At 58.9% G+C, this 111306-nt stretch carries 119 protein-coding genes and 1 pseudogene (1 of these 120 cut by a window edge); 55 read left to right on the forward strand and 65 right to left on the reverse strand.

What is annotated here, in order from left to right; all coding sequences use genetic code 11:
* The first annotated feature begins 215 nt into the window (after nt 1-215).
* From puuD to ACJ8M3_RS07535, 4 genes are read left to right on the forward strand one after another with little or no spacing between them, the layout of a single operon-like run.
* Nucleotides 216-977 (forward strand): gamma-glutamyl-gamma-aminobutyrate hydrolase, encoded by a 762-nt coding sequence (gene puuD / locus ACJ8M3_RS07520; protein ID WP_047026240.1) that lies wholly within the window; start codon nt 216-218, stop codon nt 975-977.
* Complete coding sequence (gene puuR, locus ACJ8M3_RS07525) at nt 974-1531, forward strand: HTH-type transcriptional regulator PuuR (RefSeq protein ID WP_033642801.1); 558 nt, start codon at nt 974-976, stop codon at nt 1529-1531. The genes puuD and puuR overlap by 4 nt, the downstream gene beginning before the upstream one ends.
* A gap of 15 nt (nt 1532-1546) precedes the next feature.
* The gene (gene puuC, locus ACJ8M3_RS07530) at nt 1547-3043 is read left to right on the forward strand and encodes an aldehyde dehydrogenase PuuC (protein ID WP_033642800.1); all 1497 of its coding nucleotides are present in this window, start codon (nt 1547-1549) and stop codon (nt 3041-3043) included.
* Nucleotides 3044-3054: 11 nt separating this feature from the next.
* Nucleotides 3055-4335, forward strand: a complete 1281-nt coding sequence (locus ACJ8M3_RS07535; RefSeq protein ID WP_046686923.1) for an NAD(P)/FAD-dependent oxidoreductase — start codon at nt 3055-3057, stop codon at nt 4333-4335.
* A gap of 43 nt (nt 4336-4378) precedes the next feature.
* On the opposite strand, the gene ACJ8M3_RS07540 is transcribed toward ACJ8M3_RS07535, so the two are convergent.
* On the reverse strand, nt 4379-5134 hold the full coding sequence (locus tag ACJ8M3_RS07540; protein ID WP_016928044.1) for an SDR family NAD(P)-dependent oxidoreductase: 756 nt from the start codon (nt 5132-5134) through the stop codon (nt 4379-4381).
* Nucleotides 5135-5448: 314 nt separating this feature from the next.
* The gene (locus ACJ8M3_RS07545; RefSeq protein WP_033642798.1) at nt 5449-5877 is read right to left on the reverse strand and encodes a universal stress protein; all 429 of its coding nucleotides are present in this window, start codon (nt 5875-5877) and stop codon (nt 5449-5451) included.
* Between the two features lie 253 nt (nt 5878-6130).
* Between ACJ8M3_RS07545 and ACJ8M3_RS07550 the strand changes: the two genes are divergently transcribed.
* Nucleotides 6131-6808: an isochorismatase family protein gene (locus tag ACJ8M3_RS07550; RefSeq protein ID WP_016928046.1), complete on the forward strand. Its 678-nt coding sequence runs from the start codon at nt 6131-6133 to the stop codon at nt 6806-6808.
* Nucleotides 6809-7021: 213 nt separating this feature from the next.
* Here ACJ8M3_RS07550 and ACJ8M3_RS07555 read toward each other — a convergent pair.
* Both ACJ8M3_RS07555 and cspE read right to left on the reverse strand, forming a co-directional pair.
* Nucleotides 7022-7100, reverse strand: a pseudogene (locus tag ACJ8M3_RS07555).
* A 114-nt stretch (nt 7101-7214) separates the two neighbouring features.
* A complete protein-coding gene (gene cspE, locus ACJ8M3_RS07560; RefSeq protein WP_004941268.1) occupies nt 7215-7427 on the reverse strand; it encodes a transcription antiterminator/RNA stability regulator CspE in 213 nt (70 codons plus the stop codon).
* Between the two features lie 374 nt (nt 7428-7801).
* On the opposite strand from cspE, the gene ACJ8M3_RS07565 reads away from it, so the two are divergent.
* Nucleotides 7802-8425: a LysE family translocator gene (locus ACJ8M3_RS07565; RefSeq protein ID WP_089196961.1), complete on the forward strand. Its 624-nt coding sequence runs from the start codon at nt 7802-7804 to the stop codon at nt 8423-8425.
* Here ACJ8M3_RS07565 and ACJ8M3_RS07570 read toward each other — a convergent pair.
* The 3 genes from ACJ8M3_RS07570 to ACJ8M3_RS07580 all read right to left on the reverse strand — a co-directional run bounded on the left by ACJ8M3_RS07570 (nt 8415) and on the right by ACJ8M3_RS07580 (nt 10570).
* A complete protein-coding gene (locus tag ACJ8M3_RS07570) occupies nt 8415-9059 on the reverse strand; it encodes a Qnr family pentapeptide repeat protein (RefSeq protein WP_089196960.1) in 645 nt (214 codons plus the stop codon). The genes ACJ8M3_RS07565 and ACJ8M3_RS07570 overlap by 11 nt on opposite strands.
* Nucleotides 9060-9134: 75 nt before the next feature.
* On the reverse strand, nt 9135-10208 hold the full coding sequence (locus ACJ8M3_RS07575) for an SMP-30/gluconolactonase/LRE family protein (protein WP_060660812.1): 1074 nt from the start codon (nt 10206-10208) through the stop codon (nt 9135-9137).
* Between the two features lie 152 nt (nt 10209-10360).
* The gene (locus ACJ8M3_RS07580; protein ID WP_004941260.1) at nt 10361-10570 is read right to left on the reverse strand and encodes a hypothetical protein; all 210 of its coding nucleotides are present in this window, start codon (nt 10568-10570) and stop codon (nt 10361-10363) included.
* Between the two features lie 141 nt (nt 10571-10711).
* Here ACJ8M3_RS07580 and ACJ8M3_RS07585 point away from each other — a divergent pair, with 141 nt between their 5' ends.
* Nucleotides 10712-11062 carry a GFA family protein gene (locus tag ACJ8M3_RS07585; protein WP_033642794.1) on the forward strand — a complete coding sequence of 117 codons (351 nt, stop codon included), beginning with the start codon at nt 10712-10714 and terminating at the stop codon, nt 11060-11062.
* A 12-nt stretch (nt 11063-11074) separates the two neighbouring features.
* Here the strand turns inward: ACJ8M3_RS07585 and ACJ8M3_RS07590 are convergent, their stop codons facing one another.
* Together ACJ8M3_RS07590 and ACJ8M3_RS07595 are read right to left on the reverse strand one after the other, a co-directional pair.
* Entirely contained in the window at nt 11075-11491 is a 417-nt protein-coding gene (locus ACJ8M3_RS07590) for a DUF2000 domain-containing protein (RefSeq protein ID WP_033642793.1), read from the reverse strand.
* Between the two features lie 99 nt (nt 11492-11590).
* Nucleotides 11591-12049, reverse strand: a complete 459-nt coding sequence (locus ACJ8M3_RS07595; protein WP_060660813.1) for a hypothetical protein — start codon at nt 12047-12049, stop codon at nt 11591-11593.
* Nucleotides 12050-12280: 231 nt separating this feature from the next.
* On the opposite strand from ACJ8M3_RS07595, the gene ACJ8M3_RS07600 reads away from it, so the two are divergent.
* Entirely contained in the window at nt 12281-13492 is a 1212-nt protein-coding gene (locus ACJ8M3_RS07600) for an MFS transporter (RefSeq protein WP_089196959.1), read from the forward strand.
* A 72-nt stretch (nt 13493-13564) separates the two neighbouring features.
* Here ACJ8M3_RS07600 and ACJ8M3_RS07605 read toward each other — a convergent pair whose 3' ends face one another.
* Complete coding sequence (locus ACJ8M3_RS07605; protein ID WP_016928056.1) at nt 13565-13702, reverse strand: hypothetical protein; 138 nt, start codon at nt 13700-13702, stop codon at nt 13565-13567.
* A gap of 295 nt (nt 13703-13997) precedes the next feature.
* Here ACJ8M3_RS07605 and ACJ8M3_RS07610 point away from each other — a divergent pair, with 295 nt between their 5' ends.
* A complete protein-coding gene (locus ACJ8M3_RS07610; protein WP_046686916.1) occupies nt 13998-15113 on the forward strand; it encodes an AI-2E family transporter in 1116 nt (371 codons plus the stop codon).
* A gap of 92 nt (nt 15114-15205) precedes the next feature.
* A complete protein-coding gene (locus ACJ8M3_RS07615; RefSeq protein ID WP_033638232.1) occupies nt 15206-15418 on the forward strand; it encodes a hypothetical protein in 213 nt (70 codons plus the stop codon).
* On the opposite strand, the gene ACJ8M3_RS07620 is transcribed toward ACJ8M3_RS07615, so the two are convergent.
* Complete coding sequence (locus tag ACJ8M3_RS07620; RefSeq protein ID WP_089196958.1) at nt 15415-15834, reverse strand: GNAT family N-acetyltransferase; 420 nt, start codon at nt 15832-15834, stop codon at nt 15415-15417. The two genes, ACJ8M3_RS07615 and ACJ8M3_RS07620, sit on opposite strands and share 4 nt — an antisense overlap.
* Nucleotides 15835-15980: 146 nt before the next feature.
* Here ACJ8M3_RS07620 and ACJ8M3_RS07625 point away from each other — a divergent pair, with 146 nt between their 5' ends.
* Nucleotides 15981-16271, forward strand: coding sequence for a hypothetical protein (locus tag ACJ8M3_RS07625; RefSeq protein ID WP_089196957.1), 291 nt, complete (start codon nt 15981-15983; stop codon nt 16269-16271).
* A 160-nt stretch (nt 16272-16431) separates the two neighbouring features.
* Here the strand turns inward: ACJ8M3_RS07625 and tolA are convergent, their stop codons facing one another.
* Complete coding sequence (tolA, locus tag ACJ8M3_RS07630; RefSeq protein WP_089196956.1) at nt 16432-16869, reverse strand: cell envelope integrity protein TolA; 438 nt, start codon at nt 16867-16869, stop codon at nt 16432-16434.
* Between the two features lie 361 nt (nt 16870-17230).
* Here tolA and ACJ8M3_RS07635 point away from each other — a divergent pair, with 361 nt between their 5' ends.
* The 3 genes from ACJ8M3_RS07635 to uspF all read left to right on the forward strand — a co-directional run bounded on the left by ACJ8M3_RS07635 (nt 17231) and on the right by uspF (nt 18371).
* Nucleotides 17231-17464 carry a YgdI/YgdR family lipoprotein gene (locus tag ACJ8M3_RS07635; RefSeq protein ID WP_089196955.1) on the forward strand — a complete coding sequence of 78 codons (234 nt, stop codon included), beginning with the start codon at nt 17231-17233 and terminating at the stop codon, nt 17462-17464.
* 12 nt (nt 17465-17476) lie between these two features.
* The gene (locus ACJ8M3_RS07640; protein WP_089194648.1) at nt 17477-17704 is read left to right on the forward strand and encodes a YgdI/YgdR family lipoprotein; all 228 of its coding nucleotides are present in this window, start codon (nt 17477-17479) and stop codon (nt 17702-17704) included.
* Between the two features lie 217 nt (nt 17705-17921).
* Nucleotides 17922-18371, forward strand: a complete 450-nt coding sequence (gene uspF / locus ACJ8M3_RS07645; protein WP_042784284.1) for a universal stress protein UspF — start codon at nt 17922-17924, stop codon at nt 18369-18371.
* 74 nt (nt 18372-18445) lie between these two features.
* Here uspF and icd read toward each other — a convergent pair whose 3' ends face one another.
* Nucleotides 18446-19699 (reverse strand): NADP-dependent isocitrate dehydrogenase, encoded by a 1254-nt coding sequence (icd, locus tag ACJ8M3_RS07650; RefSeq protein ID WP_015377612.1) that lies wholly within the window; start codon nt 19697-19699, stop codon nt 18446-18448.
* Nucleotides 19700-19830: 131 nt separating this feature from the next.
* Here icd and rluE point away from each other — a divergent pair, with 131 nt between their 5' ends.
* From rluE to mnmA, 4 genes are all read left to right on the forward strand, one after another.
* Entirely contained in the window at nt 19831-20457 is a 627-nt protein-coding gene (rluE, locus tag ACJ8M3_RS07655) for a 23S rRNA pseudouridine(2457) synthase RluE (protein WP_046686908.1), read from the forward strand.
* A gap of 22 nt (nt 20458-20479) precedes the next feature.
* Entirely contained in the window at nt 20480-20818 is a 339-nt protein-coding gene (locus ACJ8M3_RS07660; RefSeq protein WP_046686907.1) for a lysozyme inhibitor LprI family protein, read from the forward strand.
* Nucleotides 20819-20827: 9 nt separating this feature from the next.
* Entirely contained in the window at nt 20828-21274 is a 447-nt protein-coding gene (locus ACJ8M3_RS07665) for an NUDIX hydrolase (protein ID WP_060387611.1), read from the forward strand.
* Between the two features lie 106 nt (nt 21275-21380).
* Complete coding sequence (mnmA, locus tag ACJ8M3_RS07670; RefSeq protein ID WP_016928066.1) at nt 21381-22481, forward strand: tRNA 2-thiouridine(34) synthase MnmA; 1101 nt, start codon at nt 21381-21383, stop codon at nt 22479-22481.
* A gap of 51 nt (nt 22482-22532) precedes the next feature.
* Here mnmA and kup read toward each other — a convergent pair whose 3' ends face one another.
* Nucleotides 22533-24401 (reverse strand): low affinity potassium transporter Kup, encoded by a 1869-nt coding sequence (kup, locus tag ACJ8M3_RS07675; RefSeq protein WP_033642781.1) that lies wholly within the window; start codon nt 24399-24401, stop codon nt 22533-22535.
* A 331-nt stretch (nt 24402-24732) separates the two neighbouring features.
* Here kup and hflD point away from each other — a divergent pair, with 331 nt between their 5' ends.
* Both hflD and purB read left to right on the forward strand, forming a co-directional pair.
* Nucleotides 24733-25359 carry a high frequency lysogenization protein HflD gene (gene hflD, locus ACJ8M3_RS07680; RefSeq protein ID WP_033642780.1) on the forward strand — a complete coding sequence of 209 codons (627 nt, stop codon included), beginning with the start codon at nt 24733-24735 and terminating at the stop codon, nt 25357-25359.
* A 22-nt stretch (nt 25360-25381) separates the two neighbouring features.
* A complete protein-coding gene (gene purB / locus ACJ8M3_RS07685) occupies nt 25382-26752 on the forward strand; it encodes an adenylosuccinate lyase (protein WP_089196954.1) in 1371 nt (456 codons plus the stop codon).
* A gap of 755 nt (nt 26753-27507) precedes the next feature.
* Here the strand turns inward: purB and ACJ8M3_RS07690 are convergent.
* The 3 genes from ACJ8M3_RS07690 to pdxR all read right to left on the reverse strand — a co-directional run bounded on the left by ACJ8M3_RS07690 (nt 27508) and on the right by pdxR (nt 30311).
* A complete protein-coding gene (locus ACJ8M3_RS07690) occupies nt 27508-28212 on the reverse strand; it encodes a GNAT family N-acetyltransferase (RefSeq protein ID WP_046899339.1) in 705 nt (234 codons plus the stop codon).
* A 15-nt stretch (nt 28213-28227) separates the two neighbouring features.
* Nucleotides 28228-28680, reverse strand: a complete 453-nt coding sequence (locus ACJ8M3_RS07695; protein WP_033652064.1) for a GNAT family N-acetyltransferase — start codon at nt 28678-28680, stop codon at nt 28228-28230.
* 116 nt (nt 28681-28796) lie between these two features.
* A complete protein-coding gene (pdxR, locus tag ACJ8M3_RS07700; protein ID WP_069100058.1) occupies nt 28797-30311 on the reverse strand; it encodes a MocR-like pyridoxine biosynthesis transcription factor PdxR in 1515 nt (504 codons plus the stop codon).
* Between the two features lie 139 nt (nt 30312-30450).
* Between pdxR and ACJ8M3_RS07705 the strand changes: the two genes are divergently transcribed.
* Nucleotides 30451-31215 carry a GntR family transcriptional regulator gene (locus tag ACJ8M3_RS07705; protein ID WP_442514639.1) on the forward strand — a complete coding sequence of 255 codons (765 nt, stop codon included), beginning with the start codon at nt 30451-30453 and terminating at the stop codon, nt 31213-31215.
* Nucleotides 31216-31219: 4 nt separating this feature from the next.
* Here ACJ8M3_RS07705 and ACJ8M3_RS07710 read toward each other — a convergent pair whose 3' ends face one another.
* Nucleotides 31220-32239 (reverse strand): ADP-ribosylglycohydrolase family protein, encoded by a 1020-nt coding sequence (locus tag ACJ8M3_RS07710; protein WP_060659640.1) that lies wholly within the window; start codon nt 32237-32239, stop codon nt 31220-31222.
* Nucleotides 32240-32617: 378 nt separating this feature from the next.
* On the opposite strand from ACJ8M3_RS07710, the gene phoP reads away from it, so the two are divergent.
* The 3 genes from phoP (at nt 32618) to ACJ8M3_RS07725 (ending at nt 35958) form a co-directional block, all read left to right on the forward strand.
* Entirely contained in the window at nt 32618-33289 is a 672-nt protein-coding gene (gene phoP / locus ACJ8M3_RS07715) for a two-component system response regulator PhoP (RefSeq protein WP_004941169.1), read from the forward strand.
* Between the two features lie 5 nt (nt 33290-33294).
* A complete protein-coding gene (gene phoQ, locus ACJ8M3_RS07720) occupies nt 33295-34752 on the forward strand; it encodes a two-component system sensor histidine kinase PhoQ (RefSeq protein WP_033644257.1) in 1458 nt (485 codons plus the stop codon).
* 84 nt (nt 34753-34836) lie between these two features.
* The gene (locus ACJ8M3_RS07725; protein WP_004941161.1) at nt 34837-35958 is read left to right on the forward strand and encodes a ribosomal protein uL16 3-hydroxylase; all 1122 of its coding nucleotides are present in this window, start codon (nt 34837-34839) and stop codon (nt 35956-35958) included.
* A gap of 41 nt (nt 35959-35999) precedes the next feature.
* Here ACJ8M3_RS07725 and ACJ8M3_RS07730 read toward each other — a convergent pair whose 3' ends face one another.
* Together ACJ8M3_RS07730 and pepT are read right to left on the reverse strand one after the other, a co-directional pair.
* Complete coding sequence (locus ACJ8M3_RS07730; protein ID WP_096242826.1) at nt 36000-37088, reverse strand: malate/lactate/ureidoglycolate dehydrogenase; 1089 nt, start codon at nt 37086-37088, stop codon at nt 36000-36002.
* Between the two features lie 91 nt (nt 37089-37179).
* Nucleotides 37180-38409 carry a peptidase T gene (pepT, locus tag ACJ8M3_RS07735; RefSeq protein ID WP_142075422.1) on the reverse strand — a complete coding sequence of 410 codons (1230 nt, stop codon included), beginning with the start codon at nt 38407-38409 and terminating at the stop codon, nt 37180-37182.
* Nucleotides 38410-38466: 57 nt separating this feature from the next.
* Between pepT and ACJ8M3_RS07740 the strand changes: the two genes are divergently transcribed.
* From ACJ8M3_RS07740 to potD, 5 genes are all read left to right on the forward strand, one after another.
* Nucleotides 38467-38757: a hypothetical protein gene (locus tag ACJ8M3_RS07740; RefSeq protein WP_127897190.1), complete on the forward strand. Its 291-nt coding sequence runs from the start codon at nt 38467-38469 to the stop codon at nt 38755-38757.
* Between the two features lie 8 nt (nt 38758-38765).
* Nucleotides 38766-39881, forward strand: a complete 1116-nt coding sequence (gene potA / locus ACJ8M3_RS07745) for a spermidine/putrescine ABC transporter ATP-binding protein PotA (RefSeq protein WP_033652054.1) — start codon at nt 38766-38768, stop codon at nt 39879-39881.
* Nucleotides 39865-40725, forward strand: a complete 861-nt coding sequence (gene potB, locus ACJ8M3_RS07750; protein WP_033642771.1) for a spermidine/putrescine ABC transporter permease PotB — start codon at nt 39865-39867, stop codon at nt 40723-40725. Before potA ends, potB begins: the two co-directional genes overlap by 17 nt.
* Nucleotides 40722-41504, forward strand: a complete 783-nt coding sequence (gene potC / locus ACJ8M3_RS07755) for a spermidine/putrescine ABC transporter permease PotC (protein WP_033642769.1) — start codon at nt 40722-40724, stop codon at nt 41502-41504. The genes potB and potC overlap by 4 nt, the downstream gene beginning before the upstream one ends.
* Nucleotides 41505-41730: 226 nt before the next feature.
* On the forward strand, nt 41731-42774 hold the full coding sequence (gene potD, locus ACJ8M3_RS07760; RefSeq protein ID WP_033642768.1) for a spermidine/putrescine ABC transporter substrate-binding protein PotD: 1044 nt from the start codon (nt 41731-41733) through the stop codon (nt 42772-42774).
* Between the two features lie 44 nt (nt 42775-42818).
* On the opposite strand, the gene cobB is transcribed toward potD, so the two are convergent.
* From cobB to lolC, 5 genes are all read right to left on the reverse strand, one after another.
* A complete protein-coding gene (gene cobB, locus ACJ8M3_RS07765) occupies nt 42819-43655 on the reverse strand; it encodes a Sir2 family NAD+-dependent deacetylase (protein WP_046899329.1) in 837 nt (278 codons plus the stop codon).
* 91 nt (nt 43656-43746) lie between these two features.
* Nucleotides 43747-44664 (reverse strand): N-acetylglucosamine kinase, encoded by a 918-nt coding sequence (gene nagK, locus ACJ8M3_RS07770; protein WP_033642766.1) that lies wholly within the window; start codon nt 44662-44664, stop codon nt 43747-43749.
* 53 nt (nt 44665-44717) lie between these two features.
* Entirely contained in the window at nt 44718-45965 is a 1248-nt protein-coding gene (lolE, locus tag ACJ8M3_RS07775; protein ID WP_033642765.1) for a lipoprotein-releasing ABC transporter permease subunit LolE, read from the reverse strand.
* Nucleotides 45965-46669: a lipoprotein-releasing ABC transporter ATP-binding protein LolD gene (gene lolD, locus ACJ8M3_RS07780; RefSeq protein WP_004941120.1), complete on the reverse strand. Its 705-nt coding sequence runs from the start codon at nt 46667-46669 to the stop codon at nt 45965-45967. Before lolD ends, lolE begins: the two co-directional genes overlap by 1 nt.
* On the reverse strand, nt 46662-47864 hold the full coding sequence (lolC, locus tag ACJ8M3_RS07785) for a lipoprotein-releasing ABC transporter permease subunit LolC (protein ID WP_347882616.1): 1203 nt from the start codon (nt 47862-47864) through the stop codon (nt 46662-46664). The genes lolD and lolC overlap by 8 nt, the downstream gene beginning before the upstream one ends.
* A gap of 38 nt (nt 47865-47902) precedes the next feature.
* On the opposite strand from lolC, the gene ACJ8M3_RS07790 reads away from it, so the two are divergent.
* Complete coding sequence (locus ACJ8M3_RS07790) at nt 47903-48163, forward strand: hypothetical protein (protein WP_047575746.1); 261 nt, start codon at nt 47903-47905, stop codon at nt 48161-48163.
* 10 nt (nt 48164-48173) lie between these two features.
* Entirely contained in the window at nt 48174-51647 is a 3474-nt protein-coding gene (mfd, locus tag ACJ8M3_RS07795) for a transcription-repair coupling factor (RefSeq protein WP_089196953.1), read from the forward strand.
* A gap of 34 nt (nt 51648-51681) precedes the next feature.
* Here mfd and ACJ8M3_RS07800 read toward each other — a convergent pair whose 3' ends face one another.
* Nucleotides 51682-52782, reverse strand: coding sequence for a GGDEF domain-containing protein (locus tag ACJ8M3_RS07800; RefSeq protein WP_089196952.1), 1101 nt, complete (start codon nt 52780-52782; stop codon nt 51682-51684).
* Nucleotides 52783-52982: 200 nt separating this feature from the next.
* On the opposite strand from ACJ8M3_RS07800, the gene ACJ8M3_RS07805 reads away from it, so the two are divergent.
* Together ACJ8M3_RS07805 and dauA are read left to right on the forward strand one after the other, a co-directional pair.
* Nucleotides 52983-53468, forward strand: coding sequence for a heme-degrading domain-containing protein (locus tag ACJ8M3_RS07805; RefSeq protein WP_047567963.1), 486 nt, complete (start codon nt 52983-52985; stop codon nt 53466-53468).
* A 232-nt stretch (nt 53469-53700) separates the two neighbouring features.
* Entirely contained in the window at nt 53701-55389 is a 1689-nt protein-coding gene (dauA, locus tag ACJ8M3_RS07810; protein ID WP_033642760.1) for a C4-dicarboxylic acid transporter DauA, read from the forward strand.
* A gap of 46 nt (nt 55390-55435) precedes the next feature.
* Here the strand turns inward: dauA and kdsA are convergent, their stop codons facing one another.
* From kdsA to ACJ8M3_RS07845, 7 genes are all read right to left on the reverse strand, one after another.
* The gene (gene kdsA, locus ACJ8M3_RS07815; protein ID WP_004941087.1) at nt 55436-56290 is read right to left on the reverse strand and encodes a 3-deoxy-8-phosphooctulonate synthase; all 855 of its coding nucleotides are present in this window, start codon (nt 56288-56290) and stop codon (nt 55436-55438) included.
* 58 nt (nt 56291-56348) lie between these two features.
* Nucleotides 56349-57158: an invasion regulator SirB1 gene (gene sirB1, locus ACJ8M3_RS07820; RefSeq protein ID WP_033642759.1), complete on the reverse strand. Its 810-nt coding sequence runs from the start codon at nt 57156-57158 to the stop codon at nt 56349-56351.
* On the reverse strand, nt 57155-57553 hold the full coding sequence (locus ACJ8M3_RS07825) for a SirB2 family protein (RefSeq protein ID WP_033642758.1): 399 nt from the start codon (nt 57551-57553) through the stop codon (nt 57155-57157). Before ACJ8M3_RS07825 ends, sirB1 begins: the two co-directional genes overlap by 4 nt.
* Before the next feature lie 44 nt (nt 57554-57597).
* Nucleotides 57598-58431, reverse strand: coding sequence for a peptide chain release factor N(5)-glutamine methyltransferase (gene prmC / locus ACJ8M3_RS07830; protein ID WP_089196951.1), 834 nt, complete (start codon nt 58429-58431; stop codon nt 57598-57600).
* The gene (prfA, locus tag ACJ8M3_RS07835) at nt 58431-59516 is read right to left on the reverse strand and encodes a peptide chain release factor 1 (RefSeq protein WP_033642756.1); all 1086 of its coding nucleotides are present in this window, start codon (nt 59514-59516) and stop codon (nt 58431-58433) included. Before prfA ends, prmC begins: the two co-directional genes overlap by 1 nt.
* Before the next feature lie 31 nt (nt 59517-59547).
* On the reverse strand, nt 59548-60810 hold the full coding sequence (gene hemA / locus ACJ8M3_RS07840; protein ID WP_019454778.1) for a glutamyl-tRNA reductase: 1263 nt from the start codon (nt 60808-60810) through the stop codon (nt 59548-59550).
* A gap of 327 nt (nt 60811-61137) precedes the next feature.
* Entirely contained in the window at nt 61138-62310 is a 1173-nt protein-coding gene (locus ACJ8M3_RS07845; protein ID WP_158524118.1) for an acyltransferase family protein, read from the reverse strand.
* A 462-nt stretch (nt 62311-62772) separates the two neighbouring features.
* Between ACJ8M3_RS07845 and lolB the strand changes: the two genes are divergently transcribed.
* The 3 genes from lolB to prs all read left to right on the forward strand — a co-directional run bounded on the left by lolB (nt 62773) and on the right by prs (nt 65381).
* Nucleotides 62773-63396, forward strand: coding sequence for a lipoprotein insertase outer membrane protein LolB (gene lolB / locus ACJ8M3_RS07850; RefSeq protein WP_025302493.1), 624 nt, complete (start codon nt 62773-62775; stop codon nt 63394-63396).
* Nucleotides 63393-64259, forward strand: coding sequence for a 4-(cytidine 5'-diphospho)-2-C-methyl-D-erythritol kinase (ispE, locus tag ACJ8M3_RS07855; protein ID WP_089196949.1), 867 nt, complete (start codon nt 63393-63395; stop codon nt 64257-64259). The genes lolB and ispE overlap by 4 nt, the downstream gene beginning before the upstream one ends.
* A gap of 174 nt (nt 64260-64433) precedes the next feature.
* On the forward strand, nt 64434-65381 hold the full coding sequence (gene prs, locus ACJ8M3_RS07860) for a ribose-phosphate diphosphokinase (RefSeq protein WP_004941061.1): 948 nt from the start codon (nt 64434-64436) through the stop codon (nt 65379-65381).
* Between the two features lie 185 nt (nt 65382-65566).
* On the opposite strand, the gene ychH is transcribed toward prs, so the two are convergent.
* Nucleotides 65567-65845: a stress-induced protein YchH gene (gene ychH, locus ACJ8M3_RS07865; RefSeq protein WP_033642754.1), complete on the reverse strand. Its 279-nt coding sequence runs from the start codon at nt 65843-65845 to the stop codon at nt 65567-65569.
* 301 nt (nt 65846-66146) lie between these two features.
* Here ychH and pth point away from each other — a divergent pair, with 301 nt between their 5' ends.
* A complete protein-coding gene (gene pth / locus ACJ8M3_RS07870; RefSeq protein WP_033652046.1) occupies nt 66147-66737 on the forward strand; it encodes an aminoacyl-tRNA hydrolase in 591 nt (196 codons plus the stop codon).
* Nucleotides 66738-66774: 37 nt separating this feature from the next.
* Here pth and ACJ8M3_RS07875 read toward each other — a convergent pair whose 3' ends face one another.
* Nucleotides 66775-68304, reverse strand: coding sequence for a SulP family inorganic anion transporter (locus ACJ8M3_RS07875; RefSeq protein ID WP_089196948.1), 1530 nt, complete (start codon nt 68302-68304; stop codon nt 66775-66777).
* A 334-nt stretch (nt 68305-68638) separates the two neighbouring features.
* Between ACJ8M3_RS07875 and ychF the strand changes: the two genes are divergently transcribed.
* Complete coding sequence (gene ychF / locus ACJ8M3_RS07880) at nt 68639-69730, forward strand: redox-regulated ATPase YchF (RefSeq protein ID WP_025302489.1); 1092 nt, start codon at nt 68639-68641, stop codon at nt 69728-69730.
* 88 nt (nt 69731-69818) lie between these two features.
* On the opposite strand, the gene ACJ8M3_RS07885 is transcribed toward ychF, so the two are convergent.
* Nucleotides 69819-70253: a tautomerase family protein gene (locus tag ACJ8M3_RS07885; RefSeq protein ID WP_046686890.1), complete on the reverse strand. Its 435-nt coding sequence runs from the start codon at nt 70251-70253 to the stop codon at nt 69819-69821.
* 155 nt (nt 70254-70408) lie between these two features.
* Between ACJ8M3_RS07885 and ACJ8M3_RS07890 the strand changes: the two genes are divergently transcribed.
* Nucleotides 70409-70909 carry a winged helix-turn-helix transcriptional regulator gene (locus ACJ8M3_RS07890; protein ID WP_069100075.1) on the forward strand — a complete coding sequence of 167 codons (501 nt, stop codon included), beginning with the start codon at nt 70409-70411 and terminating at the stop codon, nt 70907-70909.
* A 1-nt stretch (nt 70910) separates the two neighbouring features.
* Here the strand turns inward: ACJ8M3_RS07890 and ACJ8M3_RS07895 are convergent, their stop codons facing one another.
* A complete protein-coding gene (locus tag ACJ8M3_RS07895) occupies nt 70911-71594 on the reverse strand; it encodes a helix-turn-helix transcriptional regulator (RefSeq protein WP_226773005.1) in 684 nt (227 codons plus the stop codon).
* 375 nt (nt 71595-71969) lie between these two features.
* Here ACJ8M3_RS07895 and ACJ8M3_RS07900 point away from each other — a divergent pair, with 375 nt between their 5' ends.
* From ACJ8M3_RS07900 to ACJ8M3_RS07925, 6 genes are all read left to right on the forward strand, one after another.
* Nucleotides 71970-72503: a fimbrial protein gene (locus ACJ8M3_RS07900; RefSeq protein ID WP_046686889.1), complete on the forward strand. Its 534-nt coding sequence runs from the start codon at nt 71970-71972 to the stop codon at nt 72501-72503.
* Nucleotides 72504-72592: 89 nt separating this feature from the next.
* Entirely contained in the window at nt 72593-73315 is a 723-nt protein-coding gene (locus ACJ8M3_RS07905; RefSeq protein ID WP_033642746.1) for a fimbrial biogenesis chaperone, read from the forward strand.
* 20 nt (nt 73316-73335) lie between these two features.
* Entirely contained in the window at nt 73336-75867 is a 2532-nt protein-coding gene (locus ACJ8M3_RS07910) for a fimbria/pilus outer membrane usher protein (RefSeq protein WP_089196947.1), read from the forward strand.
* Nucleotides 75868-75894: 27 nt separating this feature from the next.
* The gene (locus ACJ8M3_RS07915) at nt 75895-77235 is read left to right on the forward strand and encodes a fimbrial protein (RefSeq protein WP_089196946.1); all 1341 of its coding nucleotides are present in this window, start codon (nt 75895-75897) and stop codon (nt 77233-77235) included.
* Complete coding sequence (locus ACJ8M3_RS07920; RefSeq protein ID WP_199560479.1) at nt 77235-77984, forward strand: fimbrial biogenesis chaperone; 750 nt, start codon at nt 77235-77237, stop codon at nt 77982-77984. The genes ACJ8M3_RS07915 and ACJ8M3_RS07920 overlap by 1 nt, the downstream gene beginning before the upstream one ends.
* A gap of 44 nt (nt 77985-78028) precedes the next feature.
* The gene (locus ACJ8M3_RS07925; protein ID WP_089196944.1) at nt 78029-78901 is read left to right on the forward strand and encodes a hypothetical protein; all 873 of its coding nucleotides are present in this window, start codon (nt 78029-78031) and stop codon (nt 78899-78901) included.
* 140 nt (nt 78902-79041) lie between these two features.
* On the opposite strand, the gene hutU is transcribed toward ACJ8M3_RS07925, so the two are convergent.
* The 8 genes from hutU to ACJ8M3_RS07965 all read right to left on the reverse strand — a co-directional run bounded on the left by hutU (nt 79042) and on the right by ACJ8M3_RS07965 (nt 87492).
* Nucleotides 79042-80736, reverse strand: coding sequence for a urocanate hydratase (hutU, locus tag ACJ8M3_RS07930; protein ID WP_442514640.1), 1695 nt, complete (start codon nt 80734-80736; stop codon nt 79042-79044).
* Between the two features lie 79 nt (nt 80737-80815).
* Complete coding sequence (locus ACJ8M3_RS07935) at nt 80816-82228, reverse strand: UbiD family decarboxylase (RefSeq protein WP_052752687.1); 1413 nt, start codon at nt 82226-82228, stop codon at nt 80816-80818.
* Between the two features lie 12 nt (nt 82229-82240).
* Entirely contained in the window at nt 82241-83473 is a 1233-nt protein-coding gene (locus ACJ8M3_RS07940; protein WP_442514641.1) for an MFS transporter, read from the reverse strand.
* Nucleotides 83474-83490: 17 nt separating this feature from the next.
* The gene (locus ACJ8M3_RS07945; protein WP_089196942.1) at nt 83491-84711 is read right to left on the reverse strand and encodes a hypothetical protein; all 1221 of its coding nucleotides are present in this window, start codon (nt 84709-84711) and stop codon (nt 83491-83493) included.
* Nucleotides 84671-85759 (reverse strand): anthranilate phosphoribosyltransferase, encoded by a 1089-nt coding sequence (gene trpD, locus ACJ8M3_RS07950; RefSeq protein ID WP_089196941.1) that lies wholly within the window; start codon nt 85757-85759, stop codon nt 84671-84673. Before trpD ends, ACJ8M3_RS07945 begins: the two co-directional genes overlap by 41 nt.
* Complete coding sequence (locus ACJ8M3_RS07955) at nt 85756-86370, reverse strand: cysteine hydrolase family protein (protein WP_089196940.1); 615 nt, start codon at nt 86368-86370, stop codon at nt 85756-85758. Before ACJ8M3_RS07955 ends, trpD begins: the two co-directional genes overlap by 4 nt.
* Before the next feature lie 45 nt (nt 86371-86415).
* Complete coding sequence (locus tag ACJ8M3_RS07960) at nt 86416-87303, reverse strand: LLM class flavin-dependent oxidoreductase (protein ID WP_442514642.1); 888 nt, start codon at nt 87301-87303, stop codon at nt 86416-86418.
* A gap of 6 nt (nt 87304-87309) precedes the next feature.
* Complete coding sequence (locus ACJ8M3_RS07965; protein ID WP_442514643.1) at nt 87310-87492, reverse strand: hypothetical protein; 183 nt, start codon at nt 87490-87492, stop codon at nt 87310-87312.
* A 621-nt stretch (nt 87493-88113) separates the two neighbouring features.
* Between ACJ8M3_RS07965 and ACJ8M3_RS07970 the strand changes: the two genes are divergently transcribed.
* Nucleotides 88114-88530: a hypothetical protein gene (locus ACJ8M3_RS07970; protein WP_046686881.1), complete on the forward strand. Its 417-nt coding sequence runs from the start codon at nt 88114-88116 to the stop codon at nt 88528-88530.
* 43 nt (nt 88531-88573) lie between these two features.
* Here the strand turns inward: ACJ8M3_RS07970 and ACJ8M3_RS07975 are convergent, their stop codons facing one another.
* The 5 genes from ACJ8M3_RS07975 to ACJ8M3_RS07995 all read right to left on the reverse strand — a co-directional run bounded on the left by ACJ8M3_RS07975 (nt 88574) and on the right by ACJ8M3_RS07995 (nt 91055).
* Nucleotides 88574-89167, reverse strand: a complete 594-nt coding sequence (locus tag ACJ8M3_RS07975) for an ATP-dependent Clp protease proteolytic subunit (RefSeq protein WP_033642740.1) — start codon at nt 89165-89167, stop codon at nt 88574-88576.
* A gap of 45 nt (nt 89168-89212) precedes the next feature.
* Nucleotides 89213-89542 carry an SRPBCC family protein gene (locus ACJ8M3_RS07980; RefSeq protein ID WP_089196939.1) on the reverse strand — a complete coding sequence of 110 codons (330 nt, stop codon included), beginning with the start codon at nt 89540-89542 and terminating at the stop codon, nt 89213-89215.
* Entirely contained in the window at nt 89539-89853 is a 315-nt protein-coding gene (locus ACJ8M3_RS07985; protein WP_089196938.1) for an ArsR/SmtB family transcription factor, read from the reverse strand. Before ACJ8M3_RS07985 ends, ACJ8M3_RS07980 begins: the two co-directional genes overlap by 4 nt.
* A gap of 110 nt (nt 89854-89963) precedes the next feature.
* A complete protein-coding gene (locus ACJ8M3_RS07990; RefSeq protein WP_033642735.1) occupies nt 89964-90389 on the reverse strand; it encodes a universal stress protein in 426 nt (141 codons plus the stop codon).
* A gap of 147 nt (nt 90390-90536) precedes the next feature.
* Nucleotides 90537-91055, reverse strand: a complete 519-nt coding sequence (locus ACJ8M3_RS07995) for a hypothetical protein (protein ID WP_033642734.1) — start codon at nt 91053-91055, stop codon at nt 90537-90539.
* A gap of 236 nt (nt 91056-91291) precedes the next feature.
* Here ACJ8M3_RS07995 and metQ point away from each other — a divergent pair, with 236 nt between their 5' ends.
* On the forward strand, nt 91292-92107 hold the full coding sequence (gene metQ / locus ACJ8M3_RS08000; RefSeq protein ID WP_015377546.1) for a methionine ABC transporter substrate-binding lipoprotein MetQ: 816 nt from the start codon (nt 91292-91294) through the stop codon (nt 92105-92107).
* Between the two features lie 46 nt (nt 92108-92153).
* Here the strand turns inward: metQ and ACJ8M3_RS08005 are convergent, their stop codons facing one another.
* The 5 genes from ACJ8M3_RS08005 to ACJ8M3_RS08025 all read right to left on the reverse strand — a co-directional run bounded on the left by ACJ8M3_RS08005 (nt 92154) and on the right by ACJ8M3_RS08025 (nt 97587).
* Complete coding sequence (locus ACJ8M3_RS08005) at nt 92154-92918, reverse strand: SDR family oxidoreductase (RefSeq protein ID WP_089196937.1); 765 nt, start codon at nt 92916-92918, stop codon at nt 92154-92156.
* A 137-nt stretch (nt 92919-93055) separates the two neighbouring features.
* Nucleotides 93056-93976: a sugar ABC transporter substrate-binding protein gene (locus ACJ8M3_RS08010; protein WP_033642732.1), complete on the reverse strand. Its 921-nt coding sequence runs from the start codon at nt 93974-93976 to the stop codon at nt 93056-93058.
* Nucleotides 93977-94041: 65 nt separating this feature from the next.
* On the reverse strand, nt 94042-95082 hold the full coding sequence (locus ACJ8M3_RS08015; protein WP_033652114.1) for an ABC transporter permease: 1041 nt from the start codon (nt 95080-95082) through the stop codon (nt 94042-94044).
* 15 nt (nt 95083-95097) lie between these two features.
* On the reverse strand, nt 95098-96582 hold the full coding sequence (locus ACJ8M3_RS08020; protein WP_033642731.1) for a sugar ABC transporter ATP-binding protein: 1485 nt from the start codon (nt 96580-96582) through the stop codon (nt 95098-95100).
* Nucleotides 96583-96657: 75 nt separating this feature from the next.
* Nucleotides 96658-97587 (reverse strand): sugar ABC transporter substrate-binding protein, encoded by a 930-nt coding sequence (locus ACJ8M3_RS08025; protein WP_033652022.1) that lies wholly within the window; start codon nt 97585-97587, stop codon nt 96658-96660.
* 496 nt (nt 97588-98083) lie between these two features.
* Here ACJ8M3_RS08025 and ACJ8M3_RS08030 point away from each other — a divergent pair, with 496 nt between their 5' ends.
* The 3 genes from ACJ8M3_RS08030 to dcuR all read left to right on the forward strand — a co-directional run bounded on the left by ACJ8M3_RS08030 (nt 98084) and on the right by dcuR (nt 101377).
* Nucleotides 98084-98926 (forward strand): class I fructose-bisphosphate aldolase, encoded by an 843-nt coding sequence (locus ACJ8M3_RS08030; RefSeq protein ID WP_033642729.1) that lies wholly within the window; start codon nt 98084-98086, stop codon nt 98924-98926.
* Nucleotides 98927-99051: 125 nt separating this feature from the next.
* Nucleotides 99052-100665 carry a sensor histidine kinase gene (locus tag ACJ8M3_RS08035; RefSeq protein WP_089196936.1) on the forward strand — a complete coding sequence of 538 codons (1614 nt, stop codon included), beginning with the start codon at nt 99052-99054 and terminating at the stop codon, nt 100663-100665.
* Nucleotides 100658-101377: a two-component system response regulator DcuR gene (gene dcuR, locus ACJ8M3_RS08040; RefSeq protein ID WP_033642727.1), complete on the forward strand. Its 720-nt coding sequence runs from the start codon at nt 100658-100660 to the stop codon at nt 101375-101377. The genes ACJ8M3_RS08035 and dcuR overlap by 8 nt, the downstream gene beginning before the upstream one ends.
* Nucleotides 101378-101414: 37 nt before the next feature.
* On the opposite strand, the gene ACJ8M3_RS08045 is transcribed toward dcuR, so the two are convergent.
* The 6 genes from ACJ8M3_RS08045 to fabV all read right to left on the reverse strand — a co-directional run bounded on the left by ACJ8M3_RS08045 (nt 101415) and on the right by fabV (nt 105350).
* Nucleotides 101415-101750 carry a hypothetical protein gene (locus tag ACJ8M3_RS08045; RefSeq protein ID WP_047575793.1) on the reverse strand — a complete coding sequence of 112 codons (336 nt, stop codon included), beginning with the start codon at nt 101748-101750 and terminating at the stop codon, nt 101415-101417.
* 33 nt (nt 101751-101783) lie between these two features.
* Complete coding sequence (locus ACJ8M3_RS08050) at nt 101784-102209, reverse strand: hypothetical protein (RefSeq protein ID WP_089196935.1); 426 nt, start codon at nt 102207-102209, stop codon at nt 101784-101786.
* Between the two features lie 61 nt (nt 102210-102270).
* Nucleotides 102271-102570, reverse strand: a complete 300-nt coding sequence (locus tag ACJ8M3_RS08055; RefSeq protein ID WP_089196934.1) for a hypothetical protein — start codon at nt 102568-102570, stop codon at nt 102271-102273.
* Nucleotides 102571-103207: 637 nt separating this feature from the next.
* On the reverse strand, nt 103208-103423 hold the full coding sequence (locus ACJ8M3_RS08060) for a helix-turn-helix domain-containing protein (RefSeq protein WP_025302459.1): 216 nt from the start codon (nt 103421-103423) through the stop codon (nt 103208-103210).
* 7 nt (nt 103424-103430) lie between these two features.
* A complete protein-coding gene (locus ACJ8M3_RS08065; protein WP_033642723.1) occupies nt 103431-103994 on the reverse strand; it encodes a DUF2975 domain-containing protein in 564 nt (187 codons plus the stop codon).
* Nucleotides 103995-104150: 156 nt separating this feature from the next.
* On the reverse strand, nt 104151-105350 hold the full coding sequence (fabV, locus tag ACJ8M3_RS08070; protein WP_033642722.1) for an enoyl-ACP reductase FabV: 1200 nt from the start codon (nt 105348-105350) through the stop codon (nt 104151-104153).
* A 276-nt stretch (nt 105351-105626) separates the two neighbouring features.
* Here fabV and ACJ8M3_RS08075 point away from each other — a divergent pair, with 276 nt between their 5' ends.
* Together ACJ8M3_RS08075 and ACJ8M3_RS08080 are read left to right on the forward strand one after the other, a co-directional pair.
* On the forward strand, nt 105627-106403 hold the full coding sequence (locus ACJ8M3_RS08075; RefSeq protein WP_157993238.1) for a DUF4225 domain-containing protein: 777 nt from the start codon (nt 105627-105629) through the stop codon (nt 106401-106403).
* A complete protein-coding gene (locus ACJ8M3_RS08080) occupies nt 106403-106705 on the forward strand; it encodes a hypothetical protein (RefSeq protein ID WP_016928136.1) in 303 nt (100 codons plus the stop codon). The genes ACJ8M3_RS08075 and ACJ8M3_RS08080 overlap by 1 nt, the downstream gene beginning before the upstream one ends.
* 50 nt (nt 106706-106755) lie before the next feature.
* Here the strand turns inward: ACJ8M3_RS08080 and ACJ8M3_RS08085 are convergent, their stop codons facing one another.
* On the reverse strand, nt 106756-107106 hold the full coding sequence (locus tag ACJ8M3_RS08085; protein ID WP_089196932.1) for a DUF4377 domain-containing protein: 351 nt from the start codon (nt 107104-107106) through the stop codon (nt 106756-106758).
* Nucleotides 107107-107354: 248 nt separating this feature from the next.
* Between ACJ8M3_RS08085 and ACJ8M3_RS08090 the strand changes: the two genes are divergently transcribed.
* On the forward strand, nt 107355-107699 hold the full coding sequence (locus ACJ8M3_RS08090) for a hypothetical protein (protein ID WP_033642719.1): 345 nt from the start codon (nt 107355-107357) through the stop codon (nt 107697-107699).
* A 74-nt stretch (nt 107700-107773) separates the two neighbouring features.
* Complete coding sequence (locus tag ACJ8M3_RS08095; protein ID WP_004940942.1) at nt 107774-107992, forward strand: hypothetical protein; 219 nt, start codon at nt 107774-107776, stop codon at nt 107990-107992.
* Here the strand turns inward: ACJ8M3_RS08095 and ACJ8M3_RS08100 are convergent.
* From ACJ8M3_RS08100 to umuD, 3 genes are all read right to left on the reverse strand, one after another.
* Complete coding sequence (locus ACJ8M3_RS08100) at nt 107989-108393, reverse strand: hypothetical protein (protein WP_089196931.1); 405 nt, start codon at nt 108391-108393, stop codon at nt 107989-107991. The two genes, ACJ8M3_RS08095 and ACJ8M3_RS08100, sit on opposite strands and share 4 nt — an antisense overlap.
* Before the next feature lie 443 nt (nt 108394-108836).
* Nucleotides 108837-110105, reverse strand: a complete 1269-nt coding sequence (gene umuC / locus ACJ8M3_RS08105; protein ID WP_077038991.1) for a translesion error-prone DNA polymerase V subunit UmuC — start codon at nt 110103-110105, stop codon at nt 108837-108839.
* On the reverse strand, nt 110105-110527 hold the full coding sequence (umuD, locus tag ACJ8M3_RS08110) for a translesion error-prone DNA polymerase V autoproteolytic subunit (RefSeq protein ID WP_308341385.1): 423 nt from the start codon (nt 110525-110527) through the stop codon (nt 110105-110107). The genes umuC and umuD overlap by 1 nt, the downstream gene beginning before the upstream one ends.
* A 449-nt stretch (nt 110528-110976) precedes the next feature.
* Between umuD and ACJ8M3_RS08115 the strand changes: the two genes are divergently transcribed.
* Nucleotides 110977-111306: the 5' portion of a GtrA family protein gene (locus ACJ8M3_RS08115; RefSeq protein ID WP_072271515.1), read on the forward strand. 27 nt of this gene lie beyond the right edge of the window; 330 of the gene's 357 nt are visible here — the first part of the coding sequence; it begins with the start codon at nt 110977-110979; its stop codon lies beyond the right edge, outside the window.

Raw genomic sequence — 111306 nt, forward strand, 5'->3', positions numbered from 1 at the left:
CACCCGCCGTTTGTGTTTTGCTGTCGTCGATGTTTATTGACCGTCTTGTTCAATATAATGCCCACAATTGAAACGTAGATGAAACAAATTTGTTTTGCAAGTGTTACTTTTGGTTTGAATATTGGCCAATCGACTGCTAGATTTATAGAATATTGAACGAAATCGGCGGTGGAGAAGCTTATCGTTCATAATTTCGAACGTACCAAGGGGATAGCATGGACAATATATTTAACAGACCAGTCATCGGCGTCGTCATGTGCAGGTATAGGTTAAACGGGCACCTTACGCAGACCTTGCAAGAAAAGTACCTGAATGCCGTTATCACCGCCGGCGGTTTACCGATCGCCCTGCCGCACGCGCTGGCGGAGCCTGAGATGCTGGCGGAACTGTTGCCGCGCCTCGACGGCATTTTGCTGCCCGGCAGCCCCAGTAATGTGCAGCCGCACCTTTATGGTGAAAACGGCGATGAGCCTGACGCCGATCCTGGCCGAGACGCGTTGAGCCTGGCGCTGATCCGCCTGGCATTCGACAGGCGCATTCCCCTTTTCGCCATTTGCCGCGGCATGCAGGAAATGGTGGTCGCCACTCAAGGCACCCTGCATCGCCGCCTGTACGAACTGCCCGAGCTGCTGGAGCATCGTGAAGATCACGACCTGCCGCTGGAACAGCAATACGCCCCCGCCCACGAGGTCATCGTTCAGGAAGGGGGGCTGCTTTCGCAACTGATACCGGATTGCAACAGATTCTGGGTGAACTCGCTGCACGGCCAGGGCGCCAAAACCCTGGGCGCGAGCGTTCGCATCGAGGCGCACGCCGCCGATGGGCTGGTGGAGGCGATCAGCGTGCGCGATCAGCCTTTCGCGCTCGGCGTGCAGTGGCACCCGGAGTGGAACAGCGACGAGTACGCCCTGTCGCGCCTGTTGTTTGATGGTTTCATTACCGCCTGTCGGAACTATCAAAAGGAAAAACGCCCATGAGCGACGTCAGCTTGGCACCGGGAAAACGTCTGTCGCAGATCCGTCAACAATTGGGGTTGTCGCAGCGCCGGGTCGCCGAACTGTCTGGGTTAACCCACAGCGCCATCAGTACTATCGAGCAAGACAAGGTCAGCCCGGCCATCAGCACGCTGCAAAAGCTGCTGACGGTATACGGTCTGTCGCTGTCGGCGTTTTTCGCCGAACCGGAAAAACCGGCTGAGCCGCAGATCGTGATAGACAGCGACGACCTGATCGAGATCGGCAGCCAGGGCGTATCGATGAAGCTGATCCATAACGGCGATCCGAATCGCACGCTGGCAATGATGATCGAGACCTACGAACCGGGCACCACCACCGGCGAGCGCATCAAACACCAAGGGGAAGAGATCGGCACGCTGCTGGAAGGCGAAGTGGTGCTGCAGGTCAACGGCCAGAGCTATCACCTGCAGGCCGGGCAGAGCTACGCCATCAATACCGGCATTCCCCACAGCTTCAGCAACACGTCGGCGCGCATTTGCCGGATTATCAGCGCCCATACGCCGACGACATTCTGATCAACGGAGCCAGGCATGAACTTTCACCATTTGCAGTATTGGCAACAACGGGCGCAGGCCCTGAAGATTGAGCACCAGCTGTTTATCGACGGCCGCTACCAGCCGGCCGCCGCGGGGAAACGTTTCGCCGTCGAAGATCCCGCCGGTCGCCGTGAGCTGGCGCAGGTCGCGCGCGGCGAAGCCGCCGACATCGATCGGGCGGTCAGCGCGGCGCGCGCCGCCTTTGAACGCGGCGACTGGGCCCAGGCCGCGCCGGCGCAGCGCAAAGCCACGCTGCTGCGCTTCGCCGAGCTGATGGAACAGCATCACGAAGAGCTGGCGCTGCTGGAAACGCTGGACACCGGCAAACCGATTCGTCACAGCCTGCGCGACGACGTGCCGGGCGCTATCCGCTGCATCCGCTGGTACGCCGAAGCGATCGACAAGGTGTACGGCGAAATCGCCCCTACCGGTCGCGAGGCGCTGGCGCTGATCGAACGCGAGCCGATCGGCGTGGTCGGCGCCATCGTGCCCTGGAACTTTCCGTTGCTGCTGGCCTGCTGGAAGCTCGGCCCGGCGCTGGCCGCCGGCAACAGCGTGGTGCTCAAACCCTCCGAAAAATCGCCGCTGAGCGCCATCCTGCTCGGCAAACTGGCGCAACAGGCCGGGCTGCCGGACGGCGTGCTGAACGTGGTGCCCGGCTACGGCCACGACGCCGGCAAGGCGCTGGCGCTGCACCGCGACGTCGACGCCCTCACCTTTACCGGCTCTACGCTGGTGGCGAAACAGCTGATGATTTACGCCGGCGAATCAAACATGAAGCGTGTCTGGCTGGAGGCCGGCGGCAAAAGCGCCAACATCGTCTTCGCCGACTGCCCGGATCTGGATCAGGCCGCCCGCAGCGCCGCCGCCGGCATCTTCTACAATCAGGGGCAGGTGTGCATCGCCGGCACTCGCCTGCTGGTCGAAGCGAGCATAGAGCAAGCGTTCCTGCAGGCGCTGCGCAAACACGCGGCGGCTTTCGTGCCCGGCGATCCGCTCGATCCCGACACGGTGATGGGAACGCTGATCGACAGCGGCCACTGCGAGAAAGTGGCCGGCTATATCGATCGGGGGCTGAGCCAGGGCGCCGCGCTGTTCCTCGACGGGCGCGACCATCCGCAGGGCGACCACGCCGGTTATCTGGGGCCGACCATCCTCACCCAGGTGGACAATGCCATGAGCGTGGCGCGCGATGAAATCTTCGGCCCGGTGCTGGCGGTGACGGCGTTCGACGACGAGCAACAGGCGCTGCAGCTGGCCAACGACAGCGACTACGGCCTCGGTGCCGCGGTCTGGACCCGCGATCTGGCGCGCGCGCACCGCATGGCGCGCCAACTGAAGGCCGGTACGGTGTTCGTCAACAACTACAACGACGGCGATATGACCGTGCCGTTCGGCGGTTACAAGCAAAGCGGCAACGGCCGCGACAAATCGCTGCATGCGCTGGACAAATTCACCGAATTGAAAACCACCTGGATCTCGCTGGAATAAGGGCTTACATCATGACTGAACACGTAAAAAGCTATTATGCGGCCACGGCCAACGCACATCAGCCCTATCCGCAACTGAATGAATCGATCGAATGCGACGTCTGCGTGATCGGCGGCGGCTATACCGGCCTCTCCTCCGCGCTGTTCCTGGTGGAAGCCGGTTACAACGTGGTGGTGTTGGAAGCGGCGCGCATCGGTTTCGGCGCCAGCGGCCGCAACGGCGGCCAGTTGGTCAACTCTTACAGCCGCGACATCGATGTGATTGAAGAGCGTTACGGCGCGGAAAGCGCCCGCCTGCTCGGCAGCATGATGTTCGAAGGCGCGGAGATCATTCGCAGCCGCATCAGCCGCTACGCCATCGACTGCGACTACCGCCCCGGCGGCATCTTCGCCGCCCTGAACAACAAGCAGTTCCATGCGCTGATCGAGCAAAAACGCAACTGGGAGCGCTACGGCAATACCCAGCTTGAGCTGCTCGACGCGGACCGGGTGCGCCAGGAGATCGCCAGCGATCGTTACGTCGGCGCGCTGCTCGATCACAGCGGCGGCCACATCCATCCGCTCAATCTGGCGCTGGGCGAGGCCGAGGCGATTCGCCTGCAGGGCGGGCGCATCTTCGAGCAATCGGCGGTGACGAACATTCGCCACGGCGAACCGGCGCTCATCAGCACCGCCAATGGCCAGGTGAAGGCGCGCTTCGTCATCGTCGCCGGCAACGCCTATCTGGGCGATAAGCTGGAGCCACGGCTGGCCAAGCGCAGCATGCCGTGCGGTACCCAGGTGGTGACCACCGAACCGCTGGCGCCGGAGATAGCGCAGGCGCTGATCCCGCAGAATTACTGCGTGGAGGACTGCAACTACCTGCTGGATTACTACCGCATCACCGCCGATCATCGTCTGCTGTACGGCGGCGGCGTGGTGTACGGCGCGCGCGATCCGGACGACATCGATAACCTGATCCGGCCGAAGCTGCTGAAGACCTTCCCGCAGTTGAAAGGGGTGCGTATCGACTATCGCTGGACCGGCAACTTCCTGCTGACGCTGTCGCGCATGCCGCAGTTCGGTCGGCTGGAGAATAACGTGTACTACATGCAGGGATACAGCGGCCACGGCGTGACCTGCACCCATCTGGCGGGCAAGCTGATCGCCGAGCTGATGCGCGGCGACGCCGAACGCTTCGACGCCTTCGCCAAGCTGCCGCACCTGCCGTTCTTCGGCGGACGCAATCTGCAGATCCCGTTCACCGCCATCGGCGCGGCCTACTACACGCTGCGCGATCGCATCGGCGTCTAAAACAACAGGCCCGGTCATGATGGCCGGGCCTGCGCATTAACGCTTAGACGATCTTCGGTTGGCCGTCCGAGGCGGTCGCCCCGCCATCGACCGGAATGTTGGCGCCATTGATAAAGCTGGCGTCGTCGCTGGCCAGAAACGCCATCACCGCCGCCACTTCTTCCGGCTCCGCCGCACGCCCCAGCGCGATGCGCTCATTGAACTTGTCGCGGATCTCCTGCGGCCAGCCGTTGGTCATGTTGGTTTTGACCAGGCTCGGGCAGACCGAGTTGATGCGCACGCCGTCACCGCCGTGATCCAGCGCCATGGCGCGCGTCAGGTTAACCACCGCGCCTTTCGCCGCGCAGTAATAGGCCGCGCCCCAGTCACCGCCCAGGCCGGACACCGATGCGGTATTGACGATGCAGCCTTTGGTTTTCAGCAAGTGCGGCAAGGCGAATTTGGAACAGAACACCACGCCGTCGATATCGACCCCGGCGATGCGACGCCAGTCGTCAATGCTGGTTTCCAGCACGCTGCCCGCCACGTGTACGCCGGCGTTGTTCAGCAGGACGTCGATGCGGCCCAGTTTTTCCGCCACCTCGTTCATCATTTTTTCAACCGCCACGTGATCGGAAACGTCGATATGCACCGCCATCGCGCGGCCCTTCGGCAGCGAAGCGGCGACCTTGTCTACCGCTTCCTTGGCCCAGTCGGCCAGCACCACAATGGCGCCCTCGGCGGAGAAACGCCGCGCCGCCGCTTCCCCCATGCCATTGCCCGCACCGGTGATAACCACGACTTTATTGTCAAAACGCATGAGACCTCCTCCATGTAAACGCATTTATATAAGTCATACAAATCTCATTGCCCCGAGGATAAGACGCAGGCTCCCTGAGAGCCAGTCAAAACGTGCGGTTTATTAACCAAAAGGAGGTATGCGAGTCATTTCAATGCGCTGGGTTAATCTTTATCGGATTTTGGCCAACATATTGATGGAGATAATAAAATTGCGGCCAGTCACTATTTTCCTGGCGGATTGTCAGCAAGCGGGATTATTGCGGATAGACGGTTATGGCCGCTCAGAGATAAGCGATGCGAATGAAAAAAGCAGCCGCCCGCCGGCGGCCGCGACTATTTTTTCTCGATGGGGATCACCAGCAGATCGACGTTCAACTCATTGATCGCCTGACGCGCCGAAGAAACCAGCCGGCTCCAGACATCGTGGTGATGGCCGAAGATCACCAGATCGAACCCTTTTTCCTTCGCCACCCGATTCAGCTCTTCCGTCAATGCGCCACGGCTGACGATCACCTCTTCCACCGGATAGGAAGACTGCCCTTTGATCGCATTGAGCATATTCTTCACCCGCTCCGAAAACGTGCGATCGGTGTAGTTGTAATCTCCCACGCCCAGATCGACATAATAACCGGCGCGGTGAATATCGATATAAATCAGTGAAAGTTTGGCCTGGAGCGCGGCGGCCAGCCTGGCGCCCTTGCCCAACAGGAACTCGGCGTCTTCGCTGAGATCCGTGGCGACAACGATATGCTGATAAGCCATGACGGCGGCCCTCCGCGTCAAACCCATGAACAGGATGGCGTTCCTTGCCGCATGTTTCTCATGCACCTTAAGTTTAGCCCAGCGCCGGCCCCCTCGCCTGCTGCAGTGTCGTTCTATTAATGGAACGATGCATCCCGGCTTTAGGCTCTACCGGATTTATCTCCTCTCTCTACACTGTAGGCAAGTGCTGAGTTTCAGCCTTATCAATCAAAGAAGATACCCACTGACCTCACGACGAGAAAAGGAAAATACCATGAGCACTCCAGCCAACTTCAACGGCCAGCGTCCTGTTATTGATGCTAATGACGCGGTCATGCTCCTGATCGACCACCAGAGCGGTCTGTTTCAGACCGTCGCCGATATGCCGATGACCGAACTGCGCGCTCGCGCCGCCGCCCTCGCCAGCATCGCCACCCTCAGCAAACTGCCAGTGATCACCACCGCCTCGGTGCCGCAGGGCCCCAACGGCCCGCTGATCCCGGAGATTCACCAGAATGCGCCGCACGCGCAATACGTCGCCCGTAAAGGGGAAATCAACGCCTGGGACAACCCGGACTTCGTGGCGGCGGTCAAAGCCACCGGCCGCAAAACCCTGATCATCGCCGGCACCATCACCAGCGTCTGCATGGCCTTTCCGTCCATCAGCGCGGTGGCCGAAGGCTATAAGGTCTTCGCGGTGATCGACGCCTCCGGCACCTACTCGAAAATGGCGCAGGAAATTACCCTGGCGCGCGTGGTACAGGCGGGCGTGGTGCCGATCGACACCGCCGGCGTCGCCTCCGAGCTGCAGGGCAGCTGGAACCGCGCCGACGCTCAGCAGTGGGCCGAGGTCTACACCAAAATCTTCCCGGCCTATCAGCTGCTGATCGAGAGCTACCTCAAGGCGCAGGACGTGGTGAAAAATAACGAACTGCTGGACTCGCAACGTTAAGATCGCGGGCATAAAAAACCCCGGCCAAGGCCGGGGCTATTAATCGTGTGCCGGTGACTTTCCCGGCTGTCATGTTATGGCGTAAGCGTCCATCCCACACTCCAACATTACGCAGACTAAGCGCGACTTTTTCACAACAGAAAAATAGACTTAAACGCGGCGTTATTAATTCTGCGGCAATCTGTTTTTCTGTTGCCAATAATCATTAATTATTGGAACGTCATCGAGGAATCGAACCCCAGTCCGCCAACGAATAATTTCGCTGCCGCTCTTCCTGCTGAGCTAATGACGTATCGAGAAAGACTCCGGGCGGACCCGGAGTTTATTCAGGCTGAGGATTTCATTGCTTAACTGCTCCGGCTTAAACCATCATCGCTGTCGTAAGAAATTGCACCTCGGCCGAAAATTATAACGCGACCACGTTGCCGGCAGAAGGCCCCTTCATGCCATTTTCGATAGTGAACTCAACCTGTTGGCCTTCGTCCAGCGTTTTGAAATCGTTGCTCTGGATAGCGGAGAAGTGTACGAACACATCTTTGCCGCCGTCTGCCGGGGTGATAAAGCCAAAGCCTTTACCTGCATCAAACCATTTTACCAAACCCGTCATTTTATTGGACATAGAGATATTTCCTTTATATTTTTGCGACGCCATAGGGCGATAGAGGTCTGTTTTTATTGGAAACTTATGGGGCACTAGAGAAGAGAATTCGCGGAAGAAGAGGTATCTGAGGGATATCGCTAATACTGAGAACTGCTTTACTAAAACTGCTTTCATAAGGTCTGTACTACAAACCGATGACGCTATTTACACACAGCTAAATTATTTAAGCAAGATATATTTTAAATTATATTCATCTGCCTCATAAATTTATTACCGCAAAGCACCGCCTGCATCTGCCGCTAACGGCCTATGAAAAAATTTTTTCGCACTGCTGGATCATACCGGCGATTCATTATAGAACTAGGTTCCCCCTTCTTACAGGCCGTTAACCGATGATTGATATGCCAGCCGTGCTCGCCGTCTTCACCGTGTATATTGTCGGCGTGGTGATCCCCGGCCCCAACTTTGTCGCCGTTGCACACAAAGCCGTTTCCGCGCGCCGCAGCGAGGCTTTCGCTCTGGTGGCAGGTATTGTCTTGGTCAACCTGTTCTGGGCGAGCAGCGCCCTGCTCGGCGTCGGCATGATTTTCACCCTGTTCCCTTGGCTGGCGCTGGCGGTAAAAGTGGCCGGCGCAGGTTATTTGATTTGGTTCGGTTATCGGCTGATCGCCCATGCAGCTCCCGGCTCAGGGGTTGTCGGCGCGGCGGGTGGGGTGAACTCCGGCTTCAGATCGGCATTCTTGCAAGGGGTCGCCACCAACATCGCCAACCCCAAATCCGTCGCCTTTTACGCCGCGGTGTTTTCGTCGGCGGCGCCTGCCCATGTCTCCATGCCCACCTTCGCCGCCATGCTGCTGGAGGTCGCGGTAGTCGCTAGCCTGTGGTATGGCCTGGTGGCGCTGGTGCTGTCGCACGCGCCGATCGCCAGCACCTACCGACGCAGTAAAGCCTGGATCGATCGCGCCTGCGGCGTGCTGATCATCAGCCTGGGCATCAGGCAGCTCTTCAGCCGATGATTGCGATCCCCAGCCGCTCCAGCAGTTGAGCGGCCTGGTGACTGTCCATTTTAACGCCCTGCAGATCGGTGGTACGCAAATCCAACTCGCCCAGTTCCGCGTTGCTCAGATCGCACTGGGTGACATCGGCGGCGCGCCAGTCAAAACCGGAGAATTCGCCGCCGGGCAGATCGGAGCCGCTGAAGCTGGCGCCGAGCACCTGCGCGCCGTGCCAACGGTTTTCCCACAGCTCGCATTTCTCCAACACCACTTTGGCAAAATTGGCGTAGCTCAGGTTGCTCTTGGTGATATAGGCGCTGCAAAACCAGGTGCGGCTGGTGATCATATTCATAAAGCTGGCGCCGCGAAAATCTGCTCCCTGCGCGCGACATTCGCGGATCTCCAACCCCAATGCGTCAACGTGGCGGAAATCGGCCATCGATAAATCGCAGCTTCTAAAACTCGCGTCTTTCAGGATTGCGCGGCTGAAGTTACCGCCCTGTCGGCTCTCGCGATCGTAAAATTGACAGCCGATAAATTCGGTGCCGGTCAGATCGGCGCCCGAAAAATCACACAGCATAAAGCTGCCGTTTTCAATTTTTTCGCCGGTAAAGCGGTTACGCGCGATCTTCTCACCCTTCAGCGCCAGGCTCATTGCAACACCCCTGTTTATTTATACAGTCAGTGCGGCATTTAATCCTATTCCGGCGCGGTTGGCAACCGCCGTCGCTCAGCGGCCATCCGCTGCGGGCGGTGCGAACGCCACCTTGACGATGCTGAAGCGCTTGACGCTTTCCGCCTGAGCGACGTCGGCAAAAAGTTTGGGGTAACGCGAGTTGACCACCCACACCTCGCCATCGCGCAGCGCGGCGCCAGTCGGCCCATCCAGCCCCGGCGGCGCGGCGACGGCGACGATATGCGCGCTGGCCCAGCCGTCCGTCGAGGAGAGCAGCGACACGTCACCGGACATGCCCCCTGTTCTCCCCGGATAAGACTGTACGATCACCAATTCGTTGGCGTTTTTGAGCCGCAGCCCGTCCGGCCCTTTCAGCCGATGCGGCAGCCTGATTTCACTTATCGCAGGCGTGTTATCCAGCGTCACCTTCCACAGCAGCCCGCGGGTGTAGTCCGCCGCGATCAGGTAGCCATCCGGGTGATACACGATGCCGTTGAGATAAGGTTGCGTGCCCTGCGCAGCCGCAGGCGCGTCGGCGGGCAGCAGAAGCGATGAGCGCACCAGGATCGACACCTGGCGCGTTGCCCGGTCGATCTTGTAAATCTGCGGCTGGAAGCTGTCGGTGACGTAGATATTGCCCTGCGCATCGAGCGCCAGATCGTTGGCGAGCGTCGGCCCACGGCTTAACGAAGACAGATCGTACACCTGCTGCAGCGCACCGGTATCGAGACGAAATTCCAACACCTGCGCCACGCGATTGCGCGTGCCGGGCGAAGAGTGGAGGGACACCCCTACGTCTTCATTGCACACCAGCACCCGGTTGCGCTCGGTGTCCACCAGCATGCCGGAGGTGGTAATCAGTCCCTTGCCGGTGGAAAAACGCCGATAGCGGCCATCGGGATAAACCAGGCCAAGTTGCCCGCCGCGCAGGGAAGACACCAAAAACGCGCCGGCGCGCGCATTCCAGGCGACGCCCTCTGGGTAAGCGCCGGCGGGATCCGGCGAAAAGTCGATGCGTTGCGTCGCGTGCGCCTGCACAACGCCGCCGATGAACAGTGCGATGCCGGCCAGCCGGGCAGCGCACCGACGTTGCGGCAATAACAAAGAGAATACGCGGAAGGGAAACATGGGCGTGCACCTGATGAGGAGTCGGATCGCTAGGGTAGCGTCGCGCCGCCGGCGGCACCAGCCGGGAAAAAGGCAATACGCCGCTAAAAAAATCGCAGTAATCGGCGCAAAAAAAACCGCCCGATATGGGCGGTTGACGTGACGGCGAACCGTTACTTCAGGGCTTCCTGAATAGCGTCGGCCATCGGGCCGATGTGCTTCTCCGCCGCCTTCAGCTGGAAATCCACACCGTTGCCATCGTTGGTGTCTGACAGCGTAGCCTTGATAAGCTCCAGCGCCGCCTGCACCGCCACCAGCCGCTTGTGCTGTTCGTCCGTGACCGGTTCGGCGCCCATGTTTGCCGGATAGTAATGCTCTAACATCGCGATCTCCTTTTGATGACGTTAAACCTTAACCTACCAGAAAACCGCGCATTTATTAAGGAAACCGCGCCCGGCGCGGCCGAATGGCGATAAATTGCACTATACTGGGCAAACCCGCCCTCCTGCCACAGGATCACCGCCATGTCATTCCAGGGAAGCTGCCACTGCGGCGCCGTCACCTTCTCCGTAGACGCCGAACTGCCGACCGAAGCCCTCAGCTGCAACTGTTCGATTTGCCGCCGCAAAGGGCTGCTGCTGTCGTTCTTCCCCATCAGCGCTTTCACGCTCAACAGCGGTCAGGACCAGCTCAGCACTTACACTTTCAATCACCACAGGATCCGCCATCAGTTCTGCCGAGTCTGCGGAGCCCAGCCCTTCGCCTACGGCACCGCGCCGGACGGCGCCGCGATGTGCGCCGTTAACCTGCGCTGCGTGCCTGACGTCGCGCTGGATGCGTTGCAGATCCACACCTACGACGGCGCCAGCGTCTGAGATTCCGCGTTTTCAGCGGTAGACGGAGAACTTCTTGGTGAGCGGCTTAAGCTGTTCAGTGTCGCCGTAGAGCGCTACCGCTACGAAGTCCAACTGCTCGTAGGGGGTATTGGCGGTGTCGGCGATCTGTTGTTCGGCGGAGTGCGACAGCATAGTGGTGGTGAAGAAGTTGGCCAACACGCCCTCTTCCTTGCACTTCAGAATCAGGTTGCTAAGCTGGCTACTGTTCTTGGCCTGCAGGATCACGATCGGATAGTGGCTCATATTGGCGCTGACGCCGTCGAGGCTGCTCGGATAATGGTGAAACTCGCGCTGCTCGATAAGATCGGTGATGCCTGCCGTCAGATGGCAGGAGGCGTTAAACAGCGTGGCTGGTTCGTGGTTGCGGTTGAGGATGATATAAAACTTTTTCTCGTTGTCGCTGTACATGCTCTTCTCCTTGAATAGGCAGCCAGTTTTACCCAACCTGCACGCGGTTTCAAGGCGCGATAAGGGGCCGCGTCCGGCCCCCGTGATAACGCAGCCGACTCAGACGGCGCCTTCACCCGGGCCGAGCGGCTGCGCCACCTGATGCAGCACGGTGATGTTCTGCAAAAGGGTACCGCCGTCGATCGGCTTCATCTGGCCGTCGCGATCTTTATAGTGCGTCGGCTTGGCGCCGTGGAAGAACAGCCCGGCGTTGACCTGCACGCCCAGATAACCTGCGCTGGCCGGCAGGCGCTGCACGTCGGTCCAGGGATTGGAAACCGGCACGTACTGGAAGCCCTCGCCCGTCTTGGCGTACAGCGGGCGCAGCAGCGTGACAAAGGCCATCATCGGCGACAGCGCGTCTTTAAAGATCTGCACCGGCCGATCGACCGTCATCAAGAAACCCTGCGGCTGCTCCTCGACCGTGTCGAGGCTCAGACTGCTGCTGATATCATCACCCCGGCCGCCATAGCTCCATTCAATGGCCGGCGCCCCACTCTCGTTCATCATCTCTGACATACACTGCTCCTTATAAAATGAATACAACACGCCTGCTGCGTGTCGGAACAGTAAACCGCTGAAGGGAGGCGAGCGTCCACGCCGGGCGGCACGCTGGCAAACCAAACAACGAAGGCGCGCAATCAATAAAGCTCGAAATGAATAATTTCCCCGCGTGATAGCGCAGCATTTGAACGACCTCAGCCGTTGCAAGAGCACATAGTGATGGCGTTACCGCCACTGGAGAGTGTTATGACCGCCATTAAACCGGACGCCATCGACCGCGTTTCCCCTGCCGCCACGCCCTGGCTAGCCGTCATCAACGTGCTGTTCGCCGGCATCGCCGCGGCGCTGCACGTGGGCAAGGCCACCATCGCGCTGCCGGCGCTACAGACCGAGTTCGGCCGTTCGCTCGAGGCGCTAAGCTGGGTTATTTCGGCCTTTCCCTTCGTCGGGGTGTTCGGCGGCATCGCCGCCGGGCTGCTGGTGCGCCGCTGGGGCGACCGGCGCCTGCTGGCGCTCGGATTGCTGATCGTCAGCGCCGCCAGCTTTACCGGCGCCACGCTCCACGACTTCAGCGGATTGATCGTCAGCCGCTTTGTCGAAGGCCTCGGCTTCGTGATCGTGGTGGTCGCCTCGCCGGCGGTGCTGAACCGCATCGTCGCCCCGGCGCAGCGCAGCCTGGTGTTCGGCATCTGGAGCACCTTCATGCCGGCGGGCATCGCCATTTCGCTGTTTTTCGGCCCTCACCTGGCGGGCTGGCAACAGAACTGGCAGGCCGGTGCGGCGCTGACGCTGCTGGCCGCGCTGCTGCTGCCGCTGACCACGCCGCGCCGCGCCGCCGACGCGCACGCTCCGCCGTTGCCGCTGCGGCAAGCGCTGGGCGCGATGCTGCGGGCGCGCCAGCCGCTGTTGCTGGCGCTGATGTTCACCGCTTATAACCTGCAGTTTTTCTCGGTGATGACCTTTTTACCGATCTTTCTGATGCAGCGCATCGGTCTGACGCTGGCGGCCGCCGGCGGCATCAGCGCGGCGGCGGTGGCGGCGAACATCATCGGCAATCTCGCCGCCGGCGTACTGCTGTCGCGCGGCCTGCGCGCCAGAACGCTGCTCGCGGCCACCAGCCTGGTCATCGGCATCTTCGGCATCGGCATTTTCCTGCCGGTGACGCCCAACGGCCTGCTGATCCCCTTGTGCTTCCTGTTCTGCGCCACCGCCGGCATACTGCCCGCCACCATTCTGGCCGCCACGCCGGCAGCGACGCCGGAGCCCACGCTGCTGCCGCTGAGTCTGGGGTTGGTGATGCAGGGGAACTACCTCGGCCAGGTGATCGGCCCGGTCGCGCTGAGCGCCATCGTGGCCGCGGCCGGTTGGGCGGCGCCGGCGTGGCTGGTGCTGGCGGCGGCGGTGTCAGGGGCGGGATTGGCGCTGATTTTTCGCCGCGAGCCGCGCAATGCGGCGTAATGGCGCAATAATGAGAAAGGAGGTTCTATTTATTATTAGCGGTGCTGAATATTCCCTGGTGCGGGCGCGTGCTTATCGTGAAGGATAAGGCCAGTGATGATCCAGGCCCGACAATGACAAGGCGCCGGTCGCAACAAGATAAATCAGCAGACCGGCGAAAGCGATCAGCAATGCCTTTTCGATAACGGCAAGTCGTTTGTGTTCTGTCATTTGCATACTCCTGCGTGGTATCGGGCGAACGGCCGCCCTCATCAACACTAGGAAAGCCTGGCGCAGGCGGCAAGCGCAACACACAAAATGAAACACAATCAATAAATTTTGTTAACTATTTAGCGTTCTTTCTTTCCTTGCGTCGCTGCCTGAGCCTCGCGCGGCGCCCTCCTTTCCCCTTAGTAACCCTATGGAATACGCCGTTAAAAATCCCCTACCGGATAAGCAAAGGTAATGATAGTGTTGTTTTCATTCAGTTCATCTATGCTGAAAATTCATCTTTTGAGGGACGACTATGATGTCTAAAGGCATTTCCAAGGGATTCTTTATTCTGATCCTGTTCATCGTTACCGCCGCCTTTCTCGACGTGCTGGGGCCTTATTACTCCTCGGTGCTGTGGGCGGTTATTCTGGCGGTGATTTTCCATCCGGTGAAAAAGAAGTTGAAACAGTACGTCGGCGAACGCAACGGCGTGGTGTCGCTGCTGACGGTGGCGCTGATCTGCCTGATCGTGTTCACGCCGTTAGCGATCATCGCCTCATCGCTGGCGATGGAATTCAACATGATCTACACCAAGCTGCAGACCAACAACAGCCAATTGCCGACCATGCTGGCGGACTTCATGCGTCACCTGCCCGGCTGGGCGCAGCGCTTCCTGGCGGAGCATAACCTCAACAGCGCCGCCGAGATCCAAAAACAACTTTCCGAGGTGGCGCTCAAGGGCGGGCAATACCTGGCGGGCAGCGTGTTCCTGATCGGCAAAGGCACCTTCAACTTCGTCGTCGGCTTCGGCGTGATGCTCTACCTGCTGTTCTTCCTGCTGAAAGACGGCCCCTATCTGGTGAACCTGGCGCTCGAAGCGCTGCCGCTCTCCCAGCACGTCAAGCACCACCTGTTCGTGAAGTTCGCCGCCGTCTCCCGCGCCACCGTCAAGGGCACGGTGGTGGTCGCCGTGGTGCAAGGTGCGCTCGGCGGGCTGGCGTTTTACTTTACCGGCATCGACGGCAGCCTGCTGTGGGGCGCGCTGATGGCGTTCCTGTCGATCATTCCGGCCGTGGGCTCCGCCATCATCTGGGTGCCGGCGGTGATCTACTTCTTCGCCACCGGCATGCTATGGAAAGCCATTTTCCTGGTGGTGTTCTTCGTGGTGGTGATCGGCCTGGTGGACAACATCCTGCGCCCGCTGCTGGTGGGCAAAGACACCAAAATGCCGGACTACCTGATCCTGATCTCCACCCTAGGCGGCATGGAGATCTACGGCATCAACGGCTTCGTCATCGGCCCCTTGATCGCCGCGCTGTTCATCGCTTGCTGGAACATCCTGTCCGGCCGCGACAGCGAGGAGAACATCGAAGAGATCGACGAAGAATTCATCGAGGAAGGCAAAAATCATCCCGACGCTGCGGAGTAACACTCTCGCAGCGAATCACACCGGGGCCCGTTTGGGCCCCTTTTTTGTCTGTGGTATCCTTGCCCGGCTCACAAGGAAGAACGGGTTTCGTTATGCTTATTTTTTACGCCACGCTGGCTATCGCCTTCACTCTGCTGTGCCTGATGGCCTTTCTCTATTGCGCTTATCAGCTGTCGAAGCACGGCGACGTCAAGTTTTTGGCCTCGCTTTCCGTGCTGCTCTTCGCGCTGCTGGCCTTCTATGCCGCTTATGGCTACGTCAGCACCTGGCTGCAACAGCAGGCGGTCGATGTCCGGCTGTATTAGCGCGCCGGGATAAAAAAGACCTGCTCCGGATCGCCGTCATCGAGATTGTCAATCTGGCCGCTGGCGACAAACCCGGCGTTCAACAGCAGCCGCTGCATCGGCAGGTTGGAGCGATTGGTGGAGGTGAACAGCTTCGGGTGCCGACAGTGGGACTTCAACGCCGTAATCAGCACCAGCCCGACGCCCCGGCGACGATAGCGCTCGCCAACCACCAGCATCTCGATAAAGCCGCAGCCGAAGAAGTGATAGTGCAGCACGCCGTAGCCCATCACCATGCCCTGTTCCTCGGCAAGATAACAGATGCCCTGCCCGCACCAGGCGCGGATCTGCGCCGCGCGCTGCGGCTCGTCTTCGGCGACGCTGTCGAGGGCGATCAGGGCTGCGGCATCGGTTTCAGTGGCAAGACGAACAAACATGTTTACCCCCTCATGCTTATGAGTGACGGCGACACCGCTTCAACGGAACGGCAACCGAAGCGGGATAACTTTTACATCCCCGCCGAATTTTGTAATCCTATTATAGAGTTACTAGAACCCACGCCAAGGAAGGAAAGCATTTCCCGATGAGAATCCCGCAAATCTCCGCCACCCTGCTGTTTACCCTGCTGCTGACGGGCTGCCAGTTCCACAAAACCGTGTTCCCGCCGCCGTATATCGGCACCCCGCAAGAGATCAGCACCTACGAAGTGAAAGGGCTGATGTTCGTCACCACCGTCACCTTCAGCGGCCTGTTCGCCGAAGACCTGGTGCGCGAATACGCACAGAAACATCACTATCGCTACTATGTGGTAACGATGCGCAGCAACGGCTTTAAAGATCGGGCCGAACGCGTGAGCGCGATGATGTATCGGTAGAGAGTGGCGCCACATGCCGTGAAATAATGCCGAAAAATCCAGGTTCAGCGCAGGAAAACGCGATATGGAACATGGTAAAGCCGCAAAGCCAGAGGCTGCATGAAAGTGCGGCCTGTGACTTTGATTTAATTATCTAGCATCGCAGTTGCCGCCCTTTATTTCACTGCGGGCGAAATTCCAATGTGATTATTTGGAACGCATTATGGATCTCTGGCGTTGGCGGCTTAGGCAGACGCGCATCGGCAACCGCCTTCATGGCGGCACGGCAAAGATCCGGATCGCCACCTTCAGTTCGAACACCGACTGGCATGCCGTCCGGCGCCAGCGTGATACGCAATGAACAGCGTTGGCCTGAGTAAGTGGCGGCGTCTTTAAAATGGCGTTGGATCTCCGCTTGCACCTGAGACAGGTAATGTAATTCCTCTTTTCCCGGCGCCTTTGGGTTGCCAAGGTTGGCGAAAAGATCGCCAACCTCTTTATTCACCGGATCGGTTTGGCTGGGGGCGGTGCTCTTGGCACACCCCGTTAATGCCAGCGCGAGCATCGCCGCCAATAATGTGGCGGCGCCGGTTTTAAAGCCTGAATGCGTGATTTTCATATCCCTGTCCTTATGGATGACTATCAGCCAAAATCAACGTGGTATTCGACAAGATCCCCGGCGCATACTTATACATAATTAACGCCCAACCACCAGAGACATTGTTAGCATCAAGCATCGGCATGCGGAGTATCGTGAGCCGATGATGACATGAAGCCATAGCGCCCTCACCGGGCAGTACGTCTGCGTATCCTGACCTATCGATAACGTTGTTATCCGAACGATCAATCACCCCATCAATAAATTAAGAAATTCTTAATTTTTTATCGCATTAAAAGCGTTTCAACGCTAACAATCTGGAGATTCTGCCTATACTTACTTTCCTGCTATTAAATTCATTTAAGTAACCAGGATGGTAAGTATGAAAAACAAACGACTCTTTGCCGCGCTTCTTACTGCGACTACGGTGATGTTCATGGCGGGCTGCGCTTCCAATCAGGCGATCAAAACAACGGATGGCAAGACCATTGTCACCGACGGCAAGCCTCAGGTCGATAAAGATACCGGGTTAGTCTCCTATCGAAATGCAGAAACGGGCAAAACGGAACAGATCAATCGAGACCAGATTGCAAACATGAGTGAGTTGGATAACTAAAAGGAGCTTCAAATGAAAAAAGCGCTTGTTCTTCCCGCGATCGCCCTGATTGCTATCGCCGCACTGTCAGGCTGCACACGCACCAGCTACGCCATTCATACCCACGATGGCAGAACGATCATCAGTGACGGCAAACCGAAAGAAACCTCTGCCGGGTTGATCGGGTATACCGACGCCAATGGCGTCAAACAGCAAATCAACAAGACGGAAGTCAAAGAGGTGTCGGAAATCCCTCATTAAGGTTCCGATAATCTGAGCCTGCTAAAACAAAGGGAGCCGATGGCTCCCTTTCTATTCAAACAGTAAGCGCGCCCATTGGCGTTTAACGATAACGTCGATAAACGCCTGACATTTCAGCAGACAACGTTGCCAGGTTTGCCATACGGATCTCCCCTTTCCCAGCGTCGAACGGCTATAATCCGATAAGTGGAGTTTTTTAAAACGATAAGGAGGGAGTATGTACAAAACTATTTTGGTTCCCGTGGATATTACCGAGCCGGAATTAACACAGCAGGTCATCCCGCATGTCAACGCGCTCGCCAGGCTCGAAGACTCCCACGTCCATTTCCTGGCGGTGATCCCGTCGCGCGCCACCTACGCGGCCTTCGGCTTTGCCGCCACGGCGGCGGTGGAAACCAAAGATGAAACCATTGCGATAGCGACCGAGGGGCTGGCGAAAGCGGCAAAACAATTCAGCGTTCCCGAGGATCGAGTGACCACGCATGTCGCCGTCGGCGATCCCAAAGATCAGATCCTGGAACTCGCTGATGCGCTTAACGCGGAGATTATTGTGATGGGTTCCAACCGCCCTTCTGCAATGACTTACCTTCTCGGCTCGAATGCCACCGCGGTGGTGCGCCACGCCAATTGCCCGGTGCTGGTCGTGCGTGAATCGGCTAACGCTTAAAATCGCTTGCTCATTTGAACAATAAAAAAACGGGAGCCCTAAGGCTCCCGCTCTCATTCAAGCGCTGAACACACTTACATGTGTTTAACGATAGCATCGCCAAACTCTGAACATTTCAGCAGTTTAGCGCCTTCCATCAGGCGTTCGAAGTCATAGGTCACGGTCTTGGCGGCGATGGCGCCTTCCATGCCTTTAACAATCAGGTCAGCCGCTTCGAACCAGCCCATGTGGCGCAGCATCATCTCTGCGGACAGGATGATAGAGCCTGGGTTCACTTTATCCTGGCCGGCGTACTTCGGCGCGGTGCCGTGAGTCGCTTCGAACAGCGCGCAGTCGGAGCCGATGTTGGCGCCCGGTGCGATACCGATGCCGCCTACCTGGGCCGCCAGGGCGTCGGAGATGTAGTCGCCGTTCAGGTTCATACAGGCAATCACGTCGTATTCCGCCGGGCGCAGCAGGATTTGCTGCAGGAAGGCGTCGGCGATCACGTCTTTAACCACGATCTCTTTGCCGGTGTTCGGGTTCTTGATCTTCAGCCATGGGCCGCCGTCGATCAGCTCGCCGCCGAACTCTTCGCGCGCCAGCTCATAGCCCCAATCCTTGAAGGCACCTTCGGTGAACTTCATGATGTTGCCTTTGTGAACCAGGGTCACGGAGTCACGGTCGTTGGTGATGGCGTATTCGATCGCCGCACGCACCAGACGCTTGGTCCCTTCCTCGGAGCATGGCTTCACGCCGATACCGCACTGCTCTGGGAAGCGGATTTTCTTCACGCCCATTTCGTCGCGCAGGAATTTGATCACTTTGTCCGCTTCGGCGGAGCCGGCTTTCCACTCGATGCCGGCGTAGATGTCTTCGGCGTTTTCGCGGAAGATCACCATGTCGGTCAGCTCAGGCTGTTTCACCGGGCTTGGAGTGCCCTGGTAGTAACGCACCGGGCGCAGGCACACGTACAGGTCCAGCTGCTGGCGCAGGGCCACGTTCAGAGAACGGATGCCGCCGCCGACCGGGGTGGTCAGGGGGCCTTTGATGGCGACGCGGTAGTCGCGGATCAGGTCCAGAGTTTCGTCCGGCAGCCACACGTCTTTACCGTAAACGTGGGTAGATTTTTCGCCGGTGTAGATTTCCATCCAGGAGATTTTACGTTCGCCGTGGTAAGCCTTTTTAACGGCCGCATCAACCACGTGGATCATGGCAGGAGTCACGTCAACGCCGATGCCGTCGCCTTCGATGAACGGGATGATCGGGTTATGAGGAACAACCAGTTTACCCTGGGCGTCAACCGTGATTTTTTTACCTTCTGCCGGAACAACTACTTTGCTTTCCATCAACCTCTCCTTCAAGCGCAATTTTGTTAATGCTTTGTAAGATGCGTGTAGATACTACTTGAATATTCGGTCCGCGCCAATCCGAAACGGATTCGGTTATAATGCGCTTATCATCCGTAATCTCAACTGTTATGAAAAAATTCTCTGTTAGAAATCACAACGTTAAACGATTCAGCAAGCCGAATGCCGCCAAACCCGCCGCGCCGAAGGGGCCACGTCGAATTGTGTTATTCAACAAGCCCTTCGACGTGTTGCCGCAGTTCACCGACGAAGCCGGCCGCGCCACGCTGAAAGAGTACATCCCCTTCCCCGACGTTTACGCCGCCGGGCGCCTGGATCGCGACAGCGAAGGGCTGCTGGTGCTGACCAACGACGGCCAGCTGCAGGCGCAGCTCACCCAGCCGGGCAAGCGCACCGGCAAAATCTATTATGTGCAGGTCGAGGGCGCGCCGCAGGAAAGCGATCTGGCGCCATTGCGCTGCGGCGTTACGCTGAAAGACGGCCCCACGCTGCCCGCCGGGGTGGAGCTGGTAGCCGAGCCGCAGTGGCTGTGGCCGCGCAACCCGCCGATCCGCGAGCGTAAATCCATCCCCACCAGTTGGCTGAAAATCACCCTGTTCGAAGGGCGAAACCGCCAGGTGCGTCGCATGACGGCGCATATCGGGTTCCCTACCCTGCGGCTGATTCGCTACAGTATGGGTAATCTTTCGCTGGGCTCACTGCAGCCTGGTGAATGGAAAAGCATCGATTCTCTGTAGACCGATAACTGATGGAGGCGCCATGAAATCCACGCCGATCGCGCTGCTGCTCGCCGCTCTGGCGGCCCCGTTTGCCGCCCAGGCCGCCAGCTTCGACTGCGCCAAGGCGGCAAGCCGCGATGAGCAAGCCATCTGCGCCAACCGCACGCTGAACGATTTGGATGTGCAAATGGCCACCCAATACCAATTGCTGCGCGGCCTGTTCGCCATGGGAGCGCGCGGCGCGATGCAGGACAGCCAGCAGGCCTGGCTGGCAAAACGCCAGCAGTGCGGCGGCGACACCGCCTGTCTGCTCAAAAGCTACCGCACCCGCATCGCCGAGCTGGACGATATCTATCGGCGCATCGACAAACCGCTGTAAGGAGACCGCATGTTCAAACCGCACGTCACCGTGGCCTGCGTAGTGCACGCCGCCGGCAAATTTTTAATTGTCGAAGAGACCATCAACGGCAAAGCGCTGTGGAATCAGCCGGCCGGCCACCTGGAGGCCGACGAGACGCTGGTGCAGGCCGCCGAGCGCGAGCTGTGGGAAGAGACCGGCATCCGCGCCACCCCGCAGGCGTTTTTACGTCTGCACCAATGGATTGCGCCGGATCGCACGCCGTTCCTGCGGTTTTGCTTCGTCATCGAGCTGGAACAGCCGCTGCCGACCGAGCCGCACGACAGCGACATCGATCGCTGCCTGTGGTTGAGCGCCGACGAGATTTTGCAGGCGCCCAACCTGCGTTCCGCGCTGGTGGCCGAGAGCATTCGCAGCTACCAGCAGCCGGAGCGCTACCCGCTGTCGCTGGTCGGCAGCTTCGCCTGGCCGTTTTAAGGGCACCGTGCAGCACAAGATGAACAGTGCGCCAGCGCGGGCAACGTGGTAAAATCCTGCGCTTGTTTTTATCAGCACGGTTCGTGTTCAAGTTCGTGAGATCCCCATGTCAGACAACAGCCAGAAAAAAGTAATCGTCGGTATGTCCGGCGGCGTCGACTCTTCCGTTACCGCCTATCTGTTACAGCAACAGGGCTATCAGGTCGCTGGGCTGTTCATGAAAAACTGGGAAGAAGACGACGACGAAGAGTACTGCTCCGCCGCGACCGATCTGGCCGACGCACAAGCGGTCTGCGACAAGCTGGGCATCGAACTGCACACGGTGAACTTTGCGGCGGAATACTGGGACAACGTGTTTGAGCTGTTCCTGGAAGAGTACAAGGCCGGCCGCACGCCGAACCCGGACATCCTGTGCAATAAAGAAATCAAATTCAAAGCCTTCCTGGAGTTCGCCGCCGAAGACCTGGGGGCCGATTTCATCGCCACCGGCCATTACGTGCGTCGCCAGGACGTGGACGGCAAAAGCCGCCTGCTGCGCGGCGTCGACGGCAACAAAGATCAGAGCTACTTCCTCTATACGCTGAGCCACGAGCAGGTGGCGCAAAGCCTGTTCCCGGTTGGGGAACTGGAGAAGCCGGAGGTGCGCCGCATCGCCGAGCAACTGGAGCTGGTCACCGCCAAGAAGAAAGACTCCACCGGCATCTGCTTTATCGGTGAGCGCAAATTCCGCGACTTCCTCGGCCGCTACCTGCCGGCGCAGCCGGGCCCGATCGTCAGCGTCGACGGCCAGACCGTCGGCGAACACCAGGGCCTGATGTATCACACCCTGGGCCAGCGCAAAGGGTTAGGCATCGGCGGCCTGAAAGACAGCAGCGAAGATCCGTGGTACGTGGTGGATAAAGACGTGGCCAATAACGTGCTGGTGGTCGCGCAAGGGCACGATCACCCGCGCCTGATGTCAGTCGGCCTTATCGCGCAGCAGCTGCACTGGGTTGATCGCCTGCCGCTGACCGGCCCGTTCCGCTGTACGGTGAAGACCCGCTATCGCCAGCAGGACATCCCTTGCACCGTGACCCCGCTCGACGACGAACGCATCGAAGTGCGTTTCGACGAGCCGGTCTCTGCCGTCACCCCCGGCCAGTCGGCGGTGTTCTACCAGGGCGAAATCTGCCTCGGCGGCGGCATCATCGAACAGCGCCTGGCGTAGTTCGCCTGCCGCCCAAGAAAAACGCTGCGTTTACCGCAGCGTTTTTTTTATTCAGAATTCCACCTGCGCCCCCAGTTCGATCACCCGGTTTGGCGGGATTTCGAACAGATCCGGCGCCCGCAGCGCGTTGCGCTGCAACAGCTGGAACACCTTGCCGCGTACGCGCAGATACCAGGGGCGCTTGCCCAATACCAGCGTATCGCGCGACATGAAGAACGAGGTCTCGTTCATGGTGAAACTCATCCCCTCCAGGCCGCAGCGATAAAGGATATCCGTCACGTTGGGCGTTTCGCGCCAGCCGTAGCTCGCCACCACCCGCCAAAAGCTCGTCGACAGCTGTTCGATCGCCACCCGCTGCACGTTGTGCACATACGGCATGTCGGTAGTCACGATAGTCAGCAGCACCACGCGCTCATGCAACACCTTGTTGTGCTTCAGGTTATGCAGCAGCACCAGCGGCACCGCATGCGGCGTGCGCTCCATAAACACCGCGGTGCCCGGCACCCGCTTCGGCGGCGCCTTCTCCAGCGACTCGATCAGCGCGGTCAGCCCTTCCTGGTTGTCGCGCAGCCGGCGGATCAGGCGCGAGCGCTCGGTCTTCCAGGTCAGCATGATCAGCAGAATGATCAACCCCAGCGCCACCGGCAGCCAGCCGCCGGTCGCCAGTTTGATCAGGTTGGCGCCGAACAGCGGCACGTCGATGCACAGCATGGCAAGCAGCATCAGCCCACCCAGATAGCGCGGCCAGCCCCAGTTTTTCACCGCCACGATGCTCAGCAAAATCGACGACAGCAGCATGGTGCCGGTCACCACGATGCCGTAAGCCGAGGCCAGGTTGCTGGAGTGTTTGAAACTGATAATCACGATCAACACCGCCGCGAACAATAGCCAGTTCACCACCGGAATGTAGATCTGCCCGGACTCCTGATCGGAGGTATAAATGATGCGCATCGGCGGCAGGTAGCCCAGCCGCACCGCCTGGCGCGTCAGGGAGAAGACGCCGGAGATCACCGCCTGCGAGGCGATCACCGTCGCCAACGTGGCGATCACCAGCAGCGGGATCAGCGCCCAGGTGGGCGCCAGCAGGAAGAACGGGTTATTGATCGCCGCCGGGTTGGCCAACAGCAGCGCCCCCTGGCCAAAGTAGTTCAGCACCAGCGCCGGCGCCACCAGCGTAAACCACGCCAGGCGGATCGGTTTTTTGCCGAAGTGGCCCATGTCGGCGTACAGCGCTTCGGCGCCGGTGACCGACAGCACCACCATGCCCAGCGCGAAGAACGACACTGCCTTGTACTCGAGGAAGAAATTCACCGCCCAGTAAGGGTTCAGCGCCCGCAGCACGCCGGGGTGATGCAAAATGCCGCCGATGCCGAGCAGCGCCAGCGTCAGGAACCAGATGACCATCGCCGGGGCGAACAGTTTGCCGACGCTGCCGGTGCCGTGTTTCTGGATCGCGAACAGCGCGGTCAACACCAGCAGCGACAGCGGCACGATAAAGCTGTCCAGCTCAGGGGCGATAATCTGCAGGCCTTCGATAGCCGAGAGCACCGAAATGGCCGGGGTAATCACCCCATCGCCATAAAAGAAGCTGCCGCCCACCAGCCCGACCAGCACCGCCGCCGGCACCCAGCGCGCATCCAGCTTGCGGATCGCCAGCGACATCAGCGTCAGAATTCCCCCTTCACCGTCGTTGTCGGCGCGCATCACGAAGCAGACGTATTTGATCGACACCACCAGCGTCAACAGCCAGAAAATCAATGACAGAAAGCCGTAGATCGACGTCGGCGTCAGGGTGATCCCTTCTTCCGCCGTCAGGCATTCGCGCAGGGTATACAGCGGGCTGGTGCCGATATCGCCGTACACCACGCCGATGGCCGCCAGCGTCACCGCCGGCAGCGGCTGCTTGTTTTTTACGTGCATATAAAGGTCTTTATTTGAGGGGTCACGTTGGCAGTATAGATGCAGCCGCCGCACTTTATTTGCCGCCGCAACAATAAGTTCGTGCCGCGCCACCGGCGATTTTCGCCGTCTATTTGCGCAGTTCTGCGCCGCACGGCGCATCCGCCTCGCCACAGGCGTATTAGACGCTGGGTTTACCCTCAATTTTATGGCATGATCCGCGGCATTCGTTGTCATCGTTGTTACAGCCACGCCCGATCGTTACCGTTCGCGGCCGCCGCCGTTACCCTGGCGATACGCACAACCTTATACAGTAAGCCATGTACCGTTCACCGCGTTTACAGGAGTCATCGTGGCGAAGAATTATTATGACATCACGCTGGCCATGGCGGGTATCAGCCAGTCGGCGCGTTTGGTTCAGCAATTGGCCCATGAAGGGCAATGCGACCGCGAAGCGTTTCACACCTCGCTGAAAAGCCTGCTGCAGATGGACCCACCCTCTACGCTGGCGGTGTTCGGCGGCGAGGAGCGCAATTTGATGGTCGGCCTCGAAACCCTGATGGGCGTGCTTAACGCCAACAACAAAGGGCCGGGCGCGGAACTGACCCGCTACACCATCAGCCTGATGGTGCTGGAGCGCAAGCTCAACGCCAACAAACAGGCGATGAACACGCTCGGCGAACGCCTCGGCCAACTCGAGCGCCAGCTGGCGCACTTCGATCTTGAGTCGGACACCATCATCAGCGCGCTGGCCGGCATTTATGTCGACGTGGTCAGCCCGCTCGGGCCGCGCATCCAGGTGACCGGCTCACCGGCGATCTTGCAGAACCCGCAGGTGCAGGCCAAAGTTCGCGCCACGCTGCTGGCCGGCATTCGCGCCGCCGTGCTGTGGCAACAGGTCGGCGGTAGCCGCCTGCAGTTAATGTTTTCCCGTAATCGTCTGTTCAAGCAGGCGCAAAATATCGTTGCTCATTGTTAATCGATCCCAGGAGTTGCTACCGATGGAATTATCCTCACTGACCGCCGTTTCCCCCGTTGATGGACGCTACGGTGATAAAGTCAGCGCACTGCGCCCCATTTTCAGCGAATACGGTCTGCTGAAATTCCGCGTACAGGTTGAAGTACGTTGGCTGCAAAAACTGGCCGCCTGCGCAGAAATCAAGGAAGTTCCCGCTTTTGACGCCAACGCAAACGCTTTCCTCGACAAAATCGTCGCTGAATTCAACGAAGAAGACGCTCAGCGCATCAAAACCATCGAGCGCACCACCAACCACGACGTGAAAGCGGTCGAGTATTTCCTGAAGGAAAAAGTGGCGGCGGTGCCTGCGCTGCACGCGGTGTCCGAGTTCATCCACTTCGCCTGCACCTCCGAAGACATTAACAACCTGTCGCACGCGCTGATGCTGCAAAGCGCTCGTCAGGACGTGGTGCTGCCTTACTGGCGTAAAATCATCGATGCGCTGAAAGGGCTGGCGCTGGAATACCGCGATATCCCGCTGCTGTCGCGCACCCACGGCCAGCCGGCTACGCCGTCGACCGTCGGCAAAGAGTTCGCCAACGTGGCTTACCGCATGGAGCGCCAGTACCGCCAGCTGGAGCGCGTGGAGATCATGGGTAAAATCAACGGCGCGGTCGGCAACTACAACGCCCACATCGTCGCCTACCCGGAAGTGGACTGGCATCAGTTCAGCGAAGCGTTCGTGACCTCGCTCGGCATCACCTGGAACCCGTACACCACCCAGATCGAACCACACGACTACATCGCCGAGCTGTTCGACTGCGTAGCGCGTTTCAACACCATTCTGATCGACTTCGACCGCGACATCTGGGGCTACATCGCCCTGAACCACTTCAAGCAGAAGACCATCGCCGGGGAAATCGGCTCCTCCACCATGCCGCACAAGGTCAACCCGATCGACTTCGAAAACTCCGAAGGCAACCTGGGCCTGGCCAACGCCGTGCTGGGCCACCTGGCGGGCAAACTGCCGGTGTCCCGCTGGCAGCGCGACCTGACCGACTCCACCGTGCTGCGTAACCTGGGCGTGGGCCTGGGCTATGCGCTGATCGCCTATCAGGCCACCCTGAAGGGCATCAGCAAGCTGGAAGTGAACCAGGCGCACCTGCTGGACGAACTGGATCACAACTGGGAAGTGCTGGCCGAACCGATCCAGACCGTGATGCGCCGTTACGGCATCGAGAAGCCTTACGAGAAGCTGAAAGAGCTGACCCGCGGCAAGCGCGTGGACGCCGCCGGCATGCAGGCGTTCATCGACGGTCTGGCGCTGCCGGAAGAAGAGAAAACCCGTCTGAAGGCGATGACCCCGGCCAACTACATCGGCCGCGCCACCACCCTGGTCGACGAGCTGAAGTAAGCGCGTTAGCCCGATAAGATAAAAAGGCGGCCCTGGGGCCTAATGCCAGTCAGTTAAGCCTGACTGGCATTTTTTTATCCATCCTCTGGGCGTTCTGTGCAGGGGAATTGCCGTAAAAACCTCGCATTTCTCTGATGCCGTAGCGAACGGCAATTGGAGGGGCCGAAGGCGCGGCCCCTCCACCCGCGCCCTTGCTTAACACCGTCTGTCCGCTGTGCGGATGCCCTCGCCGCGTCTGCATTGTCGGGCGGGTCGGCTGCGACAAACATCCCTGTTAGTCTTGCCTCAACCGGCCTTCCCTGGCCGGTTGCCCCTGACAATGCCGTCTTGCTCGGCAGCCGGTGATGCGCGCCTAAGGTCAACACCCGAGCTGGCAGCTACCGGGCAACCTGTCCCTTATGAGGTTAGGGTAGAGGCGTTGGAGATGAGCGCGGTGTTGAGCGCCCTTGAAGGCGTCGAACGCAGTCGCGATGCATAGGCGAAACCGCCATGGATGGCGGTTTCAGGCGAGACAGGCAGGGACGCCTGTCGTAGCCGGCCGTGATGCGGCGCGATGAAGTGAGAGTCGTTGGCGCAGCCAACCGTCTGATAGGGCAAAGGCGCGGGTTGCCAGGGGCCGCGCCTTCGGCCCCTGGCTCGGTCGAGGTGCTGGAGCCTCATGATGCACCTCACCTTTATCGACCGAAAACTGCACAAATACGTTCAGAAAAACGCTAACTGACAAGCATTAGGCCCTGGGGCCGCCTTTTTGCTTATTATTCGCCGCGCAACACCTGCAGCCGGGCTATCTGCCGCCCCTGCGCATCGAAGTTCTCGGCACTCAGCCAACGCGCCAGCGCCTGCCGCACCGTCGGCCAACGGTCAGCGGTGATGGCGAACCAGTCGGTATCCCGGCTGCGCCCCTTGACGATCACCGCAAAGCGGAAGTTGCCCTCGTAACGGAAACCAAAGCGCAGCGCGGCCTGGCGCGACGGCGCGTTGTGGCTGTCGCACTTCCATTCGCAGCGGCGGTAGCCCAGCGTATCAAAGGCGTAGCGCAGCAGCAGCGCGATGGCTTCGGTGGCGCTGGAGCGCTGTTTCATCAACGGCGACCAGCTGACGTGGCCGATCTCCAGCACGCCGTTGGCCTCGTCGATGCGCATCAGCGCCACCGTCCCCACCGGCGCGTCACTGGCGGCGTCGAACACCGTCAGATTGACCAGCCCCGGGTTGGCCTGCAGCGTCTCGAGATGCTGCAGCATCGCCGCCGGCGTATCGGGCCGTTCGATAGACAGATAGGTCCAGTCGCGGCCGTCCGGCGCCAGCTGGAAAGCATCGTACAGCGCGGCGTAATCCCGCTGCGGCTCGAGCGGCGCCAGTGAACAGAAACGCCCGCCGAGCGTTGCGCCGCCCGGGCGGCGAGCCGGCTGCCAATCCGGCATCGGTTCGCCAATCGGCTGACCATAACGATTCATTGCCATACGCGCCTCCTGCGGTTAACGGGTATAAACGATAAACGAGCTTCTTCTGCCGATTTTGTCGTACAGCGAACGCGCCGGCGCGTTGTACTCCTGAGTCATCCAATAGACCCGATCGCTGCCGCGCGCCTCCGCCAGCCGATACGCCTGTTCGAACAGTTTTTCCGACACTTTATGGCCGCGCGCCTGCGGCGACACATAAAGATCTTCGATATAACAATAGCCCACCGCGCTCCAGGTGGACGGATGGAATACCAGGTTCATCAGCCCCAGCAGCCGGCCGTCGGCATCCTCCGCCACCAGCCCGTACACCTGTTCATCCTGCCCCAACCGTTCGAAGGTGCGATCGGTCACCTGCGGCGCCACGTCGGCGCGGTAGAAGTCGAGATAGCCCTGCCACAACGCCAGCCATTGCGCTCTGTCGTCGCCATTGATTCTGCGGATAGTCACTTCACGATTTGATGGGTTCATAGCGCCTCACGGGGTTAAGATATTATTTCCATTAGGGAAATAACCGAATAGCGGCAGGATACACCGCGCAGCGACGGTGTAATACGGACCAATTCAAAACGCCGAGCAGACCAATTTTAACCGCCGTTTTCCCGCGGCAGCGCGTTGAACACCTGCGCCAGCGTGGCGATAAAGCGCACGATCTCGTCCGGCGCATAGGCCGAGAAACCGAGCACCAGCGCCCCGCGCTGCGGCGCGCCGGTGTAGAAATCCGCCAGGCCGTACAATCGTATTCCCCGCTCGGCCGCCGCCGTCACCAGCCGCCGCTCCGTCGCCGCATCCGCCAGCGGGCAAACCAGCTGCAGGCCACCCTGCGGCAAGGCCGGGCGCGTCCAGGGCGCGAGATGGCGATGTACCGCGTCGTACAGGACGTCCAGCCTCGCCTTGTACAGCGTGCGCATATTGCGCAGATGCTCGGCGTAGCCGCCCTCGTGCAGGCAGTGGAACAGCGTCATCTGCGCCAGTGCCGACGTGTAGCCGTCCTGAAACTGCCTGGCGGCGACCAATGGCCGCACCAGCTGCGGCGGCGCGATCATGAAACCGATGCGCAGCCCCGGAAACAGCGTCTTGCTGAAGGTGCCGATGTACAGCGTGCGTCCGCCGCTGTCCAGCCCCTGCAGCGCCGCCTTGGTTTGTCGATCGTAGTTGAACTCGGCGTCGTAATCGTCTTCGATGATCCAGGCCCGCCGGCGCTGGGCCCACTGCAACAGCGCCAGGCGCCGCTCGAGGCTCAGCGAGTATCCCAGCGGGTAATGATGGGAAGGCGTGATGTAAACGCCCCGCCCGCCCCCCGAAGCCTGCATCAGTTGCCCGACGTCCAGCCCCTGCTCATCGATGCCGATCGGCCGCGCCTGCAGCCCCGCCGACTGCACCAGTTTTTTCGCCCCCTGGTAACCCGGCTCTTCGACGAATACCGCATCGCCGGGATCGAACAGCACCTGCGTGCACAGCGCCAGCGCCTGCTGAGAGCTGGTGACCACGATCACCTGCTCCGCCGTCGCCTTGACGCCCCGCTCCCGCTGCAAATAGTGCGCGATCTCCGCACGCAGCTCCGGCAAGCCCTGCGGATCGGCATACCCCAACAGCCGCTCGCCGTGCCGCCGCAGCGCCTGCTTTTCCCACTGCAGCCACGAATCGATGGGAAACGCCCGCAGATCCGCCAGCGAGGGCGTCAGCGACGCCTGACGGCTGGTGTGCGGCGTATGGCTGACCGCCAGCAACGCCCGGCCGCGATCGCTTAGCTCGCGTTCCGCCAGCCGCGCCTCCTGGCCCGCCTGCGTCGCCAGCAGTTCACGGCCGAGCAACGTATCGCAGCGATAGCGAACATAGCTGCCTCGCCCCACCGCCCGGCTGATGTATCCCTCCGCCTCCAGCCGCGCGTAGGTCTGCTCCACCGTATCGCGCGCCACTCCCAGCCGGGGCGCCAATGCGCGGCTTGGCGGCAGCTTCGCCCGCCACGGCAGTTCCCCGGCGGTGATGAGCCGCAACAGGGCCTGATGCAGCGCCGAACGTCGGGTCAACCCCTGCTGACGCTGCTGGGTGAAGGCCGCCAGGATTGCCGCGTCGTCCGCGCAGGATGGGTGGTCACTCATGGGCTGTCTGTTTCTCCAAACTCGGGGCGATTGCACACTACTCTACCTTATTTCATCCCCTCGGCGGCGGCAGTTGCGCTGCCCGGCGAAATCCCCTTAAATAAGCCATTGCATTGAGGCTACAGGATTTCCGTCGGCTATGAGCAAGGAGACCAACCAGCGTCTGCTGGAAAAACTGCTGCAGGATCTGGCCAGCGCGGGCGCGATGCCGCTGTATCTGCGCTTTAACGCCTCGGTGCGCCAGGCCATCGAGCAAGGATTGCTGAGCGCGGGGGATTTCCTGCCCAGCGAGCGTCTGTTTACCGAACGGCTCGGCATCTCGCGCATCACGGTGCGCAAAGCGCTGGCCTGTCTCGAGCAAGACGGCATCATCGGCCGTTCACGCGGTTACGGCACTTTCATCCAGGCACAACGGCCCGCGCCGAAGCTGCGCTATTCATTAGCGGACGTCAAAGGGTTCTCGCGCGAGGTGATGCAACAAGGGCGCCGGCCGGACACGCAATGGCTCAGCCGCGAACGGGTGCCGGCCAGCGCCGAACTGGCGGAAAAGCTCCAGCTGGCGACCGGAACGCCGATCTATCAACTCAAACGCATTCACTTTCTCGATCGGCAGCCGATGTCGGTGGCGGTGTCCTACGTGGTGGTGGCGGCGATTGCCAACGTCAACGAGATTGGCATCTCGCTCTATGACTACTTCCGCCGAAATAACGTGGAGATGGGATCGCTGCGCAGCCAGGTCAGCGCGGCCATGGCCGATGACGACATCCGCCGGGCGCTGCAATTATCAGAACCGATGCCGCTGCTGATCGTGCGCCAGACGCTGTTCGACCACCGCAAGAAGCCTATCGAATACAGCGAAAGCTTCTGCCGCAGCGACATGTACGAATTTACCAGCGAAAGCTGATCCGTTACGCCTCGCCCTGCCGACGGCGGCGAAAACGCACGAACGCCTGGGCATACGCCTCGACGTCCAGTGGATTCACCCGCTGCAACTGCGCCAGCAGCGCAGGATCCATCGCTTCGGCGCCGTGCAGCGCGCCGCAGACAGCGGTGGCCATCGCGCCGATGGTGTCGGTATCGCCCCCCAGGTTGGCGCACAGCACGGCGCAACGGGTAGGATCGGTTTGCGCCAGCTGCACCATCGCCAACGCCGCCGGCACCGACTCGATGGTGCTCACCCCGGCGCCAATCAGTTGATATATCCGCTCGGATGCCTGTTCGGGATCGGCCGCCTCATCCACCACCTGAAACGCCAACTCGATGCGCGCCGCCAGCGAAGGGCTGAACGTCGTCACCTGACGGCGCTGGGCATACTCCGCCACGCCCGGCAACGCCAGGCGAATCGAGGCCCAGTCCGCCCCCTCCACCGCACGCGAAACCGCCCAGGCGATCGCCACGGCACCGGCGACGGCGATGTCGGATTTGTGCGTCGGGCTGGAGGCCAGCCACACCTGCTGACAGAACCCCTCCAGCGGCGCAGACGGCAGCACGCAACCCAAAGGCGAAATGCGCATCGCCGCGCCGTTGGTGATGCCGTTGTTTTCCAACGCGGCGATCGGCGTGCCCGCTTTCTGCTCGCTCAACGCCAGTTTGGAACTGGGGCCGAGAATGTTCTTGTTGAAGGCGTCAAAACTGTCCACCCAGCGGATCACGTTGCGGGCGATCAGTTCTGGCACCACCTCGCCTTCCGCTTCCAGCAGCGCATCGGCCAGCGCCAACGCCATCGAGGTATCGTCGGTATATTGCCCGGCCTTGAAGTAACAGGCGGCTGAGTTCTCCGCCGGCCCATCGAGGAAGCCGTCTATCCAGCCGAAGTGGCGCTTAACCCGCTCGCGCGGCCACAGCTCGGAAGGCATGCCGAGCGCGTCGCCCAGCATCTGTCCGTAAAATACGCCCGCTATGCGTTCTGCCTGGGTTAATTGCTTCATCCATCGCTCCTGAGAAAATATGCCGATACCTCAATAATACCTTATTAGTACCTTTAAAGCTTATCAAGCGCTCCGGTTCACACTTTCCTTTCGCGGCAATGCCCGACGCGTTTAAGTTGCGTTTAACGTTGCCCCGCCGCTGTTTATCCGACGTTTATCAGAGCTTGTCGATAATGTCGGCGAACAAATTGATAACGCTTATTTTAATACATTGCTTCGGCTCTCTTGCGGGCCGGGCGGGTTATACCTACCATAACCTCAGCATTTTTTGCCAAAATGGTTCAGGTGGCCGCGTTATCCCCTGACACGCCGCAGAGCGTGTTCCCTTTTATCGCGTGGGTGACAGGACATTCACCCGCACAGTCACAGGAGTTCGCCATGCGAGTACTGGTTGTTGAAGATAATGGTTTGCTGCGCCACCACCTTTCCGTTCAGATGCGCGAGATGGGCCATCAGGTCGATGCGGCTGAAGACGCCAAGGAAGCCGATTATTTCCTGCAGGAGCATGCGCCGGATATCGCCATCGTCGATCTCGGCCTGCCGGGCGAAGACGGCCTGAGCCTGATCCGCCGTTGGCGCGCGCACCAGACCAAGCTGCCGATCCTGGTGCTGACCGCCCGCGAAAGCTGGCAGGACAAAGTGGCGGTGCTGGAAGCCGGCGCCGACGACTATGTCACCAAGCCGTTCCACCTGGAAGAAGTGATCGCCCGCATGCAGGCGCTGATGCGCCGCAACAGCGGCCTGGCATCGCAGGTGATCGTGCTGCCGCCGTTCCAGATCGATCTGTCGCGCCGCGAACTGAGCGTCAACGATCAACAGATCAAGTTGACCGCCTTTGAATACACCATCATCGAGACCCTGATCCGCAACGCCGGCAAGGTGGTGAGCAAGGATTCGTTGATGCTGCAGCTTTACCCGGACGCCGAACTGCGCGAAAGCCACACCATCGACGTGCTGATGGGCCGCTTGCGCAAGAAGGTGCAGGCGGAATACCCGCATGAAGTGATCACCACGGTACGTGGCCAGGGCTATCGTTTTGACGCGAAGTGAACATGATGTTCAACAAGAATAAAAAACCGTTTTCGCTGCGCGCCCGCTTCCTGATGGCGACCGCCGGGGTGATCCTGGCGCTGTCGCTTTCTTACGGTTTGGTGGCGGTCGTCGGCTACATCGTCAGCTTCGACAAGACCGCCTTCCGCCTGCTGCGCGGCGAAAGCAACCTGTTCTTCAGCCTGGCGCAGTGGAAAGACAACAAGCTCACCATCGCCATTCCTCCCGATATCGATCTCAATTTTCCCACGCTGGTGTTTATCTACGACGATAAAGGCAACCTGCTGTGGAGCCAGCGCAAGGTGCCGGAGCTGGAGAAGCTGATCAACAAGGAATGGCTGGAGGAGTCCGGCTTCTACGAAATTGACACCGATACCCGCATCAGTAGCGAAGTGCTGGGGGACAACCCCAAAGCGCAGGATCAGCTGAAGAATTATGACGATACCGATCAGAACGCGCTGACGCACTCGGTGGCGGTCAATACCTATGCCGCCACGGCGCGGCTGCCGGCGTTGACCATCGTGGTGGTCGACAGCATTCCGCAGGAGCTGCAGCGCTCAGACGTAGTGTGGGAGTGGTTCAGCTACGTGCTGCTGGCCAACCTGCTGCTGGTGGTGCCGCTGCTGTGGCTGGCGGCCTACTGGAGCCTGCGGCCGATCAAGGCGCTGGTCAATCAGGTGGGCGAGCTGGAGAACGGCGAACGCGATCAGTTGGATGAGAACCCGCCCAGCGAACTGCGCGGCCTGGTGCGCAATTTGAACATTCTGGTGCGCAACGAACGCCAGCGCTACACCAAATACCGCACCACCCTGTCGGATCTGACCCACAGCCTGAAAACGCCGCTGGCGGTGCTGCAAAGCACCCTGCGCTCGCTGCGCAGCGGCAAGCAGACCACCATCGAAGAAGCCGAGCCGATCATGCTGGATCAGATCGGGCGCATCTCTCAGCAGATCGGTTACTACCTGCATCGGGCCAGCATCAACTCCGGCCAGACGGTGCTGACGCGCGAGATCCACTCGGTGCCGGCGCTGCTCGACAGCCTGGTGGTGGCGCTGAACAAGGTTTATCAGCGCAAAGGGGTGGTGATCACGCTGGACATCTCGCCGGAAGTGACCTTTATGGGCGAGAAGAACGACTTTATGGAAGTGATGGGCAACGTGTTGGAAAACGCCTGCAAATACTGCCTCGAGTTCGTGGAAATTACCTCGCTGCACTCCGATAAAAACCTCATCCTCGTCATCGACGACGACGGCCCGGGCATCCCGGAAAGCAAGCGCCAGCTGATCTTCCAGCGCGGCCAGCGGGTGGATACCCTGCGTCCCGGTCAGGGCCTTGGCCTGTCGGTGGCGGCGGAGATCATCGAGCAATACGACGGCGAAATCGTCATCAGCGACAGCCCGCTCGGCGGCGCGCGCATGCAGGTCACCTTCGCCCGCCAGCACGATACCCACCACAACGAGTAAATTATGCCTCTGCGGCCCCGATCCACGGGGCCAAACTTCCGTTATAATCGCACTCAGGCTCACTCCTCTATCCTGGAATAGAACATGGATTATCAATTAGACCTGGACTGGAACGATTTTTTGCAACGTTATTGGCAAAAACGTCCGGTGATTCTGAAGCGCGGCTTCAAAAACTTTATCGATCCGATCTCCCCGGATGAGCTGGCCGGGCTGGCGATGGAAAACGAAGTGGACAGCCGCCTGGTCAGCCACCAGGACGGCCGTTGGCAGGTCGCGCACGGCCCCTTCGAGAGCTTCGATCACCTGAGCGAAAACAACTGGTCGCTGCTGGTGCAGGCGGTGGACCACTGGCATGAGCCTTCCGCAGCGCTGATGCGCCCGTTCCGCCAACTGCCGGACTGGCGGATGGATGACCTGATGATCTCCTTCTCGGTGCCGGGCGGCGGCGTCGGCCCGCACCTCGATCAGTACGACGTGTTCATCATTCAGGGCACTGGCCGCCGCCGCTGGCGAGTCGGGGAAAAAACGCCGCTGAAACAGCACTGCCCGCATCCGGACCTGCTGCAGGTAGAGCCGTTCGACGCCATCATCGACGAAGAGATGGAGCCGGGCGACATTCTCTACATTCCGCCGGGCTTCCCGCATGAAGGCTACGCGCTGGAAAACGCGCTCAATTATTCGGTGGGCTTCCGCGCGCCGAACGGCCGCGAGCTGGTGAGCGGCTTCGCCGATTACGTGCTGGCGCGCGAGCTGGGCAGCAAACGCTACGGCGATCCGGACGTTAAACTGCGCGAACACCCGGCGGAGATCCTGCCGCAGGAAGTGGACGCCTTACGGCAGATGATGCTGGATCTGGTGCAACAGCCGGAACACTTCCAGCACTGGTTCGGCGAGTTTATCTCCCAATCGCGCCACGAGCTGGATCTGGCGCCGCCGGAGCCGCCGTATCAGGCCGGGGAAATCTACGAACTGCTGCAACAGGGTGAAGCGCTGCAGCGCCTGGGCGGGTTGCGCGTGCTGCGCGTCGGCGATCGCTGCTTCGTCAACGGCGAACTGATCGACACCGACCAGCTGCAGGCCGCAGACGCCCTGTGCCAGCACTTCAGCGTCGACGCCGCCCTGCTCGGCGACGCGGTAGACGATCCGTCATTCCTGGCGCTGCTGACCGCGCTGGTCAACAGCGGCTATTGGTACTTTAACGACTGATTGCGAGTACGCGAACAAGCCACCCTATCGGGTGGCTTTTTTTATGCCTGCCGCGCCTGCGCGCGAAAACCGGCCAGCGCTTCATTCGCCATGCCCGCCTGCTCCGCCGCCGTGCAAATTTGCCGCCAGGTATTGGCGTCTATCGGTATGCCCTGCTCCAGCCGCGCCGCGCGGTTGACCTCTTCCCATTCTCCCGGCACCGCGATCGGCTGTTCGCCGCTCGGCGGCGATGCCTTCACCCAGCCGATAAACGCTTCGGCCTCGGCCTGCATTTGCGGGGCGTCGAAGGCCTGAGGATCGAGGATCAGGGTCGTCATGCAGTTGAAGATGGCGTCGCTGTCGGCTTTCAGCGTGGCGTCGTGGGTGGTGCGGCCGCCGGAGAGCGCGCCGCCGAGGATCTCACACATCGCCGCCAGCGCATAGCCTTTGTGCAAGCCGAACGGCAACAGTGACCCGAACGGCGCTTCGTGCATCACCTTCGGTTCGGTGGTGGGTTGCCCGTGTTCGTCGATCAGATAGCCCGGCGCCACCGACAAGCCTTTGTTATAGGCCACCCGAGTCTTGCCGAAGGCGATGCCGCTGGTGGCGAAATCCAACAGCAGCGGTGTGCGGCCCGGCCGCGGGAAAATGGCGCAGAACGGGTTGGTGCCGAAGCGGCGATCGCTGCCGCCGAACGGCGCCACCATCGGATCGCCCACCACGTTGACGAAGTGAATCGAGATAAAACCGGCGCGGGCGCACTGTTCCGCCCAATGGCCGATGCGGCCGATATGGTGCGCGTTGTGCAGCGCCACCGCCGCCAGGCCCAGTTTACCGGCGCGCTCAATGCCCAGCGCCATCGCTTCGCTGGCCACCACCTGGCCGAAGCCGCGCGCGCCGTCGAGCGTCAGCACCGCGCCGGCGTCGCGCACCACCTCGGCATGTTGATTAAGCTGCAATTGCCCCTGCGCCAGCGATGCCATGTAACTGGGGATCATGCCGACGCCATGCGAATCGTGCCCGGCCAGATTAGCCTGCACCAGGTGATCGGCCACCAGCTCGGCTTCGCGCGCCGTGCTGCCGGCCTGGCGCCAAATCGCCTGAACGAACTGCGTCAAATGCGAGCCGGCGATGCGGAATTCGGTGCTCATCATGCGGTCCTTATGCGTGGGGAATGGACTTCCACACTATGAGCAACGCCTTGTTGCGGCAAGCGATTATGATAATCGCAAGCGTCCCGTTTTACCGCGCCCGCTCGGCGGTCAGCGCCGCGATGCGCATGATCACCGCCACCGCTTGCTCCATGCCTTCCAGCGTCACGAATTCGTGCTTGCCGTGGTAGTTGTAGCCGCCGGTGAACAGGTTCGGGCACGGCAGGCCGCGGAACGACAGCTGCGCGCCGTCGGTGCCGCCACGGATCGGTTTCATCACCGGTTCAATGTCGCAGTCGCGCATTGCCTGCTGCGCCAGCGCGATCGCGTGCGGATGCTCCGCCACCTGTTCGCGCATGTTGTAATAACTGTCTTCGATACTGACTTCAATATAACAGTCGCGCGGCAGGCCTTTGCCGACCTCGCGGGCGATGTCCACCATCTTGCGTTTGCGCGCCTCGAATCCCTCGCGCTCGAAATCGCGCAGGATGTAGTGCATTTCGGCGCGTTCCACGCTGCCCTTGATGCTGCTGAGGTGGTAAAAGCCCTGGTAACCCTCGGTGGTCTCCGGCGTTTCGTCCGCCGGCAGCGCCTGATGAATGCGGGTAGCCAGCGACAGCGCGTTGACCATCACGCCCTTGGCGCTGCCGGGGTGCACGCTGTTGCCGAGGATTTTGATCGTCACCGAGGCGGCATTGAAGTTTTCGCACTCCAGCTCACCGACGCCGCCGCCGTCCACCGTGTAAGCCCATTCGGCATTGAAGGCCGCCACGTCGAACAGCTGCGCCCCCTTGCCCACCTCTTCATCCGGGGTGAAGGCCACGCGGATGTCGCCGTGCGGGATTTTGCGCGCGCGCAGGCGCACCATGGCGGTGAGGATCTCGGCGATGCCGGCCTTGTCGTCGGCGCCCAGCAGCGTTTTGCCGTCGGTGGTGATCAGGGTCTGCCCCAACATCTGGTGCAGGATCGGGAACATCACCGGCGACAGCACTTCATCGCCAATGCCGAGCGCAATATCGCCGCCGCGATAGTTCTCGACGATCTGCGGATTGACGTGTTTGCCGCTGAAATCCGGCGAAGTATCCAGATGGGCGATAAAACCGACCGCCGGCACCGGCCAGGCGACGTTACCCGGCCAGGTGCCCATCACGCAGCCGTGCTCGCTGAGCGACACCCGCTCGAAGCCGAGCGCGATCATTTCCTGCTGCAACGCACGCGCCAGCTTCAACTGCCCGTCGGTGCTCGGCACATGCTTTACGTTCGCTTTGGACTGGGTGTCAAAAGAGACGTAGTTGAAAAAGCGGTCAAGTAATTTATCCATGGTAGCGGCCCCTCAGAATATCGCGTTTCATTATGCTGAACCGATCAGGATCAAATATTGCGTCAGGTCATTTTTAACCAGAATTCGCCAATATCATTAATCTTTGTGATGATTTCAGAGGGAAATAACGCTGTCATCACAGGGTCATTTGTCGCTATCATGATGAAAAACGCGGCATCTGGGCCGGATCGGCTTTCAATTCCGGCATTCAGCGTCTATCATGCGCGCTCGAAAAATTTCCATTGGCGCAACTGGTTTGAGCTTCTTTTGAATCGCGGGCATGCCCGCAAGCTCCGGCAGTCTTTTCCAGTTGCGGTTCTATCTGCATTAGCCCACGGGATAGAGTAAGACGATAAATGACTGAGACATCCTCTCGAGCCCCCCTTGTTGAACTGCATGCCCTGAGCAAAGCGTTCGATGGCAAAACCATCATTGCCGATCTGGATCTGACGATTAATCACGGCGAATTCCTCACCATTCTTGGCCCCTCCGGCTGTGGCAAAACCACGGTGCTGCGCCTGATTGCCGGTCTGGAAGACGCCGATCGGGGCCGCATCGCGCTCGACGGCCAGGACATCACCGCCATTGCGGCCGAGCATCGCCACGTCAACACCGTGTTTCAGAGCTATGCCCTGTTTCCGCACATGTCGGTGTTCGACAACGTCGCTTTCGGCCTGCGCATGCAAAAGGTGCCGGCGGCCGAACTGACGCCGCGCGTCGAAGAGGCGCTGCGCATGGTGCAGTTGGACGACTTCGCCAAGCGGCGGCCGGGCCAGCTCTCCGGTGGCCAACAGCAGCGTGTGGCCATCGCCCGCGCGGTGGTCAACAAGCCGAAAGTGCTGCTGCTGGACGAATCGCTGTCGGCGCTGGACTACAAGTTGCGCAAGCAGATGCAGAACGAACTGAAAGCGCTGCAGCGCAAGCTGGGCATCACCTTCGTGTTCGTCACCCACGATCAGGAAGAAGCGTTGACCATGTCGGATCGCATCGTGGTGATGCGCGAAGGCCGCATCGAGCAAGACGGCACGCCGCGTGAGATCTATGAAGAGCCGAAAAACCTGTTCGTCGCCAGCTTCATCGGCGAGATCAACATCTTCGACGCGGTGGTCCTGCAACGCCTCGATCCGCAGCGGGTGCGCGCCAACGTGGAAGGCCGCGAGTGCGACATCTATGCCGATCTGCCGGTAGAACCGGGCCAAAAGCTGAAGGTGCTGCTGCGCCCGGAGGATCTGCGGGTGGAAGAAGTGAACGACAGCGCGCAGCACGACGGGCTGATCGGTTACGTGCGTGAGCGCAACTACAAAGGCATGACGCTGGAATCGGTGGTCGAGCTGGAGAACGGCAAAACGGTGATGGTCAGCGAGTTCTTCAACGAAGACGATCCGGACGTCGATCACTCGCTCAATCAGAAGATGGCGGTGACCTGGGTCGAAAGCTGGGAGGTGGTGCTGGCCGATGAAGAAATCGCGTAAAGTCTTCCAGAATGTGGTGATCGTCGGCGTCGTCGCCTGGCTGTTGCTGTTCGTGTTCATGCCGAACCTGATGATCATCGGCGCCAGCTTCCTGACCCGTGATGACGCCAACCTGGTGCAGATGGTGTTCACGCTGGATAACTACCGGCGCTTGTTCGATCCGCTGTATGCCCAGGTGCTGCTGCACTCGCTGAACATGGCGCTGATCGCCACCCTGTGCTGCCTGGTGATCGGCTATCCGTTCGCCTTTATTCTGGCGCGCTTGCCGCAGAAGGTGCGGCCGCTGCTGCTGTTTCTGCTGATCGTGCCCTTCTGGACCAACTCGCTGATCCGCATCTACGGCCTGAAGCTGTTTCTCAGCACCCGCGGCTATCTCAACGACGCGCTGCTGTGGATCGGCGTTATCGACAAGCCGCTGCGCATCATGTACACCTCGGAAGCGGTGATCCTCGGCCTGGTATATATCCTGCTGCCGTTTATGGTGATGCCGCTCTACTCCAGCATCGAAAAGCTCGATAAATCCTGCCTGGAGGCGGCGCGCGATCTCGGCGCCAGCAAGCTCCAAACCTTTATCCGCATCATCGTGCCGCTGACCATGCCGGGCATTATCGCCGGCTGCCTGCTGGTGGTGCTGCCGGCGATGGGGCTGTTCTTCGTCGCCGATCTGATGGGCGGCGCCAAAAACCTGCTGATCGGCAACGTGATTAAAAGCCAGTTCCTCAATATCCGCGACTGGCCGTTCGGCGCGGCCACCAGCATCTGCCTGACGCTGGTGATGGGGCTGTTGCTGCTGGTCTATTATCGGGCCGCCCGCCTGCTGAACAAGAAGGAGGATCTGGCATGATCGGACGTCTGCTGCGCGGCGGCTTTATGACGCTGGTATACGCCTATCTGTATATCCCGATCGTCATCCTGATCGTCAACTCCTTCAACGCCTCGCGCTTCGGCATCAACTGGCAAGGGTTCACCACCAAGTGGTACAGCACGCTGCTCAACAACGACAGCCTGTTGCAGGCGGCGGGCCACTCGCTGACCATGGCGGTGCTCTCCGCCACCTTCGCCACGCTGATCGGCTCGCTGACCGCGGTGGCGCTGTACCGCTACCGCTTCCGCGGCAAACCGTTCGTCGGCGGCATGCTGTTTGTGGTGATGATGTCGCCGGACATCGTGATGGCCATCTCGCTGCTGGTGCTGTTCATGTTGCTGGGCATTTCGCTCGGCTTCTGGTCGCTGCTGTTCTCGCACATCACCTTCTGCCTGCCGTTCGTGGTCGTGACCGTCTACGCGCGCCTGAAAGGCTTCGACGTGAAGATGCTGGAAGCCGCGCGCGATCTCGGCGCAAGCGAGTTCACCATCCTGCGCAAAATCATTCTGCCGCTGGCGATGCCGGCGGTGGCGGCCGGTTGGCTGCTGAGCTTCACCCTGTCGATGGACGACGTGGTCGTCTCCTCCTTCGTCACCGGGCCGAGCTACGAGATTTTGCCGCTGAAGATCTATTCGATGGTGAAAGTCGGCGTCTCGCCTGAGGTTAACGCGCTGGCCACCATTTTGCTGCTGCTGTCGCTGACGCTGGTGATCGCCAGCCAGTGGGTGATGCGCGATCGCTCGCCCAAGGCCGAGTAATCCTTCCCGCCGGGCGCTGCGGCGCCCGTCTCTTTCATTGACCACAATGATATGAAAGCGGCCTTTGGTGATGGCCCTGACTCGGTTAACCCGCTGATTTGCCGCTGGGATAACCGCCTTTACCCACCCCGCCCCGGCCCCTATAATGGCCCCTTTCTGGGGTATGGCGCGGCCGAAAACGGCGGCTCATACGGGTTCGGCTCACTACTGCTGAAGGATACGCTGCATGAAAAAGTGGTCACATCTGCTCGCAGCCGGGATGATGGCGCTGAGTTTCTGCTCTGCAAACGCCTCTGACGGCAAAACGCTGTATTTCTATAACTGGACTGAATACGTCCCGCCGGGGCTGCTGGAGCAGTTCACCAAAGAAACCGGCATCAAGGTGATTTATTCCACCTATGAATCCAACGAAAGCATGTACGCCAAGCTGAAGACCTACAAAGACGGCGCGTACGATCTGGTGGTGCCTTCCACTTACTTCATCGCCAAGATGAGCAAGGAAGGCATGCTGCAAAAAATCGACAAGAGCAAGCTCAGCCACTTCAAGGATCTTGATCCTACCCTGCTGAACAAGCCGTTCGATCCCAACAACGACTACTCCATCCCTTACATCTGGGGCGCCACCGCCATCGGCGTTAACAGCGACGCGCAGGATCCGTCCACCGTCACCTCCTGGGCCGATCTGTGGCAGCCGCAGTACAAAGGCCGCCTGCTGCTGACCGACGATGCGCGCGAAGTGTTCCAGATGGCGCTGCTCAAGCTGGGCTATTCGGGCAACACCACCGATCCGAAAGAGATTGAAGCCGCCTACCGCGAACTGCAGAAATTGATGCCGAACGTGCTGGCCTTCAACTCCGACAACCCGGGCAACCCGTTTATGGAAGGGGAAGTCAACGTCGGCATGGTGTGGAACGGTTCGGCCTTCGTGGCGCGCCAGGCCGGCACGCCGCTGGAGATCGTCTGGCCGAAGGAAGGCGGGATCTTCTGGATGGACAGCCTGGCCATTCCGGCCAACGCGCGCAACGTCGAGGGGGCGCTGAAGCTGATCGACTTCCTGCTGCGGCCGGAAATCGCGGTGCAGGTGGCGGAAACCATCGGTTACCCGACGCCGAACCTGGCGGCGAAGAAGCTGCTGTCGCCGGAGATCGCCAACGATCCGTCTCTCTACCCGGATAAGACGGTGATTGAGCACGGCGAGTGGCAAAACGACGTCGGCGACGCCAGCACGCTGTACGAAAGCTACTTCCAAAAGCTGAAAGCCGGGCGCTAACACGCCCGCCATCCCATCAGGGCGCGCATTGCGCCCTGATGTCTTTAGGGCTTATCGGCCCGCGCCACCTTGCCCACCAGGAATTTGTGCACAAAACGCGGCACCACTTCGCTGGCCAGGCCGTAGTGTTTCTCGTCGAACTGGCTTTCCACCTGACTCGGCTCCAGGTTCAGCTCCATCGCGTAGGCGCCGCCCAGCCGCGCCTCATGCACGAACCCGGCCGCCGGATAGACATGGCCGGAGGTGCCGATGGCGACGAAGAAATCGGCCTTGCTCAGCGCCTGGTAGATGTCGTCCATGCCCAGCGGCATCTCGCCGAACCACACCACGTGCGGCCGCAGCGGCGCCGGGAACTGGCAGCAGTGGCAACGCTCATCGACGCTGAGATCGCCGGGCCACTCGAACACCTGGCCCGACTGGGTGCAGCGCACCTTCAGCAATTCGCCGTGCATGTGCAGCACCCGCTTGCTGCCGGCGCGCTCATGCAGGTTATCGATGTTTTGCGTGACCAGCAGGAAGTTGTCCCCCAGCCACTCTTCCAGATCCGCCAGCGCGCGGTGCGCGGCGTTCGGGGCGATGTCCTCGGTCTGCAGCTGGCGGCGACGTTCATTGTAAAACGCCTGCACCAGCGCCGGATCGCGCTGAAAACCTTCCGGCGTGGCGACGTCCTCCACCCGGTGCTCTTCCCACAGCCCATCCGCAGCGCGGAAGGTGCGAATGCCCGACTCGGCCGAAATGCCGGCCCCGGTCAACACCACCACAAACGGCTTTTTCAGCTCGGCCGCCGCCATGGTGTCACGGTGAAAAATGCGTGAACGAAAGCGCTGATGCAGCACATGCTTACTCTTGCGAAACTGACACAGCCGATGGCGAGTGTGCATTAACTCTCTCCTTACTTTTCCCTGTTTACCCTTCTTACTGAACGTTGCGGCGTTGTTGGCTGTATACATTCACGCCTGGCCGCAACGCCCATTACGTTGGGCGAGTCAAATTGAGAAACGCTGCGCCGCGCACGCCGCCGGCGTCGCCATAGCGCGCCTTCTCGATGCGCGGCAGCCGAGCCACCCGCAGCAGGTGCGCCGGCAGCCGCTGCGGCAACGCCTGGTAAATGGCGTCGAAGTTCGACAGCCCGCCGCCGATCACCACCAGGTGCGGATCCAGCACCGTCAGCAGGTTACCCAGGCAGATCGCCAGCACGTCCATAAAGCGATCGACATGCGCCACGGCCTGCGGCTCACCCGCCTGATAATGCGCAATGATCTCGGTGGCGGGCAAGCGCCGGCCATAAAAATGGGCGTACATCCATTCGAAACCGCGGCCCGATATGTAATTTTCAATGCAACCCTGATGGCCGCACCCGCAGGCGACGCGAGGCACATCACGCCCCAGCACCTCGAGCGCGTCCACCGGCAGGCGCAAATGGCCGAACTCGCCGGCGATATAGTTGCGCCCGGGCACCGTCTTGCCCTCGACGATCAGGCCGCCGCCTACGCCGGTGCCGAGGATGATGCCCAGCACCGTCGGGTAGCGGCGGAACTCGTCGTCCCAGGCCTCCGACAGCGCAAAGCAGTTGGCGTCGTTATCGACCCGCACCTCGCGCCCGATCAGCGCCGCCAGATCGCGCGGCAGCGGCCGCCCCATCGCCGCAGGCACATTGGCGGTAAACAGCGTGCCGTCATCGTCGTTGGGCAGGCCCGGAATGCCGATGCCGACGCTGCCGCGCCGGCCGCAAAACGCATCCGCCTCAAGGGTCAGCTCGCACAGCGTAGCCAGCAGTTGCCGATAATCGTCGCGCGGCGTCGGCACCCGCTTTTGCCAAATGCGCTGCAGGCTGTCGTCGAACACCCCCAGCTCAATCTTGGTGCCGCCCATATCGAAACCGTAGTACATAACCCATCCCCAGGCTAAAAAAACGGGGCGGCATCGCTGCCTCCCCGTGGGTTTTATTGTCCGCTCAGCACCCGCGCCGGATCGATGCGGCTGGCGCGCCTCGCCGGATACCAACTGGCCAACAGGCTCAGCACGATGGCGGTCGCCAGCACGATCAGCACATCCAGCCAGTGCAGCTCGGAAGGCAGGAAGTCGATGAAGTAAATATCGCCCGACAGGAAGGAGTGGCCGACCAGTTTCTCGATGCCCCGGATGATGTTGGTCAGCTGCAGCGAGGCGATCACCCCGATCACCACGCCGCTCAGGCTGCCCAGCAGCCCGGCCAGCAGCCCATACCAGATGAAAATGGCGCGGATAAAGCCGTCTTTGGCGCCCAGGGTGCGCAGCACCGCGATGTCGGCGCTTTTGTCTTTCACCGCCATCACCAGCGTGGAGACGATGTTGAAGCAGGCCACGCCGATCACCAGCACCATCGCCAGGTACATGATGGCGCGGATCATCTGGATGTCGCGGTACATGTAGCCGTACTTGCCGATCCAGCTCTTGATATAGATGTAAGCGTTGGTCACTTCGCCGGCGTCGCGCACCAGCTTGTTGGCGGCGAACACGTCGTTCATCTTGAGAGCGATACCCGTGACGCTGTCACCCATGTCGAGATACTGCTGCGCATCGGCCAGCGGCACCAGCGCCAGGCTGTGATCGAGCTGGCCGCTGAGCTGCAAAATGCCGGTCACGTGCAGGCGAATACGCTTCGGCTGCAGCAGCTTCATCTCAGGGTCGCTGTTGGGGATCATCACAGTGACATAGGCGCCCTGCTTGACGCCCAGCGCGTCGGCCACGCCCTTGCCGAGGATCACCTGCTGCTCGCCGGGCTTGAAGTTGGCCCAGGCGTCGCCCTGCACATACTGCGGCAGCGCGCTCAGTCGGCTCTCCTGCTGCGGATCCACGCCTTTGACTTCCACCGCGCGCAGCTGCGCGCCGTTTTCCATCAGGCCGGTAAAGTTGATGTACGGCGCGGCGGCCACAATGCCCGGCACCTTTTCCACCCGCTGCAGAATCGACGGCCAGCCGCTGAACGGCTGATTGACCGGCTCGAGCTCGCCGTGCGGCACCACCGCCAGAATGCGGTTCTTCAGCTCGCGCTCAAAGCCGTTCATCGCGCTCAGACCGACGATCAGCACCGCCACCCCCAGCGCGATGCCAATGGTGGAGATGACCGAGATCAGCGACACCATGCCGCCGCGTTTACGGCCGCGGCTGAAACGCAGGGCCGTCAGGAAGGACAGTGAGGCTCCCGCCATTACTCGGCCCCCATCAGGGTCAGCTGCGCCTGCAGGTGACCGTCGGCCATTTCCAACTGGCGGCTCAAGCGCTTGGCCAGCTGCAGATCGTGCGTTACCACCAGGAAAGCGGTGCCCTGACGCACGTTCAGCTCACCGAGCAGATCGAAGATGCTGTCCGCGGTGCGCTTGTCGAGGTTGCCGGTCGGTTCGTCCGCCAGCACCAGCGCCGGGTTATTGACCAGCGCGCGCGCGATCGCCACGCGCTGACGCTCGCCGCCGGAAAGCTCGGACGGGCGGTGTTTGCTGCGCTTTTCCAGCCCGACCGCCGCCAGCATCTCCCGCGCTTTCTCCTGCGCCTGCGCCGGTTTGGCGCCACCGATCAAGAGCGGCATGGCGGCGTTTTCCAGCGCGGTGAAGTCCGGCAACAGATGGTGGAACTGATAGATGAAGCCCAGTTGGCGGTTGCGCAGCTCGGCCTTGGCCGCCGAAGACATGGCGTTCAGCGATTCGCCCTTAAAGATCACTTCGCCGGAGGTCGGCGAGTCCAGCCCGCCCAGCAGGTGCAACAGGGTGCTCTTGCCGGAACCCGAGCTGCCGACGATCGCCATCATCTCGCCCTGCTGCATGGCAAAGCTGACGTTGCGCAGCACGTCGGTGTGCAGGTTGCCTTCCTGATAGGTCTTGCACAGGTTGTCACACTGCAGCAAAAGATGGTTACTCATAACGTAAAGCCTCAGCGGGTTGTACGGCGGCAGCGCGCCATGAAGGATAGAGCGTGGACAACAGGGAAACCGCCATCGCCACCACGGCGATGATCGTCACCTGCAGCGGATCGACCGCCACCGGCAGCGAAGCGCCGTCGATCAAGGCGCCGAGGATCGGCATCAGGTTGTTCAGGTTGGTGGCCAGCAGCACGCCGAGCAGCGTGCCGAGCAGCGAACCGATGATGCCGGCGCTGGCGCCCTGCACCATAAATACCGACATGATCTGGCGGCGGGTCAGCCCTTGAGTCTGCAGAATGGCGACCTCGCCCTGCTTCTCCATCACCAGCAGGCCGAGCGAGGTAATGATGTTAAACGCCGCCACCGCCACGATCAGGCTGAGCAGCAGCCCCATCATGTTCTTCTCCATGCGCACCGCCTGGAACAGCTCGCCCTTGCGATCGCGCCAGTCTTTCCAGACGGTGCCCGCCGGCAGCGCCTGCTGGCTGAGGGTATCGACCGTCAGCGGCTGTTGCAGGAACAGACGCCAGCCGGTGATGTTGCCGGCCGGGTAGCGCATCAGGCGCGAAGCATCCTGTTGGTTGACCAACAGCTGATAGCCGTCCACCTCGCTGTTGGCGTGGAAGGTGCCGATGAGGGTGAACAAACGCTGGTTGGGAATGCGGCCCATCGGCGTGAACTGGCTGGCGCTCGGCACCATCACGCGCAGCGAATCGCCGCGCTTGACGCCGAGTTGCCCCGCCAGCTGTTCGCCGATGATGATGTTGTATTGGCCCGGCTGCAGCTGTTGCTGCTTGACGTTGACCAGATACGGGGTCAGCGGATCGGCCTCGTCGGGATTCACGCCGAGCATCACCCCGACCGCCACGCTGCGAGCGCTTTGCAGCACCACGTCACCGGTGGTCAGCGGCGCAACGCGCGTGACGCCCTGCAGCTTCTGCACCTCGGAGGCCGGCAGCTGCTGCGGGTTGACCGATCCTTGCGGACTGGTAACCAACGCCTGCGGCATCAGGCCGAGAATGTTGTTCTCCAGATCCTTTTCGAAACCGTTCATCACCGACAGCACGGTGACCAACGCCATCACCCCCAGCGTAATGCCGATGGTGGAAAGCCAGGAAACAAACCGCCCGAAGCGGTCTGAGGCTCGCCCGCGCATGTAGCGCAGGCCAATGAATAACGCGACAGGTTGATACATGAAATCCGTTTGATAGCCGTGGCTTAAGCAAAGTGATCATGGATAATAAAGGCTCTCCCTCGTTTAGGGAACACCCGACGGCCTTTTATTGCGTGGCGGCGAAGAGGGAGACGGCGGCAGCTTCGCGCGTTATTTATCCTCAGCCGCAAAAAACAGACGGCATTAACCGGTTAAATAACCGGCAGAAAATTGATGGGCAGCGCTTTTTGCTGTGTCAGTTTGCCGGCCGCTGGGCTACTATAAACAGCATAAAGGCGCTGGGTTATCCGTGCCGGGACGCCATCCAACACATTGATTAAAGATACCTGAATGAGCACTTCCGATAGCCGTAACCGTTCCTCATCCCCCCGTTATTCTCTGCCCGATCGCGCGGGCGATCTCCGCCAGCTGGGGCAACTGACCGGCGCGGCCTGCGCCGTGGAGTGCGCCGAGATCGTCGAGCGTCACCCTGGCCCAGTGATGCTGATCGCCCCGGACATGCAAAACGCCCTGCGGCTGCGCGACGAGATCCAACAGTTCACCGATCAGATGGTGACCACCCTGTCCGACTGGGAAACCCTGCCGTACGACAGCTTCTCGCCGCACCAGGAAATCATCTCCGACCGTTTGTCGAGCCTGTATCACCTGCCGACCATGGCGCGCGGCGTGATCATTCTGCCGGTCAATACCCTGATGCAACGCGTCTGCCCGCACGAGTTCCTGCACGGCCATGCGCTGGTGATGAAAAAAGGCCAGCGCCTGTCGCGTGACAAACTGCGCGCGCAGTTGGAACAGGCCGGCTACCGCAGCGTCGATCAGGTAATGGAGCACGGCGAATTCGCCACCCGCGGCGCGCTGCTCGATCTGTATCCAATGGGCAGCGATGAGCCTTACCGCATCGACTTCTTCGATGACGAAATCGACAGTCTGCGCATCTTCGACGTCGATACCCAGCGCACGCTGAGCGAAGTCGAGGCCATCAATCTGTTGCCGGCCCACGAGTTCCCTACCGACAAAAACGCCATCGAGCTGTTCCGCAGCCAGTGGCGCGAGCAGTTTGAGGTGCGTCGCGACGCCGAGCACATCTATCAGCAGGTCAGCAAAAGCGCATGGCCCGCCGGCATCGAATACTGGCAGCCGCTGTTCTTCAGCCAGCCGCTGCCGTCGCTGTTCAGCTACCTGCCGGCCAATACGCTGATCGTCAACACCGGCGATCTGGAGGGCGCCGCCGAGCGCTTCTGGCAGGACGTCAACCAGCGTTTCGAAAGCCGCCGCGTCGATCCGATGCGCCCGCTGCTGGCGCCGGATACGCTGTGGCTGCGCGTTGACGCGCTGTTCGGCGAGCTGAAAGCCTGGCCGCGCATCGCGCTGAAAACCGATGAGCTGCCGGCCAAAGCCGGCAATACCAATCTGGATTACCATGCCCTGCCCGATCTGGCGGTGCAGGCGCAGCATAAATCCCCGCTGGATAATCTGCGCCGCTTTATTGAAAGTTTTGACGGCAGCGTGATCTTCTCCGTCGAGAGCGAGGGGCGGCGTGAAACGCTGCAGGATCTGCTCGGCCGCATCAAGCTGGCGCCGGCGCTGATTCAGCGCCTCGATCAGGCGGAAACGGCGGGCCGTTACATGATGGTCGGTGCCGCCGAACACGGCTTCCTCGACGGCCTGCGCCAGCGGGCGCTGATCTGCGAAAGCGATCTGCTCGGCGAGCGCGTCAGCCGTCGCCGGCAGGACAACCGGCGCACCATCAACACCGATACCCTGATCCGCAACCTGGCGGAGCTGCATCCCGGCCAGCCGGTGGTGCACCTGGAGCACGGTGTGGGCCGCTACGTCGGCCTGACCACGCTGGAGGCCGGCGGCATCAAGGCCGAATACCTGATCCTCTCCTACGCCGGTGAGGACAAGCTGTACGTGCCGGTGTCTTCGCTGCATCTGATCAGCCGCTACGCCGGCGGCGCGGACGAAAACGCTCCGCTGCACAAACTGGGCGGCGACGCCTGGACGCGCGCGCGGCAGAAAGCGGCCGAGCGGGTGCGCGACGTAGCGGCCGAGCTGCTGGATATCTACGCCCAGCGCGCCGCCAAGGCCGGTTTCGCCTTCAAACACAACCGCGAGCAGTACCAGCTGTTCTGCCAGAGCTTCCCGTTCGAAACCACGCCGGATCAGGAACAGGCGATCAACGCGGTGCTGAGCGACATGTGCCAGCCGCTGGCGATGGACCGCCTGGTGTGCGGCGACGTCGGCTTCGGCAAAACCGAAGTGGCGATGCGCGCCGCCTTCCTGGCGGTGGAAAACGGCAAGCAGGTGGCGGTGCTGGTGCCGACGACACTGCTGGCGCAGCAGCACTTCGACAACTTCCGCGATCGCTTCGCCACCTGGCCGATCCGCATCGAGATGATGTCGCGCTTCCGCAGCGCCAAAGAGCAGCAACAGGTGCTGGACGACGCGGCCGAAGGCAAAGTGGACATCATCATCGGCACCCACAAACTGCTGCAGAGCGATCTGCGCTGGAAGGATTTGGGGCTGCTGATCGTCGATGAAGAGCACCGCTTTGGCGTGCGCCACAAGGAGCGCATCAAGGCGATGCGCGCCGATGTCGATATCCTGACGCTGACCGCCACGCCAATCCCGCGTACGCTGAATATGGCGATGAGCGGCATGCGCGATCTGTCGATCATCGCCACCCCACCGGCGCGCCGGCTGGCGGTGAAGACCTTCGTGCGCGAATACGACAGCCTGGTGGTGCGCGAGGCGATCCTGCGCGAAGTGCTGCGCGGCGGCCAGGTTTACTACCTTTACAACGACGTGGAAAACATCGAGAAAGCGGCGCAGCGTCTGGCTGAACTGGTGCCGGAAGCGCGCATCGCCATCGGCCACGGCCAGATGCGTGAACGCGATCTGGAACGGGTGATGAACGATTTCCACCACCAGCGCTTCAACGTGCTGGTGTGCACCACCATCATCGAAACCGGCATCGATATCCCCAGCGCCAACACCATCATCATCGAGCGGGCCGATCGCTTCGGCCTGGCGCAGCTGCATCAATTGCGCGGCCGCGTCGGGCGTTCGCACCACCAGGCTTACGCCTATCTGCTGACGCCAAACCCGAAAGCCATGGGCACCGACGCCCATAAACGGCTCGAGGCCATCGCCTCGCTTGAAGACCTCGGCGCCGGTTTTGCGCTGGCGACCCACGATCTGGAGATCCGCGGCGCCGGTGAGCTGCTGGGCGAAGACCAGAGCGGCCAGATGACCACCGTCGGCTTCTCGCTCTACATGGAGCTGCTGGAAAGCGCCGTCGACGCGTTGAAAAACGGCCGCGAACCGTCGCTGGAAGATCTTACCAACAGCCAGACCGAGGTGGAGCTGCGCATGCCGGCGCTGCTGCCGGAAGATTTCATTCCCGACGTCAATACCCGCCTGTCGCTGTATAAGCGCATCGCCAGCGCGAAGAACGACGGTGAGTTGGATGAGCTGAAGGTCGAGCTGATCGACCGCTTCGGTCAACTGCCGGACGCGGCGCGTAACCTGTTGCAGTGCGCAGCGCTGCGGCTTCATGCGCAGAAGCTGGGGATCAAACGCATCGAGAGCAACGAGCGCGGCGGCTTTATCGAGTTCGGCGACAACAACCGCGTCGACCCGGGTTATCTGATCGGCCTGTTGCAGGGCAATCCGCAGGTTTACCGCCTGGATGGCCCGAGCAAGCTGAAGTTCACGCTCGATCTGGCCGATCGCCAGAAACGCCTGACGTTCACCGAAGAGCTGCTGAACGCGTTCCGCGAACACACGCTGGCGGCCTGAACCAACGCTTCCCGCCTGCACGGCGGGAGGCGGCTTATTCGCGCGGAAAACCGGCCCCCAGCGGCGCCAGCTGCATCACGCGGCTGGTCACCACCCGGTTTTTGCCGCTGCGCTTCGCCTCATACAAGGCCTCGTCGGTCATGGCGATCGCCTTGTCCAGCGTCATGCCGGGCAGATACAGCGACACGCCGATCGACAGCGTGATGTGCGCTTCGTCGTGCGCATTCAGCAAAAACGTCGAGCTTTCCACCGCGCTGCGAATGCGCTCCGCCACTCCGCCGATGATCTGCGGATCGTAGCTGGCGGTGATCACCATAAACTCCTCGCCACCGTAGCGCCCGACGAAGTCCTCGTTACGCACGCTGTTTTGCAGCAGCCGACCGACGCTGGCCAGCAGCACGTCGCCGGCCGGATGACCGTAGGTATCATTGATGCTTTTGAAATTATCCAAATCGAGGATCATCAACCCGCACGGGCGGCGCTCGGCACGCTGCAGCATCAGCTGATAATCGACGCTGGCGCGGTTGTTGATGTGGGTCAGGCTATCGGTCGTGGCGCGCGCGCGCATCGCGAAATAGGCGTAGATATGTCGCTCTTTGAAATTCAGCGCATGATAGCAAATCGCCAGGCAGAGCGCGGAAACCGCCTGGTACAGCAACACATCCGGCCACAGCCCGCTCAGGTCCACCAGCAGCCACACCACCGCGATGCGATACAGCGCGATGATGCCGATCGTCAGGTAAAACGTCCGATGGGATTTCTTCAGCCACACCCGTGACAGCAGCAGCGGCGCAATGATTGAAGCGATGAACAGGTTATCGACGGTGAAGCCGCCGGTCAGCGCCATGGCGAACAGAAAACTCACCAGCCCGCTGACGGCACCGCCGAAGAACATCACCAATATCATCGGGATCATCGCAAAGCTGTAATGCACCTTATCGGTCAGCTCCAGCCGATCCTGACTCAAATACAGCACCGCCACTCCGGCCAACAGGCCGAAAACGACGCGCTTCCACAGTGCGGAACGGTAGGAAAATGGGGCACTCTTGCTGAGAACGAAATAGCTTACCGACAGCGTGGCGTAGGTAATGCAAGCGTCGCTGTAAAGGGTGGAAATGGACGCAATGTAAGTCATAGATAGTCAGCGCGCTCCTCGGTGTCGCCAGGGGGGTAATATGCAGACGTTGAATAACGCATCCCTGTCGTTTCCGCTTCAGCGGCGGCCATGTTACACGGTCTATTAATAGAGTAGCAGTTCTATCTTATCGCCAAGCCGTCTATCTCACGACGCACGCTTCAGGCTACTCTGTCCTTTGTATATCGGGGGAGAAACGCATGAATATCGACGATGAACTGCAGGCGCTCAGTGAACAGGAAGCGACGCTGGCCTTTACCCATTTTGACGCCGCCACCGCCTGGGAACTGGGCGCGGCGCTGAAAACCGCCGCCGAGCGACGTGGCCTGAGCATCGCCATCGAGATCCAACTGGCCGGGCAAACGCTGTTTTATTACGCCATGCCGGGCGCCACGCCGGATATCGCCGACTGGGTGCGGCGCAAGCGCAATCTGGTGAACCATTTTCACAAAAGTTCGTACGCCATCGGCCTGCGTCTGCAGCAGCGGCAAACGTCGCTGGAGGAGCGCTACGGGCTGAGCGTGCGCGACTATTCGGTGCACGGCGGCGCCTTCCCGCTCACCCTGACCGGCCTCGGCTGCGTCGGCAGCATCAGCATTTCCGGCGCGCCGCAGAAGGAAGATCACCAGCTATTGGTAAGCACTTTAGCCCACTTTCTCGGCTTATCCCTACCCGCTCTGCACTAACCGCCAAAACCTTGATTATTCCTTTCTTTTTCAGCCGCAGAATCTGCGGCTGACTTACCTATTAACGGCATTTAGCGCCGGATAAAACGACGACTCTCTGATTTCCTGTGCCAAATTGACACAGGTCTGGTAATCCGCTGAACAAAAGGCGTATGGTATCTGTCACGTGACAAGACGGACCTCATCGGGCCCGCCATTCCTTTCACTTTTGAAGATTTGGTACGCACCGTAGATGAAAACGCATGAAATAAACAAAATTCGCCCCTTCAGCGCGCTGATAGACGCCTGCTGGCGGGAACCTTATAGTCTGGCGCGGTTGCTGAAAGACGCTATCGCCGGGGTGACGGTCGGCATTATCGCCATTCCGCTGGCGATGGCGCTGGCGATCGCCAGCGGCGTGCCGCCGCAGTACGGCCTGTATACCGCCGCCATCGCCGGCATCGTCATCGCCGTCAGCGGCGGTTCGCGCTACAGCGTCTCCGGCCCCACCGCCGCCTTCGTGGTGATCCTCTATCCGGTCTCGCAGCAGTTTGGCCTGGCCGGCTTGCTGGTCGCCACGCTGATCTCCGGGGTATTTTTGCTGCTGATGGGGCTGGCGCGCTTTGGCCGGCTGATCGAATACATTCCGCTGCCGGTGACGCTGGGCTTTACCTCCGGCATTGCCATCACCATCGCCACCATGCAGATCAAGGACTTTTTCGGCCTGCAGCTGGCGCACACGCCGGAAAATTACGTTGGCAAGCTGTACGCCCTGCTGCAGGCGCTGCCAACGCTGGATCTCGGCGATACCCTGATCGGCGCCGTGACGCTGCTGATCCTGATCTTCTGGCCCAAGCTCGGCCTGCGGGTGCCCGGCCACCTGCCGGCGCTGCTGGCGGGCACCGCGCTGATGGGGCTGCTGACGCTGTTTGACCACCCGGTGGCGACCATCGGCTCTCGTTTCAGCTACCTGCTGGCCGACGGCAGCAGCGGCCAGGGCATCCCGCCTATCTTGCCGCAGCTGCTGCTGCCCTGGGATCTGCCGGGCGGCGGCGGGCAACCGTTCAGCCTCAGTTGGCAAACCGTCTCCGCCCTGCTGCCGGCGGCGTTTTCGATGGCGATGCTCGGGGCGATTGAATCGCTGCTGTGCGCGGTGGTGCTCGACGGCATGACCGGCAAGAAGCATAACTCGAACAGCGAACTGATCGGCCAGGGCGCGGGCAACATCATCGCGCCGTTCTTCGGCGGCATCACCGCGACCGCCGCGATTGCCCGTTCGGCCGCCAACGTGCGCGCCGGCGCCACCTCGCCGGTATCCGCCATCATCCACGCGCTGCTGGTGCTGCTGGCGCTGCTGGTCCTGGCGCCGTGGCTCTCTTATCTGCCGCTGGCGGCGATGGCGGCGCTGCTGTTGATGGTCGCCTGGAACATGAGTGAGGCCCACAAGGTGGTTTACCTGCTGCGCCGGGCGCCAAAGGACGATATTTTGGTGCTGCTGCTGTGCATGTCGCTGACGGTGCTGTTCGACATGGTGATCGCCATTACCGTAGGCATCGTGCTGGCGTCGCTGCTGTTTATGCGCCGTATCGCCCGCATGACGCGGCTAAGCGAACTGAGCGCCGACGATGGCCGCCTGGTGCTGCGAGTGAACGGCCCGCTGTTCTTCGCCGCCGCCGAGCGCATCTTTACCGAACTGCTGGCGCGCAGCGAGGGCTATCGGACGATCGTGCTGCAATGGGATGCGGTGCCGGTACTCGACGCCGGCGGCCTGAGCGCCCTGCGTCGCTTTATCGACGCGCTGCCGGCGGATAAAAAGCTGGTGATCACCGACGTGCCGTTCCAGCCGCTGAAAACCCTGGCGCGCGCGCGGGTGCAGCCGATCGAGGGCCGGCTGCAGTTCTACCCGACGCTGCCGGAAGCGCTGGCGGCTACCGGCGCCTAAACGTAAAAAAGCCCGACAAGTCGGGCTTTTTTTTGGCGATGAGCGCTTAGTTGCTGGTATCCAGCTCCGGGAAGCTCTTCACCAGGTCGTCGATGGCTTTCATCTGCGCCAGGAACGGCTCCAGCTTGTCCAGCGGCAGCGCGGACGGGCCGTCGCACTTGGCGTTGTTCGGATCCGGGTGCGCTTCGAGGAACAGCCCTGCCAGGCCAACCGCCATGCCGGCGCGCGCCAGCTCGGCCACTTGAGCGCGACGGCCGCCGGACGCGGCGCCGAACGGATCGCGGGTCTGCAGCGCGTGGGTCACGTCGAAGATTACCGGATGGCCGCCGGTCACGTTCTTCATCACGTTGATGCCCAGCATGTCGACCACCAGGTTGTCATAACCAAAGTTGCTGCCGCGATCGCACAGGATCACCTGGTCGTTGCCACCTTCTTTGAATTTGTCGACGATGTTGCCCATCTGTCCCGGGCTGACGAACTGTGGCTTCTTGACGTTGATTACCGCGCCGGTTTTCGCCATCGCTTCCACCAGATCGGTCTGACGCGCCAGGAAGGCCGGCAGTTGGATCACGTCAACCACTTCGGAAACCGGCTGCGCCTGCGCCGCTTCGTGAACGTCGGTGATGATTTTCACGCCGAAGGTTTTCTTCAGCTCTTCGAAGATCTTCATCCCTTCTTCCAGGCCCGGACCACGGTACGAGTGGATGGAAGAACGGTTGGCTTTGTCGAAAGAGGCTTTGAAAACGTAAGGAATGCCCAGTTTTTGCGTCACGGTGACGTAGTGCTCGCAGATGCTCATCGCCAGATCGCGCGATTCCAGCACGTTCATACCGCCAAACAGCACAAACGGCAGGTCGTTTGCTACGTCGATGTCGCCAATGCTAACCACTTTCTGTTTCATGCTTTCGCCTTTGTTAAGGTTGTAACCGTCGCCTTGCAAACTGCACGGAGTCATTGAATTAATGCAGCGTCACCTGTTTCGGCTCAATCGAATGGATCTGCACTTTGATCACTTCGCTGACCGGGTCTTCAGGACACTGCTCGACAAAATAGTTGAGATCGGAAATCGCGATATGGTTGCACTCCAGCTGGGCGTAAATCAGCCCACGATCGCGGATCTCGTACGGATCTTCCGGATCGAAGCACAGCACCGTTTCGCTGGTGCGCAGCGCCATTTCCAGCTGCTTTTCTTCCATCAGGGCGGCCTTCAGCGTATCCAGCATCTTGCGCACCACCATGATGTTCTCGGATTCGTCGAGATCGTCGTCTTCCAGCTCGGCGCCCAGCCCCAGGTTGCCCTTGATCCACACTTCCAGCTGGTGTTCGCTCAGGGTTTCGCCGTTCAGCGGGTTGATCAGCCACAGCTCTTCATCCAGCCAATCGGCGCGCAGGATCAGCTGAGTGGGGAAAATCACCGGCAGCAGCGGCAAATCCAGCGCGTTGGCGATATGCAGGAAGATGGTGCCGAGCGAAACCGGCGTGCCCTGCCGCCCCTCCAGCACCTTATCCAGCCAGATGGCGTCCGACAGGCGATAGACGCCGCTGGCGCCGCCGAATCCCCAGGTTTTGTAGAACAGTTCGATGAGCGCATCCAGTTGCTGCTCCTGTGTGATGTCGGCCGGCACCGCCGCGCGCGCTTCGTCCACCAGCTGTTGCAGCTTGCGCTCCACGTCGGCGGCGGGGAAATCACGCCTTACCGACTGCGACACCAGGATCACCCCTTCGCTCAGCGGCGAGGTGTTAAATTCAAAATCAGCAATGCTACTCATAGGTATCCCATCAGAAACGGTATTTTCGTCGTGGCAAGTTTAATTATCAGATACAGACAGCCCAACGCCAGCACGAACGCCACGGTTCGCAGCCGCTGACTTTTGGTCTTCTTGCCCAATGCGACGTAGCCAAGCAGGATATAGATAATAACGCCAAACAGCTTCTCGGTCAGCCATGAGTCCATACCCAGCAGCGGATAAAACCCGAACGTCACCACCAGCGCGATGCCGCTGACGAACAGCAGCGTGTCGTTCAGGTGCGGCGCTATCTTGACCCAGCGGCGCCCCACGATCGGCGAGCGGCGCCACTGCCAGTAAAAACGCAGCACAAACAAGGTAATACTGATGGCGACCGTCAGCAAATGGAAATGTTTCAACGCGGTGTATGCAGTCATGATGCTCCCTTAGATGGCCCGGACGTCGTTATTATGAGGGGCGCTTATCCCGGCCATTGGCCGAGCGTCACACGATCGTTGTCGCCGTAATCACGGTGGGTGGCGACAGCGGAAAATCCGGCGGCCTGCAGCAGCGCGCGCACGCTCTCACCCTGCTGCCAGCCATGTTCCAACAGCAGCCAGCCCTGTGGCTGCAGATAGTGCGGCGCCTGGCGCACGATGGCGGCCAGATCGGCCAGCCCGTGCTCGGCGGCCACCAGCGCGCTGCCCGGCTCGAAGCGCACGTCGCCCTGCGACAAATGCGGATCGGCGGCGTCGATATAGGGCGGATTGCTGGCGATCAGCGCAAAGCGTTGCCCGGCCACGGGCGCAAACCAGCTGCCCTGTAAAAATCGAACGTTGTCGATCTTCAGCTTGTGCGCATTGTGCTGCGCCAGCGCAACCGCGTCCGGCTGCACATCGACGCCGATTGCCGAACAATCCGGGCGCTCGCTGGCCAGCGCCAGCGCGATGGCGCCGGTGCCGGTGCCGAGATCGAGGAAGTGGCAGGGTTGCGGCGGCAGGCGCGCCAGCGCCAGTTCCACCAAGCATTCGGTATCCGGGCGTGGGATCAGCGTCGCGGGCGAAACCGACAGCGGCAGCGACCAAAACTCGCGCTCGCCCACCAGATAGGCCACCGGTTCACCGCGTTCGCGGCGCGCCAGCAGCGTCTCCAGCTGCTGTTGCTGCGGCGGCGTCAGCGTGGTTTCGCCGAACGCCATCAGGAAGGTTCTGGCCTTGCCGGTCACGAAACCCAACAGAATTTCCGCGTCACGCCGGGCGCTGTCGCTGTGGGTCAAACGCGCGGCGGCGGTTTTCAGCCAGTGTTGATAGTCCATCACTCTTGCTCGGCGGACAGCGCAGCCAGCTGATCGGCCTGATACTCCTGCACGATCGGCTGGATCAGCATGTCCAGTTTGCCTTCCATCACTTCGTCCAGGCGGTAAAGCGTCAGGTTGATGCGGTGGTCGGTCACCCGCCCCTGCGGGAAGTTGTAGGTGCGGTTGCGATCGGAACGATCGCCGCTGCCCAGCAGGTTGCGGCGAGTGGACGCCTCGGCCTGCTGGCGCTTGGCCATCTCGGCGGCGCGAATGCGCGCGCCCAGCACCGACATCGCCTTGGCTTTGTTTTTGTGCTGTGAACGTTCGTCCTGGCACTCCACCACGATGCCGGTCGGCAGGTGGGTAATGCGGATCGCCGAGTCGGTGGTGTTAACGTGCTGGCCGCCGGCGCCGGAGGAGCGGAAGGTGTCGATTTTCAGATCGCCCGGGTTGATGTCCGGCAGCTCGGCTTCCGGCACTTCCGGCATCACCGCCACGGTGCAGGCGGAGGTGTGGATGCGCCCCTGGGATTCGGTTTCCGGCACGCGCTGCACGCGATGGCCGCCGGATTCAAACTTCAGCTGGCCGTACACGCCGTCGCCGGAAACTTTGGCGATCACTTCTTTGAAGCCGCCGTGCTCGCCTTCGTTGGCGCTCATCACCTCGACGCGCCAGCGGCGGCTTTCGGCGTAACGGCTGTACATGCGGAACAGATCGCCGGCGAAGATCGCCGCCTCATCGCCGCCGGTGCCGGCGCGCACTTCGAGGAAGCAGCTGCGCTCATCATCCGGATCTTTCGGCAGCAGCAACACCTGCAGTTGCTGTTCCAGCTCTTCGCTGCTCGCCCGCGCCTGTTTCAGCTCTTCCTGCGCCATCTCGCGCATCTCCGGATCGTCCAGCATCATTTCCGCCGTCTCCAGATCCTCCTGCACCTGACGCCATTCCAGGAAGCAGCGGCTGACGTCGGTCAGCTGCGCGTATTCTCGCGACAGCGCGCGGAACCGGTCTTGGTCGGCGATGACGCCGGCATCGCCGAGCAGCGCCTGCACTTCTTCATGGCGCTCTTGTAACGCTTCCAGTTTGGCAACAATAGAAGGCTTCATGCGTGGTAATAAACCCTGTTAATAGAGAAAACTAATGCTGATCCAGCCCGAGGCTGTCGCGTAATAACTGCAACCGCTCCACGTCGCCGTCGCCGGCGGCCTGCTGGAGGGATTTGGTGGGGGCATGAATAAGACGGTTGGTCAGTTTATGGGCCAGCTCGTGAATAACCTGCTCCACGTTGGCGCCCTGCGCGATGGCGGCCAGCGCTTTGGCCTCCATTTCTGCGCGGATCTGGTCGGCCTGCGAACGGTAGTCGCGGATGGTTTCCACCGCGCCCTGCGAACGCAGCCAGGCCATGAAGTTGGTGCTTTCCTGCTGCACGATCGACTCGGCCTGCACCGCCGCCGCTTTGCGCTGCGCCAGGTTGCTTTGAATGATGGCGTGCAGATCGTCCACGCTGTACAGATAGGCGTTGGCCAGTTTGCCGACCTCCGGCTCGATATCGCGCGGTACGGCGATATCCACCAGCAGCATCGGCTGGTTGCGGCGCGCCTTCAGCGCGCGCTCCACCATCCCCTTGCCGATGATCGGCAGCGGGCTGGCGGTGGAACTGATGATGATGTCGGCGTCCGCCAGGCGTTCGTCGATCTCCGGCAGGGTGATCACCTCAGCGCCGACCTCGTCCGCCAGCAGCTGCGCGCGCTCGCGGGTGCGGTTGGCGATGATCATGTGCCGCACTTTGTGTTCGCGCAGGTGGCGCGCCACCAGCTCGATGGTTTCACCGGCGCCCACCAACAATACGTTGAGATCGGCCAGCGATTCGAAGATCTGCCGCGCCAGCGTACAGGCGGCGAAAGCCACGGAGACCGCGCTGGCGCCGATTTCGGTTTCGGTGCGCACGCGCTTGGCGACGGAGAAGGATTTCTGGAACAGCCGCTCCAGCTCGCCGGACAGCGACTGGCCGCGTTGCGACTCGGCGAAGGCCTTTTTCACCTGGCCGAGGATCTGCGGTTCGCCCAGCACCAGTGAGTCCAACCCGCTGGCCACCCGCATCAGATGGCTGACCGCGTCGTTGCCCTGATGCCAGTACAGGCTTTTCTTCACCTCTTCCGGGCGCAGGTTGTGATACGCGCACAGCCAGGCGACCAGCTGCTCGTGCATGTGTTCCTGTTGCTCTACGCTGAGGTACAGCTCGGTGCGGTTGCAGGTAGACAACACGACGCCGCCCTGCACCAACGGTTGTTGGAGCAAGCTGGTTAGCGCCTCATCGATGGACTCTGGCGAGAAGGTCACCCTTTCACGCAGAGAAACCGGAGCGGTTTTGTGATTTATACCTAACGCCAGCAGGGTCATTGCTTCGAGTAATACTTATCTTGGTACGGGTTCTCGTTGAACGGCATTCTACTTGATGCGCGGGATCAATAAAAGTAACAACCGCATCTTCCGTTCAATCGCTGTCATAGATGACATCAATCGATGAAAATCAATAAATTCATAATGTTGTCAAAATAGTGAACGCTTTACCTTCGCTGCTCGCTGGTGACGCCACGCGAATCGCAGACAGAACGGCATGCCATAGCAAAATTATGAACTAAAAACTCCGCCGTGCGGGATTAAAAATACGGTCGACCGGGCACGGAAGTCGAGCCCTCGACACAGCGGCTCGACGTGCACAATGAATTACTCCGTTCTCCTGACCATCCGTAGCCCGGTGATTTTGTTATACACGCGCTTCGAGAAGCTGATGGAAAAATCATCTACCGGTACGACAAAGCGCGCTAACAATACGGTACCAACAAGAGAAATGGCCGATACGGTCAACATGCTGGCAACAGACGTCGTGGCCAGATCACGGGTTAAGTAAATTGTGAGCATAATGACAGGGAAATGGATAATGTAGATAGGGAACGAAAGTTTGCCCAGATAAACTAGCCATTTATTTTCCAGAGCCCGACTAATAAAAGCACTAATTAGCACACCATAAACAATTAAAATACCAGAGGCGAAATTAAAAAACAGATATGACCGTTCCTTTAAAATAACAGTTAACCACCGATAGCTTTCACTGTCATTATGGATTCCAGCCAAGTAAAGACCAACAATAACAAGTAAAAAACCCAATAAATTGTTTTTGTAGCTTATGTCAAATGCGGAATAAACAAAGCCACAAAAAAAACAAATCATACCAAAGCCGATGAGAGAATTGAAAGATAAAATTACAAGTGATGCGATCAAAAACACCGAAAGAGATAGCACCTTGCTTCTTTTAAAAATTATGCAGGCCATATATACAAACAAAGAGCCAATCAACTCGATCCTCATGGTCCATAAAACTGGATTATAGAGATTACCATCCCATACCGGGCCACCAATGAATGAACCGAAAGCCCCATACGAAAATGCGCCAATCAGAGAGGGATTATCAATTAGTAGTGGAGCAATCCAATCGGAGACACCCGGCATTTGTTGGAAATCACCGGATATGAAAACCAAGACAGCAAACATCAACAAACAAGAGAAAGTCGCGGGAATTGCCAGTCTGAAATATCTTGTGAATGATGTTATGAAGTAATATTCATCACTTCTTTTTTCAATCCCCCGGGATAAAACGATCCCACTCATGACAAAAAAGACAAAAACAGCAGATGTCCCAGAGTAGAAAAAACCAAAAATAGAGTGATGAAGAAACTTTTGGACAGGAAAGCCTTCAGGTATATCTTCCCCAATAAAGTTATGCAGATAGACAAAGTAAATCAATGACAAATGGGAAAGCACAACAGCCACACTGGCAAGGCCTCTGACAGAATCAAGACATTTAAGCTTTGTAGTTTTCTGAGTGGGTAAAGTATTCACAGAAAAATCTCTATTAATGCGCTAAAGATTGAAAATAGTAGCATTTTTTTAGTGTTTTGCAATCAGTTAACCAATACCCGCATCGAGTTCAAAAGATATTTTTTACAAAAACTATGCAATTACTGCCACTTAGCGTTTTAGAAAGACACCGCTACAAACGTTGGCAAATGTTGCCTTCATAACATTCTTCCTTTTTAATCATATCGCAGTAGGCTTCGTCGGAAACATTGAGAGTATGTTTTTCAGAATTCCCCTAACGTTCACGTTCTTCTCTTACCATCGCAAGGAAAAAGCCTTTTTAATGAACAACAACATCAAAGTTAAACAACAGGTCTGGCGTTATCCCACCAGCATTACGTATTCTTAGTAGACATTGACGCGTCGCCGCCGCCCCGTTAGCGTGAGCGCTGAATCCGGGTTTCGTCGCGCATGCCCGCAAGGACAAAAGGACAAGAGAAAGTTATGCCAATACGCAAAGTTAGTTTGCTCCGTCTGATCCCGCTGGCCAGCCTGGTGCTGGCCGCCTGTACCACCACCAAGCCGACCGGCCCGGCCACCAGCCCAACCTCACCGCAGTGGCGCGCCCATGAGCAGGCGGTGCAACAGCTCAGCACCTATCAGACCCGCGGCTCCTTCGCCTACTTGTCTGATCAGAAAAAAGTCTACGCCCGCTTCTTCTGGCAGCAGTTCTCGCCGGAGCGCTACCGCCTGCTGCTGACCAACCCGCTGGGCAGCACGGAAATGGATCTCAACGTGCAGAAAAACGTGGTGCAGCTGACCGACAACCAGGGCAAACGCTACGTCAGCGACAACCCGGAAGAGATGATCCGCAAGCTGACCGGCATGGCGATCCCGCTGAACAACCTGCGCCAGTGGATGCTCGGCCTGCCGGGCGAAGCCAGCGATTTTGCGCTGGATGACCAATATCGTCTGAGCAAACTGACCTACCAGCAAGGCGGCCAGACCTGGAAAGTGGATTACCAGGGCTACAGCAACGAGGTGCAGCCGACGCTGCCGAACCGCCTGGAGCTGCAGCAGGGCGACCAGCGCATCAAGCTGAAGATGGATAACTGGACGCTCAAATGATCCGCCAGTGGCCCTCCCCCGCGAAACTCAACCTGTTTCTGTACATCACCGGCCGTCGTGAAGACGGCTATCACCTGCTGCAGACGCTGTTCCAGTTTTTGGACTACGGCGACACCCTGACCATCGACCCACGCCAGGACGACCGCATTCACCTGCTGACGCCGGTCGAGGGCGTGCCGGACGAGCAGAACCTGATCGTGCGCGCCGCCCGCCTGCTGCAACGCTATTGCAATGAACGCGGCCTGCAGACCGCGCCGCGCGGCGCCGACATCAGCATCGACAAACGCCTGCCGATGGGCGGCGGTTTGGGCGGCGGTTCCTCCAACGCCGCCACCGTGCTGGTGGCGCTGAACGAATTGTGGCGCTGCGGTCTTGGCGACGACCAACTGGCAGAGCTGGGGCTCAGCCTCGGCGCCGACGTGCCGGTGTTCGTGCGCGGCCACGCCGCCTTCGCCGAAGGCATCGGCGAGCGCCTGCAGCCGGCCGAGCCGCAGGAAAAATGGTATCTGGTGGCGCATCCCGGCGTCGGCATCCCGACGCCGGTTATCTTCGGCGACGCCGAATTGAAAAGAAACACCCCGGTTCGCTCCTTAAGTGAGCTGTTGCAGGCGCCGTACGCAAATGATTGCGAACCGATCGCAAGAAAACGTTTTCGCGAGGTTGAACAGCTTCTTTCATGGCTGTTAGAATACGCCCCGTCACGCCTGACTGGCACAGGTGCTTGTGTGTTTGCTGAATTCGACACAGAAATCGCCGCCCGTCAGGTGTTAAATCAAGCCCCGGAGTGGTTGTGTGGTTTTGTAGCGCGCGGCGTTAACGTCTCCCCACTACATCGCATCCGTTCCGGGCGGTTTGAGTCGTAGCTCAACGTTTCGCTGCGCAGGGTCATGCACACCTGGCCCTGTTATCCCTGCGCTGCCTGCGGTCTCAATTTTAGTTTTACATACCCGTATGTATATTGCGCCGGCGTCGCCGACTGCCCCTTGGCGATGTCGCATGACAATATCTTCTCTGGACGCAAGCCTGAGGTTCTTCTCGTGCCTGATATGAAGCTTTTTGCTGGTAACGCCACCCCGGAACTAGCACAACGTATTGCCAACCGTTTGTACACCAGCCTTGGTGACGCCGCTGTAGGTCGTTTTAGCGACGGCGAAGTGAGCGTGCAAATCAACGAAAATGTACGCGGCGGTGATATTTTCATCATCCAGTCCACCTGTGCCCCGACCAACGACAACCTGATGGAACTGGTTGTGATGGTCGACGCCCTGCGTCGCGCCTCCGCAGGTCGTATTACCGCCGTTATCCCTTACTTCGGCTATGCCCGCCAGGATCGCCGCGTGCGTTCCGCGCGTGTGCCAATCACCGCCAAGGTTGTCGCCGATTTCCTCTCCAGCGTAGGGGTTGACCGCGTTCTGACGGTGGATCTGCATGCTGAGCAGATTCAAGGCTTCTTCGACGTACCGGTAGACAACGTGTTCGGCAGCCCGATCCTGCTGGAAGACATGCTGCAGCAAAATCTGGAAAACCCGATCGTGGTTTCTCCGGATATCGGCGGCGTGGTGCGTGCCCGCGCTATCGCCAAACTGCTGAACGACACCGATATGGCCATCATCGACAAACGTCGCCCGCGCGCGAACGTTTCTCAGGTGATGCACATCATCGGTGACGTGGCAGGCCGCGATTGCGTGCTGGTCGACGACATGATCGACACCGGCGGCACCTTGTGTAAAGCGGCTGAAGCGTTGAAAGAACGCGGTGCCAAGCGCGTATTCGCCTACGCGACGCACCCGATCTTCTCCGGCAACGCCGTGGACAACATCAAGAACTCGGTGATTGATGAAGTGATCGTCTGCGACACCATTCCGCTGTCGCCGGAAATCAAGGCACTGAAAAACGTTCGCACTCTGACCCTGTCCGGCATGCTGGCTGAAGCCATCCGCCGCATCAGCAACGAAGAGTCGATCTCTGCGATGTTCGAGCATTGATTCGTCGTCTTTCCGGTGCGGCGCCCACTGCGCCGGAAAGATAGCGAGCCCGACAGCAGAAAAAGAAAAACCCGTTGGTGCGCGAGCAACAACGGGTTTTCTACTTGTAGTCCGACATGACCTCAAACCTTAATGCACGGCAGATGTTCCCTTGCCCCGCTCTTGCTTCCCTTCTGCTTTTTTAATCAATGCGACGAACGATGTTGATCGTTGCGGCACCGTTTATCAAAGTGTTTTACCCACCAGTAGCGATCCGCTACCTGCTCGCGGCCGCCGATACGCGCGCCCACCAGCCACAACAGCGCGCCGACGAAGATGCTCATGATGGCGCCGTGGGCGAAAAATTGCGGTAAATTGAACTGCGATACTTCAGCAAGAATGGAGTATCCGACGCCGCCGATCATCACGACCAGGCCCAGCCCCATAAAAAAGTTGCCCATTCTGTCCGCGTTTCTACGTTTCATATGCCACCTCCATGATTGCCATGTGCCAACCGGGATAACGCTGCAACTTGTTAACCCACTTTGATAAGTTAAGTATAGCCCTTGCTGCGGCAAGGGGATTGCGGAGGCGATCACAAATGGTAAAGAATTATTGACACTTCTTAACACACGGCTGAAAATTAGCGGACAAATTGAATTATTCAGCTAATGAATCATTCGTCTTTGTTACCTGCGACGACGGCGGAGATCGGATTTTGTCATTCGCCGCCCCGACAGGTAGACTAACTCCCTTTCCATTACCCTGATCATAGCGAATCACTCAGTGAGCAGTATTAAATTGATAGTCGGCCTGGCTAACCCGGGCGCGGAATACGCCCAGACGCGCCACAACGCCGGCGCCTGGTACGTCGATCTGCTGGCCCAGCGCCACAATCAGCAGTTGAAAGAAGAGAGCAAGTTCTTCGGTTATACCGCCCGTTTGAACCTGGCGGGCAACGACGTGCGCCTGCTGGTGCCGACCACCTTCATGAACCTGAGCGGCAAAGCGGTGCTGGCGATGGCCAACTTCTACCGCATCGAACCAAGCGAGATCCTGGTGGCGCACGACGAGCTGGATCTGCCGCCCGGCGTAGCCAAAATCAAGCTCGGCGGCGGCAACGGCGGCCACAACGGCCTGAAAGACATCCAAAACAAGTTCGGCAACAACCCGAACTTCTATCGCCTGCGCATCGGCATCGGCCATCCGGGCGACAAGAACAAGGTGGTGGGCTTCGTGCTCGGCAAGCCGCCGGCCGGCGAGCAGAAGATGATCGACGAAGCGATCGACGAATCGCTGCGCTGCACCGAGATGCTGATGAAGGACGGGCTGGAAAAAACCGTTCAGCGCCTGCACAGTTTCAAGGCGCAGGCCTGAACCTTGCCGCAGCGGGCGCCCTGCCCGCTGCTGGCGTCTAGCCGCGTGGGTTGAAGGTCTCCTCGCTCACGCGGCGGTCATCGGCGGCGAATCCCTCTTCCGCCACGTAATACTGCGGATCGTCCAGCTCATGGCTGCAAAACGGCCCGGCGCGCTTGAGCAGGCGCACGCAGTCACCGCTCAGGTGGCGCAGCCGAATGCTTTTTCCCGCCGCCAGGTAACGCGCCGTCAGCTTATCTATCGCCTCTACGCCGCTGGAATCCATCACTCGCGTGCCGGCAAAATCCAGCACCACGTTCTGCGGATCGCTTTGCGGCTCGAACAGCTCGGCGAAAGCCGCGGCAGAGCCGAAGAACAGCGGGCCATCGAGCCGATACACCGCCACGTCGCCCGTCACCTGCCGCTGGCGCACGCGGATGCGCGCCTGCTGCCAGGCGAACACCAGCGCCGAGATAATCACCCCGCTGATTACCGCCACCGCCAGATCGGTAAAGATGGTGATCAACGTGACGGCGACCATCACCAGCGCGTCTGCCTTCGGCATACGGCGCAAACGGCGCAGCGAGCTCCATTCGAAGGTGTTGTAACACACCACCAGCATCACCCCGGCCAACGCCGCCACTGGTAGCAGGCCGATATAGCGCGACAGGCTGACCACGAACAAAATCAGCAGGATGGCACCCACCGTGCCGGAGAGGCGCCCGCGCCCGCCCGAGGTGAAGTTGATGATCGACTGGCCGATCATCGCGCAGCCGGCGAAGCAGCCGAACAGGCCGCATACCGCGTTACCGGCGCCCTGCGCGATGCTTTCGCGGTTACCGTTCCCCTTCTTGCCGCCCATTTCATCCAGCACCGTCATGGTCAACAGCGATTCGATCAAACCGACCAAGGCAATCACCACCGCATAGGGCAACACCACCCGCACCATCTCCAGGGTAAACGGCGCCGTCGGCAAACTGAAGTGCGGCAGCGCGCCGGAAATGTCCGCCAGATCGCCCACCCGCAGCGTGTGCAGGTTGAGGCCGATCGCCAATGCCGAGACCACCAGCAGCGCCGCCAGCGAAGACGGAATGGCTTTGGTCAGGCGCGGGAACAGCACCACCACCGCAATCGCCAGCGCTACCAGGCCGTACATCAGCGGCCCCTGCCCGGCGATCATCTTCAGTTGCGCCAGCATGATGACGATCGCCAGGCCGTTGACGAAGCCGTGGATCGCCGGCAGCGGCACCAGACGAATGAACTTGCCCAGCCGGAAGGCGCCGATCAGGATTTGGATCCCCCCGGCAAACAGCGTGGCCCACAGCACGTAACCCATGCCGTACTGCGCCGCCAGGCTCATCAGCACCACCACAATGGAACCTGCGGCGCCGGAAACCATGCCCGGCTTGCCGCCGAACAGCGCCGTGACCAGGCCGATAATAAACGCGGTATGCAAACCGACGATCGGCGAAAGACCGGCGACCAGCGAAAAGCCGACCGCCTCGGGGATCATCGAAACCGCCACCACAAAGCCCGCCAGGACTTCATTTTTAACGTCCGCGATCCTGACGTTACTCAGGTTAAACATGCATTATTCACTTATGACAGATGACATCATCTCCCCGCGTAGCGGGTATGGGGTACCGCAAGGCGCGGCAGACTGCAGGCGGGCACAGCTCAGGGTGGCGTAGGCAAGAAATACATCCGGCGCGTTTCCTGTCGGTTAATCGGAACGGCCAGTATGGGTAAATGTGATCCAAATCTCAATCAAAAACCGGTCGCCCGCACGGCACTCGCCCCGGCCAAGCAAGTCTGATCGAGATAAACGCCCATTACGTGTATAATGGCGGCATTATTTTGCCCTTTATGCAGCCGGTTAAACCTAACCAGCTGATAGTTAAGATATTTAAGGTGATTACAACATGGGATTCAAATGCGGTATCGTCGGCCTGCCTAACGTAGGCAAATCCACCCTGTTCAACGCGTTGACCAAAGCGGGCATTGAAGCAGCCAACTTCCCGTTCTGCACCATTGAACCGAACACCGGTGTGGTGCCGATGCCCGATCCGCGTCTGGATAAGCTGGCCGAGATCGTCAAGCCGCAACGCATTCTGCCGACCACCATGGAATTCGTCGACATCGCCGGCCTGGTGAAAGGCGCGTCCAAGGGTGAAGGCCTGGGCAACCAGTTCCTGACCAACATCCGTGAAACCGAAGCCATCGGCCACGTAGTGCGCTGCTTTGAAAACGACAACATCATCCACGTCAACAACAAGGTCGATCCGGCCGAAGACATCGACGTGATCAACACCGAGCTGGCGCTGTCCGACCTGGACACCTGCGAGCGCGCTATCCACCGCGTGCAAAAGAAAGCCAAAGGCGGCGACAAAGACGCCAAGGCCGAGCTGGCGGCGCTGGAGAAATGCCTGCCGCACCTGGAAAACGCCGGCATGCTGCGCGCACTGGATCTGACCGATGAAGACAAGGCGGCGATCAAATACCTGAGCTTCCTGACGCTGAAGCCGACCATGTACATCGCCAACGTCAACGAAGACGGCTTCGAGAACAACCCGTACCTGGACACCGTGCGTAAAATCGCCGACGCCGAAGGCTCCGTGGTGGTTGCCGTGTGCGCCGCCGTGGAATCCGACATCGCCGAGCTGGAAGACGAAGAGCGCGACGAGTTCATGGCCGAACTGGGCCTGGAAGAGCCGGGCCTGAACCGCGTGATCCGCGCCGGTTATGAACTGCTGAACCTGCAAACCTACTTCACCGCCGGCGTGAAAGAAGTGCGCGCCTGGACCATCCCGGTGGGCGCCACCGCCCCGCAGGCGGCCGGCAAGATCCACACCGACTTCGAGAAAGGCTTTATCCGCGCCCAAACTATCTCCTATGACGACTTCATCACTTACAAAGGTGAGCAAGGCGCCAAAGAAGCCGGCAAAATGCGCTCCGAAGGTAAAGACTACATCGTCAAAGACGGCGACGTAATGAACTTCTTGTTCAACGTCTAAGCCTCTCTCCGCAGCGCTTTTCTCCGCTGCCGGAAACGGAAAAATCCACGCTTCGGCGTGGATTTTTTTGTCCTGAGTATCCCCAGTCTCACCCTATTTCCCCCTCCCACGCCGAAGGCCGGTTCTCCTTGCGCCACCTCTCCCCCGCCGCCGTCCCCGGCGCCGGCGGTTTCAATCCGTCAATCGTCCACAGCGAGAACGGCGTTTCGTCGACGTGCAGTTCCCAGCGCTGCCCGCGGGCGGCGATGTAGGGGTGCAAGATGCGGGTGCAGGCCGCCAGGAATTGCTGCTGCTCTGCGTCGTTGTCCATGGCGCGCGCGATATGGTCGATGGTCACCCGCACGAAATCATCGGCCGGTTCGCCGCCGAGATAGGCCGAACCTGGCGGCAGCGCGTGGAAGAACACGTTGACGTAAAAGCGCGGCAAAAAGTCCTGGTACAGGGCGGTGACCTTCTGCGCAATCGCGCGTTTATCGGCGGCGCTGAAGGCCGGCTCAGGGTGGTAAATCTGCCACAGTGGCATCGCGTTGTCTCCTAGGGTTTCCGGCCGGCGTTCAGGCCATCAGCCGCTGTTAATGATAAACTCCAATAATAAGAGTAATAACTCCAATTATTGAAGTTATCAAGCCGAGGCGATAACATTCTCGGCAATCAGGCGGCAAGCGGAGGTAAAGCAACGTGAAAGCAAAAGGGTTTGAAGGCATGACGTGCTCGGTGGCGCACGTGCTGTCGGCATTGGGCGATCGCTGGGGCGCTATTCTCATGCGCGATCTGCTGCTGGGGCTCTCGCGCTATGACGATCTGCGCCACTCGACCGGCATCACCAACAATACGCTGGCCGACCGGCTCAAGGCCCTGGAAAGCCACGGCCTTATCGAAAAGCGGCAATACCAAACGCGCCCCGCTCGTTATGAGTATCTGCCGACGGAGAAAGGAAAAGATCTCGGGCTGCTGGTGATGGCGATGATTCAGATTGGCGACAAATGGAATCTGTCCGAGCTGGCCGGGCCGCCGCTGCGCGTGGTTGACCGCGTAACCGGCCACCCTGCCACCCTGCGCGCGGTGGATGCCGTGACCGGCGAATCGCTGCCGGCGCAAAACCTCGCGCTGGCGGCCGGGCCGGGCGCCGACGAAATGACGCAATGGCGGCTGGCCGTCGGCCAAGCCCGTTCGTTGTGATCTACAGCAGCGCAATCATCTTCAGCAATTCCACCCGATTGCGGATGCCGAACTTCTTGCCTGCATTGTTGAGGTGCGAATAAACGGTTTTCGGGTGCAAATTCAGCCGCCGCGCGGTCAGGCGGATATCTTCCGTACGGGCCGTTTCACACAGCACCGCCGCCTCACCGGGCGTGATCGCCGCCGCCCGATGCCTGTTCAGCGCGCGCCGTTCGCCCGCCTTTTCCCGGCGACTCAGCGCCGCGCAGGTCTCCCGCACCACCTGTAGCGCTTCCCGTTTGTGCAAAATCGCATCCGGCTGCGCCGCCGCGATAAACGCCAGGATCAGCGGCGAAGTCTTATCGACGAAGAACAGTATCCGGACGCCTTCATATTCAGCACGTGAGGCGTGAATAAATCGCAAATACGCTTCGAACCGATAAATTTCATGGGGAAAATCCATGATAATTAAATCAGGCGCAGGGCTTATATTTTTAATAATATTAATATTAGGCGAGGATAAGGTTATCACTCCTTCTCCCAATAATGTTTTCATCCCCAAACGGCACAGCGGTGAACCGTCGATATAAATCACTCTCACTTTAATTCTCCTTATCAGCGTAAAAGTATGCTTCCACACCTCAGGCGGCTTGTCGCTGCTCTTTTTTGGGGTAATTCGCCTGCAAAGCACACCGATATAAAACATCTTGATAACATGTTTTTCAAATAATCACGCAACAGCCAGCGCTTTGATTAATACGCAAAAAAGGCATGAATGTTTCAAATTATTTCATTCACAAAAACTGACAATTCAATAAAAATGCAACGCAATGATATAGATCTATTTTCTATTTTGTATGATATAAGCGAAAATGAAAGCAAATGTAACAACAGGAGCCATCGCCTTATTGCCTTATTCAAAATATCTATAGGGAAAATTCTTAGTTTGTTAGGATGAAAATCCATGTTTGCCGACGCGTTTAAAAAACAATTGCGCAACATGATTAATCAACAACCGCACGTCAGTAAATTATTACTGTCAGGAAAGCTTTTCTCTAAAGTAAATTAAAGGGCATTTCACATGAATGTTAAATTAGTCGCATTATCCATGCTGACTCTCTCCGGCGCCTGTGCGGCCGCCTCGTCCAATACGGTGCAATTTAAAGGCGAAGTCAGCACGCAAACCTGTTCGGTGAATATTAACGGCAACCAATCCAACCCGGTTGTTCTGCTGCCGACCGTCGCCGCCAGCCAGCTCGCCACCAAAGGCGCCACCGCCGGCGACACCACCTTTACCGTTAACGTCACGGGCTGTGCGGCGGCAACCAGCGATACGGCGATCAAAACCGTGCTGGCGGGCAACAACCCGACAGTTAACGGCAACCTGGGCAACGCGGGCGATGCGGCCAAGGTTTCCATTCAACTGCTGGACAGCGACGCCACTACGCCGTTGTCATTCGCCAGCGGCTCTACCGTCACCACGTCGGCGATGACGCTGGCGAAAGACGCCACGTCCACCTCGCAGAACCTGGTGGCTCGCTACTACGCGGAAGATACCGGCGTAGCGGCCGGTTCGGTGATCGCCACCGCCCAGTTCGCCATTACCTACAGATAAGCCGGCGTCAGGCGCCATACCTGTTGATGACAGCGCCGTTCCTTAGCGGACGGCGCTGAATGACTCGCTCCCTTTATCGGTTCACGTTTATGCAGCAGATAACCCGTTACGCCCGCCGTTGGGCCGCCCTATCGTTTTGCCTGATGAGTTTTGCCGCCAGCTACGCGTCGGCCAGCGTCACGCTGCTCGGCAATCGCGTGATCTACCCCGCCGAGGCGCGGGAAAAAACGCTGCAATTCACCAATGACGACGGCGCCCCGGCGCTGATGCAGATCTGGCTCGATATCAATAACCCCAAGTCCACGCCGGAAAACGCCGATGCGCCTTTTGTCGCCTCGCCGCAAATCTTCCGCATGAATCCGCACAGCGGGCAGATGGTGCGGCTGTCGTTCGTCGGCCAGCCGCTGCCGCGCGATCGCGAATCGCTGTTCTACCTCAACTTCCTGCAGGTGCCCGCCGTGCGTCAGACGGACAGCGACAAGAACAAACTGCTGCTGGTGGTCACCAATCGCCTGAAAGTGTTCTATCGCCCGGCCGGGCTGGCCGGCGACGCCAATCACGTCATCGATAAGCTCAGCCTGCGCCAGGTCGGCAACGCGCTGCGCGTCGATAACCCGACCGGCTACTACGCCAACGTCAGCCAGGCCGCGATACTCAGCGGCGCAAAACGCACCGCGATCCCGCAGGCGGACCTGATCCCGCCGTTTTCGCAGGCCAGCTGGCCGGTGAACGGTGAGGTGCGGCAGATCGCGCTGCGCGTCATCAATGACTATGGGGTGGAAATCACACGCACCCTGAACGTCGCGCGCTGAAACCAGACAGGGAGGTTTTCATGTTCGATGCTCGCAAGGCGACGCCGCTTCCCGCACGCTGGTGTTGCGCGCTGCTGGCGCTGCCGCTGGGCTGCGCCGCCGCCGATGGCTACACCTTCGATCCCGCGCTGCTGCGCGGCAGCGTGCTGAGCAACAGCGCCCTGAGTCAATTCAACCAACAGGACGCCGTCGCCCCCGGCAGCTATCAGATCGATCTGTACCTCAACGACCAGTTTCTCGAGCGCGATCAAATTCGTTTCGTGCGCGATGGCAAGCAGGTACTGCCCTGTTTCGATCGCGCGCAGCTGACGCGCTTCGGGCTGAAAAATCCGCCGGCGGCCGAAACGGCATGCCTGCTGCCCGGCCGGGATCTGAAGGACATCACGGTGAACGCCGATATCTCGCGGCTGCGCCTGGATCTGAGCATTCCGCAGGCGCTGTTGAACGGCCAGCCGCGCGGCAGCGTCAATCCCGCCAGCCTGGACGGCGGCGAATCGATGGTCTTCGTCAATTACAACCTCAACCAGTACCACGTCAGCTACCGACAGGGGCAAACCCGCGACCTCGACTCGACCTACGCCAACCTGAACGGCGGGTTCAACCTCGGGCTCTGGCGCTACCGCCAGCAATCCAGCTACCGCTACGATCGGGAGTTCGGCGGCCACCTGGACACCAGCCGCCGCTACGTGCAGCGCGCGATCTTGCCCTGGCGCAGCGAAATGCTGCTGGGCGAAGGCTTTACCGACGGGCACTTCTTTTCCGGCCTGGGCTTTCGCGGCATTCAGCTCAGCTCGGACGATCGCATGCTGCCGGATTCACAGCGCGGCTATGCGCCGGTGGTGCGCGGCGTGGCGAAAAGCAACGCGCGCGTGACGGTGCTGCAGGGTAAAAGCACGCTGTACGAAACCACCGTGGCGCCGGGGCCGTTCGCCATCAACGATCTGTACGCCACCAACTACGCCGGCGATCTGACCGTGGTGGTGACCGAGGCCGACGGCAGCGTCAGCACCTTCACCGTGCCGTTCGCCGCGGTGCCGGAATCCATCCGCCCCGGCCAGTCGCGCTACTCCGCCATCGTCGGCCGTTCCCGCTACGTCGGCGATAACGATCTGTTCAGCGAACTGACCTGGCAACACGGCCTGACCAACGCCCTGACCTTCAACGTCGGCAACCAGCTGGCGGACGGCTATCAGGCGATGATGCTGGGCGGCGTGTACAGCAGCGAACTGGGCGCCTTCGGCATGGACACCACCTATTCCCACGCCAGCCTGCCGGACGGCGGCGCCTCAGGCTGGATGCTGCATCTCTCTTACAGCCGAACCTTCAGCCCGACGGACACCACCTTATCCATCGCCGGCTACCGTTACTCCACCGAAGGCTTCCGCGATCTCAGCGACGTGCTCGGCGTGCGGCGCGCCGCCGTCACCGGCCAACGCTGGCAGTCCGATTCCTACCGCCAGCGTTCGCGTTTCGAGGTGGCCGTCAATCAGGGCATGGGCGCGTTCGGCAGCTTGACGATGTCCGGCTCGACCCAGGACTACCGCGATCAGCGCGGCCGCGACAATCAGCTCCAGCTGGGCTGGGGGAAAACCTTCGGCAACGGCGTGGCGCTTAACCTCTCCGTCACCCGCACCCGCAGTCTGGGCTACAGCAACGGCGACTATCGCGGCTACGGGCCGTTGGATAACGTCTACAGCGCGCCGCTGGCGCAGAACACGCAAACCGTCACCGCCCTGTCGCTCAGCTTCCCGCTCGGGCGTTCGTCATCCGCCCCCAGCGTCTCGCTGCTGGCCAACCACAGCCAGGGTCAGGGCGGCAACTATCAGGCTGCGCTGTCGGGCAGCGTCGGCGACGAACAGCCGGTCAGCTACGGTCTGAACTTCACCACCGACGACGATCGCCAACAAAGCATCTGGGGCGGCAACCTGCAAACCCGCCTGCCTTACGCCAACGTCACCGGCTCGTTCTCCACCGCGCGCCAGTATCGACAAGGCTCACTGTCGCTGCAGGGCGCGGTGGTGGCGCACCGCGGCGGCGTGACATTAGGGCCGTATGTCGGTGATACCTTCGCCCTGATAGAGGCGCCCGGCGCCAACGGCGCGCAGGTGATGGGCGGCCAAGGCGCGCGCGTCGATCGCTTCGGCTATGCGCTGGCGCCGGCGCTGGTGCCCTATCACTACAACACCGTCGCGCTGAACCCCGAGGGCATGAATGATAAAGCGGAACTGGAGGACGGCCAGCAACGCGTCGCCCCGTACGCCGGCGCCACGGTGCGCCTGCGCTTCAACACCGTGCGCGGCCAGGCGCTGCTGATTACCGCACAGCGTCCCGACAACGCGCCGATCCCGATGGGCGCCAACGTGTTGGACAACGCGGGCAACAGCGTGGGCATGGTTGGCCAGGCCAATCAGGTGTATCTGCGCAGCGACCGGAATACCGGCACGCTGACGCTGAACTGGGGCGACGCACCCGGCCAGCAGTGCACGCTGCACTATCGCCTGCCCGCCGCGGAAGACAGCCCGATTCAGCGGCTCAGCGCTCCGTGCCGCTAACCCGTTTAACTTATCTCAGGAGAGACGATGAAACGCATTTCTTATCTGGTCGCCGCCCCGGCGCTGTTCGCCCTGTCGCTGTTCGGCGCGCCCGCGGCGCTGGCGCAATGCACGCGCGTCGCCCCCTGGATCGACTCCGGCTGCGATCCTTGCGGGGTGGGCACGGCGCTGGGTCGGGTCAACCTGACCAGCACCTATCTGCAGCCCGTCGGCACGCCGCTGGGCACCAGCGTGTTCGATCTGACCTCTGGCACCCGCTATCCCGACCCAAACAAGGTGCTATATGAATGCGATGCCAGCGATGTCGGGCAAATTTATGAAGTCTTCGCCACCAACGGCGACGATCGCGTCGGCGGCTATTACGATCTGGGCGCCAGGGACGGCAATCCCAACTATTACGCCACCTACTTCCCTTACGTCGGCATTCGTTTGACCCATCTGGATTCCGGCAAGGTTTTTACCCGTTACTGGCAGTCGGCGCCGATTACCCGCTACGCCACCGTCGGCAACAAAATCCAGATCCGGGTGAAAGACTTCAGCGCCATCCGCGCCGATCTGATCCGCATCAGCTCGCTGCCGGGCGCGGGCGCCAGCAACTACTGCGGCTACAGCGCCGGCAACCCGCTGGTGGGCATGGCGTCGACCACCGGCAATTCGAACTATACCTGCACGCAGCCGAACGGCTATGTCACCTTTCAGGGGCCCGGCATCGCCTCGGATCCTATCGGCAGCGACTCCGCCACCAACTACGCCACCTGGGGCACCGGGCGCTGGAACGCGATGGGCATGGGCACCGCACCGATCTCTTCGCTGACCTATACCGCCACCTGCGTGGCGCGCAACGTCACGCCGCTGGTGATCCTGCCGACCCTCTCCGTCAGCCAACTGACCGCCGGGCAAACCTCGCAGGCGCAGTTCACCCTCAATATCGAATGCGACAACGCCGCCGTGTCCGGCGTCAGCAGCAACAATACCGCCCTCGGCCTGCAGGTGCCGTATGAAAGCTATGTCGCGGCGCAGCGGCTCGGGTTGGTCAGCGCCAACGGCGGCGTAAGTTACCTGCTCTCCAGCGGCTACGGCACCGACAGCAGCGTCGCCACCGGCGTGGGCATCGCGCTCGCCAACGCCGGCAACGGCGCGCCGATGAACTTCGTCGGCTGGGCGCGCTGCAGCGCCGGGCAATGCCCGCAGGGTAGCGACGCCGGCTGGTACCCGGTGCTCAACGGCGCCAGCGGCGGCGGCAGCACCGCAGCGGGATTCACCCACTACACCACTCAACTCACCGCCACGCTCGCCCGGCTGCCTGGCCAGACCGTCACCGCCGGCAAGGTGGATGCCAGGGCCTACGTCTGGGTTAAGGTGCAATAATGAGAAAGAAATACCTGATTATGGGATGCGCCCTGCTGCTGGCGCTGGCCTCCATCGGCGCGCAGGCGGGCATCATCGCCTCCGCCACGCGGGTGATCTTTCACGAGGGCGAGACGGAAAAAACCCTGATGCTGCTCAACACCAACGGCTACCCGATCGTGGCGCAAACCTGGGTCGATAACGGTGACGTCAACGCCGCCCCCGAACTGTCTCGCGCGCCGTTTGTCGCCCTGCCCAGCGTATTCGCGCTGCAGCCTTCGGCGCTGAAAGGGCTGCGGATCCTGTTTGCCGGCGCGAACCTGCCCGCCGACAGAGAGTCGGTGTTCTGGCTTAACCTGTATGAGATCCCGCCCAGCCGGCCAGCCACGCCGCCGCTGGCGTCGCGCGTGACGCTGGCGATGAACACCCAGATGAAAATCTTCTATCGGCCCAGGGCGCTGAAGGGGAAAGCCGAAAATGCGGCCGAGGCCGTCTCATTCACGCTGCAAAAATCGCCGGACGGTTATCTGCTGCGCTGTCAAAACCGATCGGCGTTTTATCTCTCGTTCGCGCGCATCGCCGTGCACGCCGACAGGCGCGATTACCCGGTGCGGCAAGAAAGCGACATGATGACCGCGCCATTCAGCTCGCGGGATTATCACCTCGACGGCGTTTCGGCATCCGCGCTCCCCTCTCGGGCCACCGTTCAGGCCACCCTCATCAACGACCAGGGCCAGCAGATCGTCAAGCCATACACAGCAAACCCATAACGATAAAAAGCAGCACATTTTTTTAAGTACAGGAAATAGGGAAAATGAGTCTAAGCAGATTCCAGCTACAGTTTCATCTGGAGAAACAGGCCAACAACATCAGGCAGTCAGCGGCGTTTCACACCGCCATCGTCAAACACGGGGAATTATTGAGGGAGACCTACAAGAAGCATCCGCTGTTTTACAAAATCATTTTCAGGAACAGCCGGTTCATCATCTGCTCCACCATCCTGTCCATTTATTACCACCAGCCCGCCGCCGCGCTGAAAGACATCAAAGCCTTTTTCAAAGGGAAGAATATGATCAGCGAGAACTCCCTGGATTCCTTTCTGTTCTTTTTACGGGTCGGGCGCCGGCTGGAGGTCAAACCCTGCGAGCATGACAAACGCCAGTTGCGCTATAAACCTACGCCGCACGCGCTGGCGGAAACTCAGGCGCTGATCGCCTCAATGGCGCGGCCTTATCAGGCGCTGGCGCCACAGATGCCCATCGCGGCGCTGCTGGCGGCGCCCGACTTTCTGCCCACCTTTTTCGCCGCCTACGGGCAACTGATGCTCAAGGAGATCTACCTGATCGACCTGGTGCAACAGTCCGGGCTGTTTATCAGCAAAGACGCCGGCCACATGGTGTTGTTGATGCTGTTTATCGAAAGCATCCGACAGGACTCCCCCTTTCTGCTGCTCTCCTCGGCGAAAATCGCCAAGTCGTGTTCCGTCTCTCGCGCTCACGTGAACCGCATTCTGCAGGCGGCGGAAAAATCCGGCCTGCTGGCCACCACCAATAATGTGGTGATCGAACTCAACAGTTCGTTTTTCATCATGGCGGAGCGTTATTTCAGTCTCTATTTCGCGATGGTCGAATTCGGGCTTGAACACGTTTGGCAAAACTGGCAAGAAGGCCAGACAGCAAAACCGTAAGTTGACGCCAAGACTAAATCGTCACATGCCCAGAGGTGAAATACTCACAAGACAGGCAATACGGTGTAAAAATCATCCTATAGAGAAATAGCGGTTCTACCTTATAAGAACCGCTATAAAGCCTCAATATGCTCTTATTCTCAAAGCATCGGCAGTTTCAATCCAAATCTTTTCGCGGCAGCAACGGCTTGCTCATAGCCAGCATCGGCATGGCGCATCACGCCGGAACCGCAGTCGTTGACCAACACCCGAGCAAGCCGCCGGTCAGCCTCCTCACTGCCATCGCACACGATCACCATTCCCGAATGCTGCGAATATCCCATCCCCACACCGCCACCATGATGCAAACTCACCCAGGTAGCGCCGCCCGCAGTATTGAGCAATGCATTCAGCAACGGCCAATCGGAAACGGCATCGGTTCCATCCTTCATGCTTTCGGTTTCACGATTGGGGCTGGCGACAGAGCCAGTATCCAGATGATCTCGGCCGATAACAACCGGTGCGCTAAGCTCCCCTCTACGCACCATCTCGTTGAAAGCCAGGCCTGCCAGATGACGCTCGCCCACCCCCAACCAACAGATACGCGCCGGCAATCCCTGGAAAGCAATGCGCTCACGCGCCATATCCAGCCAACGATGGATATGCTGGTTTTCAGGAAACAGCGCTTTAACCTTGGCGTCCGTTTTGTAGATATCTTCCGGATCGCCAGATAACGCCACCCAGCGAAACGGCCCTTTGCCCTCGCAAAACAGGGGGCGAATATAAGCCGGTACGAAGCCAGGAAAATCGAAAGCATTTTCCACGCCCATATCGCGTGCGACCTGGCGAATATTGTTACCGTAATCAACAGCCGGCACACCCATGTCAACGAAATCAAGCATTGCCTGCACATGAATGGCGCAGCTAGCGGCTGCGGCGTCAGCCAACCTGGCATGCTGCCCCGGATCGCGTTGCGCTGCTTTCCACTGCGCCACGCTCCATCCCACCGGCAAATAACCGTGGATCAGGTCGTGCGCAGACGTCTGATCGGTAACCAGATCGGGTCGGATACCGCCTGCATGCGCGCGTTTAACCAGTTCAGGCAACACCTCTGCGGCATTGCCCAGCAGGCCTATAGAAACCGCCTGTCCGGCCGCCGTGTGCGCCTTGATCAAGGCGATAGCTTCATCCAGATCTTTTGCCTGTTTATCGAGATAGCGCGTACGCAAACGAAAATCCAGGCTACTCTGCTGACACTCTATATTCAACGAAACCGCGCCGGCCAATGTCGCCGCTAACGGCTGCGCCCCGCCCATCCCCCCCAGCCCGGCGGTGAGGATCCAGCGTCCGGTCAGATCCCCGCCATAGTGCTGGCGGCCTGCTTCGGCAAATGTTTCAAACGTGCCCTGCACAATGCCCTGACTGCCGATGTAGATCCAACTACCGGCAGTCATCTGCCCGTACATGAACAATCCCTTGCGATCAAGCTCGCTGAAGTGTTCCCAATTGGCCCACTGTGGAACCAAATTAGAATTGGCGATTAACACTCGGGGAGCATCGGTATGGGTGCGGAATACACCAACCGGTTTTCCGGATTGAACCAACAGAGTTTCGTCTTCATTGAGCGCTTTAAGTGAGGCCAAAATCTGATCGTAACATTGCCAATTGCGCGCAGCGCGACCGATACCGCCATACACAACCAACCCTTGCGGGTTTTCGGCGACGTCGGGATCCAGATTATTTTGAATCATGCGATAGGCCGCCTCGGTCAGCCAATTTTTGCAGGTCAATTCGTTGCCCCTGGGAGCACAAATAGTCCGGGTGGAATCGAAACGAGGATCGAGAGTATTCGTCATGGTTTGTCTCCTTCAACATGACAGACATCATGGTTCGCCAGCCTGGTCAGGCAGGCTACAGAAAGGCGTACCGCTCACATTAAAACGCCCGTTGAAAACGCCGCCGAGAGCTAAAAGGAACCGTACAATCAACGACGCATTTATTGACGAGCCCATTCGCATCACTCCCGCCATAGAGCGGCAATTGCGAGGGATCAAGGGAAGTGCCGGGCAGCAAAGCGCTGACATGAATATCGCGTTCAAGTCGGGCGCGCGTACTCATAGCCCAGAGGACATCACGCTCCGAATAAGGGTCAACATCCTCATCCACCAGTAACACATTTTTGAGTGACGGCACCTCACCGAGCAATCTCTTGGCTGCGTCGATAACGCGCAGGTCATCACTGCAAGCGCGTTTAACGACTTGCAATACGGTAAGCAAGTGACCGCCGCCGGAAGGCAGAGCCGCGACGCGACAAAACAGCCTCTCAAGCCCCTCTGTTTTTAGTCGGGCGAGCAGCGAACACTCTTGGCCTAAACCAAGCAGAATGGATTGCTCCACACCAGGACCCGACAACGTCTGATATATCGCCCCGGCGCGGTGGCTTACCGCCTGAACCTGCAGTGTTGTGGCCATACCACATGGCGAGCGATAACCGAGATACTCAGGTAAGGAAAAACCGGCCACCTCCGCTGTCTCCGGTTCTTTTTCCGCCCCCAACATCCCTTCTATAACGATCTCGGCATGGGCGATATATCGCCCCGTATTGGCGTGACATGGCGCAATCTCCACCGCATTGCCGCGCAGGGCCCCCGCAACGCCTAACTCGTCGCTACCGTAAGAAAGACAAGGCCGAGTCAATGTCGAAGCCAGATAAATGGCCGGATCAAGCCCGATATTGACGGAAATCGGCAGTAGCTCTCCGCGCGCCAGATGTGTCGAAAGCATGTGTTGTAAGTGACCACGAGAGTCAATCGCCACCACCGCCGAATCCTCTTTGAAGGTAATTCGGTGGTAAGAACAATTCGCGGCTCCGGTTCGATTATCGTGCGCATAGATCAACCCCAACGTCACCGTCGGCCCAGGATCATCTTGCAGATAACGTAGAATCGGCAACAAAGCCAGGATTTCAGCAGGCTTACGCACGTTGTGAAAGTTGCGTTCCTCCCCGCCCAGTAATCTGGGCGCTATCGGCCTACTCGCCGCCTGCAACAACAACTGAGCATTTGATATGTCTGCGGAGTAACGTCCGAAGGGATCCAAAAACAGCCTGCAACGACGGCGATTACCAAACATCCCCATCAAAACGGGAAACTCGCCCCGCGTTGGTCGTCGATAAAGCCGTAACGGTTGCTCATCGGCAAACCAAGAACCGCCAGGCTGGCGATAGGCATCGAGAAAATCTTCAATCATCTCCACCTCGGGAGAAATCGATCTCTCCACCGGGGTAATCTCATCCCCTGCTTGCCGCAACAACGCCAAGGCAGAGCGCAAGTCATTAGGCAATAGCATTTGACTCCTCCCTCATCCCATCCGGGAAGTACAGCGAGAAGCCAAGACGATCCCCAACGCAGACAACAGCGCCGCCATGCCGGCCAACGCAATAGACAACGTGTAACTCTGATACAGGTCATACAGCCAACCGGCGGCGCTGCCCCCGCCAACGGCGGCGATCCCCACGGCGATATACAATGCCCCCAGAATGGCGCCCAGATTGGCGGTGCCGAACCATGTACTGGCCACTGCCGGGTACAGCGCAATACAGCCGCCGTTGGCCGCGCCGAACAGCAGCGCGAAAATCGCCAGCGCGGTAAAGCTGTGCGCGACACTCCAAAAACCGCATAACAGGGCCAAACTCAACGTGACGATAACCAAAAAATGCCGCGCGCCCATACGGTCGCCTATCCGCCCCAAAACCAGACGGCCGCCGATATTGCCCACGCCGATCAAACCGATGAGCAGATTGGCCTGCGTTGCATTTAGCCCCTGTTGTTGTGCATAAGGATTAATATGAACCAACGCCAGGAACAGTCCGATAGAGCCGAAAAATATCGCGATAAAAAACCACCAAAACTGAGCCTGTCTCGCCGCTTCTCGCAACGTAACGCTACCGTTAAACGCGGAACCCGGTATTGATGCCACCTCTACGGGACGAAGCCCATCGGGATATTCTCCCACGTCCTCTGGCCTGCCTCGTAAAATGAAGGCGGCAGCCAACCCCAACACGGCGATAGCGACGGCATACACTTGCAGAGTGCTTTGCCAGGACAAATGTCGCATCAGCCCACCGGCCACCATCGGCCCCACCAGCGTTCCCAAGCCGGTGCCAGCCAGCGCCAGGCCGGAAGCCGAGCTGCGATGAACGACGAACCAGCGTTGAATGGTTGAAACAGCCGGCACGTAAACCAATCCGACGCCAACCCCTACCAACAGGCAAAACGTGAGCAAAAACGCCGTCAGTGACGACGCCAGCAGGCTACTGCCGAAGAATCCCAGCGAAAGCAGTAAAATACCAATGCCGGTTACCGTCCTTACCGAAGTACGATCGCTCCAGGCACCGGAAAATACCCCAACGGCATAGTAAATTAACGCCGTCAGCGAGAAGATTGAGGCGGTAGAAAAACGCCCTGCGTCAAAGTTCGTCTGTAATGCAGTAAAAAATGCCCCGAATGAGTAAGCAGCGCCAAAAATAACCGCCAGTAAAAGATGAACGGCACCGACCATGTACCAACCGCGGAATTTTCTTTCCTTGACCATCACAGCCTCCTTTTTATTTAATAATTAACGCCGACAACGACCGAATGCTCGCCGCTCACATCCACTTCAATAAGCGATTGCACCGAGATCCCCGTCGCCTCGAACACGCGCCTGGCTCCACCATAATTGCGTTTTTCCACCACGCATAAGATGCCTGATACATCAGCCCCTGCTTTCCGCACTGCACAAACCAACCCCACCAATGTTCCGCCAGTGCTGATGAGATCGTCCACGATATAAACGTTATCGCCGGGCTCCACGCCGTTCAAAAAGAGGCTGCCGCCGGTATATTCGCAATCGAAATCAACCTGAACCTGTCCTTCAAGACCGGATGGGTACCAGCGGGCAATGCCGTATGGCAGGCCTGAAAGCAGCGAAACGGCAGCCAATAAACCGCCTCCTTTGTCTTCCTCCCCCACCAGCTTGGTTCCCGGCGGAAATTGCGCCGCATCGCAGACTCGCCTAGCTGCTTCACGCAAGAGTTCAGCCGGGGTTGCCGGGATCTGTTCCGTCAGAGCATTCAACAAAAACCGCCGCCCCTGAATCTCCACCAAAGGCTGCCGATCAAAAGACGCCTTGAGGATGTCCTCTTGCCCACTCTCAGCCGGCGCCTGCACGCGAAGGCGATCGGCATAGGCGACAGCGTCAAAAAAGGTTTGGAGTCGCACAGGGTCCTTACGGCGCGCGGACCGAGAGACGCCAGAACAGACATCAATGGCCGTGGGGAAACAATGCTGAATCAGATGGCTGACATTGCCGGCATGCAGTCCACCCGCAACAATTACCGGCCGCGCAAATGTTTTGTTTTTCAACAAACTCCAATCGAATGGCTTTCCAGAACCGCCGCTCAGCCCCTCGACCTGTGTGTCCAATAGGTATGCACTAACCTGATAGTCGTTTATCCTGTCCAGAGCCAAAGTGCTTTCGAGATGGAAACTTTTAATGACCGGGACATCAAATGCCTGGCAATACTCATTCGTTTCGTCACCCTGAAGCTGAATCGCTGCCAGGCCGCAATAACATATAATGTTTTTCACCCATTCCCTGGGTTCATTGACAAACACACCGACCACCTGAGTAAAAGGCGGCAATCGTTCAATGATCGAACGGGCTTCGTCGGGCGAAACCTGACGTGGACTTTGTGAAAAAATGAACCCCAATGCATTGGCCCCCGCGTTTAATGCCGCCAGAACATCCTCAAGGTGCGTGATGCCGCAGACTTTCACTCTCGTTCTCATTCATCGTCTCCTTGAATCGTTTAAGAACCTGATACGCCCGCCCGTTATCCAATACTTGCCGCACGAGTTTCGCCGCCTCGCCAAAGGAGCGCGTCTTGCCGGCCAACACCAGCGCCGTCGCGGCGCTCACTATAGTCGCGTTGCGATGGGCACCCCGCTCGCCGTTAAGCACTGCCAGGCAGATTTTCGCGTTACGCTCCGCAGCCCCCCCTCGCAGCGCCCGTAATTCACAGGCTGGAACTTCAAAATCATCCGGTTGCACAGAAAACCGACTTACGCATCCATCACTTACACACAGGACCTGGGTTTCTCCCAGACAGCTGACTTCATCCAAATCTCCTGCACCATGTACGATAAAAGCCGTCACCCCGCCCAACCTCACCAGCGCCTCAGCCATGGGATACAAAAGCGAAGCATGCGCAACGCCTATCAGTTGGTGCGTCACGTTAGCGGGATGAACCAGCGGCCCACTCAGATTAAACAGGCTACGAACCCCCAAAGCTCGCCGTACGACAGTCAGCCGTTCAGGAAACGCATACCAAGACGAAGTAGAGAGAAACGCGAAGTTGCTCGTTGCCAACGACCGCCGCAGCCATGCTTCATCACCCTTGCGCGAAACATCAATTCCCAATGCCGACATCATATCGCTGCTGCCGCTGACGCTGGTTACGCGACTATTTCCATGCTTGATCACTGGCACACCGGCCGCGGCCACAACCAAGGCTGCCGTGGTGGAAATATTGAAGGTCCCGCTCCGGTCTCCTCCGGTACCACCGATATTCAACGTAAGCGGCAAACCGCTTGCCAATGGCCGGCAACGTGCCGCTATTGCGTCAACCGCACCGGCTATCTCGTCAGCGGACTCGCCCTTTTGTGCCATGGCGACGAGCAACGCGCCGATCTGCATATCATCCAATTGCTGTTCCAGCATGGCCTGAACCAGATCTCGGGTCTGTTCTCGGCTCAAGCTAAGTCGTTTTTCAACCAAGATTTGCAAGACGTTTCTGAATCGCTCTTCCAGCGGTTTTATCGACAGCGTTGCGCTCATGTCTCCTCCAATCCCGCCCGCAAGAGATTCATAACCTCAGTCAAACTCTGAATACGGCCAAATACATAACCGATGTTCTCAAGCGCCGCCTCATGTCGCACTTGACGCGTCCCCGCGACGCACTCGCGCGGCACTATGACGCGATAATCTAATTGCATGGCGTCCTGAGCAGTCGCACGAACACAAACATCCGTGGCAACACCGGTCAGAACGACGGTATCTACTCCCATCCCACGCAGCAGAAGATCCAGGTCGGTGGCGAAGAACGCACTGTAACGGCGTTTGATTAATACCTGATCGCCAACCTGTGGAGATAAGTCTGCGATGATCTCAACGCCACGACTCCCTTCGAGGCAATGAAGTGTCTCGCCGTAGTCAAGCTCCCGGCCGAAGTCCACACGGTTGACGCGGTGACTTTCCTGGGTATAGATCACCGGGATGCCCGCACCGCGCGCAAAGCTCAACAAAACTTGAAGCGACGCGATAATCTCCCGCCCTCCTTCGCAAGGAACAGGACCATCTTCATCCAGAAAGTCGTATTGCATGTCGATCACCAAAACGGCAAATCGACGTGTCCGATTGGGGGGCTGAGTTGCTTTTTGACGTTGCATCTTTCTCTCCATGAATGACCGCACGGTGCCGATATTCGGTCTGGGTCAGGCGAAATACGTCGTGACGAGCTCTTGCAATGCGCGATGGCTTTCACGTACGGGTTTCAATTCATCCAAATGATCGAACCCCATGACATGCAACACACCGAATCCGCCAGACAGCGATTGCATTTCTTCTATGCGTTCACGTACCGTCTCCGGCGATCCAAGGAGCCAGCAATGCTTGGCGCAATACTCGACGGTGACTTCACTGTCGGGTACATCCGGGTGATGTTTGAACAAACCAAGCGCCTTGTTGCCGGCGATCATCGGCAAGTAATCCTCACGAAAGTAACGTCCCATTTCGCCTTCGACAGCAAGCCGCCATGCTTGCGCATCTGTGTCGGCGATCAGAATAGGACGACTGACACGCCATGTATCCCTGGCCGGAGGAACCCTTCCATTCAATGCGGCGCCCTCTTCAACAACTTGCCAATGGGTATGGAGATACTGCGGCGTAAAACAAAAGCTGATAGGGATCCAGCCATTACGACCGGCAATCTTTAACGTCGAGGATGAAGGTGAAAGGCCGGTCACGCCTACTGGCGGATGGGGTGATTGATAGGGCTTGAGGTGATAACCGGAGGTTTTATCCCACTGATCCGCCGGCCGACGCGCTGTCCAATACTTACCTTTAAATTCGAATGGCCCATCGCTATTCCAAAATCGCATCATGATCGCTATCGATTCTGCCGTCATCTCCCGATGCACACCCGACTTATGATCTATGTCGAACATGTCGAGATCCAACGTGGTACCGCTGGCGCCAATTCCCACCATTAATCGCCCCTTCGATATATGATCCAGCCAACAAATGCGATGAGCCAACTCGGCTGGATGATGAAACGGCAGCATAAAGGCGCCCGGCGCCAATTTTATGCGCTCAGTCTGCAAAATGGCTTAAGCGATGAGCAAATCTGGAGAAGGGCACGGTTCAGCCGGCATCGTATAATGCTCGCCAATCCAAGCCTCATCAAAACCGATTTTGTCCAAAAACCTCAAGGTATCAAGATCGTGGTAATGCCCATCGTGCAACGAGCGATAACGCGGATGTGCCGGCATTAAAAATGCGCCAAGTTTCATGTTCGATTATCTCCTTGAAGCGTAAAATCCCGATTAGCACGTGATATACGGCAAATTGACATTCAACCCATCAATTTCATTCAAATTAAAAATGAATTAATGCTTAGACATTATTAAGTCGTAAAATCAAACACCTGAAAAAGTTAACCACGAAAAGTTAAGATGATTATTGAACATTACTTTCCCCTTAAGTATATAGTTGTATAGACAAGGCAATGGCAACACGAAATTGCTTAATTTGTGATCAATAACAAATTCATAACAATTAGCCATGAAGAAAAAAAGACATTACTGGTTCAAAAAAAGAGGCAACGTGAAGTGTGCAAAAGTGAGACAAAAAATGGCTAACTTTACTGTTAAATAAAGAAAAAACAAACATCCCCGCGTGAATGATTGTGAGAAAGATGAAACATTTCTCCCAACTTGGTTTATTAACATAAGGAAACAACCAAATACAATAATTAGAATGACACGCATTTGTAGTTATATTCCAAGTGAATAATTAAACATAAATGCATTTTTAAATATGATGGATTATAGTTTCATTTACGCTTTACCCATTTTATTGAGAAAGGTATATTTACCAAACATCAATATAATAAATATCTCTGGAGAAATATCTTGCAAAATAAACTCACCATCCTCGCGGGCATAGCCACCATTATCGGCACCCTCTTCGCTGGTTATTCTGCCTTTTCATCTTCAACGGAAACACGCAGTCAGTTCGTTAATGGCAGCGCGAATACGACGATTGGTAGTAATAGCGGAAATATCACCATCACTAACACACCGGGTGAAAAGGCGCCTCAGCTAGTGCTGAAGCGGCCGATGCCTTTAATTGCTCAACCCAATATGGGTAACTTGTTGGAACCCACCAAACATATTTGCCAGCTCATCGCCGGCACACAGGTCGCATTGACAGGTAAAAGCGCTGCAATGGACATCGGCAATGCGGAATGGAAAGAAATCTCCATCATTACCGGCGAATGTGCCGGTCAGCGAGGCTGGATCACCTCAACGGCGCTCACCTACCAATAATCGAGTGATATTGCCCCCTTCATTCCGCTATCGGAGCCGACACTCACCGCGCCCGCAATACCCGATCGATCAATCCCCAGGCCGCCGCTTCGTCGGCGGTCATAAAGCGATCGCGATCCAACACCCGCTCCACTTCCTCTTCGTTCAGGCCGCAATGTTGGGCATACAGCCGGATCACCCGGTCTTTGGTGCGTTTCATTTCCTCTGCCTGGATCAGAATGTCGGACGCCTGCCCCTGAAAGCCGCCCAGCGGTTGGTGCACATGCAGACTGGCGTTGGGCAGCGCCATGCGGTGCCCCGGCTCACCGGCCATCAGCAGGAACGACCCCATCGAGCGCGCGGTGCCCATGCACAGCGTATGCACCGGGGCACGGATATACTGCATGGTGTCGTAAATCGCCAGCCCGCTGGTGATCGCCCCGCCCGGCGAGTTGATGTACAGGTGGACCGGTTTTTCCGGGTTTTCCGCTTCCAGAAACAGCAGCTGGGCGCACAGCATTTCGGCCACGTCATCGTTGACTTCGCCGTTGAGGAACACGATCCGATCGCGCAGCAGGCGCGAGTAAATGTCAAAGGAACGTTCTCCCCGGCTGGTCTGCTCCACCACCATCGGGACGAGCATCATCTTCTCACGCATCGGTGAACTCCTGGGTTGGCAACAAAGAGAAAGGTGTTTAACGCGTCAGGCGGCGCGCATTACCGTCGTCGGGCCATAGTTGGCGGCGTCGAGCTGGTGGATAATCCGCAGCAGGCTGCCGCCGCCGGCGTCCGGCACGATCTGCAGGGTGACGACGCTTTCGAGAAACGGCGGTTGGTCGTCGCGCAGGCGATAGCTCACCGCTTCGCCCGGCGTGGTGGCCAACGGCTCGGCCTGCGCCAGGTCGCCCGTTGGCAGCCACTGCTCGCGCAGCGCAGGAATACTGAGCGCCTGCCACACTTTTTCCGGCGGCGCATCGAGCGAATATTCCAACACCAGCCGATCGTGCGGCGGCGGCTCAGCCCGTTTGTTCATTGGTCCATGTCCTTCAGCAAGGTTTGCAGTGCATCGATGCGCGCCGGCCACCAGGCGCGGTACTTCGCCAGCCATTGGGCGATCTGCGCCAGCCCGTCCGGGTCGACCTGATAATTGACGCAGCGCCCCTGCTTCGCCTCACGCACCAGCCCGGCATTGCGCAGCACCGCCAGGTGTTGCGACATCGCCGACTGGCTGATGGTCAGCCCTTCGCGCAGCGCGCTGGCGTTCATGCTGCCGGCGGCGAGTTTGTCGAAGATGCAGCGGCGGGTCGGATCGGCCAACGCCTTGAAGATGTCATTTTCGTTCATACAAACACATTAGTATTCACTTATGTATTATGCAACCGAGCAAGGCATTTTTTGCTGCAAAAGAAACTCCGCGCCGAAGCGCGGAGTGAATGGACGAGGCATGATCGCGCTTATGAACGGATCGGGATCACCAGCACGTCGATATTCAACTGGTTGATGGCGTTGCGGGTGGAAGAAAACAGATTGCTCCACAGATCGTGGTGATGGCCGAACACCAGCAGATCGATGTCTTTATCCACGATCGCCGTGCGCAGTTCGTCAACGAAGCCGCCGCGCCCGATAATCACTTCCGCGATCGGGTAATTGACGTTTTGCGTGGTGGGTTCCAGCTCTTTGCGGATCTTCTCTTCGAACGGCACGCCGTCGTCGCTGCGCTCAGAAAAGCCGATCGCCGCGTGGTAGGTGTCGTAATGAACGTCCACATAGATCAGCGAGAGTTTGGCCTTCAGCGCTTCCGCCAGCAGCGCCCCCTTTTCGACCAGCCGTTTGCCGTCATCGCTCAGATCGGTGGCGATGACAATATGGTGGTAACACATAGCGCCTCCTGTCATGGACTCGGTAGAGCCGAGGCTCCGATATCACGCCGGGGTCATATCGTTATGGTTAATTTTAGTTCAGAAATGGCACTCGTGGCGGGAGGTGATGCGGTGGGAAAGCCCCGTTGCCGGGGCTGAAGGCAGAAATTACTTCTCGCGCTGCGCCTCAAACCAGACGTTGCACAACGACAGGATCAGCGTGTTGGCGTCTTTCACCAGCACGTTGTCGCCGGGCACCCCTTCGGTGCCTTGATCGGTGATGCCTTTGATAGCGATATCGGCATGCTGAATGGCCACGCGCTCGACCGACGGCGTGCTGATGCCCAGCATCGGGAAATCGATGTAGGAACTGCTGCCGGCGTTGTCCTCGACAAACTCCTGCGCCTCTACGGTGCTGACGGTAGCCCCCTCGCTTTTCAGCGCCGTGCCGTTCCAGCTGAACGCATCCGCTTTATAGCTGATCTTGCCGCCGATCAGGCTCTGCGCCTGCTGCTGATCCCAGCAACCGGTGGTTTGGGTCGGCACGATTTTGCTGACGCGCCAGTTGCCCAGCAGCTGTTTAGGGATCGGCCCGGTATCGCTCTCCGCCGCCCGAACCTGAGTCGCCGAGACGCAGGCCAACACCACCAGCGGCAGCAGCGCCTTGCTCCAAGTGTTCAATCGCATTGTCTTTTCCTTCGTTTCAGTACCCAGTCTGCCCTCGCGGGCCAGCGGCTATCATAATAAGCCCGCCGATTCGCCGTCAAAGCAATCCGCATCGCGCCGGGCGGCGGCTACTCATAGCCAATCGCTATTAGTCATAGTGAATCAGTATTTTGTTTTAGCTCAGCGATTACCTACAGTCACTGCCACTATTCTGCCCGCCTAAATTAGCAGGCAATGTTGACAAGGACCCTGGGAAAATGACATTTACGCTGAAAAACCTCACGCTGGCGCTGGCCGCCGCCGGCACGCTGTTGCTGACCGCCTGCGGCCCGACCGCACAGGACGATCACCACATCAAGGTCGGCATCAGCGCCGGCATCGATCAGTCGCTGTGGGCGGTGGTGCAGAAAGTGGCCAAGCAGAAATACGATCTGGACGTGGAGGTGGTGACCTTCAACGATTACGTGCTGCCGAACGAAGCGCTGAACAACGGCGATCTGGACGTCAACGCCTTCCAACACAAGCCGTATCTGGACAAACAGATGCAGGAGCGCGGCTACAAACTGGCGGCAGTAGGCAACACCTTCGTCTACCCGATCGCCGGCTATTCGAAGAAAATCACCGCGCTCAGCCAACTGCCGGACGGCGCGCAGGTGGCAGTGCCGAACGATCCGACCAACCTGGGCCGCTCGCTGCTGCTGTTGCAAAAACAGGGGCTGATTACGCTGAAAGACGGCGTCGGCCTGCTGCCGACCGCGCTGGACATCGTCAGCAACCCGAAAAAGCTGAAAATCGTCGAGATTGAAGCGCCGCAGCTGCCGCGCGCGCTGGACGACCAGCAGGTGACGCTGGCGATCATCAACACCAACTATTCCAGCCAGATCGGTCTGTCGCCGGCGAAGGACGGGCTGTTTGTCGAGGACAAAAACTCGCCTTACGTCAACATCTTCGCCAGCCGCATCGACAACAAAGACAGCGAGAAAGTGAAGGATCTGGTCAAGGCCTACCAGACCGATGAAGTGGCGGCCAGCGCCGCCGAAATCTACAAGGGCGACGCCGTCAAAGGCTGGTAACGCCGCGCGTAGGGCCCGTGGCGCCTGGCCACGGGCGATGACAGCCTCAGCCGCGCTGGATGGAAACGCCGCCGTCCACCAGCATTGCGGTGCCGGTGACGAACGAGGAAGCGTCAGACGCCAAATACAGCGCCGCCTGCGCGATCTCCTCCGGCATCGCCAACCGCTTCAGCGCGTGCAGCTGAGCCACCTGCGCCAATGCTTCCGGGGTATTGCTCATCTGCCGCCCCATCGCCGTGTCGGTGCCCCCCGGCAGCAGCGCGTTCACCCGAATACCGTGTCCGCCAAACTCCACCGCCAGCGCCTGCGTCAGGCCGATCAGCCCCGATTTGCTGGCCGCATAGGCCGCCGTACCGGGAAACGCCGCGGTGTGGCCGACGAACGTAGAGGTGAAGATCACCGAGCCCGCGCCGCGCGCCTGCATGGCGGGGATTTGATATTTGGCGCTGTAGTAAGCGCTGGACAGATTGGTTTCCAGCACGTCGCGCCATTCTGACGCGCTGAGCGCCAGCGACGGCCCCAGCGGCCCCAACGTGCCGGCGTTGTTGAAGGCGATATCCAGCCCGCCGAATTCATCGACGGCCGTCGCCGTCAACCGTTCGGCGAAGGCTTCGTCGCGCACGTCACCGGCTACCGCCAACGCCCGGCCGCCCTCGCGCCGAATGTCCTCCACCAGTTCAGCCAGCAGCCGCTCGCGCCGGGCGCCCAGCACCAGCGTCGCCCCCTGCCGGGCGAACAACAGCGCCGCCGCCCGCCCGATCCCCGAACTGGCGCCGCCAATCACCGCCACCTTACCGTTCAATGCGTTCATCTCTTATCCTCACACCGTAAAAGAGCCTCAGTGTGACGCAACATCCGGCGCAGCGCTGGCCGCAAGCGGACATGCAATTGGCGCCATGAAAAAGGCGCTGCAAGCAGCGCCCCGGCAACGCGGATCCGACGGCGAACTCACGGTTTGGCCGCGTATTTCTCCTGATTGGCCGGCGTCACCAACTCGAACGGGATCCAGTAATACGGCTCAAGCTTTTCGCCGTTGATCATGCGCTGCGCCACATCGACCGACGCCTTGCCCTGGCCGACCGCATCCTGGAACACCGTGACCTGCATCTTGCCGGAGGCCAGCGCCTTGAGGCCGTCGGGCGTGGCGTCGATGCCGCCGATCAGCACGTTCTTGTCCGCTTTGCCGGCCTGCTGCAGCGCCATGATCGCGCCGATCGCCATCTCGTCATTGTTGGCGGCGACGATGTCGATCGTTTCGCCGTTGGTCAGCCAGTTCATCATCAGGTCCATACCTTCACTGCGTGAATAGTTGGCGCTCTGTTTCTGCACCACCTTCATCTTCGGGTATTTGGCCACCACCTGCTCCACGTCTTTGGTGCGCTGCAGCGCGCCGGCGTCGGTCAGGTTGCCGATCATCACCGCCACATTGCCCTGATAGTTGGCCAGCCGCGCCAGTTCTTCCATCTGCAACGTGCCGGACTCCCGCTCGTCGGAGCCGACGAACACCACTCCCTGCGGCAGCCTGGCGTCGCCCGGCGTGCGGTTCACGTACACCAGCGGCACGCCGGCGGCCTGCACCATTTTGGTCATCACCGGCGTGCTGGCCGAGTTGACCGGATCGACGATAATCGCGTCCACCCCGGCGCTGATAAAGCTCTGCACCTGATCGGTCTGGCGGCCGACGTCGCCGCGCGCGTCCTCAAACTGCACGGTAATGCCGCGCGCTTTGGCCTCCTTGTCGATCGCCTGGCGGATAATGGTGAGGAAGTTCTGGTCGAAATAGGCCATCGATACGCCGATGGTTTGCGCCCATGCCGGCGCGGAAGCGCACAGCGCCGCCGCCAGCCACAGCCCTTTCAGAAAGTTCATGATGTGTCCCCCCGGGTAAAAAAACGCCGCCGGCCAACCTTGGCGCCGGCGGCAATTCACGGCAATCAGTGTTTCTTGCGGTTGCGACGCATGTCGATCGACACGGCGGCGACGATAATCACGCCTTTGATGATGTCCTGAATGTAAGAATCGACGCCGATAAAGGTGAAGCCGCTTTTGATAAGGCCGAGGATCACCGCGCCTATCAACGTGCCGGTAATGCGCCCGACGCCGCCCATCAGGCTGCTGCCGCCGATCACCGCCGCGGCGATGGCGTCCAGCTCATAGGACATGCCCATGCTCGACTGGCCGCTGCTGACGCGCGCCGCCAGCACCACGCCCGCCAGTCCCGCCAACCCGCCGGCGATGGTGTAAACCGTCACCAGGTACTTATTGACGTTGATGCCGGAAACCCGCGCCGAGGTCATGTTGCCGCCGATGGCGTAGATGTATTTGCCATAACGGGTGTGCTTCAGCGCGATGTGGAAGATCACCGCGATCACCAGGAAGATGATCACCGGCATCGCCCCCTGGCCGATCGCCGTGAAGCCATCCGACAGGAAGCTGACCGGGTTACCCTTGGTGTAGTACTGCGCCAGACCGCGCGCCGATACCATCATCCCCAGCGTGGCGATGAACGGCGGAATGCCGGTGCGGGTGATCAGGAAGCCGTTGATAAAGCCGCAGACGATGCCCACCCCGATCCCCGCGCCGATCGGGATCGCCGCCGGCAGATCGAGCAGCCCCGGATACATCGGCGAAATGCTGTCCGAGGTCTGCGCCAGGCTGGCCGCCACCACCGCGGTCAACGCAATCAGCGAACCGGATGAGAGATCGATGCCGGTGGTGATGATGACCTGGGTGACGCCCACCGCGATGATGCCGATGATCGCCACCTGCAGCACGATCAGCAGCAGGCGGTTCGGGTTAAGCAGGAACGACTGATCGCGCATGTACCAGCCAAGGATTTCGAAGATCAGCGCAATGCCGAGCATCACGATGAAAATACCGGTGTCTTTCGGCATTTTGCCGCTCAGCCCGGAGAACAGCGATCCCTTGCCCGTTGAATCGGCGGAGAGCGGCTTCTCAATCTTTACGTTACTCATGATGTTCACCCTTCGTTATTCTGAGGCCAGCGCCAGGATCTTTTCCTGGTCCGCGTCGTCTTTGTCCAAAATGCCGGTGATGCGGCCGCCGTGCATCACCATCACCCGATCGCTCATGCCGAGGATCTCCGGCAGCTCGGAAGACACCAGAATGATGGCGACGCCGCGGTTGGCCAGCTCGCTGATCAGGCGGTAGATTTCCGCTTTGGCTCCCACGTCGATGCCGCGCGTCGGTTCGTCAAGTATCAGGATTTTCGGCTGCGCCAGCAGCCAGCGCGCGATCAGCACCTTCTGCTGGTTGCCGCCGCTGAGGTTATTGATGATCTGATCCATGGTCGGCGTTTTGATGTTGAGCTTCTTGATCTGCGCCATGCAGTCTTTGGCCATCTGCACATGGCTGACGAAGCCGTTCTTGCCGATGTATTCCGACAGGTTGACGATGCTCATGTTTTCGACCACCGACAGCACCAGAAACAGGCCGGACTTCTTGCGATCTTCGGTGAGAAACGCCAGCCCGCTCTCGATCGCCTTCGCCGGGGAATCCACCTTCACCGCCTGGCCTTCGATAAAGATCTCGCCGCCGTCCGCCGGGTGCATGCCGAACAGGCTTTCCATCACTTCGCTGCGTCCGGCGCCCACCAGCCCGGCGACGCCGAGGATCTCGCCGCGTTTGACGCTGAACGAGACGTCGTGGAACCAGCCGCTGCGGCGCAACCCGGCCACCCGCAGCACTTCCTCGCCGATGTTGTTGTTGAATTTGGGGAACATCTGCGTCAGCTCACGCCCCACCATCATGGTGATCAGCGACTGTTTGGTCAGATTTTCGGTTTTGTCGCAGGCGATGAAGGTGCCGTCGCGGAAAATGCTCACTTCGTCGGTGATGGCGAAGATTTCGTCCATCTTGTGGCTGATGTAAATGATGCCCTTGCCCTGCTCGCGCAGCTCGCGAATGATGGCGAACAGGTGCACCACTTCACCTTCGGTCAGCGCCGAGGTCGGCTCATCCATGATCAGCACGTCGGCGTTGTAGGATACGGCCTTGGCGATCTCCACCATCTGCTGGCTGGCGATGCTCAGTTCGCCCACCAGCGTTTCCGGCCGCAGTTTGATGTTCAGCCGCGCCAGCAGCTCGCGGGTTTGTTCATTCAGCTGTTCGTGGTTGACGAACCCCAGCCGCGCCGGCTCACGCCCCAGCCAGATGTTTTCCGCCACCGTCATGTAGGGCACCAGGTTCAGCTCCTGGTGAATCATGGAAATGCCCGAATGCAGCGCCTGCAGCGTGTCGCTGAAGGTCACCGGCCGGCCTTTGATTTTGATCGAGCCCTCATCCGGGTGATAGATGCCGATCAGGCATTTCATCAGCGTCGACTTGCCCGCGCCGTTTTCGCCCATCAGCGCATGCACGCTGCCGGGTTTGATTTTAATCGAGACCTTATCCAGCGCTTTGACGCCGGGGAACTGCTTGCTGATGCCTTCGGCCTCAAGAACATAAGGGTACATACCGCTTACCTCCGCACTGACCCACGTTTTCTGCGGCGGGCGCTCAGGTGGAGCGCCTGCGGCAGGCTTCAAGGCTTATTTTTTGTTTTTATCGGCGAATTGCTGGTAATTGGCCTGGGTGATCAACTGATAAGGGATCAGCACGTTGCTCTCCACCTTCTCGCCTTTCACCAACTGAACGGCGGTTTGCACCGCGCCTTCGCCCTGGCCTTTGGCGTCCTGGAACACGCTCAGCGCCAGATCGCCTTTTCTGATGAATTCCAGCGCATCGGGCGTGCCATCCACGCCGGCCACCCGCACGCCGGACTTTTTAGCCTGCTTGAGCGCCAGGATGGCGCCGATGGCCATTTCATCGTTGTTGGAGGCGATGGCGTCGATCTGCTGGCCGGTCAGCACCCAGTCAGTGGTGATATCCACCGCATCTTTACGCGTCCACTTGGCGGTTTGCTTATCGACAATCTTGATGCCGGGATAGTTGGCCGCCACCTCTTCCACGCCGCGGGTGCGGTCGCGGGTCGATTCATTCGACAGTTCCCCCATCAGGATCATCACGTTGCCCTTGCCGTTCATCAGCTTGGCTAACGCTTCCATCTGCAGTTTGCCGGCCAGCTTGGAATCGGAGCCGACATAGGCCATGCCGGCCGGGAGCGTCACTTCCGGCTTGCGGTTGACGAACACCAGCGGGATCTTGGCGTTCTCGGCCAATTTGATCATCGGCTTGACGCCCTGGGTATCCACCGGGTTGAGGATGATGGCGTCGACGCCCTGGCTGACGAAGTTTTCGATTTGTTGAATTTGCTGCGCGATGTCGCCCTTGGCGTCTTCGAACTGGCCGCTGACGTTGCCGTCGGCTTTCATTTTGTTTTGCATCGACTGGCGCAGAATGGTGAGGAAGTTGTCATCGAAGTAAGCCATGGAAACGCCGATCTTGATGTCTTTCGCCAACACGCTGGCCGGCAGCATGCACATCAGTACGGAGGCGGCGATCAGTTTCTTCAGCTTCATGTTCGTTACCCTTTAATCGTTAGAATGAAGTGGTCTGTTGATTGACAGCTAATGAAAGATATTTTTTACATTCAAACAACATTACGGTCGGTGTTATCCCTTTGATACGGCGAAATTACCGCGTTATCACCGTATTAAGGCCGTGAACAAAATGGTGATCGATATCTCAAAACAGATTAAAAACAATCAATTGAAATAAACCCCTGGTAGAGCAAGCCGCGTCTTCGCCGCTTTTTTAAATATTTATTTCATAATTGAGATTATTGAAACTTTTTAACCCAAACAAGCGAAACATGCGTTTTGGAATGGCTTATTAACAAAAACATGACACGGATCTAACAAATGCAGTGAAAGCCATCGGGTAACGCGCCCCGCGCGTGCGCCACGCCGGGCGACGGCAAAAACTGCGAGCGGGCGCGCAGTTTGCGGTTTCCGCGTTTCCCGACCATCCTTACTCGGCAATAATGGACATATCCCTATCTCAGGAGGACCTGACATGCAGCTCAGCAGTAAGGTGCGGATGAACCGCCTGTTCAATAACGGCAAGTGCCTGGATGTGGCGATCGATCACGGCATCGCCAACGAACCGGATTTCTTAATCGGTCTGGAAGATATCGAACGGGTGATGGGCAACCTGATCGCCGCGCGCCCCGACGCCATTCAGGTCAACTACGGCCAGGCGGAGCTGCTGCAGCGCGCGCCGCAGCGCGAAAAGCCGGCGCTGGTGATGCGCACCGACGTCGGCAACGCCTATAACGCCGCGCGCCACCGTGAGATGTGGGCGGTGTTGCACAACCCGGAAGCGCCGATCCTCGCCGCGCTGCAAATGGACGCCGCCGCGGTGGTGGTCAATCTGTATATGATCCCGGATGAACCCGGCATTTTCCGCCAGTGCGTAGAGAACATCGGCCGCCTGCGCCACGCCTGCGATCGCTACGCCATGCCGCTGATGATCGAACCGCTGGTGATGGCCCCGGCCGGCCAGGGCGCCGCCTACGGGTCGCTCGGCGACGTGGAAAAGATCGTGCCGCTGGTGCGGCTGGCGCGCGAACTGGGTGCCGACATCATCAAGGCCGACCCGACCGAACGGGTGGAAGATTTCCACCGCGTGGTGGAAGCGGCGCGCTGCCCGACGCTGGTGCGCGGCGGCGGCAAGGGGGAGCTGGGCCCGGTGCTGGAGAAATCCGCGGCGCTGATGGCCCAGGGCGCGTCCGGCATGGTCTATGGCCGCAACGTCTATCAACACAGCAATCCGTCGCAGGTGGTGCGCGCCCTGATGGCGATCATCCATCAAGGCGCCAGCGGCCAACAGGCGCTGGAGATCTACCACCAGCAGTGACCCGCTTTTGTAACTAAAATAACCCCTTCGCGACCCGGCAGCATGCTATAACCTGCTGCCGGTAACTGCAGCTTGCCTCATTCCTCGCTAGAATACGCCGTGATATCGCCATTCGGAGAACCGCCATGCCAAAACAACGGGTGCCGCTCAAGCTGAGCACCTCCATCACGCTGATGGTGTCCGCCATCATCGCTTCGGTGCTGCTGGTGGTGTTCGCGCTGTTTTTCGTGCAGATGAGCCGCGAAGGGCAAGATCAGCTGCAGCAAAAAGCCATCGCTATCGCCAACACGCTGGCGCTCTCGAGCACCGTGATAGACGGCCTGCAGCGACGCGATCAAAGCGGCGCCGTGCAGCGCTTCGCCGAGCAGGTGCGCCATCAAAACGAGCTGCTGTTCGTGGTGGTGGTGGATATGCAGGGCATCCGCTATTCGCATCCCAAACCCTGGCTGATCGGCAAACATTTCATCGGCGAAGATCTGACGCCGGCGCTGCAGGGCAACGTCAACAGCGCCATCAACCGCGGCACGCTGGCCCCGGCGCTGCGGGTGTTCGTGCCGGTGTATGACGAGCAGCGGCGGCAAATCGGCGTGGTGGCGCTCGGCATCGCGCTGGACACCGTGCAGCGGGTGGTGGCGGAAAGCCGCTGGATCATCTATTGGACCATCGCCTTCGCCGCGCTGGTCGGCAGCCTGGGCACTTTTTTCCTGGTCTCCGCGCTCAAACGCATCATGCTGGGTTTCGAGCCTTACGAAATATCCACCCTGTTCGAGCAGCGCAACGCCATGCTGCAGTCGATTAAAGAAGGCGTGATCGCGGTCGATAATGATTCCCGCATCACCATCGTCAACGACGAGGCCAAGCGCCTGCTGCGCCAGAGCGGCCCGGTGGAAAACCTGCTGCTGGACGCCGCCAGCAAGCATTGGCCGGCACAGCTGCATCTGGCGGAAGTGCTGGCCAGCGGCAAACCGCTGCGCGATCGACAGATCAGCTTCAACGGCAGCGAACTGCTGACCAATACCGTGCCGGTGATCGTCAATGGCCAGGTGACCGGCGCCATCGCCACCTTCCGCGACAAGACCGAGGTCAGCCGGCTGCTGCAGCGCCTGAGCGGCATGGCGCACTACGCCGATGCCCTACGGGTGCAGTCGCACGAATTTATGAACAAGCTGCACGTGATACTCGGCATGCTGCACATGAAGGCTTATCAGCAGTTGGAAAACTACATCATCAATACCGCCAGCAACTACCAGGAAGAGATCGGCGCACTGCTGCGCAAGATCCACTCGCCGGAAGTGGCGGGCTTCTTCATCGGCAAGATCAGCCGCGCTCACGAAGCCGGCATCGAACTGACCATCGAGGAAACCAGCCTGCTGCCGGAAACCGACGACGCGGAAACCACGCACGTGCTGATCAGCGTGCTCGGTAACCTGATCGAAAACGCCATCGACGCCATCGACGGCGTTGAAGGCCACGAGATCGGCCTGAGCTTCCATCACCACGACGATCAATTACACTGTATCGTCAGCGACGACGGCCCCGGCATCGATCCGGCGATCGCCGCGCACATCTTTGAACACGGATTTTCCACCAAGGGAACGGGACGCGGCATCGGCCTGGCGCTGATCCGCAGCCATCTGGAGAAACTGGGCGGCGGCATCGATGTCGAGTCCGAACCGGGCGAGCTGACCCAATTTTTCGTGCACCTTCCCTATCAGGCCAAGAGCGAAACCCATGATTAACGTACTGATTGTCGACGACGACCCGATGGTGGCGGAGCTGAACAAATATTACCTGAGCCAGATCGGCGGTTTTCACTGCCAGGCGACGGTCGCCACCCTGGGCCAGGCGCGCGCCCTGCTGGCCGACGCCAGCGTCAGCATCGATCTGGTGCTGCTGGATATCTACATGCAGCAGGAGAACGGGCTGGATCTGCTGCCCGGCCTGCGCGAGCTCGGCGAGAAGACCGATGTGATCATCATCTCTTCCGCCAGCGATGTGAACACGGTGCAAAAGGCGCTGCACTACGGCGTGGTGGATTACCTGATCAAGCCGTTCCAGTTCAGCCGCTTCAAAGAGGCGCTCAGCCACTATCGACAACAGTCGCAGCTGCTGGCGCAGCGCGAGTTTTCGCAGGCCGACGTCGACAGCCTGCTGCGCCGCCAGCCCGGCGGCCAGGAGAGCAAAAAGCTGCCGAAGGGCCTGACCAGCATCACCCTGAGCACGGTCTGCGAGTGGATAGAACAGCAGCACGACAGCGAATTCTCCACCGACAACCTGGCCAACGCCATCGGCATTTCGCGGGTGTCCTGCCGCAAGTACCTCATCTATCTGGCGGAAAGCGGCATTCTCGGCACCCGCATTCTGTACGGCGCGACGGGCCGCCCGGTTTATCTGTATCAGCTGAAGCCGGACGCGATCGCCATGCTGAAAGAGCATTGCCGCCCGGCATAAACGACGCCGGGCGCTGCAAGCGCCCGGACGTTGAAAGCTAGAAGTTGTACATGTAACACCTCGCCTCGCGGTGAGGATCTTTCGAGTGTATCCGCAGGCAGCGCCGCTTTTTCTGCTGCTGCTCCAGGTGACGCTGCTGCCGCTTGGCGGCTTCTGCGGCCTCGCGCTGCTGCTCACGCGCGATCGCCTGCTCATTGGCCTGCGTCAGGCTGTCGACATTCCACACCTTGTGGCGCAGCGCGCTGCGTTTTTTCTGGTACTCCTCGGGGACTTTATTGTCCTTCGGCGGCGCCGCGTGGTATTCCAAATCCACCCGCGCCTGCGCAAAGCAGGCGCAACACAGGGCCACGCCGGCCAACACTAGCCTCTTCATCGATAAACTCCTGACAAATCCCTGTTCTCATCTTTAGCAATTCAGCGGCCGGCCATTCAGCCAGGCGCGGCAATAAACGCCGACAAACGGCCGATGCGGCCCCGTCAGAGACGTCCGCCGCAGACGCAGCGACAGGCAGCGGACGATATCGGCACCCTGCTCACAGGCCGATCGGGCGCTCTGATGCCCCTGCCCGGAAGGTCTCGCCGCTTCCTGCGTTTGCAACCGGATTTCCAACGCTTCCCGCTCCGCACGCAGCAGCGCCAGCTGCATGCGCTCCGCCTGAATCTGTTCAGCCAACCAAATATGCTGCAACAAGCCATCCAGCCGCGCCGGACACCCCGCCGCAGAGGGACTTTCCGTCGAGACGCCGGGCGAGGAATGGCGATCGATGAACGCCTGACTGCAAAATGAGGCCAGCAGCGCCAGCGCCGCAGCGATTAACGAAGGTAGTTTCAATACACAAGCTCCATGAATAAGCCGACTGGGGCGCGCCGCGAAAAACGACGCAGAGAACCGTTCAACAGCCGTTGAGTGAAGACACCTGAGGCTCCGCGGAATCGGGCGCATGTTGCCCTCCCGTCGCCGGCGCTTTCGCGTTTTCGGCATCGCATTCCGCCAGACGCGCCAAGGTTTCGGCCTCATTCTCCGTGGGCGGGGTCGGCTCAGCCATCTCTTGTCGCAGGCCATGCGCCAGCTCTTTCAATTTCTTCTGAAACAGCACGGGAGAAATTCCCTCGCATTGCCGATCGTAACGGGCCGCATTTGCTTGCAGACTCAACAACGACATTATCAACATGGCGACAATACGCTTTGCCATTGAAAACTCCTGTAAGGATGTCTGGGTATGTTGATATATATTCAACAAGCAGAGATTCATCGTTTAAAGATAAATAACGCATCGGAAAAACAGAGTAGCGAATTAATAATAAACCGTTCCACAATATCTTTGAGATAACGTCTGCCGCCCCGCCGAATAAAGAGCGGCGGTTAGCGCCCCCCTATTTTCGACCAGTCCAGCGTACCGCCGATACCGACCCGGCCTTCATTCAGCACGGCAGCGGCGGATTCGCCGGCGATAATGCGCTGTTTCTGTTCTCGCGTTGCGGGCTGCGGAGTTCCCCAATTCCCCCAGTGAGTGGAGGAGGATGAGGATGAAACAGTGGGGTGAATGGCACTGCATCCGTTTAATACAAGACACAATGCCAGAAGAGAATTACGCCATGTCATACTATTTCCCTTAAAATAACGCTATTGGTAGTGACGGTAAATGAAAAACGAGTTTATTTAGTTTAATAACTTTCGCCGCATGCAATCGCCTGCGACAAAAAGAATACGCAAGTGTTAATCACCCGTTATTTTAATTAACCTGAATCAAACAAATATCGTTCAATAAGACAACGCTAATCGCAGAAATGGGCCAGCAGGCTCAGCGCACTTCCGAGTGCGCTGGGATCTTACTCTTCGCCGTCCGGCTGCCAGGCCAGCAGATCTCCAGGCTGGCAGTCGAGAATGCGGCAGATCTTGTCCAGCGTTTCCAGCCTGACTCCCTTGACCTTGCCGTTTTTCAACAGAGACAGGTTTTGCTCGGTGATCCCCACCTGCTCCGCCAGCTCCTTTGAACGCATCTTCCTTTTGGCCAACATGACATCAAGACTTACGATTATTGCCACTCTATTCTCACACGAAAGAAAGCTGTTCTTCATTCAGCCGCAACGCTTCCAGAAATACCCGGCTAAATACCAGGATTGCGCAGCCTACGATCAGCGAGCGCACCGACTCGCTATTGACGCCATAATAAAGGATAAACAGCATTTTTTCATCGGCGGTCAATACCATTACCTGCAGCAGACCGGCTAACGACGGGAACAACACATCTACGATCAGCAAGATGCCAATGATCTGCAACAGCACCATATTGTTACGATGCCACACGTTGCCGCGGAAGAATTGATAAAACAGCCCGGCGCCGCACAGCAGCGCGCTGTAATAGGGCAAATAACCGAGCATGTCGATAACCAGCGTGGCGAACAGCGCCCAGCGTTGCTGCGGGATCGCGTAGGCGAGCAGCTCCGGGTAATATTCCCGGTAAGAGGCGACGATATCGCGATAGGCTACGCCCTGCAGCCAGTCCCGCACGATGATGAACATCTCAACGCCGGTGCTGACGATCAGCATCGCCATAATGAGCAAACACAGACAACGCACATACAGCGGCAGATGGATCCTTGGCGCAGCGCCCATAATTTTCTATCCCTTAATCAACAGCAATAAATTATCGTAAAACGATAATTTATTGCTGTCAATGATCAAGTGGACTGATGAGTCAGGCGGTGGTCGCCAACGCGCGGACAATAAAAAGGCCGGGCTAACCCGACCTTGTTTGACCGCTCGACGCGCTTAGACCAGTTCGATCACATCGAAGTTGGCTTCGCCGCTCAGATCGGCATCGTAATCAACGCCCTGCAGACCGAAGCCGAACAGGCGCAGGAATTCCGCCTTGTAGCCCTGGTAATCGGTCAGTTCGTTGATGTTGCTGTCGTTCAGCTGCTTCCAGATTTCACGGCAGGTTTCCTGCACTTCGTCACGCAGTTCCCAGTCATCCAGGCGCAGACGGTGTTTCTCGTCGGTATCCGGCGCCGCACCGCTGTACAGCTTGGTGGCGAACAGACGCTGGATCTGCTCGATGCAGCCTTCGTGAATGCCCTGCTCCTTCATGATCTTGAACACGATGGAGATATACAGCGGCATCACCGGAATGGCGGAAGAAGCCTGCGTCACCACCGACTTGAGCACCGCAACGTAAGCCGCGCCGCCTTTGGCCTGCAGCTTCTGGTTGATGGCGTGCGCCGCGCGATCCAGATCTTCTTTCGCCTTGCCCAGCGTACCGTGCCAATAGATTGGCCAGGTCAGATCGGTACCGATGTAGGAGTAAGCGACAGACTGCGCGTTATCCGCCAGCACGCCCGCTTCGTCCAGCGCGTCCATCCACAGCTGCCAGTCCTGGCCGCCCATCACCTTCACGGTGTCGGCGATTTCTTGCTCGTTGGCCGGCTCGACCACGGCCTCAACCAGCACGTCTTTGTTGGTGTCCAGCGCGACGGATTTGTACGGCTCGCCGATCGGCTTCAGTGCGGAACGCACCACTTCGCCGGTTTCCGGCATCTTACGCACCGGCGAAGCCAGCGAGTAAACCACCAGGTCAACCTGACCCAGGTCTTTCTTGATCAGATCGATAACGGTCTGACGGCACTCGTTGGAAAATGCGTCACCGTTGATGCTTTTCGCGTACAGGCCTTCTTCTTTAGCTGCCTTGTCGAAACCGGCGGAGTTGTACCAACCGGCGGAACCGGTTTTGCCTTCGCTGCCAGGCTTCTCGAAAAATACGCCGATGGTGGCCGCACCGCTGCCGAAAGCGGCATTGATGCGCGAGGCCAGACCGTAACCGGTGGATGCACCAATGACCAGCACCTTTTTAGGCCCGTTTTTCAGTTCGCCGCGCGACTTAACGTAGGCGATTTGCTCACGGACGTTGGCTTCACAGCCTGCCGGGTGAGCGGTGGTGCAGATAAAACCACGAATTTTAGGTTTGATAATCATAGTAATTTTTTCTTGGTAGCTAAAAACCGAAGGACAATATACCTGATTTTCTCAATATACTTAAGAAAGTGCGAAAACAAGCGCAGTGAACAGACCAGTTTAGTCGAGGGATCAGGGTTGCCCAACTCCGCATCGTGATGCCTCCACGCGCCACGCTTCGCACCCTCAGCGCGTTCAAGCCTTCCCTCTTAAAATCAGCAAAAGTTGATCATGCTTCTGGCGTTGCGTTATGGTGTGGCTGTTTTTCGGTCGAAATCCAGGGAGGAACAAAGAAAAATGGATAATCCACTGTTACTAAAGGAACGTTTAAATACCTACTCGCAAACGATGGCTCGTCAACAAGGACGTATGCTTTTAGAACTCTCAGAGCGCGTTAATAGGGACTTTTTAAAAGATCGGACAGTCGGTAATGCCTTCAGACATGAGATGCACTGCTTTGTGAATGATAAATTGCAAAAATGCCAACAAGTAGGTGAAGCGGCGAATGTTGCAATGAGAGAAATGAAGCAAGAATATCAATCGCTTTCTGAGCAAGAGCGCTTATTGCGAACTGACGCCGTGACACCTTATGCCGTAATGAGAAAGAAAGTCAGTCATGACGCCGTAGTGACCTACGTGTTAGCCGGCGTTGGCTTCCTCTCGGGAATAGCACAAATTTTACTCGGCGTGGGCTTGGATTGGACTGGCGTCGGAGCCATTCCAGGAACGTTACTTTTAATCAATGGCATCAATAATGTCTACGAAAACGGTTATACGCTGTTATTTGGCAAGAATACTATTGGTCCAGGCCGAATGATGTACCGTTCTGCGGCTTCAACGCTAGGCTATTCCCATTCAGCAGCAGACATGGCGTTAGGTGGCGTAGACTTACTGTTATCAGGCTATGGTTTACTAAAACTGTCGCTGAAACCAGAAGCCTGGCGATTATTTCGCTACATCAATACAGACTATATTCGCGGTTGGAGAAACATGGGAAGAACCAGCTTGATGCTTGAAGGTGGCGCAGATGTCTCAACCCTTAATTCCATTTATAAAGGCAGCCAGGAACAGTGATGGAACCAACTTTATATTATATTCTTTCTACTCTCGCTGCCGCGGCCTGTCTGGCCGTGAAATACGGCTTCAGACCGCCTCTGGGTTCCAAGGGTTATGTCGTTCTGGTTACGATATGTTTTTTAATCCTTTGCTGGCAATTTACCCTTTTTGCCAACGGCAACGCGATGTTTATTGCTGACTCTGAAACATGGACCAAAGAAAATTGGCCTTTACGCTACTGTGCGTTGGGGTTTGCTCTTGCACATGCCTTCGCCACTTTCGAATCCTCCAGAAGAAAGAAAAAAGACAAACTTTCCTGAAGTCGTCACCACCAAATGAAACGCCATTTGGTGGTGACAAGGTAGATCCATTACGCCTTGTACTTTTCCAACTGCTCGATCAGCGTGTAACGCAGCGATGAGGCGTCGGCCGGTACGTTCTCCACCGGGGTGACGCGCACTTTCAGCCGATACTGATAGCCTGGTTCGAAGGTGAAACCCTCGATGCCGGTATAGAACAACTCCCACGGCTGCTGCGCGGAGCGGCGCACCTGCATGCACTTCATCGGGCCGACGCCCACGCAGTCCACCAGCGAGCTGTTGACCAACAACACTTCCGTTTGGCCGCCTTTCTCGTTTGCGGGCTGATTCATCGAGGTTCCCTCCTGGCTGCAGCCGGCCAGCGCGGCCAACGCAACAAATAACAACGCTTTAATTTTCAATGTACTGCACCAATAGTCATCCAGGGGCGCCATGCTAACAAATTAACCGGCTCAAGAGAACGGATAGCGATACGGTTCCACACGCCCAAAATATCATTCCTCGGTGCTCTATCAGTCTGGAAAATATCGCAAAATAAACCCCCTATTCTTATCCGAACCGGTAATTACCCCCGCTATTTTTTCTGTTAAAAACAGCTGGCTTGCGCAAGCTTTACTGAATTTAACTGAATCGATAAAGAGGGAATTTTATGCAAGAGATCGATGCCAAACACTTTCACCTGATCGCCGGTGCCGGTAACTTTGCCGACAACCGCGGCAGCAATGGCCGCGTCAACAACAACGGCGGCAACAAGAACGGGGGCGGGTCATCCAATCAGGGATTCTACGGCAAGCACACCTCGCCGGATTGCGTTAACGGCGTGATCACCGGTTCTCTGGGCGGCCTTGGCGGCCTGGCGGTGGGCGCGCTCAACGGCGGCTGCTTCAAGGAAGGCAGCAAAGGCGGCGGCAACGTCGGCATGGGGAAAGGCGGCAACAAAAACAGCGGCAGCAACTGCAATAGCAATAAAGGCGGCAATACCTGTTCGCGCTAAGCGGTTTTAATTAATCAAAGCCCCGGCTGAGCCTCTCCGTTCGGTCGGTGCTTTCCGTATTTTTGGTGATAACCATGTTTAAACTGTTTCGTACCTTATGCCTGCTGCTCGGCTTCTGGATCGCCACCCTGCTGCTCAGCGGCGCGGGGGTCTCCTTTACCCACGGCTACGCCGCGCCTAAAAATCTGTCGCATTTCGTCGTCTCGCTGGTGGTGGTCGGCGCCATCCTGCTGTGGACCCATAAATTGCTGCGGTTCTTTTTTGCCGAGAAATTTGAGAAGAAACCGCGTTAAACCGTGTTCTTATTGGGAGCGCCGCCCGCAACGATAAAACCGGCATCGCGAATCGCCGCCTTAACCTGCCTGGCGTCCATCACGGCCGTTTTCACATAGCCAAAAAAGGCCACCCGTGCGCTGGGCAAACGGATTGGCGTCGCCAGTTGGGCCATAAGACCACGATTGCGCTGCGCCATCAGCTCGGCGCGCGCATGCCAAAACGCGGTGGCATCGGCGCGTGTTTCAGTGGCGGTGTCGAACCGAGAGGCCAACTCGCTGAGCGCCTCCCACTCCGCCAACAGGGCGGCGATCACTTCAGGATTAGCCACCTGCTCCCAGTCAGAGGGTAAGGCCCCCTCACGCCACGCCTCGAGATAGCCGGGCAACATCATCTTTAATTGACTCAGTTGCTCGTTCACTGCGGATTACCTTTTATAGCGCCTGATGCCGGGATATTTCCCATAATGACACTCTCGAAACCGTTGATGGGAGCAATGGCCGAAGCTTATCAGCGCCATAGATGACGTAATGACTTTTGGTGCGGTCAAATTAGCGATAGGTGCGGTTGGGGAGTGAGACGGGAGCTCGGGCTGATGGCTGTGACGCGAAAAGAGAAACGGGGATTGTTGCTGGCGTCTTAGGTGAAATTTACTTATAAATCAATCACACAAAAAAAGACCGAATACGATTCCTTTATACGAAGAAGAATGAAAATATCCTTTTTTAACAACGCCTTATCAACCTTTCGGTCTTTGCAATCCCTTGCTATACCTTGCATTCCATGCTTTTAATTTCAGATAGTTACCAGAACCCTCGGAGCAATTCGGAATAATTTAGGTACTAAAACTCTCAATCACAAACGCTAATATACTCGCGCACGCGGCAGATCACTCAGCCGTGTCGTGTATGCCGGCGACAGTAGCTCACGCTTCATTGACCACACCTGATGCGCCCCTTGTCCTGCGAACCACAGTTTTGCCTTCCCCGAGTTATTAATCCGATCAAGCACCCCCATCAGTTGTTCGCTGTTATGCCGTGGTTTGTACTCATCGAACAACCCCAACTGAGCCACGCCCTGACTGTAAAAATCCTGCAGCATCACCCCGCCTTTTTGATACCGATGACCGGGTTGCCAAATCGCATCAAGGCAACGCATAGCCGCGGCAATAATATCGCGAGTATCCTGTGTGGGTACGCTCAGTTTTATGCTTGCAGTATTGCCGTAGTATTCCTCATTGATGGCAAATGGGCTGGTTTTGAGCCACGCGCTAACATGCCGGCAATACTGATGCTCCTCCCTCAGCTTCTCCGCTGCACGCGTCGCGTACATGCAAATAGCCTGATGCATCTGGTCATAATCGGTTATCCGATCTCCGAAGCTGCGGCTGCAGATGATCTGTTGTTTTGTCGGCGCAAACTCCTCCAGCTCGAGACAAGGCTGACCACGTAGCTCGCGGACGGTTCGCTCTATCACAACGCTGAAATGCTTGCGGATCATCGTAGTGCTTGCATCGGCCAGTTGTAGTGCCGTTTCTATACCCATCATGTTGAGCTTTTTCGATATCCGGCGTCCGATACCCCAGACCTCATCGACAGGCACGAGGCCCATCAATTTGCGCTGGCGCCCTTCATTGGACAGATCCACTACTCCGCCAGTCTTGTCCCACTTCTTCGCCGCGAAGTTTGCCAGCTTGGCTAACGTCTTGGTTTGGGCAATGCCAACGCCTACAGTTAGCCCAGTGTTGCGCAGTACCTTGGCCCTCACCTGGCGGCCGAAAGTATCCAGATCAATGCAGTTACGAACTCCAGTCAGATCAAGAAAACTTTCGTCAATTGAATACACTTCTACGCGTGGCGCCATCTCTTCTAAAACAGCCATCACACGCTGAGACATGTCGGCGTATAGCTCATAGTTGCTGCTGAACGCGATGCCCCCTGCGCGCTCAAATTCCCGCTTAATTTTGAAATAGGGTTCTCCCATCTTTAACCCTAACGCCTTCGCTTCCTTGCTCCTGGCTACGACGCATCCGTCATTATTCGACAGAACGACGACAGGACGCCCTCGCAGATCTGGGCGCCACAACGTTTCGCAGCTCGCGTAGAAGCTGTTCACATCAGCAAGCGCGTACATCACTTGAGCCTCGTTATCGAAGACACAACAACGCCCATCACCTCCAGATCGTCACCGCCATCATGAAGCAGGATCGGCTCATACTTCGGGTTCATGGGTTCCAATTGCGCGCGAGGATGCAAACAGAGACGCTTCACGGTGAACTCGCCGGCTATGCTGGCAATAACAATATCTCCATGGGCCGGACTGATGCTGCGGTCAACAACAAGCATAGAGCCCTCAGTGATCCCTGCCTCAAGCATGGATTCACCTGTCGCATAGAGAAAATAGGTCGCATTGGGATGGCTGATGCAGTACTCGTTCAGATCGATGCGCGAACTGACGTAATCTGCTGCAGGACTGGGAAACCCCGCCGGCACCTTGTCGGCGAAAAGCGGGATTTTGAGCTTGGTTGGGTTTGGTGTTGGATAAAAGAAAGTCATAATGTTGCCTTGTTACTGTGTTTTTATACAGTATATGCGCAAGATTTTGACGGGGGAAAGTTCGGATTTTTGTTAGAAAGGTAGGATATTGATCGGTAAAGAAAGATAGTTTCGATGAATGGCCGAGTTCCCTCCAGGCTACAACTCACGATCGAAGTTCGACCTTCAGCGCGTTTTCGCATCCACAAGTAGAACACTGTGCTGATGTTTATCGCGACATTATCCCTTGAGATATCAGTCTGAGAGGAGCGCCAGAACCCAACTATCAGGTGGCGTGAGGCAACGCTGACGGACGGCGTGCTGGGAGTCATACGTTGTTACTACAGTACGTCACCATGCCCCAACGATAGTGATTGTGCTTACTTATCATCTTGATGGGCTAGAAAATTTTGCCATCAATATCATGCGATGGCAGAATATAGCAAACCAACATTTAAGAATTTTACGCATTGAATACTTTTATACGTTATGCATCTGTAGGGGTAATGAATACCCTGGCTCACTGGGCTGTTTTTGGGCTCATGCTCTTTAGCGGTTTCTCACAATCAGTTTCAAATGTTGTCGCTTTTGGCATCGCTGTAACCGTTTCGTTCTTTGCTAACGCCAAGTGGACGTTCAAGGCACAAGCTACAACTTACCGCTATATGGTGTATGTGTTGTTTATGGGAGGTATGGCATTCTCTGTCGGTTGGGCAGCAGATACGCTACATGCAAACCCAATTGTAACTCTCGTTACTTTTTCAGTGATCAGCCTAATCTGTGGCTTCATTTATTCTAAG

This window comes from Serratia sp. CY55921 (assembly GCF_052167655.1).
GTDB classification, from domain to species: Bacteria; Pseudomonadota; Gammaproteobacteria; order Enterobacterales; family Enterobacteriaceae; genus Serratia; species Serratia ureilytica.

Coding starts and splice junctions, on each gene's coding strand:
- puuD (WP_047026240.1), top strand. CDS start 216: ATGGACAATATATTTAACAGACCAGTCATCGGCGTCGTCATGTGCAGG.
- puuR (WP_033642801.1), top strand. CDS start 974: ATGAGCGACGTCAGCTTGGCACCGGGAAAACGTCTGTCGCAGATCCGT.
- puuC (WP_033642800.1), top strand. CDS start 1,547: ATGAACTTTCACCATTTGCAGTATTGGCAACAACGGGCGCAGGCCCTG.
- ACJ8M3_RS07535 (WP_046686923.1), top strand. CDS start 3,055: ATGACTGAACACGTAAAAAGCTATTATGCGGCCACGGCCAACGCACAT.
- ACJ8M3_RS07540 (WP_016928044.1), bottom strand. CDS start 5,134: ATGCGTTTTGACAATAAAGTCGTGGTTATCACCGGTGCGGGCAATGGC.
- ACJ8M3_RS07545 (WP_033642798.1), bottom strand. CDS start 5,877: ATGGCTTATCAGCATATCGTTGTCGCCACGGATCTCAGCGAAGACGCC.
- ACJ8M3_RS07550 (WP_016928046.1), top strand. CDS start 6,131: ATGAGCACTCCAGCCAACTTCAACGGCCAGCGTCCTGTTATTGATGCT.
- cspE (WP_004941268.1), bottom strand. CDS start 7,427: ATGTCCAATAAAATGACGGGTTTGGTAAAATGGTTTGATGCAGGTAAA.
- ACJ8M3_RS07565 (WP_089196961.1), top strand. CDS start 7,802: ATGATTGATATGCCAGCCGTGCTCGCCGTCTTCACCGTGTATATTGTC.
- ACJ8M3_RS07570 (WP_089196960.1), bottom strand. CDS start 9,059: ATGAGCCTGGCGCTGAAGGGTGAGAAGATCGCGCGTAACCGCTTTACC.
- ACJ8M3_RS07575 (WP_060660812.1), bottom strand. CDS start 10,208: ATGTTTCCCTTCCGCGTATTCTCTTTGTTATTGCCGCAACGTCGGTGC.
- ACJ8M3_RS07580 (WP_004941260.1), bottom strand. CDS start 10,570: ATGTTAGAGCATTACTATCCGGCAAACATGGGCGCCGAACCGGTCACG.
- ACJ8M3_RS07585 (WP_033642794.1), top strand. CDS start 10,712: ATGTCATTCCAGGGAAGCTGCCACTGCGGCGCCGTCACCTTCTCCGTA.
- ACJ8M3_RS07590 (WP_033642793.1), bottom strand. CDS start 11,491: ATGTACAGCGACAACGAGAAAAAGTTTTATATCATCCTCAACCGCAAC.
- ACJ8M3_RS07595 (WP_060660813.1), bottom strand. CDS start 12,049: ATGTCAGAGATGATGAACGAGAGTGGGGCGCCGGCCATTGAATGGAGC.
- ACJ8M3_RS07600 (WP_089196959.1), top strand. CDS start 12,281: ATGACCGCCATTAAACCGGACGCCATCGACCGCGTTTCCCCTGCCGCC.
- ACJ8M3_RS07605 (WP_016928056.1), bottom strand. CDS start 13,702: ATGACAGAACACAAACGACTTGCCGTTATCGAAAAGGCATTGCTGATC.
- ACJ8M3_RS07610 (WP_046686916.1), top strand. CDS start 13,998: ATGATGTCTAAAGGCATTTCCAAGGGATTCTTTATTCTGATCCTGTTC.
- ACJ8M3_RS07615 (WP_033638232.1), top strand. CDS start 15,206: ATGCTTATTTTTTACGCCACGCTGGCTATCGCCTTCACTCTGCTGTGC.
- ACJ8M3_RS07620 (WP_089196958.1), bottom strand. CDS start 15,834: ATGTTTGTTCGTCTTGCCACTGAAACCGATGCCGCAGCCCTGATCGCC.
- ACJ8M3_RS07625 (WP_089196957.1), top strand. CDS start 15,981: ATGAGAATCCCGCAAATCTCCGCCACCCTGCTGTTTACCCTGCTGCTG.
- tolA (WP_089196956.1), bottom strand. CDS start 16,869: ATGAAAATCACGCATTCAGGCTTTAAAACCGGCGCCGCCACATTATTG.
- ACJ8M3_RS07635 (WP_089196955.1), top strand. CDS start 17,231: ATGAAAAACAAACGACTCTTTGCCGCGCTTCTTACTGCGACTACGGTG.
- ACJ8M3_RS07640 (WP_089194648.1), top strand. CDS start 17,477: ATGAAAAAAGCGCTTGTTCTTCCCGCGATCGCCCTGATTGCTATCGCC.
- uspF (WP_042784284.1), top strand. CDS start 17,922: ATGTACAAAACTATTTTGGTTCCCGTGGATATTACCGAGCCGGAATTA.
- icd (WP_015377612.1), bottom strand. CDS start 19,699: ATGGAAAGCAAAGTAGTTGTTCCGGCAGAAGGTAAAAAAATCACGGTT.
- rluE (WP_046686908.1), top strand. CDS start 19,831: ATGAAAAAATTCTCTGTTAGAAATCACAACGTTAAACGATTCAGCAAG.
- ACJ8M3_RS07660 (WP_046686907.1), top strand. CDS start 20,480: ATGAAATCCACGCCGATCGCGCTGCTGCTCGCCGCTCTGGCGGCCCCG.
- ACJ8M3_RS07665 (WP_060387611.1), top strand. CDS start 20,828: ATGTTCAAACCGCACGTCACCGTGGCCTGCGTAGTGCACGCCGCCGGC.
- mnmA (WP_016928066.1), top strand. CDS start 21,381: ATGTCAGACAACAGCCAGAAAAAAGTAATCGTCGGTATGTCCGGCGGC.
- kup (WP_033642781.1), bottom strand. CDS start 24,401: ATGCACGTAAAAAACAAGCAGCCGCTGCCGGCGGTGACGCTGGCGGCC.
- purB (WP_089196954.1), top strand. CDS start 25,382: ATGGAATTATCCTCACTGACCGCCGTTTCCCCCGTTGATGGACGCTAC.
- ACJ8M3_RS07690 (WP_046899339.1), bottom strand. CDS start 28,212: ATGGCAATGAATCGTTATGGTCAGCCGATTGGCGAACCGATGCCGGAT.
- ACJ8M3_RS07695 (WP_033652064.1), bottom strand. CDS start 28,680: ATGAACCCATCAAATCGTGAAGTGACTATCCGCAGAATCAATGGCGAC.
- pdxR (WP_069100058.1), bottom strand. CDS start 30,311: ATGAGTGACCACCCATCCTGCGCGGACGACGCGGCAATCCTGGCGGCC.
- ACJ8M3_RS07705 (WP_442514639.1), top strand. CDS start 30,451: ATGAGCAAGGAGACCAACCAGCGTCTGCTGGAAAAACTGCTGCAGGAT.
- ACJ8M3_RS07710 (WP_060659640.1), bottom strand. CDS start 32,239: ATGAAGCAATTAACCCAGGCAGAACGCATAGCGGGCGTATTTTACGGA.
- phoP (WP_004941169.1), top strand. CDS start 32,618: ATGCGAGTACTGGTTGTTGAAGATAATGGTTTGCTGCGCCACCACCTT.
- phoQ (WP_033644257.1), top strand. CDS start 33,295: ATGTTCAACAAGAATAAAAAACCGTTTTCGCTGCGCGCCCGCTTCCTG.
- ACJ8M3_RS07725 (WP_004941161.1), top strand. CDS start 34,837: ATGGATTATCAATTAGACCTGGACTGGAACGATTTTTTGCAACGTTAT.
- ACJ8M3_RS07730 (WP_096242826.1), bottom strand. CDS start 37,088: ATGAGCACCGAATTCCGCATCGCCGGCTCGCATTTGACGCAGTTCGTT.
- pepT (WP_142075422.1), bottom strand. CDS start 38,409: ATGGATAAATTACTTGACCGCTTTTTCAACTACGTCTCTTTTGACACC.
- potA (WP_033652054.1), top strand. CDS start 38,766: ATGACTGAGACATCCTCTCGAGCCCCCCTTGTTGAACTGCATGCCCTG.
- potB (WP_033642771.1), top strand. CDS start 39,865: ATGAAGAAATCGCGTAAAGTCTTCCAGAATGTGGTGATCGTCGGCGTC.
- potC (WP_033642769.1), top strand. CDS start 40,722: ATGATCGGACGTCTGCTGCGCGGCGGCTTTATGACGCTGGTATACGCC.
- potD (WP_033642768.1), top strand. CDS start 41,731: ATGAAAAAGTGGTCACATCTGCTCGCAGCCGGGATGATGGCGCTGAGT.
- cobB (WP_046899329.1), bottom strand. CDS start 43,655: ATGCACACTCGCCATCGGCTGTGTCAGTTTCGCAAGAGTAAGCATGTG.
- nagK (WP_033642766.1), bottom strand. CDS start 44,664: ATGTACTACGGTTTCGATATGGGCGGCACCAAGATTGAGCTGGGGGTG.
- lolE (WP_033642765.1), bottom strand. CDS start 45,965: ATGGCGGGAGCCTCACTGTCCTTCCTGACGGCCCTGCGTTTCAGCCGC.
- lolD (WP_004941120.1), bottom strand. CDS start 46,669: ATGAGTAACCATCTTTTGCTGCAGTGTGACAACCTGTGCAAGACCTAT.
- lolC (WP_347882616.1), bottom strand. CDS start 47,864: ATGTATCAACCTGTCGCGTTATTCATTGGCCTGCGCTACATGCGCGGG.
- ACJ8M3_RS07790 (WP_047575746.1), top strand. CDS start 47,903: ATGGATAATAAAGGCTCTCCCTCGTTTAGGGAACACCCGACGGCCTTT.
- mfd (WP_089196953.1), top strand. CDS start 48,174: ATGAGCACTTCCGATAGCCGTAACCGTTCCTCATCCCCCCGTTATTCT.
- ACJ8M3_RS07800 (WP_089196952.1), bottom strand. CDS start 52,782: ATGACTTACATTGCGTCCATTTCCACCCTTTACAGCGACGCTTGCATT.
- ACJ8M3_RS07805 (WP_047567963.1), top strand. CDS start 52,983: ATGAATATCGACGATGAACTGCAGGCGCTCAGTGAACAGGAAGCGACG.
- dauA (WP_033642760.1), top strand. CDS start 53,701: ATGAAAACGCATGAAATAAACAAAATTCGCCCCTTCAGCGCGCTGATA.
- kdsA (WP_004941087.1), bottom strand. CDS start 56,290: ATGAAACAGAAAGTGGTTAGCATTGGCGACATCGACGTAGCAAACGAC.
- sirB1 (WP_033642759.1), bottom strand. CDS start 57,158: ATGAGTAGCATTGCTGATTTTGAATTTAACACCTCGCCGCTGAGCGAA.
- ACJ8M3_RS07825 (WP_033642758.1), bottom strand. CDS start 57,553: ATGACTGCATACACCGCGTTGAAACATTTCCATTTGCTGACGGTCGCC.
- prmC (WP_089196951.1), bottom strand. CDS start 58,431: ATGGACTATCAACACTGGCTGAAAACCGCCGCCGCGCGTTTGACCCAC.
- prfA (WP_033642756.1), bottom strand. CDS start 59,516: ATGAAGCCTTCTATTGTTGCCAAACTGGAAGCGTTACAAGAGCGCCAT.
- hemA (WP_019454778.1), bottom strand. CDS start 60,810: ATGACCCTGCTGGCGTTAGGTATAAATCACAAAACCGCTCCGGTTTCT.
- lolB (WP_025302493.1), top strand. CDS start 62,773: ATGCCAATACGCAAAGTTAGTTTGCTCCGTCTGATCCCGCTGGCCAGC.
- ispE (WP_089196949.1), top strand. CDS start 63,393: ATGATCCGCCAGTGGCCCTCCCCCGCGAAACTCAACCTGTTTCTGTAC.
- ychH (WP_033642754.1), bottom strand. CDS start 65,845: ATGAAACGTAGAAACGCGGACAGAATGGGCAACTTTTTTATGGGGCTG.
- ACJ8M3_RS07875 (WP_089196948.1), bottom strand. CDS start 68,304: ATGTTTAACCTGAGTAACGTCAGGATCGCGGACGTTAAAAATGAAGTC.
- ychF (WP_025302489.1), top strand. CDS start 68,639: ATGGGATTCAAATGCGGTATCGTCGGCCTGCCTAACGTAGGCAAATCC.
- ACJ8M3_RS07885 (WP_046686890.1), bottom strand. CDS start 70,253: ATGCCACTGTGGCAGATTTACCACCCTGAGCCGGCCTTCAGCGCCGCC.
- ACJ8M3_RS07895 (WP_226773005.1), bottom strand. CDS start 71,594: ATGTTTTATATCGGTGTGCTTTGCAGGCGAATTACCCCAAAAAAGAGC.
- ACJ8M3_RS07900 (WP_046686889.1), top strand. CDS start 71,970: ATGAATGTTAAATTAGTCGCATTATCCATGCTGACTCTCTCCGGCGCC.
- ACJ8M3_RS07905 (WP_033642746.1), top strand. CDS start 72,593: ATGCAGCAGATAACCCGTTACGCCCGCCGTTGGGCCGCCCTATCGTTT.
- ACJ8M3_RS07910 (WP_089196947.1), top strand. CDS start 73,336: ATGTTCGATGCTCGCAAGGCGACGCCGCTTCCCGCACGCTGGTGTTGC.
- ACJ8M3_RS07915 (WP_089196946.1), top strand. CDS start 75,895: ATGAAACGCATTTCTTATCTGGTCGCCGCCCCGGCGCTGTTCGCCCTG.
- ACJ8M3_RS07920 (WP_199560479.1), top strand. CDS start 77,235: ATGAGAAAGAAATACCTGATTATGGGATGCGCCCTGCTGCTGGCGCTG.
- ACJ8M3_RS07925 (WP_089196944.1), top strand. CDS start 78,029: ATGAGTCTAAGCAGATTCCAGCTACAGTTTCATCTGGAGAAACAGGCC.
- hutU (WP_442514640.1), bottom strand. CDS start 80,736: ATGACGAATACTCTCGATCCTCGTTTCGATTCCACCCGGACTATTTGT.
- ACJ8M3_RS07935 (WP_052752687.1), bottom strand. CDS start 82,228: ATGCTATTGCCTAATGACTTGCGCTCTGCCTTGGCGTTGTTGCGGCAA.
- ACJ8M3_RS07940 (WP_442514641.1), bottom strand. CDS start 83,473: ATGGTCAAGGAAAGAAAATTCCGCGGTTGGTACATGGTCGGTGCCGTT.
- ACJ8M3_RS07945 (WP_089196942.1), bottom strand. CDS start 84,711: ATGAGAACGAGAGTGAAAGTCTGCGGCATCACGCACCTTGAGGATGTT.
- trpD (WP_089196941.1), bottom strand. CDS start 85,759: ATGAGCGCAACGCTGTCGATAAAACCGCTGGAAGAGCGATTCAGAAAC.
- ACJ8M3_RS07955 (WP_089196940.1), bottom strand. CDS start 86,370: ATGCAACGTCAAAAAGCAACTCAGCCCCCCAATCGGACACGTCGATTT.
- ACJ8M3_RS07965 (WP_442514643.1), bottom strand. CDS start 87,492: ATGAAACTTGGCGCATTTTTAATGCCGGCACATCCGCGTTATCGCTCG.
- ACJ8M3_RS07975 (WP_033642740.1), bottom strand. CDS start 89,167: ATGCGTGAGAAGATGATGCTCGTCCCGATGGTGGTGGAGCAGACCAGC.
- ACJ8M3_RS07980 (WP_089196939.1), bottom strand. CDS start 89,542: ATGAACAAACGGGCTGAGCCGCCGCCGCACGATCGGCTGGTGTTGGAA.
- ACJ8M3_RS07985 (WP_089196938.1), bottom strand. CDS start 89,853: ATGAACGAAAATGACATCTTCAAGGCGTTGGCCGATCCGACCCGCCGC.
- ACJ8M3_RS07990 (WP_033642735.1), bottom strand. CDS start 90,389: ATGTGTTACCACCATATTGTCATCGCCACCGATCTGAGCGATGACGGC.
- ACJ8M3_RS07995 (WP_033642734.1), bottom strand. CDS start 91,055: ATGCGATTGAACACTTGGAGCAAGGCGCTGCTGCCGCTGGTGGTGTTG.
- metQ (WP_015377546.1), top strand. CDS start 91,292: ATGACATTTACGCTGAAAAACCTCACGCTGGCGCTGGCCGCCGCCGGC.
- ACJ8M3_RS08005 (WP_089196937.1), bottom strand. CDS start 92,918: ATGAACGCATTGAACGGTAAGGTGGCGGTGATTGGCGGCGCCAGTTCG.
- ACJ8M3_RS08010 (WP_033642732.1), bottom strand. CDS start 93,976: ATGAACTTTCTGAAAGGGCTGTGGCTGGCGGCGGCGCTGTGCGCTTCC.
- ACJ8M3_RS08015 (WP_033652114.1), bottom strand. CDS start 95,082: ATGAGTAACGTAAAGATTGAGAAGCCGCTCTCCGCCGATTCAACGGGC.
- ACJ8M3_RS08020 (WP_033642731.1), bottom strand. CDS start 96,582: ATGTACCCTTATGTTCTTGAGGCCGAAGGCATCAGCAAGCAGTTCCCC.
- ACJ8M3_RS08025 (WP_033652022.1), bottom strand. CDS start 97,587: ATGAAGCTGAAGAAACTGATCGCCGCCTCCGTACTGATGTGCATGCTG.
- ACJ8M3_RS08030 (WP_033642729.1), top strand. CDS start 98,084: ATGCAGCTCAGCAGTAAGGTGCGGATGAACCGCCTGTTCAATAACGGC.
- ACJ8M3_RS08035 (WP_089196936.1), top strand. CDS start 99,052: ATGCCAAAACAACGGGTGCCGCTCAAGCTGAGCACCTCCATCACGCTG.
- dcuR (WP_033642727.1), top strand. CDS start 100,658: ATGATTAACGTACTGATTGTCGACGACGACCCGATGGTGGCGGAGCTG.
- ACJ8M3_RS08045 (WP_047575793.1), bottom strand. CDS start 101,750: ATGAAGAGGCTAGTGTTGGCCGGCGTGGCCCTGTGTTGCGCCTGCTTT.
- ACJ8M3_RS08055 (WP_089196934.1), bottom strand. CDS start 102,570: ATGGCAAAGCGTATTGTCGCCATGTTGATAATGTCGTTGTTGAGTCTG.
- ACJ8M3_RS08065 (WP_033642723.1), bottom strand. CDS start 103,994: ATGGGCGCTGCGCCAAGGATCCATCTGCCGCTGTATGTGCGTTGTCTG.
- fabV (WP_033642722.1), bottom strand. CDS start 105,350: ATGATTATCAAACCTAAAATTCGTGGTTTTATCTGCACCACCGCTCAC.
- ACJ8M3_RS08075 (WP_157993238.1), top strand. CDS start 105,627: ATGGATAATCCACTGTTACTAAAGGAACGTTTAAATACCTACTCGCAA.
- ACJ8M3_RS08080 (WP_016928136.1), top strand. CDS start 106,403: ATGGAACCAACTTTATATTATATTCTTTCTACTCTCGCTGCCGCGGCC.
- ACJ8M3_RS08090 (WP_033642719.1), top strand. CDS start 107,355: ATGCAAGAGATCGATGCCAAACACTTTCACCTGATCGCCGGTGCCGGT.
- ACJ8M3_RS08095 (WP_004940942.1), top strand. CDS start 107,774: ATGTTTAAACTGTTTCGTACCTTATGCCTGCTGCTCGGCTTCTGGATC.
- umuC (WP_077038991.1), bottom strand. CDS start 110,105: ATGTACGCGCTTGCTGATGTGAACAGCTTCTACGCGAGCTGCGAAACG.
- umuD (WP_308341385.1), bottom strand. CDS start 110,527: ATGACTTTCTTTTATCCAACACCAAACCCAACCAAGCTCAAAATCCCG.